Source organism: Pseudomonas sp. S1_E05, from assembly GCF_056337105.1.
Genome location: NZ_JBFRHM010000001.1, coordinates 56,257 through 171,599, shown reverse-complemented (window position 1 = coordinate 171,599; position 115,343 = coordinate 56,257). Strand labels below are relative to the sequence as shown.

87 protein-coding genes, 4 tRNA genes and 4 pseudogenes (2 of these 95 only partly in view) are annotated in these 115,343 nt (G+C 60.7%); 49 read left to right on the top strand and 46 right to left on the bottom strand.

Annotated features, from left to right (window positions below; all coding sequences use genetic code 11):
* Window positions 1-507, bottom strand: partial view of a response regulator gene (locus tag AB4N33_RS00770; RefSeq protein ID WP_476456166.1) — the 5' portion only. The gene continues 174 nt to the left of window position 1, outside the view; 507 of the gene's 681 nt are visible here — the first part of the coding sequence; it begins with the start codon at window positions 505-507; its stop codon lies beyond the left edge, outside the window.
* Between the two features lie 209 nt (window positions 508-716).
* Here AB4N33_RS00770 and dsbD point away from each other — a divergent pair, with 209 nt between their 5' ends.
* Genes dsbD through dsbG form a run of 3 tightly spaced genes read left to right on the top strand, consistent with a single transcriptional unit; the run spans window position 717 to window position 4,065 of the window.
* Window positions 717-2,453, top strand: coding sequence for a protein-disulfide reductase DsbD (gene dsbD, locus AB4N33_RS00765; protein WP_476456165.1), 1,737 nt, complete (start codon window positions 717-719; stop codon window positions 2,451-2,453).
* Entirely contained in the window at window positions 2,453-3,319 is an 867-nt protein-coding gene (locus AB4N33_RS00760; protein ID WP_476456164.1) for a TlpA family protein disulfide reductase, read from the top strand. Before dsbD ends, AB4N33_RS00760 begins: the two co-directional genes overlap by 1 nt.
* A complete protein-coding gene (dsbG, locus tag AB4N33_RS00755) occupies window positions 3,295-4,065 on the top strand; it encodes a thiol:disulfide interchange protein DsbG (RefSeq protein ID WP_460122163.1) in 771 nt (256 codons plus the stop codon). Before AB4N33_RS00760 ends, dsbG begins: the two co-directional genes overlap by 25 nt.
* Before the next feature lie 103 nt (window positions 4,066-4,168).
* Here the strand turns inward: dsbG and AB4N33_RS00750 are convergent, their stop codons facing one another.
* Together AB4N33_RS00750 and AB4N33_RS00745 are read right to left on the bottom strand one after the other, a co-directional pair.
* Window positions 4,169-4,984: an alpha/beta fold hydrolase gene (locus AB4N33_RS00750; protein ID WP_476456163.1), complete on the bottom strand. Its 816-nt coding sequence runs from the start codon at window positions 4,982-4,984 to the stop codon at window positions 4,169-4,171.
* 230 nt (window positions 4,985-5,214) lie between these two features.
* Window positions 5,215-18,207 (bottom strand): non-ribosomal peptide synthetase, encoded by a 12,993-nt coding sequence (locus AB4N33_RS00745; RefSeq protein ID WP_476456162.1) that lies wholly within the window; start codon window positions 18,205-18,207, stop codon window positions 5,215-5,217.
* A gap of 390 nt (window positions 18,208-18,597) precedes the next feature.
* Here AB4N33_RS00745 and AB4N33_RS00740 point away from each other — a divergent pair, with 390 nt between their 5' ends.
* A complete protein-coding gene (locus AB4N33_RS00740) occupies window positions 18,598-19,140 on the top strand; it encodes an RNA polymerase factor sigma-70 (protein WP_460122158.1) in 543 nt (180 codons plus the stop codon).
* Window positions 19,141-19,252: 112 nt separating this feature from the next.
* Here AB4N33_RS00740 and AB4N33_RS00735 read toward each other — a convergent pair whose 3' ends face one another.
* From AB4N33_RS00735 to AB4N33_RS00725, 3 genes and pseudogenes are all read right to left on the bottom strand, one after another.
* Window positions 19,253-20,257, bottom strand: coding sequence for a GNAT family N-acetyltransferase (locus tag AB4N33_RS00735; RefSeq protein ID WP_476456161.1), 1,005 nt, complete (start codon window positions 20,255-20,257; stop codon window positions 19,253-19,255).
* A gap of 78 nt (window positions 20,258-20,335) precedes the next feature.
* A pseudogene (locus tag AB4N33_RS00730) lies at window positions 20,336-21,129 on the bottom strand (substrate-binding periplasmic protein).
* Window positions 21,130-21,214: 85 nt separating this feature from the next.
* Window positions 21,215-21,841, bottom strand: a complete 627-nt coding sequence (locus AB4N33_RS00725; protein WP_460141167.1) for a TetR/AcrR family transcriptional regulator — start codon at window positions 21,839-21,841, stop codon at window positions 21,215-21,217.
* A 175-nt stretch (window positions 21,842-22,016) separates the two neighbouring features.
* Between AB4N33_RS00725 and AB4N33_RS00720 the strand changes: the two genes are divergently transcribed.
* The 8 genes from AB4N33_RS00720 (at window position 22,017) to ppnP (ending at window position 31,326) form a co-directional block, all read left to right on the top strand.
* Complete coding sequence (locus AB4N33_RS00720; protein WP_476456160.1) at window positions 22,017-23,807, top strand: acyclic terpene utilization AtuA family protein; 1,791 nt, start codon at window positions 22,017-22,019, stop codon at window positions 23,805-23,807.
* A gap of 12 nt (window positions 23,808-23,819) precedes the next feature.
* A complete protein-coding gene (locus tag AB4N33_RS00715) occupies window positions 23,820-24,683 on the top strand; it encodes an SDR family oxidoreductase (RefSeq protein WP_476456159.1) in 864 nt (287 codons plus the stop codon).
* Between the two features lie 3 nt (window positions 24,684-24,686).
* Window positions 24,687-26,303 carry a geranyl-CoA carboxylase subunit beta gene (atuC, locus tag AB4N33_RS00710; protein WP_460122146.1) on the top strand — a complete coding sequence of 539 codons (1,617 nt, stop codon included), beginning with the start codon at window positions 24,687-24,689 and terminating at the stop codon, window positions 26,301-26,303.
* A 24-nt stretch (window positions 26,304-26,327) separates the two neighbouring features.
* Window positions 26,328-27,485 (top strand): citronellyl-CoA dehydrogenase, encoded by a 1,158-nt coding sequence (gene atuD / locus AB4N33_RS00705; protein WP_476456158.1) that lies wholly within the window; start codon window positions 26,328-26,330, stop codon window positions 27,483-27,485.
* Window positions 27,482-28,279, top strand: coding sequence for an enoyl-CoA hydratase/isomerase family protein (locus AB4N33_RS00700; protein ID WP_476456157.1), 798 nt, complete (start codon window positions 27,482-27,484; stop codon window positions 28,277-28,279). The genes atuD and AB4N33_RS00700 overlap by 4 nt, the downstream gene beginning before the upstream one ends.
* 118 nt (window positions 28,280-28,397) lie before the next feature.
* A complete protein-coding gene (locus AB4N33_RS00695) occupies window positions 28,398-30,359 on the top strand; it encodes an acetyl/propionyl/methylcrotonyl-CoA carboxylase subunit alpha (RefSeq protein WP_476456156.1) in 1,962 nt (653 codons plus the stop codon).
* A gap of 70 nt (window positions 30,360-30,429) precedes the next feature.
* Window positions 30,430-30,972, top strand: a complete 543-nt coding sequence (locus AB4N33_RS00690) for a 3'-5' exonuclease (RefSeq protein ID WP_476456155.1) — start codon at window positions 30,430-30,432, stop codon at window positions 30,970-30,972.
* Window positions 30,973-31,041: 69 nt separating this feature from the next.
* Entirely contained in the window at window positions 31,042-31,326 is a 285-nt protein-coding gene (gene ppnP, locus AB4N33_RS00685; RefSeq protein ID WP_460122136.1) for a pyrimidine/purine nucleoside phosphorylase, read from the top strand.
* A 68-nt stretch (window positions 31,327-31,394) separates the two neighbouring features.
* On the opposite strand, the gene AB4N33_RS00680 is transcribed toward ppnP, so the two are convergent.
* Window positions 31,395-32,201 carry an MOSC domain-containing protein gene (locus AB4N33_RS00680; RefSeq protein ID WP_476456154.1) on the bottom strand — a complete coding sequence of 269 codons (807 nt, stop codon included), beginning with the start codon at window positions 32,199-32,201 and terminating at the stop codon, window positions 31,395-31,397.
* Between the two features lie 164 nt (window positions 32,202-32,365).
* Window positions 32,366-33,301: a chemotaxis protein CheV gene (locus tag AB4N33_RS00675; protein ID WP_476456153.1), complete on the bottom strand. Its 936-nt coding sequence runs from the start codon at window positions 33,299-33,301 to the stop codon at window positions 32,366-32,368.
* Between the two features lie 436 nt (window positions 33,302-33,737).
* On the opposite strand from AB4N33_RS00675, the gene AB4N33_RS00670 reads away from it, so the two are divergent.
* The 3 genes from AB4N33_RS00670 to AB4N33_RS00660 all read left to right on the top strand — a co-directional run bounded on the left by AB4N33_RS00670 (window position 33,738) and on the right by AB4N33_RS00660 (window position 36,072).
* On the top strand, window positions 33,738-34,196 hold the full coding sequence (locus AB4N33_RS00670; protein WP_460122130.1) for a hypothetical protein: 459 nt from the start codon (window positions 33,738-33,740) through the stop codon (window positions 34,194-34,196).
* Between the two features lie 326 nt (window positions 34,197-34,522).
* Complete coding sequence (locus tag AB4N33_RS00665) at window positions 34,523-35,416, top strand: sensor histidine kinase (protein ID WP_460142110.1); 894 nt, start codon at window positions 34,523-34,525, stop codon at window positions 35,414-35,416.
* Window positions 35,413-36,072 carry a response regulator gene (locus AB4N33_RS00660; protein ID WP_460122128.1) on the top strand — a complete coding sequence of 220 codons (660 nt, stop codon included), beginning with the start codon at window positions 35,413-35,415 and terminating at the stop codon, window positions 36,070-36,072. Before AB4N33_RS00665 ends, AB4N33_RS00660 begins: the two co-directional genes overlap by 4 nt.
* On the opposite strand, the gene yegS is transcribed toward AB4N33_RS00660, so the two are convergent.
* Window positions 36,056-36,979: a lipid kinase YegS gene (gene yegS, locus AB4N33_RS00655; RefSeq protein WP_460155235.1), complete on the bottom strand. Its 924-nt coding sequence runs from the start codon at window positions 36,977-36,979 to the stop codon at window positions 36,056-36,058. The genes AB4N33_RS00660 and yegS overlap by 17 nt on opposite strands.
* 224 nt (window positions 36,980-37,203) lie before the next feature.
* Here yegS and AB4N33_RS00650 point away from each other — a divergent pair, with 224 nt between their 5' ends.
* Window positions 37,204-37,512 carry a hypothetical protein gene (locus tag AB4N33_RS00650; protein WP_460122126.1) on the top strand — a complete coding sequence of 103 codons (309 nt, stop codon included), beginning with the start codon at window positions 37,204-37,206 and terminating at the stop codon, window positions 37,510-37,512.
* A gap of 55 nt (window positions 37,513-37,567) precedes the next feature.
* Here the strand turns inward: AB4N33_RS00650 and AB4N33_RS00645 are convergent, their stop codons facing one another.
* Window positions 37,568-38,794, bottom strand: coding sequence for a molybdopterin molybdotransferase MoeA (locus AB4N33_RS00645; protein WP_476456152.1), 1,227 nt, complete (start codon window positions 38,792-38,794; stop codon window positions 37,568-37,570).
* Window positions 38,778-39,317, bottom strand: a complete 540-nt coding sequence (gene moaB, locus AB4N33_RS00640; RefSeq protein ID WP_371051445.1) for a molybdenum cofactor biosynthesis protein B — start codon at window positions 39,315-39,317, stop codon at window positions 38,778-38,780. The genes AB4N33_RS00645 and moaB overlap by 17 nt, the downstream gene beginning before the upstream one ends.
* 81 nt (window positions 39,318-39,398) lie before the next feature.
* Between moaB and mobA the strand changes: the two genes are divergently transcribed.
* Both mobA and AB4N33_RS00630 read left to right on the top strand, forming a co-directional pair.
* Window positions 39,399-40,001 (top strand): molybdenum cofactor guanylyltransferase MobA, encoded by a 603-nt coding sequence (gene mobA / locus AB4N33_RS00635; protein WP_476456151.1) that lies wholly within the window; start codon window positions 39,399-39,401, stop codon window positions 39,999-40,001.
* 77 nt (window positions 40,002-40,078) lie between these two features.
* A complete protein-coding gene (locus AB4N33_RS00630) occupies window positions 40,079-40,300 on the top strand; it encodes a YgdI/YgdR family lipoprotein (protein ID WP_460122118.1) in 222 nt (73 codons plus the stop codon).
* A gap of 59 nt (window positions 40,301-40,359) precedes the next feature.
* Here the strand turns inward: AB4N33_RS00630 and AB4N33_RS00625 are convergent, their stop codons facing one another.
* From AB4N33_RS00625 to AB4N33_RS00615, 3 genes are all read right to left on the bottom strand, one after another.
* Complete coding sequence (locus tag AB4N33_RS00625) at window positions 40,360-41,250, bottom strand: pseudouridine synthase (protein WP_476456150.1); 891 nt, start codon at window positions 41,248-41,250, stop codon at window positions 40,360-40,362.
* A gap of 71 nt (window positions 41,251-41,321) precedes the next feature.
* Window positions 41,322-41,642: a transcriptional regulator gene (locus tag AB4N33_RS00620; RefSeq protein WP_460122114.1), complete on the bottom strand. Its 321-nt coding sequence runs from the start codon at window positions 41,640-41,642 to the stop codon at window positions 41,322-41,324.
* Window positions 41,643-41,787: 145 nt separating this feature from the next.
* Window positions 41,788-42,024, bottom strand: coding sequence for a glutaredoxin family protein (locus tag AB4N33_RS00615; protein WP_460122112.1), 237 nt, complete (start codon window positions 42,022-42,024; stop codon window positions 41,788-41,790).
* Window positions 42,025-42,234: 210 nt separating this feature from the next.
* Here AB4N33_RS00615 and AB4N33_RS00610 point away from each other — a divergent pair, with 210 nt between their 5' ends.
* A complete protein-coding gene (locus AB4N33_RS00610) occupies window positions 42,235-43,947 on the top strand; it encodes a cation:proton antiporter (protein ID WP_476456149.1) in 1,713 nt (570 codons plus the stop codon).
* A gap of 1 nt (window position 43,948) precedes the next feature.
* Here AB4N33_RS00610 and AB4N33_RS00605 read toward each other — a convergent pair whose 3' ends face one another.
* The gene (locus AB4N33_RS00605; protein WP_460122108.1) at window positions 43,949-45,157 is read right to left on the bottom strand and encodes an ammonium transporter; all 1,209 of its coding nucleotides are present in this window, start codon (window positions 45,155-45,157) and stop codon (window positions 43,949-43,951) included.
* 305 nt (window positions 45,158-45,462) lie between these two features.
* On the opposite strand from AB4N33_RS00605, the gene AB4N33_RS00600 reads away from it, so the two are divergent.
* The 9 genes and pseudogenes from AB4N33_RS00600 (at window position 45,463) to AB4N33_RS00560 (ending at window position 56,936) form a co-directional block, all read left to right on the top strand.
* A complete protein-coding gene (locus AB4N33_RS00600; RefSeq protein WP_460122106.1) occupies window positions 45,463-45,777 on the top strand; it encodes an ElaB/YgaM/YqjD family protein in 315 nt (104 codons plus the stop codon).
* Between the two features lie 2 nt (window positions 45,778-45,779).
* Entirely contained in the window at window positions 45,780-46,169 is a 390-nt protein-coding gene (locus AB4N33_RS00595; protein WP_460122104.1) for a phage holin family protein, read from the top strand.
* Window positions 46,166-46,507, top strand: coding sequence for a hypothetical protein (locus AB4N33_RS00590; protein WP_460122102.1), 342 nt, complete (start codon window positions 46,166-46,168; stop codon window positions 46,505-46,507). Before AB4N33_RS00595 ends, AB4N33_RS00590 begins: the two co-directional genes overlap by 4 nt.
* Window positions 46,508-46,628: 121 nt before the next feature.
* Window positions 46,629-47,792 (top strand): EAL domain-containing protein, encoded by a 1,164-nt coding sequence (locus AB4N33_RS00585; protein WP_460122100.1) that lies wholly within the window; start codon window positions 46,629-46,631, stop codon window positions 47,790-47,792.
* A 75-nt stretch (window positions 47,793-47,867) separates the two neighbouring features.
* Window positions 47,868-49,196 (top strand): deoxyguanosinetriphosphate triphosphohydrolase, encoded by a 1,329-nt coding sequence (locus tag AB4N33_RS00580; protein WP_476456148.1) that lies wholly within the window; start codon window positions 47,868-47,870, stop codon window positions 49,194-49,196.
* A gap of 164 nt (window positions 49,197-49,360) precedes the next feature.
* Window positions 49,361-49,765 (top strand): response regulator, encoded by a 405-nt coding sequence (locus AB4N33_RS00575; RefSeq protein WP_460122096.1) that lies wholly within the window; start codon window positions 49,361-49,363, stop codon window positions 49,763-49,765.
* A gap of 238 nt (window positions 49,766-50,003) precedes the next feature.
* On the top strand, window positions 50,004-50,630 hold the full coding sequence (locus AB4N33_RS00570) for a response regulator (protein ID WP_460122094.1): 627 nt from the start codon (window positions 50,004-50,006) through the stop codon (window positions 50,628-50,630).
* Window positions 50,631-50,638: 8 nt separating this feature from the next.
* Window positions 50,639-53,943: pseudogene (locus tag AB4N33_RS00565) on the top strand (transporter substrate-binding domain-containing protein).
* Between the two features lie 50 nt (window positions 53,944-53,993).
* A complete protein-coding gene (locus AB4N33_RS00560; RefSeq protein ID WP_476456147.1) occupies window positions 53,994-56,936 on the top strand; it encodes an HD domain-containing phosphohydrolase in 2,943 nt (980 codons plus the stop codon).
* Here AB4N33_RS00560 and AB4N33_RS00555 read toward each other — a convergent pair whose 3' ends face one another.
* A complete protein-coding gene (locus AB4N33_RS00555) occupies window positions 56,937-57,419 on the bottom strand; it encodes a GAF domain-containing protein (RefSeq protein ID WP_476456146.1) in 483 nt (160 codons plus the stop codon).
* Complete coding sequence (locus tag AB4N33_RS00550) at window positions 57,416-58,306, bottom strand: ATP-binding protein (RefSeq protein WP_476456145.1); 891 nt, start codon at window positions 58,304-58,306, stop codon at window positions 57,416-57,418. Before AB4N33_RS00550 ends, AB4N33_RS00555 begins: the two co-directional genes overlap by 4 nt.
* Window positions 58,307-58,473: 167 nt before the next feature.
* Between AB4N33_RS00550 and AB4N33_RS00545 the strand changes: the two genes are divergently transcribed.
* Window positions 58,474-60,795: a hybrid sensor histidine kinase/response regulator gene (locus AB4N33_RS00545; protein ID WP_476456144.1), complete on the top strand. Its 2,322-nt coding sequence runs from the start codon at window positions 58,474-58,476 to the stop codon at window positions 60,793-60,795.
* On the opposite strand, the gene AB4N33_RS00540 is transcribed toward AB4N33_RS00545, so the two are convergent.
* From AB4N33_RS00540 to msrB, 3 genes are all read right to left on the bottom strand, one after another.
* Window positions 60,779-61,240 (bottom strand): MarR family winged helix-turn-helix transcriptional regulator, encoded by a 462-nt coding sequence (locus AB4N33_RS00540; protein ID WP_476456143.1) that lies wholly within the window; start codon window positions 61,238-61,240, stop codon window positions 60,779-60,781. The two genes, AB4N33_RS00545 and AB4N33_RS00540, sit on opposite strands and share 17 nt — an antisense overlap.
* Window positions 61,237-61,722 (bottom strand): glutathione peroxidase, encoded by a 486-nt coding sequence (locus AB4N33_RS00535; protein WP_175376994.1) that lies wholly within the window; start codon window positions 61,720-61,722, stop codon window positions 61,237-61,239. Before AB4N33_RS00535 ends, AB4N33_RS00540 begins: the two co-directional genes overlap by 4 nt.
* 98 nt (window positions 61,723-61,820) lie before the next feature.
* Window positions 61,821-62,216: a peptide-methionine (R)-S-oxide reductase MsrB gene (gene msrB / locus AB4N33_RS00530; RefSeq protein WP_460122083.1), complete on the bottom strand. Its 396-nt coding sequence runs from the start codon at window positions 62,214-62,216 to the stop codon at window positions 61,821-61,823.
* Between the two features lie 214 nt (window positions 62,217-62,430).
* On the opposite strand from msrB, the gene AB4N33_RS00525 reads away from it, so the two are divergent.
* Both AB4N33_RS00525 and htpX read left to right on the top strand, forming a co-directional pair.
* The gene (locus AB4N33_RS00525) at window positions 62,431-63,642 is read left to right on the top strand and encodes a pyridoxal phosphate-dependent aminotransferase (RefSeq protein WP_007983502.1); all 1,212 of its coding nucleotides are present in this window, start codon (window positions 62,431-62,433) and stop codon (window positions 63,640-63,642) included.
* 319 nt (window positions 63,643-63,961) lie between these two features.
* On the top strand, window positions 63,962-64,849 hold the full coding sequence (htpX, locus tag AB4N33_RS00520; RefSeq protein ID WP_460122079.1) for a protease HtpX: 888 nt from the start codon (window positions 63,962-63,964) through the stop codon (window positions 64,847-64,849).
* A 195-nt stretch (window positions 64,850-65,044) separates the two neighbouring features.
* Here htpX and AB4N33_RS00515 read toward each other — a convergent pair whose 3' ends face one another.
* Window positions 65,045-65,698 (bottom strand): thiopurine S-methyltransferase, encoded by a 654-nt coding sequence (locus AB4N33_RS00515; RefSeq protein WP_460122077.1) that lies wholly within the window; start codon window positions 65,696-65,698, stop codon window positions 65,045-65,047.
* Window positions 65,699-65,801: 103 nt separating this feature from the next.
* Between AB4N33_RS00515 and AB4N33_RS00510 the strand changes: the two genes are divergently transcribed.
* Complete coding sequence (locus AB4N33_RS00510) at window positions 65,802-66,569, top strand: DODA-type extradiol aromatic ring-opening family dioxygenase (protein ID WP_476456142.1); 768 nt, start codon at window positions 65,802-65,804, stop codon at window positions 66,567-66,569.
* 29 nt (window positions 66,570-66,598) lie between these two features.
* Here AB4N33_RS00510 and AB4N33_RS00505 read toward each other — a convergent pair whose 3' ends face one another.
* Window positions 66,599-67,312, bottom strand: coding sequence for a UTRA domain-containing protein (locus AB4N33_RS00505; protein ID WP_460122074.1), 714 nt, complete (start codon window positions 67,310-67,312; stop codon window positions 66,599-66,601).
* A 339-nt stretch (window positions 67,313-67,651) separates the two neighbouring features.
* Between AB4N33_RS00505 and AB4N33_RS00500 the strand changes: the two genes are divergently transcribed.
* The 6 genes from AB4N33_RS00500 to AB4N33_RS00475 all read left to right on the top strand — a co-directional run bounded on the left by AB4N33_RS00500 (window position 67,652) and on the right by AB4N33_RS00475 (window position 73,102).
* Window positions 67,652-68,716, top strand: a complete 1,065-nt coding sequence (locus AB4N33_RS00500) for an ABC transporter substrate-binding protein (RefSeq protein ID WP_460122072.1) — start codon at window positions 67,652-67,654, stop codon at window positions 68,714-68,716.
* A 190-nt stretch (window positions 68,717-68,906) separates the two neighbouring features.
* Window positions 68,907-69,713 (top strand): alkaline phosphatase family protein, encoded by an 807-nt coding sequence (locus AB4N33_RS00495; RefSeq protein ID WP_476456141.1) that lies wholly within the window; start codon window positions 68,907-68,909, stop codon window positions 69,711-69,713.
* Between the two features lie 5 nt (window positions 69,714-69,718).
* Window positions 69,719-70,555 (top strand): ABC transporter permease, encoded by an 837-nt coding sequence (locus AB4N33_RS00490; RefSeq protein WP_460126589.1) that lies wholly within the window; start codon window positions 69,719-69,721, stop codon window positions 70,553-70,555.
* Window positions 70,542-71,342, top strand: coding sequence for an ABC transporter permease (locus AB4N33_RS00485; RefSeq protein WP_476456140.1), 801 nt, complete (start codon window positions 70,542-70,544; stop codon window positions 71,340-71,342). Before AB4N33_RS00490 ends, AB4N33_RS00485 begins: the two co-directional genes overlap by 14 nt.
* Window positions 71,339-72,328, top strand: a complete 990-nt coding sequence (locus AB4N33_RS00480; RefSeq protein WP_460141157.1) for an ABC transporter ATP-binding protein — start codon at window positions 71,339-71,341, stop codon at window positions 72,326-72,328. The genes AB4N33_RS00485 and AB4N33_RS00480 overlap by 4 nt, the downstream gene beginning before the upstream one ends.
* A gap of 120 nt (window positions 72,329-72,448) precedes the next feature.
* Window positions 72,449-73,102 (top strand): HAD family hydrolase, encoded by a 654-nt coding sequence (locus AB4N33_RS00475; RefSeq protein WP_460122066.1) that lies wholly within the window; start codon window positions 72,449-72,451, stop codon window positions 73,100-73,102.
* 141 nt (window positions 73,103-73,243) lie between these two features.
* Here AB4N33_RS00475 and AB4N33_RS00470 read toward each other — a convergent pair whose 3' ends face one another.
* Window positions 73,244-74,206, bottom strand: coding sequence for a zinc-binding dehydrogenase (locus AB4N33_RS00470; RefSeq protein WP_476456139.1), 963 nt, complete (start codon window positions 74,204-74,206; stop codon window positions 73,244-73,246).
* A 138-nt stretch (window positions 74,207-74,344) separates the two neighbouring features.
* Between AB4N33_RS00470 and AB4N33_RS00465 the strand changes: the two genes are divergently transcribed.
* Both AB4N33_RS00465 and AB4N33_RS00460 read left to right on the top strand, forming a co-directional pair.
* Window positions 74,345-76,426: a carboxy terminal-processing peptidase gene (locus tag AB4N33_RS00465; RefSeq protein ID WP_460126588.1), complete on the top strand. Its 2,082-nt coding sequence runs from the start codon at window positions 74,345-74,347 to the stop codon at window positions 76,424-76,426.
* A 130-nt stretch (window positions 76,427-76,556) separates the two neighbouring features.
* Window positions 76,557-78,332, top strand: coding sequence for a bifunctional diguanylate cyclase/phosphodiesterase (locus AB4N33_RS00460; RefSeq protein ID WP_476456138.1), 1,776 nt, complete (start codon window positions 76,557-76,559; stop codon window positions 78,330-78,332).
* Between the two features lie 29 nt (window positions 78,333-78,361).
* Here the strand turns inward: AB4N33_RS00460 and AB4N33_RS00455 are convergent, their stop codons facing one another.
* The 5 genes from AB4N33_RS00455 to AB4N33_RS00435 form a co-directional block, all read right to left on the bottom strand.
* Entirely contained in the window at window positions 78,362-78,769 is a 408-nt protein-coding gene (locus AB4N33_RS00455) for an SEL1-like repeat protein (RefSeq protein ID WP_460122061.1), read from the bottom strand.
* A complete protein-coding gene (locus tag AB4N33_RS00450) occupies window positions 78,770-79,141 on the bottom strand; it encodes a hypothetical protein (protein WP_003223109.1) in 372 nt (123 codons plus the stop codon).
* Window positions 79,138-79,479 (bottom strand): helix-turn-helix domain-containing protein, encoded by a 342-nt coding sequence (locus tag AB4N33_RS00445; protein WP_476456137.1) that lies wholly within the window; start codon window positions 79,477-79,479, stop codon window positions 79,138-79,140. The genes AB4N33_RS00450 and AB4N33_RS00445 overlap by 4 nt, the downstream gene beginning before the upstream one ends.
* 112 nt (window positions 79,480-79,591) lie before the next feature.
* A complete protein-coding gene (locus AB4N33_RS00440; RefSeq protein ID WP_476456136.1) occupies window positions 79,592-80,047 on the bottom strand; it encodes a YkvA family protein in 456 nt (151 codons plus the stop codon).
* Between the two features lie 292 nt (window positions 80,048-80,339).
* Window positions 80,340-81,056 (bottom strand): FKBP-type peptidyl-prolyl cis-trans isomerase, encoded by a 717-nt coding sequence (locus tag AB4N33_RS00435; protein ID WP_460122055.1) that lies wholly within the window; start codon window positions 81,054-81,056, stop codon window positions 80,340-80,342.
* A 266-nt stretch (window positions 81,057-81,322) separates the two neighbouring features.
* Here AB4N33_RS00435 and AB4N33_RS00430 point away from each other — a divergent pair.
* Window positions 81,323-83,132: pseudogene (locus tag AB4N33_RS00430) on the top strand (di-heme-cytochrome C peroxidase).
* 29 nt (window positions 83,133-83,161) lie between these two features.
* Window positions 83,162-84,298, top strand: coding sequence for a catalase family protein (locus AB4N33_RS00425; protein WP_460126587.1), 1,137 nt, complete (start codon window positions 83,162-83,164; stop codon window positions 84,296-84,298).
* Between the two features lie 108 nt (window positions 84,299-84,406).
* Here AB4N33_RS00425 and AB4N33_RS00420 read toward each other — a convergent pair whose 3' ends face one another.
* The 7 genes from AB4N33_RS00420 to AB4N33_RS00390 form a co-directional block, all read right to left on the bottom strand.
* Complete coding sequence (locus AB4N33_RS00420; RefSeq protein ID WP_476456135.1) at window positions 84,407-86,017, bottom strand: gamma-glutamyltransferase family protein; 1,611 nt, start codon at window positions 86,015-86,017, stop codon at window positions 84,407-84,409.
* A gap of 17 nt (window positions 86,018-86,034) precedes the next feature.
* A complete protein-coding gene (locus tag AB4N33_RS00415; RefSeq protein WP_476456134.1) occupies window positions 86,035-87,126 on the bottom strand; it encodes a polyamine ABC transporter substrate-binding protein in 1,092 nt (363 codons plus the stop codon).
* 143 nt (window positions 87,127-87,269) lie between these two features.
* A complete protein-coding gene (locus tag AB4N33_RS00410; RefSeq protein ID WP_460141150.1) occupies window positions 87,270-87,938 on the bottom strand; it encodes a GntR family transcriptional regulator in 669 nt (222 codons plus the stop codon).
* Window positions 87,939-88,233: 295 nt separating this feature from the next.
* Window positions 88,234-88,310, bottom strand: a tRNA-Asp gene (locus AB4N33_RS00405).
* A 19-nt stretch (window positions 88,311-88,329) separates the two neighbouring features.
* A tRNA-Val gene (locus AB4N33_RS00400) sits at window positions 88,330-88,405 on the bottom strand.
* 186 nt (window positions 88,406-88,591) lie between these two features.
* Window positions 88,592-88,668, bottom strand: a tRNA-Asp gene (locus AB4N33_RS00395).
* A 19-nt stretch (window positions 88,669-88,687) separates the two neighbouring features.
* Window positions 88,688-88,763, bottom strand: a tRNA-Val gene (locus AB4N33_RS00390).
* Window positions 88,764-88,923: 160 nt separating this feature from the next.
* On the opposite strand from AB4N33_RS00390, the gene rdgC reads away from it, so the two are divergent.
* The 3 genes from rdgC (at window position 88,924) to sugE (ending at window position 91,325) form a co-directional block, all read left to right on the top strand.
* Window positions 88,924-89,844 (top strand): recombination-associated protein RdgC, encoded by a 921-nt coding sequence (gene rdgC, locus AB4N33_RS00385; protein WP_460122045.1) that lies wholly within the window; start codon window positions 88,924-88,926, stop codon window positions 89,842-89,844.
* A gap of 82 nt (window positions 89,845-89,926) precedes the next feature.
* Window positions 89,927-90,892 (top strand): bile acid:sodium symporter family protein, encoded by a 966-nt coding sequence (locus AB4N33_RS00380; protein ID WP_460122043.1) that lies wholly within the window; start codon window positions 89,927-89,929, stop codon window positions 90,890-90,892.
* A gap of 118 nt (window positions 90,893-91,010) precedes the next feature.
* On the top strand, window positions 91,011-91,325 hold the full coding sequence (sugE, locus tag AB4N33_RS00375; RefSeq protein ID WP_460122041.1) for a quaternary ammonium compound efflux SMR transporter SugE: 315 nt from the start codon (window positions 91,011-91,013) through the stop codon (window positions 91,323-91,325).
* A gap of 190 nt (window positions 91,326-91,515) precedes the next feature.
* On the opposite strand, the gene AB4N33_RS00370 is transcribed toward sugE, so the two are convergent.
* Together AB4N33_RS00370 and AB4N33_RS00365 are read right to left on the bottom strand one after the other, a co-directional pair.
* Window positions 91,516-92,277 carry a TenA family transcriptional regulator gene (locus AB4N33_RS00370; protein WP_460122039.1) on the bottom strand — a complete coding sequence of 254 codons (762 nt, stop codon included), beginning with the start codon at window positions 92,275-92,277 and terminating at the stop codon, window positions 91,516-91,518.
* A gap of 78 nt (window positions 92,278-92,355) precedes the next feature.
* Window positions 92,356-94,815, bottom strand: a complete 2,460-nt coding sequence (locus AB4N33_RS00365; protein WP_476456133.1) for an EAL domain-containing protein — start codon at window positions 94,813-94,815, stop codon at window positions 92,356-92,358.
* A gap of 195 nt (window positions 94,816-95,010) precedes the next feature.
* Here AB4N33_RS00365 and AB4N33_RS00360 point away from each other — a divergent pair, with 195 nt between their 5' ends.
* Entirely contained in the window at window positions 95,011-99,156 is a 4,146-nt protein-coding gene (locus AB4N33_RS00360) for a hypothetical protein (protein ID WP_476456132.1), read from the top strand.
* Window position 99,157: 1 nt separating this feature from the next.
* Here AB4N33_RS00360 and AB4N33_RS00355 read toward each other — a convergent pair.
* The 5 genes and pseudogenes from AB4N33_RS00355 to AB4N33_RS00335 form a co-directional block, all read right to left on the bottom strand.
* A pseudogene (locus tag AB4N33_RS00355) lies at window positions 99,158-100,974 on the bottom strand (ABC transporter ATP-binding protein).
* The gene (locus AB4N33_RS00350; protein ID WP_460122031.1) at window positions 100,967-101,605 is read right to left on the bottom strand and encodes a DsbA family protein; all 639 of its coding nucleotides are present in this window, start codon (window positions 101,603-101,605) and stop codon (window positions 100,967-100,969) included. The pseudogene AB4N33_RS00355 and the gene AB4N33_RS00350 overlap by 8 nt, the downstream one beginning before the upstream one ends.
* Window positions 101,606-101,608: 3 nt before the next feature.
* Complete coding sequence (trhO, locus tag AB4N33_RS00345; RefSeq protein WP_460122029.1) at window positions 101,609-102,550, bottom strand: oxygen-dependent tRNA uridine(34) hydroxylase TrhO; 942 nt, start codon at window positions 102,548-102,550, stop codon at window positions 101,609-101,611.
* A gap of 172 nt (window positions 102,551-102,722) precedes the next feature.
* The gene (locus AB4N33_RS00340) at window positions 102,723-103,022 is read right to left on the bottom strand and encodes a BolA family protein (RefSeq protein WP_476456131.1); all 300 of its coding nucleotides are present in this window, start codon (window positions 103,020-103,022) and stop codon (window positions 102,723-102,725) included.
* Between the two features lie 12 nt (window positions 103,023-103,034).
* Window positions 103,035-103,556: a DUF2059 domain-containing protein gene (locus AB4N33_RS00335; protein WP_460122026.1), complete on the bottom strand. Its 522-nt coding sequence runs from the start codon at window positions 103,554-103,556 to the stop codon at window positions 103,035-103,037.
* 192 nt (window positions 103,557-103,748) lie between these two features.
* Here AB4N33_RS00335 and AB4N33_RS00330 point away from each other — a divergent pair, with 192 nt between their 5' ends.
* Window positions 103,749-105,143: a class II fumarate hydratase gene (locus AB4N33_RS00330; RefSeq protein WP_460141146.1), complete on the top strand. Its 1,395-nt coding sequence runs from the start codon at window positions 103,749-103,751 to the stop codon at window positions 105,141-105,143.
* Between the two features lie 123 nt (window positions 105,144-105,266).
* Here the strand turns inward: AB4N33_RS00330 and AB4N33_RS00325 are convergent, their stop codons facing one another.
* Entirely contained in the window at window positions 105,267-106,226 is a 960-nt protein-coding gene (locus AB4N33_RS00325; RefSeq protein ID WP_476456130.1) for a DMT family transporter, read from the bottom strand.
* 201 nt (window positions 106,227-106,427) lie between these two features.
* Between AB4N33_RS00325 and AB4N33_RS00320 the strand changes: the two genes are divergently transcribed.
* Window positions 106,428-106,622 (top strand): DUF6316 family protein, encoded by a 195-nt coding sequence (locus AB4N33_RS00320; protein WP_476456129.1) that lies wholly within the window; start codon window positions 106,428-106,430, stop codon window positions 106,620-106,622.
* A gap of 119 nt (window positions 106,623-106,741) precedes the next feature.
* Here the strand turns inward: AB4N33_RS00320 and AB4N33_RS00315 are convergent, their stop codons facing one another.
* Window positions 106,742-107,926, bottom strand: a complete 1,185-nt coding sequence (locus AB4N33_RS00315; protein WP_460141145.1) for a thiolase family protein — start codon at window positions 107,924-107,926, stop codon at window positions 106,742-106,744.
* 101 nt (window positions 107,927-108,027) lie between these two features.
* Window positions 108,028-109,539, bottom strand: a complete 1,512-nt coding sequence (pap, locus tag AB4N33_RS00310; RefSeq protein WP_476456128.1) for a polyphosphate:AMP phosphotransferase — start codon at window positions 109,537-109,539, stop codon at window positions 108,028-108,030.
* Between the two features lie 292 nt (window positions 109,540-109,831).
* Here pap and mnmC point away from each other — a divergent pair, with 292 nt between their 5' ends.
* Entirely contained in the window at window positions 109,832-111,814 is a 1,983-nt protein-coding gene (gene mnmC / locus AB4N33_RS00305) for a bifunctional tRNA (5-methylaminomethyl-2-thiouridine)(34)-methyltransferase MnmC2/FAD-dependent 5-carboxymethylaminomethyl-2-thiouridine(34) oxidoreductase MnmC1 (RefSeq protein WP_476456127.1), read from the top strand.
* A gap of 3 nt (window positions 111,815-111,817) precedes the next feature.
* Here the strand turns inward: mnmC and AB4N33_RS00300 are convergent, their stop codons facing one another.
* A protein-coding gene (locus AB4N33_RS00300; RefSeq protein WP_476456126.1) for an NEL-type E3 ubiquitin ligase domain-containing protein crosses the window boundary here: on the bottom strand, window positions 111,818-115,343 show its 3' portion. 1,295 nt of this gene lie beyond the right edge of the window; the window shows 3,526 of its 4,821 coding nt (coding positions 1,296-4,821); the start codon falls outside the window, past its right edge; it ends in the stop codon at window positions 111,818-111,820.

Genomic DNA, 115,343 nt, shown 5'->3' with positions numbered 1-115,343 from the left:
CAGCACCCGGCCACGGTTGTGCAGCAAAGCCTGCAACAGCGACTGTTCACGCCGGGACAAGTCCACTGGCTGGCCGCCGAGCAGGGTCTCGCGGCTGCTCGGGTCGTACGTCAGGCGACCGTGCTCGATCAGGTTGACGCTGCGCCCCGCCACGCGTCGCAGCAGCGTGTGCAGGCGGGCGGCCAGTTCACGCAGATCGAACGGTTTGAGCAGGTAATCGTCGGCCCCCGCTTGCAGGCCATCGACCCGATCGGTCACCGAATCGCGCGCGGTCAGGATCAACACCGGGATTTCCAGGCCGCTGTGGCGCAACTGCTGCAACAGCTTCAAACCGTCGTCATCGGGCAGGCCGAGGTCGAGCACCATCACGTCGAACTCCGCAACCTTGAGCATCGCCCGTGCCTTGGACGCCGTATTGACGTGCTCCACAGTCAGGCCCTGAGCCGTGAGCCCGGCGACGATCCCGCTGGCGATCAACTCATCGTCTTCGCAAACCAGTACGTGCATGGGAACTCCCGTGGTAAAAGCCAGAGTCAACCAGCTGCGGATTAAGCCGCAATTATGGCAAGCGACCGCCCTGACGAGAAGCGCGGCGGTGGTTTACCCTGTTGACGGAAAAAGGGGATTGCGGGCCAACCGCGTAAAAATCGCGGTTAATCACCGGTTAATCACTCATCTCTAATGTGCAATCACTTGCACAGGAACAAGGTTTTTTCATGCGTCACTTCTTTCTACTGTTCGTTCTGTTGATCTCGGGACTGGCCCAGGCAGGCACAGATCCCTTCGCGTCAAAGCCGGATTTTTTGCCCGTGGACAAAGCCTTCGTCCTCACCTCTGAACGTCTGGAGTCCGGTGAAACCCAGCTGTTCTGGCAGATCGCCCAGGGCTACTACCTCTATCAGAAGCGCATGAAGTTCGACGGGTTGGCCGCGCAAAACCAGCCGACGCTGCCCGATGGCGAAGCCCACAGCGACGAGTTTTTCGGCGAGCAACCGGTGTATCGCCAGGGCGTGGAAGTGAAGATCCCGGCCAGCGCCAGCGGTTCGATCAAGGTCAGCTATCAAGGCTGCGCCGACGCAGGCCTGTGTTATCCGCCGCAGACTCGGGTCATCGACCTGGGTGGCGCAGCCGTCGCTCAAACCGGCGGCGAAGCCCCGGATCAAGCCCTGGCCAGCAGCCTGCAACAACGGGCGCTGGGCTGGAGCCTGCTGGTGTTCTTCGGCCTGGGCCTGTTACTGGCCTTTACACCTTGCTCGTTGCCTATGCTGCCGATCCTGGCCGGTTTGATCGTCGGCAGCGGCGCTACGCCCAAGCGCGGCTTTGCCCTGGCCACCAGCTACGTGGTGAGCATGGCCCTGGTGTACGCGGCGATGGGCGTCATCGCGGCGCTGCTCGGGGCGAACTTGCAGGCGTGGTTGCAAAACCCATGGTTGCTCGGCAGCTTCGCCGCCGTGTTCGTACTGCTGGCGTTGCCGATGTTCGGCTTCTTCGAACTGCAACTGCCGGTCGCCGTGCGTGATCGCCTGGAGAATGTCTCGCGCAATCAGCGCGGTGGCAGCCTGCTCGGCGCCGGCGTGCTGGGCGCTTTGTCCGGCCTGCTGGTGGGGCCTTGCATGACGGCGCCCCTGGCCGGTGCCCTGCTCTATATCGCGCAAAGCGGCAATGCGCTGCACGGCGGGCTGATTCTGTTCGCCCTGGGCATCGGCATCGGTGTGCCGCTGTTGCTGCTGGTGACGGTGGGGAACCGCTTCATGCCCAAGCCCGGTGCCTGGATGAACCTGGTCAAGGGGGTATTCGGTTTCCTGTTCCTGGCCACCGCACTGCTGATGTTGCGGCCAGTGCTCAATCCATCGCTCTGGCTAGGCCTGTGCGGCGCCCTGTTGTTGATTGCCGCCTACAGCGCCTGGAAACAGTCGGACGGATTCGGGCGCCTGGCACGTCTGTTTGGCGCCAGCTCGCTGTTGCTCGGTTTGTGGGGCAGCCTGCTGATCGTCGGCGCGGCAGGCGGCAGCGATAATCTGTACCAGCCGTTGCACGTCTACAGCGGGTCGAAGACCGCTGCCGCGGGTCGCGCTGTCGGCCACGAAGCCTTCACCACGGTCAGTGACCCCACGGCTCTGCAGCGGGAACTGGATGCGGCGAAAACCGAGGGTCAGTGGGTACTGCTGGACTACTACGCCGACTGGTGCAGGCCGTGCAAAATCATGGAAACACAGGTATTCGGCCAGGCCCGCGTGCTCGACGCCCTGAGTGATGTGCGCCTGTTGCGCCTGGACGTCACTGCCGACAACGCCGCCAGCCGCGAACTGCTGGCCCGTTACAAAGTCCCGGGCCCACCGACGTTCCTGTGGATCGGCGCCGACGGCGAAGAACGCCGCAGCCAGCGCATCACGGGCGAGGTGGACGCTGACACCTTCCTGCAACGCTGGACCACCACCCGAGAAGCCCGCTAATGCTGACTTTGACCCTCGGTACGTTTGCCATCGCGCTTAATCATCTGCTGCTGATCAGTGCGCTGGCGCTGGCGACGTTTGTCGGCTGGCGCGCGGCCAAGCGTGGTGGCGAGAACCCCGAGTCCGTCCTTTTCAGTCTGTTCCTGCTGGGCATGCTCGCCGCGCGGATCAGTTTCGTCGCGCTGTACTGGATGCACTATCGCAACGATCCATGGCAGGTGATCGACCTGCGCGATGGCGGCTTCCTTGCCCTGCCCGGGGTGATCGTGCTGCTGCTCGCGGCGCTGTATCGCGGCTGGCGTCGTCCCGGTCTGCGCCGTCCGTTGGGTTATGGCGTGGCCAGCGGCCTGGCGTTCTGGTTGCTGGCAACCTTCTCGCTGAGCCTTTACGAGCAAGGTACGCGTTTGCCGGACATTGCCTTGCGCAATGCCGCCGGGGAAACCGTGCAGTTGGCGGACTACCGGGGCGGGCCGCTGGTGATCAACCTCTGGGCCACCTGGTGCCCGCCGTGTCGCCGGGAAATGCCGGTGCTGGAGAGTGCCCAGCAACGTCGGCCAGACCTGACCTTCCTGTTCGTCAATCAGGCCGAAAGCATGCAAAGCGTCAGTACGTTCCTGGAAACCCAGGGCCTGAGCCTGTCCAACGTGCTGTTCGATGGCAGCGGCCGCCTGGGGCAGGCCGTGGGCTCCATGGCGCTGCCAACTACGCTGTTTTACAGCCCTGACGGTCGCCTGCTGGGCAGCCACCTGGGCGAACTGTCGGAAGCCAGCCTGGCCCGTGCCCTGGAAAACTTCGAAACTCCGAATCCGGCCGCACCGGCCACCTCGTCAAGGAAACTGCCATGCCCCGCCTCCGCCACCTGCTGACACTGACCCTCGGCGCAGCCCTGCTGCACCTGCCAGCGGTGCAGGCTGCCGAAGAATTGCCTGCTGCGATCAAGAAAATCGAAGCCAAAGGCGCCAAAATCGTGGGCCAGTTCGACGCGCCCGACGGCCTGCGCGGGTACGCCGCGCAGTACCAGAACCGAGGCATCGCGCTGTACCTGACCCCGGACGGCAAGCATGTGTTGTTGGGCAATCTGTACGACGAAGCCGGCAATGACCTGAGCAGCGCACCGCTGCAGAAACTGGTGTATGCGCCGATGGCCAAGGAAGTCTGGGCCAAGTTCGAAGCCAGTGACTGGATCCAGGACGGCAACAAGGATGCGCCGCGCACGGTCTATCTGTTCAGTGACCCGAACTGCCCTTACTGCAACATGTTCTGGGAGCAGGCGCGGCCGTGGGTCAAGGCCGGCAAGGTGCAGTTGCGGCACATCATGGTGGGCATCATCCGCGAAGACAGCCCGGGTAAGTCGGCGGCATTGCTGGCCGCCAAGGACCCGCAAAAAGCCCTGCAGGACCACGAGTCAGCGGGCAAGGCCAGCACGCTCAAGGCGCTCAAAGACGTACCACCTGCCATTCAGGCGAAACTGGCGGCGAACATGCAGTTGATGGAAGAACTTGAATTGCAGGCGACGCCGGCAATTTTCTACATGGATGACAAGGGTGAGCTGCAACAGCAGCAGGGCGCCCCTTCGCCGGACAAGTTGGTGAAGATTCTCGGGCCGAAGTAACCGTTCCCTGTAGGAGCGAGCTTGCTCGCGATGAGGGTGTGTCAGTCAATGCATGTGCTGGCTGACACTCCGTCATCGCGAGCAAGCTCGCTCCTACAGAAAGCTAGCGGTTTCTTTCGCTCAGGAACATCAACAACGTCTCGGTCACGAACGCTGGGTTCTCCAGGTTGGAGATATGCCCCGCTTGCGGCACCTCGACATACGGGCAGCCAATCAATTCGGCCATTTCCCGAGCCTCGGCCGGTGGTCGCGGCTTGTCCTGATCGCCGCCCATCACCAGCGTGGTGGCCGGGTTCAACTCGGGCAGGCGTGAAAGGAAATCGTCGCGCCCGAAGGTGATCCGCCCCATCGGAGCAATGCTCTGGCGCAGGCGCTCAGCGGGCAGCGCCGCGAGAGCCTGGTAAAAGTCGCGATAGAGCGCCGACTCTGGATCGATGCCCGGACGGAAGAAGATCGGCACGATGATATCGAGCTGTTGGGGGGCGATCACGCCGCTGTCTTCGATCTGCTTGAGCAGCGAGAAATAATACTGGCGGGTGGGCTCAGGCTCGGCGCCGAGATAGGTGTCCATCAGCACCAGGCCATTGATCCGCTGTGGCGCCGCCAGCGCCAGGCGCGCGCCCCACATGCCACCGACCGACAGGCCCACCAGGGTGACCCGATCGATGTCCAGATGGTCGAGCAACACCAAGGCCTGGCGGGCGATGTCGTCAAGATTCGCGGTGCCGTCGGGCAAGCGCCCGGACTCGCCGTGGCCCCACAGGTCCAGGGCAATGACCCGGTAATGCGGCGACAGTGCGGCAATCTGCGGCGCCCACATGGCCTGGTCCCACAGGTAGCTGCCGGCCAGCAATACCGCCGGGCCGGAACCCTCGTCAATGTAATGAAGGGGTTGTCCGTCAATCGTTACGAAGGGCATCGACTGGTTCCTCTGCGAGAAAGAGAAGTGGCAGACTGAGGCGGCGGTGGCGGATCGTCAATCGGGGAAATGTACGGGATTGTAGATGGGGGCTTTGTGGTGCCTGGACGGGCCTCATCGCGGGCAAGCCCGCTCCCACAGTGGTCGGTGTTGTACATGTAACATGTGTTCAACATTAAACCCTGTGGGAGCGGGCTTGCCCGCGATGAGGCCGCAACAGACACCGGAGATTACAACCCCTCCAACTCCGCCATCAGGTCGTTCAACCGATCCGCCTTCTCCCCGGTGATTTCACTGGCCGCCAACCCTTCGATGTACTCCGCCAGTTCCTGCACCGTGCTGCATTCGAACATCGCCCGCAGCGGCACATCCCGTTGCAGGGTTTTCTGCACCCGTGAAGCAATTTGCGTCGCCAGCAGCGAATGTCCACCCAGTTCGAAGAAATTGTCGCGAATGCCCACCTGCTCGACCTTCAAGACCTCGGCCCAGATATCAGCCAGGGTCTGTTCCAGCTCATTGCGCGGCGCCCGGTAATCCTCGCTCTGCAACTGGCCGATCTCCAGCGCCGGCAAGGCCCCGCGATCCAGTTTGCCGTTGGCGTTGAGCGGCATGCGCTCCAGCCACAACCAGTGCAGCGGGACCATGTATTCCGGCAGCTCGGCACGCAGGTGCTGCTTGATGCGCTCCAGCCGATCGCTCGGGCTCAGAGTGACATCAACCGCCACCAGATAACCGACCAGATGCTTGCCATTCACCCCTTCCTGCACACCGACCGCCGCTTCACGCACCTCTGGCTGTTCATGCAGGCGCGCTTCGATTTCACCCAGCTCGATGCGATAGCCACGAATTTTCACCTGATGGTCGATACGGCCGACGTACTCCAGCACGCCGTCGCTGCGCCGACGAGCCAGGTCACCGGTGCGATACAAGCGCTCGCCCGGCTCACCAAACGGGTCAGGCACGAACACCTGGGCAGTACGCAACGGATCGCTGACATAGCCGCGGCCAACCCCGGTGCCGGCCACGCACAACTCGCCCACAGCCCCCAACGGCACCAGTTCCAGCGCGCCATCGAGCAGATACAAACGGTTGTTGTCGGTGGGGGTACCAATGGGCAGGTAGCTGCCACGGGTCGAGGCCAGGTCGACGCGGAAAAACGCCACGTCGTCCGAGCACTCCGCCGGCCCGTAGGCATTCACCAACCCGATATCCGGATAGCGCAATAACCATTGATGAGCCAGTTCCGGCGGCATCGCTTCGCCGGTCGGTAACATCCAGCGCAGGCCATCCAGACTCATGCGTTCCTGAGCGAGCATGCCCTGGATCAGCGACGGTACGCTTTCCAGCACGGTGATGCCCTGCGAGGAAACGTGCGCCAGCAACCCCTGCGGATCTTGGGCAATGGTGTTCGGCACAATGTCGACCCGTGCGCCGAACAACGGCGCGGCAAGGAACTGCCAAACCGAGATGTCGAAGCTTTGCGAAGCGGTCTGCGCAATCACATCCGCCTCGCTCAGGTTCAGGTACGGGACCTTGCTCAACTGGTTGTTGAGCATGCCGCGCTGCTCCACCATCACCCCTTTGGGCAAACCGGTGGAGCCCGAGGTGTAGATGACGTAGGCCAGGTTGTCCGGGCCGCTGTAGACACCCGGATTGGCCACCGACAGGGCACTGGCCTGCACCTCTTCCCAAATCAACAGCCGTGGCCTGTGGGCGCAAGCGGTTTCCTCCAGCAACGCGAGCGCCTGTTCGCGGCTGGCCTGGGTGCAGACCAGCAACGGCGTGCGGCTCAGGTCGATGATCCGACTCAGGCGCTGGCTCGGCAGACCCGGGTCCAGCGGCAGGTAACCGGCACCGGCCTTGAAGCTGCCGATGATCATCCCGAGCAGATCGAGGCTGCGTTCGGCCAGCAAGGCCACGGGTTGATCCAGCCCGACCCCGGCCGCGATCAGCGCGTGGCCCAAGCGGTTGGCTTGCTGGTTGAGCTCGGCATAGCTGTGCTGCAGGCCCTGGCAACTGGCGGCGATACGCTGCGGATGCCCGGCCACCTGCGCCTCGAACAGCGCCACATAACCCTGTTCCAGCGGGTAGTCGTGGGCGCTCTGGTTGCAGCCATTGATCAGGAAATCCTGCTCTTCGACGCCCAGCAGCGGCAGGTCGGCCATGTCACCGTGGAAACCCCGGACCAGCGCCAACAGCAAGCGTTTGAACTCGCCGAGCATGCGCTCCACGGTGGACTCATCGAAATAACGCTGGTCAAAAGACAGGTGCAAGCCCAGGTCATCGCCCGGATAGCAAACAGCCGTCAACGGGAAGTTGGTGTGAGTCCGGCCGGAATCAGAGGTGGCATTGAGGCTTTGCGCACGATCCAGCACCGAGACTTCCACCGGCGCGTTCTCGAACACGAACAGGCTATCGAACAGCGGCTGGCCCTTGGGCAGCTCGCTGTGTTCCTGGATGCTCACCAGCGGCAGGTATTCGTATTCGCGCAGTTGCATGTTGCTGTCGAGCAACTCGCTCAACCATTCGCGCACGCTGCAGCGCTGATCATCCCCGGGCATCTTCACCCGCAGCGCGACACTGTTGATGAACAGTCCGACGGTGCGCTGCATCTCGGGCATTTCCACCGGACGCCCGGCCACGGTGACGCCGAACAACACGTCACGATCACCGCTCAGGCGCCGCAGCACCAAGGCCCACGCTGCTTGGGCGAAGGTGTTGATGGTCAACTGGTGAGCCTGCGCCAGCTCGCGCAATTGCGCGCCGTCGCGGGCGTCAAGGCGCGTATGGCAATCGCCGACGATCATGCCGCCGCTGTCACCTGCGTGTTCACGCAGGAACGGCCGATCGCTCGGAATGGGCGTGGTGCGCTCGAAGCCTCGCAGGTTGTTCTTCCACCACTGCCGCGCCTCGGCCAGGCTCTGGTGTTGGAGCCAGCCGATGTAGTCGCGGTAACGCGGCGCGGGGGCCAATTGTGGTTCACGGCCTTCTCCCAGGGCCATGTAGATGTCGAAGAAATCGTTCATCAGCAGCGAACGGCACCAGGCATCGATGAGGATGTGGTGATTGCTCATCATGAACCAGTAACGCGCTTCGCCGACACGAATCAGGCGCAGGTGGAACGGCGCCTGGTTGAGCAGATCGAAACCGGCTTCGCGCTCGCTCTTGAGCAGGCTTTGCAGCTTTGGCTCCTGTTGGTCATCCGCGATGTCGCGCCAGTCGAGGTAATCGATTGGCGTGCGACCCGGCTTGTGGATCACCTGCAGCATGTCTTCGCCGACGTTCCAGCAGAACGAGGCGCGCAGGGCTTCATGACGGGCGATCACCGCTTGCCAGGCCTCGGCAAAACGCTGCGGATCAAGCGTGCTGTTGATGCGGTAGCGGTCCTGCATGTAGTAGAGGCCGGTGCCCGGTTCAAGCAAGGTGTGCAGCAACATGCCCTCTTGCATCGGCGTCAGCGGGTAAACGTCTTCAATCAACGCTGCCTCGACCGGCAAGGCGTCGAGTTGCACCTGGGTCAGTTTGGCCAGCGGGAAGTCGGACGGGGTCAAGCCGCCCGTGTCGTCTCGCAGGCAATGCTTGATCAGGCTTTGCAGTTCACCGAGGTAGGCTTGCGCCAATTCGCCGATGGTCTGCGCGTCGAAACGTTCGGCGCTGAACGTCCAGCGCAGCACCAGCTCGCCACCGTAAACCTGGCTGTCGACGCTGATCTCGTTAGGCAGCGGCGCATGAGGATCGTGAGCATCGCCGACCGGCTCGTCCAGCGGCTGGAACAACGCCCGCTCGCCAAAGCTCTGGTCGAACTGCCCCAGGTAGTTGAAGGTGATCGGAGCCACTGGCAACAAGGCCATGGCCTCGCGGCACGGCTGATCGGCGAGGTAACGCAGCACGCCATAACCCAGACCTTTATGGGGCACGCTACGCAATTGCTCCTTGATCGCCTTGATCGAGGCGCCCTGCCCGGCCGCTTCCTCGATGTTCACCGGCGTCAACCGTAGCGGATAAGCGCTGGTGAACCAGCCGACGGTACGGGTCAGGTCGATATCGTCGAACAGGGTTTCTCGACCGTGGCCTTCAAGTTGAATCAATGCCGAGGCATTGCCCGTCCAGCGACACAACACGCGGGCCAGGGCAGTCAGCAACAGGTCGTTGACCTGGGTGCGATAGGCACTCGGTGCCTCTTGCAGCAGTTGCCGGGTGTGCTCGGCGCCAAGGCGTACGCTGACGGTTTCGCCGTGGCAATGGCGCTGCCCGCCGTCGGCACGCTCGCAGGGTAAATCGGCATTTGGCCCCGCCAGTTGCCCTTGCCACCAGTCCAGCTCTTCGCGCAGGGACTCGCTGCTGGCATAGGCCTGCAGGCGTGCGGCCCAGTCCTTGAAAGCACTGGTTTTCGCCGGCAATTTCACCGCCTGCCCCGCCTCCAGTTGGCGATATACGTTTTTCAGATCGTCCAGTAACACGCGCCACGACACGCCATCGACCACCAAATGGTGGATCGCCAGGAACAACCGCTGCTGCTCCTCGGGCCCATCGACCAGTAACACCCGCATCAGCGGCCCCTGTTCGAGATCGAGGCTGCGTTGCGCATCGGCAAACAGTGCCGCGCATTTGTCCATCGACGTGACTCGCACCTGCCACAGCACCGGCAGGTCGCTGACCGCCTGGTGCACCGCCGTCCAGACGCCCGACTCCTGTCGAAAGCGCAGGCGCAAGGCGTCGTGCTGCTCGATCACCGCTAGCAGTGCCTGCTCAAGACGGTGAGCTTCGAGCATGACGCCCGGTTGCAGCAGCACGGCCTGGTTCCATTGCTGACGCTGGGGAATATCACTGTCAAAGAACCAATGCTGAATCGGGGTCAGTCGTGATTCGCCAGTGAGCAGGCCTTGCTCGGCAGTGATTCGCTCGGTGCGACTGGCCACGGCGGCCAGGGTCTGCACGGTCTGGTGCTGGAACAGGTCACGCGGGCTGAAGTGAATGCCCTGCTGCCGCGCGCGGCTCACCACCTGGATCGACAGAATGGAGTCGCCACCCAGCTCGAAGAAGTTGTCGTGGAGGCCAACCTGGGTGACGTTCAGCACCTCGCACCAGATCTGCGCCAGGGTCAGTTCCAGTGCGTTGCTCGGCGCTACGTAGTGTCGGCGATTCAGCTCCAGGTCCGGTGCCGGCAGCGCGCGGCGGTCGAGTTTGCCGTTGGCGGTCAGTGGCATGCCCGCCAGCAGGATCAGGTGCGCCGGCACCATGTATTCCGGCAACTGCGCCTTGAGGTGGTTCTTCAACGCCTCGCGCAGGGCCGCCTGTTGCACTTCGCCGTGCTCGGCAATGTCGGTCGCCAGATAGCCGACCAGTTGCTTGCCGCTCGGGGCGTCCAGCGCCAGCACCACCGCTTCGCGGATCGCTTCGTGGTCCAGCAGGCGAGTTTCGATCTCCCCCAGTTCCATACGGAAGCCGCGAATCTTCACTTGATGGTCGATACGCCCCAGGTACTCCACCAGGCCGTCGGCGCGCTGGCGCACCAGATCGCCGGTGCGGTACATGCGCCCGCCGGCAAAGGGGTTGGCGACGAAACGCTCCGCAGTGATGCCCGGACGCTCGTGATAACCCTGGGCCAGGCCCGCGCCACCGACATACAGCTCGCCGGTCGCGCCTTGCGGCACGAGCGCCAGGTCGGCGTCGAGTATGTACGCCACGCGGTCACCAACCACGCCGCCGATCGGTACGCTGCCCAGCCCCTCTTCCAGCACGGGCGGCGCCAGGCAGGCCAACGGCATGACCACGGTTTCGGTCGGGCCGTAGGCGTTGAAGAACAGGCTCGGTTTGAAGGCTGCGCGAATGCGCTGCAAATGTTCGCCGGTCAAGGCTTCACCGCCGGTAATGCACATGCGCACCGGCAGGGTTTCGCCCTGGGTGGCCAGCCACTGCGCCAGCTGGCTGCCGTAGCTGGGTGTGAAGCCGAGGATATTGACGTGATGGCGACGGATCAGCCCGCAGATTTCTTCGGCATCCCACTGGCCCTGGGCGCGCAGGACCACTTGCGCACCGCTCAGCAGCGGCACCAGCAGTCGTTCGGTCGCGGCGTCGAAATTGATCGAATAAAAGTGCAGCTCGCAATCGTCCGCTCGCATGCCAAAGCGCTCGATGACCGCACGGCAATGCATGGCGATTTCACCGTGGGACACCACCACGCCTTTGGGTGTGCCGGTGGAGCCTGAGGTGTAGATCAGATAGGCATGATGTTGCGGCAGAGTCAGCGACGGCAGTTCGGTAGCCGGGTAATCGACCAATTGCTCAGCATCTTCCTCAAGGCACCAACGGGCGATGCCCGGTGGCAGCTCGCCGAGGGCCGCAAACATCGCCGCATCGCTGAGCAGCAAGCCGACCCCGCTGTCTTCGATCATGTAATGCAGGCGGTCGAGCGGGTATTCCGGATCGAGCGGCACATAGGCACCACCTGCCTTGAGGATCGCCAAGAGGCCGATCACCATCTCCAGGGAACGCTCCAGCGCCAGGCCGACACGCACCTGCGGGCCGACGCCGCGCTCACGCAGCATCCAGGCGAGGCGATTGGCACGGCTGTCGAGCTCGGCATAGCTCAGGGTCTGTCCGGCGAAGGTCAGGGCCGGCGCCTCGTTGCGCCGCAACGCCTGCTCGGCGAACAGCTGATGAATGCACTGGTCAAGGCGATGTTCGCCCGATTCGACGCCCAGGCTGTCGAACAGTTGCTGCTGCTCGACGGCTTGCAGCATTGGCAGTTCACTCAAGCGCTGCTGCGGATCGGCGATCAACGCCTCCAGCAGGTTGCGCCAATGCCCGGCCATGCGCGCAATGCGCGGCTCGTCGAACAGGTCAGTGCTGTAGGTCAGGCAGCAGCCCAGGCGATGATCGAGGTCGGTGACTTCCAGGTTAAGGTCGAACTTGGTCGCCCGTGCATCGTTGGCCAGGTATTCGACCGTCATGCCATCGAGTGTGCGGCTTTGCTGGAACTCCCAGCGCTGCACGTTGCACATCACCTGGAACAGCGGGTTGTAGGCGGCGCTGCGTGGTGGCTGCAAGGCCTCCACCAAATGGTCGAACGGCAGATCCTGATGGGACTGTCCTTCGATGACGGTGTGCCGCACCTGCTCCAGCAGCTCAAGGACCGGCATCTGCCCATCGATCTGGCAACGCAGCACCTGGGTGTTGAGGAAGGCGCCGATCAGACCTTCGCTTTCCGGACGGATGCGGTTGGCCACCGGCGCACCGATACGCAGGTCGGTCTGCCCGCTGTACCGGTAAAGCAGTGCCGCCAGCGTGGCGGTCATGGTCATGAACAGGGTCAGGCCATTGTTGGCGTTGAATGCCCGGACCCTTGCGGCGAGGTCATCGCTGAGGTCAAACCGGAACAACTCGCCCTGATGGCTTTGCACCGGCGGACGCGGACGGTCGGCCGGCAGTTCCAGCAGCGGGTGTTCACGGCCCAGTTGCGCGGTCCAGTAATCGAGCTGGCGCTGGCGCTCGCCGGATTCCAGCCACTGGCGCTGCCACACGCTGTAATCCAGGTATTGCACCGGCAACGGCGCCAGCGGCGACTCGCGGTCATCGACGAACGCTTCGTACAGCACGCTGAGTTCGCGGGCGAAAATGTCCATCGCCCAGCCTTCGGTGACGATGTGGTGCAGGGTCAGCACCAGGTAGTGCTCCTGCTCAGCGCTCTTGACCAGGCAGGCCCGCAGCAGCGGCCCGGTTTCCAGGTTGAAGGGGCGATGCGCTTCGCTATCGGCGAAGGTCTTCACCCGCTGTTCACGCAGGTCATCACCCAGCGAAGAGAAGTCCTGCCAGTCCATGCGCACGCCGATGTCTGCATGCACCCGTTGCTGCGCCACGCCATCGACGCTCGGGAACGTGGTGCGCAAGGTTTCATGACGCAGGATCAGCGCCTGCAACGCCGTCTCGAAGCGCCCGACATCCAGCACCCCGCGCAGGCGGGCCATGCCGCCGACGTTGTAGGCCGGGCTGTCCGGTTCCATCTGCCAGAGGAACCACATGCGCTGCTGGGAATAGGACAGTGGCACTGGCTGGCTGCGATCGACCTTCTCGATCGGCGGTTGCTGGTTGGTCCGGCCGCTGGCCTGAATCAGGCGGACCTGTTCGGCAAAGGCGCCCAGTTCACTGTTTTCAAAGAGCGAACGCAACGCCAGCTCGACGTCGCACGCCTGACGAGTGCGCGAGATGATTTGCGTGGCCAGCAGCGAGTGGCCCCCAAGGACGAAGAAGTCATCACGCAGCCCCACTTGCGCCAGTCCCAGGACTTCGCGCCAGATTCCGGCGATCTGCTGCTCCAGCGCCGTCACCGGTTCAATGTGTTCAACGACCTGCCAGATCGGTTCGGGCAACGCGCGACGGTCGAGCTTGCCGCTGGGGCCCAGGGGCATTTCCTGTAGACGCATGAGCTGCGCCGGCACCATGTATGGGGGCAGCTCGGCGGCCAGCGCGGTTTTCAGGCGGGTGTTTTGCGCGTCTTCGGCCTCACCGGTTTCAGTGGCGGTGTAATAGCCGACCAGTTGGGCGCCCGCAGCGGTGTCACGCACCAGCACCACCGCTTGCGCGACGCCTTCCTGCGCCAACAAACGCGCCTGGATTTCTTCCGGCTCGACGCGAAAACCGCGCAGCTTGACCTGTTGATCGAGCCGACCGAGGTATTCGATCACACCGTCGCCCGTCCAGCGTGCGCGGTCGCCGGTGCGGTACAGGCGAGCGCCCTGCTCGCCCCACGGATCGACGACAAAGCGTTCGGCCGTCAGCCCCGGGCGCCCGAGATACCCGCGCGCCAGGCCGAGGCCACCGATACACAGTTCTCCCGGCACGCCGGCCGGCAGAGGATTGAGGTCGCTGTCCAAAATACGGCAAATCACGTTGCCCAACGGCCGGCCAATCGGCGAACGCTCGTCATCGGCGGCGGTGCAATGCCAGTGAGTCACGTTGATCGCGGTTTCGGTCGGACCGTAGCGGTTGTGCAGTTGCACCGTCGGCAAGTGTTCCAGCACCCGGTTGCGCAATTGCGCCGACAAGGCCTCGCCGCCGGAGAACACCCGTCGCAGGCTCGAGCATCGGCCACTGAGCGGTTCCTCGATGAACAACGCCAGCAGCGGCGGCACGAAGTGCAGCGTGGTCACGCCAAATTGCCGGACCAGTTCGGCGATACGATGGGGATCGCGGTGCTCGCCGGGACCGGCAATCAACAGCCGTGCGCCCGTGATCAGCGGCCAGAAGCACTCCCAGACCGACACGTCGAAACTGATCGGCGCCTTTTGCATCAACACGTCGCTGTCGTCGAGGCGGTAGGTTTTCTGCATCCATTGCAGGCGCTCGGCCAGGGCGGCGTGGGTGTTGCCGACGCCCTTGGGCTGCCCGGTGGAGCCGGAGGTATAGATCACGTACGCCAGGTTGTCGCCGTGCAAACGCAGGCCCGGCGCCTGGCTCGGCCAGGTTTCCAGGTGGAGCGCGTCCATGGCGATCACGCTGACATCGTCGGCGGCTGGCAGCCTGTCGAGCAACGGGGTTTGCGTCAGCAGCAGTTCCGCCCCGCTGTCACGCAGAATGTAGGCCAGCCGTTCGGCAGGGTAATCGGGGTCCAGCGGCACATAGGCCCCGCCGGCCTTGATGATGGCCAGCAGGCCGATCAGGAGTTGTGGCGAACGCTCGGCGGCGATGGCCACGCAGACGTCCGGCCCCACGCCTTTGTCGCGCAGGTAATGCGCCAGACGGTTGGCCTGGGTGTGGAGTTCGGCGAAATCCAGGCTGCCACCCTCCCACACCAATGCGGTGCGCTGGGGCGTCTGGCGCGCCTGTTCGGTCAGCAGCTCCGGCAGCCATTGGTTGGCGAGCGCGCAGTGCGAAATGCTCCAGCGGGCTTGTTGCTCCAGTTCACTGGACGCCAGCATTTGCAGGTCGCCGACGGCTGTCTGCGGTTGCGCGCAGACAGAGCGCAGCAGGTTGCAGTAATGCTCGGCCAGGCGCTCGATGGTCGAGGCGTCGAACAGTTCGTTCGCGTAGTCGAAGGACAGGCTCAAGCGGCCGTTACGGTCTTCTTCGCTGTGCAGTTGCAGGTCGAACTTGGCTTCGCGGCTGTGCCACGGCAGCTCTTCGGCAAGCAGCCCAGGCAGGCGTCGCAGGGCACTCAAGTCCCGTTGCTGGTGGTTGAACATCACCTGGAACAGGCCCTGTTCGCGAGCCTGGGGAAACGCTTCGAGCAGTTGCTCGAACGGCAAGTCCTGATGTGCTTGCGCGCCCAGTGTCGCAACGCGGGTTTGCGCCAGCAGCGTCAGGAGTGGCAAGCGCGAATCCAGCTCGGCGCGCAGTACCTGGGTGTTGATGAAGAACCCTATCAGGCCCTGGGTTTCCAGGCGCGGACGGTTCGCATTGGGCACGCCGACGCGGATGTCACGCTGACCGCTGTAGCGGTGCAACAGGCTCTGGAACGCCGCGAGCAACAGCATGAACGACGTGGACTCATGAGCCTGGGCGGTCTGGCGAATGGCGGTGCTGAGACCGGCATCCAGCCTCACCGTGTGCCGGGCGGCGCTGTGCTGACGTTGCGCTGAGCGCGGGTGGTCGGTGGCCAGATCCAGGGTCGGATGATCATCGCCCAATTGCGCTTTCCAGTACGCCAATTGCCGCTCGCTCTCGCCCTGCGCCAACCATTGACGCTGCCAGCTGCCATAGTCGGCGTACTGGGTCGGCAGTGGCGCAAGCGTCACCGTTTGCCCTTGGGACGCGGCGGCGTACAACTGCGCGAACTCGTCGATCAGTATGTTCAGTGACCAGCCGTCGGCGATGATGTGGTGCAGCGTCACCAGCAACTGGTGATCGTCCTCATCAAGGCGCACCACGGTGACCCGCAGCAGCGGGCCTGCCTCCAGATCGAACGGATTCTGCGCTTCATCGTCACGTATTCGTCGCGCCCGAGCCTCGCGCTCGGCGGCGGGCAGGCTGCTGATGTCGATGCGTTGCAGGTTGAAGGCGCCCGCCGCATCGATCTGTTGCAGCGCCACGCCGTCGCGTTCGAAAAAACGCGTGCGCAGGGACTCATGCCGCTCGATCAACTGCTCGAAACCGCCAAGCAACGCGGCTTCATCCAGTTCCCCGCGCAGCCGCAAGGCGCCGGGGATGTTGTAGGCGCAGCTGTGCGGGTCCAGTTGCCAGGTGATCCACAGACGGTTTTGTGCCAGCGATTGCGGCAAGGCTTCGCTGCGCGACAACGTGCTGATTACCCCCTGAGGCAGGCCGCCGTCCAGTTGCTGCTGTGCGACGGCGGCGGTAAAGGAACCCAGCGTTGGCGCTTCGAACAGCAGGCTCAGGTTCAACTGCAGGCCCAGCACTTCGCGCAAACGCGCCACCACCTGGGTGGCGGCAATCGAGTTGCCGCCGAGCAGGAAGAAGTGGTCGTCGGCACTGACCTGCGGCACCTGCAACTGTTCGGCCCAGATGCGCCCGATCAGGCTTTGCAGCTCGCAAGCGGATTGAGGGTGCTCTTGATCGGCCACAGTCGCCGTTGGGAACAGCGCATAGCTGTCGAGGCTGCCGTCGGCCAGGCGGCTGCGGCAGGCCGAACGTTGCAGCTTGCCGCTGGACGTTTTCGGCAAGGCGCCAGGATTGAGCAGCACCACCACGCTCGGTGTTTCTTGATAGGCCTCGGCCACTGCCTGGCGAATGACTTTGATCAGCCCCTCGGGGGGCAGGATTTTCTGCACGCTGCGGCTGATTTCCGCCGCGATACCGATACCTTCCTGACCGTCGACAGTCACCGCGAACGCCGCGACCCGACCCTTGCGCACCACATCCACCTCTCGCTCGACGGTCTGCTCGATGTCTTGCGGGTAAAGGTTGTGTCCACGCACGATCAGCATGTCTTTCAGGCGCCCGGTGATGAACAGCTCGCCGTGATGCAAGAAGCCCAGGTCGCCGGTGCGCAGCCAGGTCCTGCCCTGATGTTGCACAAAGGTTTCGGCACTGCCCTCGGGGTTGCGCCAATAGCCATGGGCGATGCTCGGGCCGGTGGCCCAGACTTCGCCGACCGCCTGCTGGGCCAACTCGCCAAGCGTGACCGGGTCGACCACCCGCACCGCGTGATCCGGCTGGCTGAAACCGCAACTCATGATTGCGCTGCCCTCGCCCATCTCGGCACGGTTTTGCGCCAGCGCCTGGTCATCCACCCGCAGGTTGCCGATGCCCTGGCCGCGGGGCGTGCCGGCGACGAACAACGTGGCTTCGGCCAGTCCGTAGGACGCCATGAAACAGTCCGGAGTGAAGCCTGCGACGGCGAACTTTTCGGCGAAACGATCAAGGGTGTCGAGGCGAATGGGTTCAGACCCGGAATAGGCAACCCGCCAGTTGCTCAGATCGAGACGTTCCAGCGCCGATTCGCTGACCCGCTCACTGCACAGCCGATAGGCGAAATCCGGCCCACCGCTGATGGTGCCGCCGTATTCGCTGATCGCTTCCAGCCAGCGCAATGGCCGGCCGAGAAAATAAGCCGGCGACATCAACACGCAGGGCACGCCGCTGAAAATAGGCTGCAACAGGCCACCGATCAAACCCATGTCGTGGTACAGCGGCAACCAACTGACGATCACATCGTCTGGGTTCACATCGATGCCGAAGCCTTGGCGAATCAACAGTTCGTTGGCCACCAGGTTGCCGTGACTGACTTGCACGCCCTTGGGCAGCGCCGTGGAACCGGAGGTGTATTGCAGAAACGCGAGGTGGTCGTGCGTCAGGACTGGCTCGAGCCAACGTTCGGCCAGCGTGCAGTCGAGGGTATCGACGCACAGCAGCGGCGGCGCACCTTCTATCTGTTGCAAAGCATCACGCAGGCCGGCGCTGGTCAACAGCAGGCGCGGTTCAGCATCGTCGATGATCGACAGCAGGCGCTCCTGGTGATGGCGTTTGCTCGACTCCGGCGGATAGGCCGGCACCGCGATCACGCCGGCATACAGACAGCCGAAAAAGGCTGCGACGTAATCCGGACCGCTCGGAAATAACAGGACCGCGCGATCGCCAAAATCCGTTTCGGCCTGCAACGCACCGGCAATCGTTCGGGCCCGCTGATCCAGTTCGCGATAACTGAGCACTACTGCCTGATCTGCGGTTTCGGCGAGGAAACGCAAGGCCACGCGGTCCGGCGTCAGGGCCGCACGGCGAGCCAGGGCTTGGACCAGAGTGCTAGGGGTTTCGAACGCGTCGGTCATGGGGGTTCCTGCCTGAATTCGGGGTGGTGTGCTGCCGTCACGCCCTTCACAGGGCATGCGGGACGCGGTCTTCGCCGACCACGCGAGGCATTGGCAATGCGGTTGCGGCGCGAGCGTGCGCCCGCAGCCATTCACCCATGAGAACGGATGACGTCTTGAAATAATTAGTCGGCGGGCTGGGTCGCCAATGGGGAGCAATCCATGGAAGTGCGCCCTGGCTGGGTGCGGCAGTGTGTCGCAAGTCTCACTCTTGCACCGCCGTTATGCATTGTTTCTCTTTCTCATTTGACAATCATTATCATTAAGAATAATTTGTCGCTCGATATGTCGGACGGCCCCACATGCACCCGCCTGCCGTCCCATGACCCCATCCGCAGCAAGGTGATTTCCATGACGGAACAAGTATCGACAAGCACGTGCGATTCACCGCTACTTCAGGCATTCGTCGACAACCGACTGATACTGGTCAAGATCGCCGCACGCATTACCGGCTGCCGGTCGCGTGCCGAAGATGTGGTTCAAGACGCATTCTTCCGCCTCCAATCAGCGCCGCCGATCACCTCCTCGATCAAGGCTCAACTCAGCTACCTGTTCCAGATCGTGCGCAACCTGGCCATCGATCATTACCGCAAACAGGCATTGGAGCTGAAGTATTCCGGGCCGGAAGAGGAGGGACTGAACGTGGTGATTCAAGGCGCTTCGCCGGAAACTTCGCACATCAATTTCTCGACCCTGGAAAACATCGCCGACGCACTGACGGAGCTGCCGACCCGCACTCGCTATGCCTTCGAGATGTACCGCCTGCACGGGGTGCCGCAAAAGGACATCGCCAAGGAACTCGGTGTGTCGCCGACCCTGGTGAACTTCATGATTCGCGATGCGCTGGTGCATTGCCGCAAGGTGTCGGGGAGTCGGGCGGCTGTTCGGCGCTAGGCCTCATCGACCTCATCGCGGGCAAGCCCGCTCCCACAGGTTCTGTGAACACCGAAGCCCCCGGTGGGAGCGGGCTTGCCCGCGAAGACTGACTCAAGATCAGCGCATGGTTTCAAGCCAAACTACACCGCGTAAAAAACCGCTCCCGCCCCAACACCATCAACGCCGCACGCTTGTGCGGGAAGTCGAACTCTTTCTTGCAATAAAAACGCTGGTCCTGCATGTAGCCGATCATCTTCGCGTTGTCGGCCCGTGGCTCGGCGACCAGTCGTTGTGTGCGCGGGTCGTCGAGAAACAGATAATGCGTCAACGCCGATAGCCAGCTTGCCACCTTGTGCGGGCCGCGATGGTGCTCCTCGCCAACCAGCATGTGAATGCCACGGTCATAATCGCCCGCCTCGTAAAATGGCGCGATGCGATCCTCTTTCGCCCAGTAGGCTTCGAAATAGCCAAACGGCTCATCGTCGAAACAGCCAATGAGCGTCACGGTGTGCGGGTCGGCAGCGAGCTTGCCCAGGTACTCACGATGATGCTCGAGACTGCCCTCTTCCTGCCAGAAACTGGCCACCCGCGCGCTGTTCTGCCAACGGTTGAACCGCGCAAGATCCTGCTCGATGTCCACGGTTCGCAGGGAAATCCACACCCCCAGCCGTGAGTCGAAACGGCGGTAGACTTCGCCGCGCGGTTTCACCGGCCGCAATGGATGACGCTTGCCGCTGCTGATCACCCTGTGCTGTGGATAGCTGCCGGTGAGCGAGCTCCCCAGCCAGGGCTGCGGCAATTGCCAGAACAAGGTGCGCTCGCAACGGTACTGGTTGGCGGCATCGCTCGGCACCAGCAATCCGCTGAGCAAGGCCTGGGCCGGCACTTCATCGAGGTGCCAGGTCAGATGCTGGCAGCCAGGGTCGCGGGCAAATAGCCAATAACTCGCCGCCCATACGGCCTGAGTGTCACAGCGCGACTCGACGCGCAATTGCAGGTCGGGCTCACGGTTGAGGTGCAAGGCGACCAACGGCTGCGTGTCCAGGTTCAGGCTCAGGCGATTTTCGCCTGCTTGCGCGACAAGGCGCTGGCCCGTTGGGAGCGCCAGGGCGGTCAGGTCATTCAGATCGGGCATAAGTCGGGCTCACGTTAATCGTCGACAGTTCAACGAGGTGACGTGAGCCGGCGGGGAAAATTTAGCAGATGGGCGCGATCAATTGCCGGGAACCGGCACCACCGCGATCTTGTACGGATCGAAAATCCTCAGCATCTGGCCGTTGTCGCGCAAACCTTGCAGCAACCTGGCAAATGCCTCGCCGCTGATCGGCGCCGCCGGACGCAGAATGGCGTAGTGATGATAGATCTGGTCGATACGCTCGGACACCAGCAACTGATCGCCGACCTTTTCGTTGCGCAACAGGTAATCGCTCAGGTACGAGCGCGTCACCAGCGCGATGTCCGCGCGTCCGCGCAGCACCATCAGCAGGTTACTGTCGTGGGAGTAGGTCAGCGTGGCGTTGAAGTGTTGCGCAAGGAATTTCGGGTCGGCATTGAAGTTGGAAAACTCGTAGTGGTAACCGCTGAACAGTGCCAGGCGCTTGCCCGCCAGTTCGGCGAAATAGTCCTGCTGACGATTGGGAAGGCGTTGCGCGACGAAGATTTCGGCGTCTTCGAGGCCCATGTCGACGCTGGTGTGCGGGATGTCTTGCCAGCCCCAATCCGGGTTCTCGAAAATCGCCATGTCCACCCGGCCCTGCTTGAAGTCACCGAAGCGGCGCGGGATGGACGTGGGCACCAACACAAATTGGTAGTCCTTTTGCGAGGCGTTGAGCGCCTCGACCAACTGCGGCAACAGACCGGTGTCGGCGCCGGACTCCGGCCGTACGGTGTACGGGGAAAATGCGCGGCACCGACCCGCACCAGTTGTGCAGCCGGGGACGGCAACATCCAAAGTGCGCAAAGCGCTGCGAGCAGAAGCCGTGAGGCCGTCCTGGTTGGCGAAGACATCAAACGACCCACTCCCAAAAAACATCAATCCATTCAAGCCAAGGCGGTTTCAATCACTTAGCCAGTTCCAGCCGTCCTGTGCAAACTATTGTTGCTCTGCCAGCACCAGAATCAAGGCCTCTTCAGCCAATTGGTCCAGGCTCAGGCTGCCACCGGGGCGAAACCAGGTCGTGGTCCAGGACAACGCACCCGTCATGAAACGCCGCGTGATGAACACATCGCCACGGATGAAGCCGGCGTCCTTGGCCTCCCCCAGCACTTGAAGCCACAGTTCCTCATAGACGTCGCGCAACGCCAGCACCTTGGCTTGCCCGTCTTCGGACAGCGAGCGCCATTCGTAGACCAGCACCGCCATGGCCTCGCCGCTGCCGCCCATGATCGACTGCAACTCGCAGCGAATCAGCGCCAGCACCCGCTCACGCACACTGCCGGCATCGGCAATGGCGGCGCGCATCAAGGCGGTGTTGTAGCGAACGGTTTCTTCCATCACTGCGCGCAGAATTTCGTCCTTGCTTTTGAAGTGATGAAAAATGCTCCCCGACTGGATGCCCACGGCACCGGCCAGATCCCGCACTGTGGTGCGTTCGAATCCCTTGTTGCGAAACAGATGGGCCGCCACTTGCAGCAGTTTGCCGCGGGCACTTTCCGGGTCCGTCAACTGGTTGCTCTCAACCAGTTCGCGCATGACCTTCAGGGCTTTTTGCTCATCCACCCGTTCTCTCCTACAGTCGAGTCCATCAATAAAACAGCGGGGTTCGCCGGCAATTTAAGCTGGCACAGGCAACCAAGCAAGCGCTTGGGAAGAAGATATTAAAGGCCATTTACAAACCAAGCGCTTGCTTGGTAGTCTCCATACACGTTCGATGGAGGTGACTATGGAAAGGTCTGTGCCTGAAACTGTTCGCATCGGTTGCGCCAGCGCGTTCTGGGGCGACACCTCGACTGCCGCCGCGCAATTGGTGGAGGGCGGGAGCCTGGACTACCTGGTTTTCGATTATCTGGCGGAAATCACCCTGTCGATCATGGCCGGCGCACGGCTTAAAGATCCCCAGGCCGGCTACGCCGGCGACTTCATCGAAGTGCTCAGCCCCCTGCTGGGAAAACTCGCCGAACAGAAAATTCGCGTTATCAGCAATGCCGGCGGAGTCAACCCACAGGCGTGCGCTGCAGCACTGCAAGCCGCGTGCGACAAGGCTGGCGTCGCGCTGAAAATCGCCGTGCTGTTGGGCGATGACCTGCAACCGCAATTGAAGCAGTTGAGCCATCTTGGACTCGAGGAAATGTTCAGCGGCGCCCCCCTGCCCGCGTCATGCGTTTCTACCAACGCCTACCTCGGTGCGCCGGGCATAGTCGAAGCCCTGCACCTTGGCGCGGACATCGTGATCACCGGTCGCGTGGTCGACAGCGCCGTGGTCAGCGCCGCGCTGGTACATGAATTCGGCTGGTCCTGGCACGACTACGACAAGCTCGCCCAGGCCGCCCTCGCCGGCCATATCATCGAATGCGGCGCGCAGTGCACCGGTGGCAATTTTACCGACTGGCGCGACGTACCCGATTACGAACACATCGGTTTCCCCATCGTTGAAGTCAGCGCCGACGGCCAATTTGTCGTCAGTAAGCCCGAAGGCTCCGGCGGCCTGGTCACTCCGCTGACCGTCGGCGAACAGATGCTCTACGAAATCGGCAACCCGCAGGCTTACCTGCTACCCGACGTGGTCTGCGATTTCACCGAGGTGAAGCTGGTGCAGCAAGGCCGCAACGCGGTCCAGGTGCACGGCGCCAAGGGGCTGGCGCCTTCCGATCAGTACAAGGTCAGTGCCACCTACCCGGACGGTTTTCGCTGCACCGCCAGTTGCCTGATCGCCGGGATCGATGCGGTCGACAAGGCGCGACGGGTCAGCGAAGCGATCATTAACAAAACTTGCGACATCTTCCGCCAGCGCGGTTGGGCGCCTTACAGCGAGGTCAATATCGAACTGCTGGGCAGCGAGGCGACTTACGGGCCCCATGGCCAACGCCAGGACAGCCGCGAAGTGGTGATCAAAATCGCCGTACGCCACCCGGATAAAAAGGCGCTGGTCACCTTCTCCCGGGAAATCGCACAGGCCGCCACCGGCATGGCGCCGGGACTGACAGGCATCGTCGGTGGTCGGCCGACGGTGTATCCGGTGATCCGACTGTTCTCGTTCCTGATCGACAAGAGCGCCTGCACCCTGCAGATCGACATCGACGGTCAACGTCACCCCTGCGCCCTGCCCGCCCTCGACACCCTCGCCACCACCGACCTGCCCCGGCCATTCGAAGCGCCCAAACCCTCAGGACGAGCCGATGCCAGTGTGGCGCTGGTCAAACTGGCGGTTGCGCGTTCCGGCGACAAGGGCAACCACAGCAACATCGGGGTCATCGCCCGCGAGCCGGATTACCTGCCATGGATCGCTGAAGCCCTGACCCCGGCAGTGCTCGTCGACTGGATGAGTCACGTGCTTGATCCGGTCCACGGGCGCGTCGAACGCTGGTACCTGCCCGCGACCCACAGCCTCAATTTTCTCCTGGAAAACGCTCTCGGCGGAGGTGGCGTGGCCAGCCTGCGCATCGACCCGCAGGGCAAGGCTTTCGCGCAACAACTGCTGGACATCCAGATTCCGGTACCGCAATACATCGCCGATCAGTTCAACTAGAGGACCGCCGCCGTGGCCTACGATTCAATTTTCAAAGCCGACCTGTTTGCCGGCCAAACCATCATCGTCACCGGTGGCGGCAGCGGTATCGGTCGCTGCACCGCCCATGAACTGGCGGCCCTCGGCGCTCATGTGCTGCTGGTGGGGCGCAAGGCCGATAAGCTCAAGACCGTGGCGGCCGAAATTGCCGAGGATGGCGGTCACGCCGATTGGCAGGCTTGCGACATACGCGACGAAGAAGCGGTCAAGCATCTGGTCAGCGAACTGATCCGGCAACACGGGCCGATTCATGGCCTGGTCAACAACGCCGGCGGCCAGTTTCCGTCGACGCTGGCGGCGATCAACCAGAAGGGTTTCGAAACGGTGATGCGCACCAACCTGGTGGGCGGATTCCTGATGGCCCGCGAAGTGTTCAACCAATCGATGAGTAAACACGGCGGCGCCATCGTCAACATGCTCGCCGACATGTGGGGCGGCATGCCCGGCATGGGGCACTCGGGCGCGGCGCGTTCAGGCATGGATAACCTGACCAAGACCGCCGCGTTCGAATGGGGTTACGCCGGAGTGCGGGTCAATGCCGTGGCGCCAGGCTGGATCGCTTCCAGCGGCATGGACACCTACGAAGGTGCGTTCAAGGCGGTGATACCGACCCTGCGCGAACACGTACCGCTCAAGCGCATTGGCACTGAATCGGAGGTCAGCGCAGCGATCGTGTTCCTGCTCAGCCCCGCCGCCGCCTTCGTCAGCGGTAGCACCTTGCGCATCGACGGTGCCGCCAGCCTGGGAGGACGCGCATGGCCGATCCACAAGGCGACCAACAGCGAATCCTACAACGGCTTTCACCGCGCCTACCTCCCCGACGTGCTCAAGGACTAAGCCATGCCAGTGATCGAGTCGCAGATCGACCCGCAGAGCGAGGCGTTCGCTCACAACCGCGCGGCCATGCTGGCCGCAGTCGAGCACATCCGCCGGTTGGAACAGAACCTTCTGGACAAGGCTGCCCAAGCCAAGCCGAAATTCGACAAGCGCGGGCAGTTGTTGCCCCGCGAGCGCCTCAACCTGTTGCTCGACCCTGGCGCGCCGTTTCTCGAACTGGCCAGCCTCGCCGGCTACAAGTTGCATGACGACAAGGACGGCAGTTCGGCGGGTGGCGGCCTGATCGCGGGCATTGGCTACGTGTCCGGCACCCGGGCACTGGTCATCGCCAACAACAGCGCGATCAAGGGGGGGACGATTTCCCCCAGCGGCCTGAAAAAATCCCTGCGCCTGCAACAGATTGCCGTGGAAAACAAACTGCCGGTGATTACCCTCGCTGAAAGCGGTGGCGCCAACCTCAATTATGCGACGGAAATTTTCGTCGAAGGTGCGCGCAGTTTTGCCAATCAGGCACGGATGTCCGCCATGGGCTTGCCGCAGATCACTGTGGTCCACGGCTCGGCCACGGCGGGCGGCGCCTATCAGCCGGGCTTATCGGACTACGTCGTGGTGGTGCGTGGGAAGGCCAAGCTGTTTCTCGCCGGGCCGCCATTGCTCAAGGCGGCCACCGGTGAAGTCGCCACCGATGAAGAACTGGGTGGCGCCGAGATGCACGCGCAAACCGCCGGCACCGCCGAGTACCTGGCTGAGAACGATGCCGATGCCGTGCGCCAGGCTCGCGAGATTGTCCGGATGCTGTCATGGAACGATCAGTTGCCGTGGTCACCCGAACGTCGCTTTGAAACCCCGCGCTACCCCATCGACGAATTGCTCGGGCTGATTCCCGATGACCCGAAAAAGCCCTACGACGTGCGCGAAATCATCGCTCGGATCGCCGATGGCTCAAACTTCCTCGAGTTCAAGGGCGAGTTCGATCAGCAAACCGTCTGCGGTCATCTGCATATCGAGGGGCGCGCTTGCGGCTTCATTGGCAACAACGGCCCGATCACACCCAAGGGAGCCAGCAAGGCTGCGCAATTCATTCAATTGTGCGACCAGAGCCGCACGCCCCTGCTGTTCTTCCACAACACCACCGGCTTCATGGTCGGCACCGAGTCGGAGCAGCAAGGCGTGATCAAGCATGGCGCCAAGATGATCCAGGCCGTGGCCAACGCGCGGGTGCCTAAACTGACCATCGTCGTCGGTGGCTCCTACGGCGCCGGAAACTACGCCATGTGTGGCCGCGGCCTGGATCCGCGCTTCATCTTTGCCTGGCCCAACAGCCGTACATCCGTGATGGGCGGCGCCCAGGCCGGCAAAGTGCTGCGTATCGTCACCGAAGCCAAACAGCTCAAGGACGGACTGACGCCCGATCCGAAAATGCTCGACATGCTGGAGCAGGTCACCGCGCAGAAACTCGACAGCCAGTCCACCGCGCTGTACGGCAGCGCCAGCCTGTGGGACGACGGCCTGATCGACCCCCGCGACACCCGCACCCTGCTTGGTTATTTGCTGGACATCTGTCATGAGGCGGACACGCGACCGCTGCAAACAAACAGTTTTGGCGTAGCCCGGTTCTGAACCGGCCAGAGGAGAACAATAAAAATGATCTTCACCCAGGAACACGAAGCACTGCGCCGTACCGTCCGCCAATTCGTCGATCACGAGATCAACCCGCACGTGGAGGCGTGGGAAAAGGCCGGGCGTTTTCCGATCCACGAGATATTCCGCAAGGCGGGTGAGCTTGGTCTGCTCGGCATTTCCAAACCGGAAAAATTCGGCGGCATGGGGCTCGACTACAGCTATTCGATCGTGGCCGCCGAAGAGTTCGGCACCATTCATTGTGGCGGGATCCCCATGTCCATCGGCGTGCAGACCGACATGTGCACGCCGGCACTGGCACGGTTCGGCTCCGATGAGTTGCGTGAGCAGTTCCTGCGGCCAGCCATCAGCGGCGAACAGGTCGGTTGCATCGGCGTGTCGGAAGTGGGTGCCGGCTCCGACGTGGCCGGCTTGAAAACCACCGCTCGCAAGGACGGCGACGATTACGTGATCAACGGCAGCAAGATGTGGATCACCAATTCGCCCAGCGCCGACTTCATCTGCCTGTTGGCCAATACCTCCGACGACAAGCCCCACATCAACAAGTCGTTGATCATGGTGCCGATGGACACCCCCGGCATCAGCCTCAGCTCGCACCTGGACAAGCTCGGCATGCGCAGCTCGGAAACCGCCCAGGTGTTTTTCGACAACGTGCGCGTACCGCAGCGCAACCGCATCGGCCATGAAGGCGCAGGGTTCATGATGCAGATGTTGCAATTCCAGGAGGAACGCCTGTTCGGGGCGGCGAACATGATCAAGGGCCTGGAGTACTGCGTCGACAGCACCATCGAGTACTGCAAGGAGCGCAGGACGTTCGGCAGCGCACTGATCGACAACCAGGTGATTCACTTCCGCCTGGCCGAACTGCAAACCGAGATCGAATGCCTGCGCGCGCTGGTCTATCAGGCCACCGAGCAATACATCAAAGGCCAGGACGTGACGCGCCTGGCGTCCATGGCCAAGCTCAAGGCCGGGCGCCTGGGTCGCGAAGTCACCGACAGTTGCCTGCAATACTGGGGCGGCATGGGCTTCATGTGGGAAAACCCGGTGTCTCGAGCCTATCGCGATGTGCGCCTGGTTTCCATCGGGGGCGGGGCTGACGAAATCATGCTGGGGATCATCTGCAAACTCATGGGCATCCTGCCGGGGAAAAAGAAATGAGCACCCTGCCGGTTTGTCAGACGCTGTCGCTTGAGCCGCATAACGGCGTGCTGCACATCACCCTTAACCGCCCGGAATGCCGCAACGCCATGAGCTTGCAAATGGTCGCCGAACTACGATCGGTGCTGGCGGCCGTGCGCGATGACAGGGGCGTTCGCGCCCTGGTGATCGGCGGTGCCGGCGGGCATTTCTGCGCCGGTGGCGACATCAAGGACATGGCCGGTGCCCGGGGCCAGGGCGCCAGCGCCTACCGCGAGTTGAACCGCACGTTCGGCGCGCTGCTGCAGGAAGTTCAGCATGCGCCGCAGGTGGTGGTCACGGTTCTGCAAGGCGCTGTGCTCGGTGGCGGCTTTGGTCTGGCTTGCGTCAGCGATGTGGCGATGGCCGATCACCAGGCTCAATTCGGCCTGCCGGAAACCAGCCTCGGCCTGCTGCCTGCGCAGATAGCGCCGTTCGTGGTCCAGCGGATCGGCTTGACCCAGGCCCGCCGCCTGGCCCTGACGGCAGCGCGCTTCGATGGCATTCAGGCGCATCGCATGGGCCTGGTGCACTTTGTCGAGCAGGATGCGCAAGCGTTGGCCGAACGCCTCGATGAAGTGTTGGCCCATGTGCTGTGCTGCGCGCCAGGGGCGAATGCGCTGACCAAACAATTGTTGTTGGCCAGTGTGGCGCAGCCCTCGGAGGAGCTGCTGGATCAGGCGGCCGAGTGGTTCAGTGAAGCAGTGACCGGGACGGAAGGGACCGAGGGGACCGTGGCCTTCGTGCAAAAACGTAAGCCGGGGTGGGCTTCCTGAAAGAGCATCGCGAGCAAGCTCGCTCCGACAGGGATTTCGGGTGCTCCAAATACCTGTAGGAGCGAGCTTGCTCGCGATGAGGCCCGCACATTCACCGCCAAAATCAGGGAAAAAAACCATGCCCGGATTCAACAAAATCCTCATCGCCAACCGCGGTGAAATCGCCTGCCGCATCCAGCGCACCGCCCAATCCCTGGGTTATCGCACCGTCGCCGTGTTCAGCGACGCAGACGCCGATGCCCTGCATGTGCAAATGGCCGACGAGGCCGTCAACATCGGCCCGGCCTCGGTGCAACAATCCTATCTGAACATCGCGACCATCCTCGACGCCGCCCGCCGCAGCGGTGCCGACGCGATTCACCCCGGCTACGGCTTTCTCTCGGAAAACGCCGATTTCGCCCGCGCGTGCCAGCAGGCCGGCCTGACCTTCATCGGCCCGAGCCCCGAGGCCATCGAACTGATGGGCAGCAAACGCCTGTCGAAACTGGCCATGATCGAGGCTGGCGTCCCCTGCATCAAGGGTTACCAGGGCGCCGAGCAGGACGATGCCAGGCTCAGCCGCGAAGCCGACCACATCGGTTTTCCGCTGATGATCAAGGCCAGTGCCGGCGGCGGTGGGCGAGGCATGCGATTAGTACACGATGCCGCCGACCTGCTTGCGCAGGTGCGCACCGCGCGCTCCGAAGCCCTGAATGGTTTTGGCAGCGATGAATTGATCCTCGAACAGGCCCTGGTCGATCCGCGCCACGTTGAGGTGCAAGTGTTCGGCGATCAGCACGGCAACCTGATTTACCTGGGTGAGCGTGACTGTTCGATTCAACGCCGCCACCAGAAGGTCATCGAGGAAGCGCCCTGCCCGGTCATGACCGCCGAACTGCGCCAGGCCATGGGCGAAGCGGCCCTCAAGGCGGGACGGGCGGTGAACTATGTAGGCGCCGGCACCGTGGAGTTCCTGCTGGACGCACGCGGGCAGTTCTACTTCCTGGAGATGAATACCCGGTTGCAGGTAGAGCATCCGGTCACCGAACTGATCACTGGTCTGGACCTGGTCGCCTGGCAATTGCACGTCGCCCAGGGACTGCCACTGCCGCTGCGCCAGGAGCAGGTGCAACTCAGCGGCCACGCCATGGAGGTGCGCCTGTACGCCGAAGACCCGACCCAGGGTTTCCTGCCGCAGACCGGCCGCGTCGTCGGCTGGGAGCCAGCACTGCAAGTTGGCGTACGCATCGATCATGGCCTGATTGAAGGGCAGCAGGTCAGCCCGTTCTACGATCCGATGCTGGGCAAGATCATCGCCCATGGAGCCACCCGTGAAGAGGCGCGGCGCAAGTTACTACGGGCCGTGCAGGACTGCGTGCTGCTGGGCCTGCCGAGCAACCAGCGCTTGCTCGCCAGCCTTCTGGACCACCCGCAATTCGTCAGCGGCACGTTCAGTACCGGATTCATACCAACCCATTTCGCCGACCACCCGTGCCTGCATGCCTATGCCCCCGGTGCCGAAGAACTGGCGACGGCGGCAGCATTGTTCTATCAGTCCTCGGCACAAGCCCACACCGCCGCGCAGGCTGGCTGGCGCAATAACGCCAGTGTGCCACTGCACTACCGCATCGGTGTCGAAGATCAGGACTGGCCGGTTCAACTTAACGCAGAGTCGGGCGAGCCCTACCGGGTTCAAGTTGCCGACCGGACTCTCGAAGTCAGAGTGATCCAGTGCGATGGACACCGGGCCACCCTGGATATCGACGGCATCCGCCAGCGACGCGCCTACCGGCTTGAAGGTGGCGAACTCTGGCTGTTTTCTCGCGCCGGCAGCCTGCGCCTGGTGGATCGAACCCAGGCGCCGGTCAGCAGTCAGGTCAGCGCCAGCTCCGGGACGCTCAAGGCACCCATGGACGGGGCGATCGTCGACGTGCTGGTCACGGAAGGCAGTCCGGTCAGCAAGGGCCAACTGCTGGTGGTGCTGGAGGCCATGAAAATGGAGCATCCGCTGAAAGCAGGCATCGATGGGGTGCTCAAGCGCTTGCAGGTCCGGGTCGGCGATCAGGTCAAAAATCGTCAGATTTTGTTGGAGGTCGAATAAGCCGCTAGGCGGATGCGCTGGCTTTGGCTACGCTCAAGCCCATCAGGACGCGGATATCAGGAAACCTGCAATGCCTCATTGGCTGGTCATTGATCTGGAAGCCACCACCGATGAAGGCGGTTGGCCGGTCACGGACATGGAAATCATCGAAATTGGCGCCACGCTGGTGGATCGACAGGGGCGCGAACAAGATCATTTCCAGCGGTTCGTGCGCCCGCTGCGTCGCCCTTTGCTGACGCCGTTTTGCCGGGAGCTGACCCACATCACCCAGGCCAACATCGACAGCGCACAACCGCTGACTGAAGTCTGGCCGGTGTTCGAACGGTGGCTCGGCCAACATCACGCACGCCTGGAAGGCTGGGCCAGCTGGGGAGACTACGACCGCAAGCAACTGGTACAGGAATGGCAGCGCCTGCAACTCGACAGCCAGCTCAGCCGTGTACCGCACATGAATCTCAAGCAGCGCTATGCCAAAGCCAGGCGACTGGAGCGACCGTTGGGCCTCAACGGTGCGCTGCAACTGGCGGGGCTTCAGTTCAGTGGTCAACAGCATCGGGCGCTGGAGGATGCGCGTAATACAGCACGTCTGTTACCGCTGGTCCTACCCCTCTAGAGAGGTGACGCCGCCCGGGGCCTTGTGCATACTGGCCGGCCTTTTTCAGCCCTTTTCGAGGAATCGCCCATGTTTAAAGTCAACGAGTACTTCGACGGCACCGTCAAGTCGATCGCTTTCGGCACCGCTGAAGGTCCGGCGACCATCGGCGTCATGGCACCGGGCGAATACGAATTCGGCACCAGCCAGCGCGAAATCATGCACGTCGTAAGTGGCGCCCTGACCGTCAAACTGCCTGACAGCAGCAACTGGGAAACCTTCGAAGCCGGCAGCCAGTTCAACGTACCGGCCAACAGCAAGTTCCAGCTGAAAGTGGCGGTCGATACCGCTTACCTGTGCGAGTACCGTGGTTAACCCACAGGTTTTCAGCGCATAAAAAATGCCCGTGTCTTTCGATACGGGCATTTTTCATTCAGGCTTGTTTATTCCAGCACGGTCACTGGCATGCCGACCTCGAGTCGACCATTGCCGTCGTTGACCAGGTTCTGGCCAAACATCGCCCCCTCTTCCCGGGCACGGTATTTCTGCAAGGTCGCGAAGGGTTCACGGTCATCGCTGCGCGCACCGGTCTGCGGATCGATAGTGGTCAGGATGCAACGCGAACATGGCTTGACCACTCGGAACTCGACCTCGCCGATACGGATGCGTTTCCAGCCATCCTCGGCAAACGCCTCGGCGCCCTCGATCACCAGATTCGGCCGGAAACGCAGCATTTCCATGGGACGCCCGACCTTCTGGGACAAGTCTTCCAGGGACGCCTGACCGATCAGCAGCAATGGAAAACCATCGGCAAACGCCACCTGATCGTCGTCCTTGCCATAGCCCGCCTGGGTAGTACGCGCACGGTCCAGCGGTACTTGGACCAGGCGAGTCGGTTTGCCGATGAACTCACTGACCCAAGCGGCCGCCTCGTCTCCGGCATCCGGTACACGCAAGGTGTCGCGCCAGATCGTTACGCCACGCAACTCGGCGTCACTGGCAGGCAGTGCGATATCGATCGGCGAATGGCCTGGGGCTGCGAGGGTCAAGCCACCACGGGTATTCCACAACGCCGACAACTGGCTCATCGGCGCCACCGCACGCTGGGTCAGGAAGCGCCCACTGGCCTCGTCCACCAGCATCCAGCGTCGATCTCCCTCGAGCCCCAACTTGTCGAGGCTGACCTGCTCCAGGACCTCGCCCTTGCCGGATTTCAATGGAAAACGATAAAGCGCGCTCAAACGCAGCATGTCCAGCTCCCTGAGGTGATCAAAACGTCACCCTATACCAAAATCACCTGTGTCTGTAGGAGCGAGCATGCTCGCGATGGCGTTGAACGATGACGCTGGCTGCCTGACACCCCTCGTTATCGTTGACGACCATCGCGAGCTTGCTCGCTCCTACAGGGGTAACTTCACGCAGGCACTGCATCGAGCATCAAGCGCTGGCGAACCACATCCACCAGTTTGTCAGGCTGGAATTTGGACAGGAAGTTGTCGCAGCCGACCTTCTTCACCATCGAGTCGTTGAAGCTCCCCGACAACGACGTGTGCAACACCACGTAGAGGCCACGCAGGCGCGGATCGTTACGAATTTCGGTGGTCAGGCGATAGCCGTCCATTTCCGGCATTTCCGCGTCGGTGAACACCATCAGCAGTTTGTCGGTCATGTTGACGCCACTGTCCGCCCATCCCTTGAGCATGTTCAATGCCTTCAAGCCATCACTGGCGATGTGCATCCTCACGCCCAACTGGCCCAGGGTGTCGCGCAATTGCGAAAGGGCGACGTTGGAGTCATCCACCAGCAGCACCTCGCGGCCCCGGGCGCGTTCCAGTACAGGGTCGTCGAGTTTGTCGCGGGACACCTTGGCGTTGTACGGCACGATTTCAGCCAGGACTTTTTCCACATCGATGATTTCCACCAGTTGATCGTCGACCTTGCTGATGGCGGTCAGGTAATGCTGGCGACCCGCACTGGTCGGCGGTGGCAGGATGGCCTCCCAATTCATGTTGACGATGCGATCCACGCCACCGACGAGGAATGCCTGCACCGAACGGTTGTATTCAGTGACGATGATCGTACTGGTCGGGCTGGGCACCAGCGCACGCATGCCGATGGCCTGGGACAGGTCAATCACCGGCAATGTCTGCCCGCGCAAGTTGACCACGCCACACACGAACGGGTGGCGCTGGGGCATCAGGGTCAGCTTTGGCAGTTGCAACACTTCCTGCACCTTGAACACGTTGATCGCGAACAATTGCCGCCCCGCCAGTCGGAACATGAGAATTTCCAGGCGATTCTCACCCACCAGTTGCGTGCGTTGGTCTACCGTGTCGAGAATGCCGGCCATCAATGACTCCTGGGCTTGTTCTGATGAATTCACTAAAGAGGGTTATCGGCTGTCTTTGCCGCATCTTGACCCTTATAAAATGCCCGCTCAGGCATTGATGTCACATTAACATCATGCTTTACTAGCGTCCTCAATTCATCTGCTTCACTTCCTGCCGCGCGACAACAGTTCGTACGTTAGGTTCCCGCGCCTAAGGGAATCCCTGAGCATCAATCAGGCCCAACCTGATATTCGCAATATCCAATAGCCATTAATGTGACGCCATTCTCATTGCATGAACGGAGTCAGGCTATCGTGCGCGACCGCAGTTCAGGGGCTTTCCATCCTATCGAGACTCTTGCCTGCCGCGCTATCGGCCGGATCGCGACCTGATGCCCGCCGCTCACGCCCATACACCCGACACGCTCTCACTTGACATGAAGTTGTGGAGATAAGTATGCCGAACGACCGTAAAGAGTGGGCCCAACGGCTTCCCGAATTTCTCGTCGAGGCAGAAACCCTCCTGGCCAAATCCGAGGAGTGCCTGAGTCATTTGCAACTGATCAGCAACGACAAGGACGCCATCGAGTGCATGATGAGTACCCTGCTGAAGCTGGCCAGCAAAGCGGATGCTCTCGCCCTGGGCGCCGTTTCGGAATTCTCCCTGCACATTCATGGCCTGCTCAATCACGCGCAACATCATGTGGACCTGCATGCGCAGGCGCTGCAAGCGCTGAAAGACTGCTTCACGCTGATGGCCTGGCAGCTTGAGCTGATCGACCAGAACACCGGTCAACTCAGTCTTGATCAGAGTGAACAGACCTCACTGATCGAAGCCTTTGCCTTCCAGGTGGGGCAAAGCCAGTTTCACCCGCCTGCCCATTCGAAACCGCTCAGGCTTATCTCTTTTTCATAACGCCCAGTTGAGTTTCCTGCCAACGCCTCGATGGTTTATCTCAGACTATTGGGTAGCTTGAATTAAGTCATGCCGCAATTGAATAATCCGGCAGCGACAGTTCGCCACACTTAAACCCTCTACAAATAGTTTTCATTTGTAGAACTAAGGTGCCAACTCTCTAATTCCTGACCATTCGGACATATATACCGAACGCGACCAACGGTATGTGAAGTGGTACTATGTCCTCCATTAATTGACGTCAATTAATAGCACAGTGACCCTTACATAGATTGTGTCCAAATGGCCAGTCTGTCCGCAGCGAACATCTATTGGCTCCATCCGCTATGTATGCCAACCTCAAGTCAATGACCAAGTGGCTCCCCTCCCGAGAAAACGCCCGCCGGTTCACGCTATTAGTGTGTATTGCCTCGGCGCTTGGCAGCGTGGCGGTCTATTGCCTGTCCACTCGGCTGCCGCTGGCATTACTGCTGGTCAATATTGCGGTATTGGCTTGCGTACTGACGCAGCAGCGTCTCTCGCGCAAATCCATAAAGTTCGAGCCTCGGGAGCTGGCTGAGCGGTTACTGCAAGTCCAGGAAAACGAACGGCATCGGCTGAGCCGCGAATTGCATGACGACATCGGCCAGTTACTCACCGCTGCCAAGCTGCAAAGCCAATGGCTCAAGCGCCGCGTGCCCGAAGAACTCCAGGGACAGTGCTCGCTGCTCTGCGACACGCTGGACGAGACCCTGGCGAAAGTGCGAGACGTATCGGCCATCCTCAACCCCAGGCAACTGACCAGCCTGGGTCTTGAAGCCAGCTTGCGCGAGCACTTGCTCAAGACGTTGGCCAACACGTCGGTGAACTGGAGCCTGGAGTGCCAGTCGCGTTTGACCGGCATTCCCGAAGAAATGGCGCTGGCCGCTTTCAGGATCACTCAAGAAGCGGTCACCAATATTTTGCGCCATGCCGACGCGAAAAATCTTCTGGTGCGCCTGCAACGCCAGCCCCAAGGCCTGTGGCTCTCGATCAGTGACGATGGCCTGGGTTTTTCGCCAGCCACTGACCCAGGCCGTGAAGGGCAACGCGGAATGGCCGGGATGTCGGAGCGGATCGACCAGTTGGGTGGTACCCTGCGGGTGACCAGCGAGCCGGGCAAAGGCACTCAAATCGAAGCTCTCTTCCCCTGGGCGCCCCGTGCGCTGGAACGGGCCAGCACCCATAAGGTTATGCATTGACTTGTAACTTACTTCTGGTGGATGACCACTCGCTGATCAGGGCGGGCGTGCGCGCCCTGGTGATGGATATTCCAGGCTATGCGGTCGTCGGCGAGGCCAATGACGGCTCGCAGTTGCTCGAGATGTACGAGCGCCTGTTGCCGGACATCGTGCTGTTGGATATTTCCATGAAGCAGACCGGTGGCCTCGAGGCCTTGCAACATCTCAAACGCCAGCACCCACTGAGCAAGGTACTGATCCTGTCGATGCATACCGACCCTGCCTTGATCATGCAGGCACTGGAGTCTGGCGCTCACGGTTATCTGCTCAAGGACACCACGGCCACCGAGCTTGAACACGCCTTGACAGCACTGAGCAATAATGAGCGTTACCTGAGCCCCGCCATCGCTCATACGGTCATCAATCAGGCGTTGACCCGCAATCAGAAACTCCAGCCAGAGCCCGTCGATTCGCACAATCTTACGCCACGCCAGTTGGAAATCCTGAGGTTGATCGTTCGGGGCAAATCCACCCGCGAGATCGCCAATGGCCTGGGCTTGAGTATCAAGACGGTCGAAACCCACCGCTCGCAGATCATGAAACGCCTGCAGATTTACGACGTGGCGGGTCTCGTGCTGTTCGCCGTGCGTGAGCAGATCATCAGTCTGGACGATTGATCGCTGCCGCTGCTGGCTTGCCCAGCAGTGGAGAGTCTTGTGGCAAATGCACCCGCAAGGCTGCCGGGCGTGCAGCGAAGCGCAAACTATCACCCTCCAGCGGTTCGCCATCGAGATTGATGGAAAGGCCTTCCGCGACCTTGATTTCCACCCAAGGCAAACGAGCGCGGACAAACAGGCTATCGATCCCGAAGCCATCGGCAAGCAGGCTCTTCAACGTACCCACCACTTCCTGGGGAGCCGGCAGAATGCTGATGTCCAGCAGGCCATCGTCCGCCAGTGCCTGCGGGCACAATTCGTGGCCACCGCCTGCCTGGCGACCATTGCCGATGCCCAGGGCCAGCAAGTCCCCACTCCACTGAAAATCCGGACCGTTGAGTTCTCCATAGGCAGCATGCAACTCATTGAAACGTGTTAACCCGGTGAACAGGTACGCGGCGCCACCCAGCACTTTCTTCAGATCCTCCGAAGTATTTGCGGTGACCTGGCTGCCGAAGCCGCCCGTCGCCATGTTCAGGAACATTTGGCCGCCTACCTCACCGAGGTCAATGGCCCGGGGTTCGGCATCCAGCAGGTCCAATGCCAGGGCCGGCTCAAGTGGCACCCCGGCGGCACGGGCAAAATCGTTGGCGGTTCCCAGCGGCATCAGTACCAGGCTGGCGTGTCCCGAATGCGAAGCCATGGCCTCGGCAATATCGCGCAGGGTGCCGTCGCCACCGCCAGCAATGATCTGCTTGTAGCCTGCCGCCAGCGCTTCCTGTACGAGTCGTTGTGCGTCCCCCCCCTCCCATGTCAGACGCACGGCCAGCTCCCAGCCTTGCGCGCGTCGGTCCTGAACAGCCGATCGCACCTCTTCGTTGAGCGCCTGCTTGCCGTGCAAAATCAACATTGCCTTGCGTTCGCCCATTGCGGTCATTCCCATGATTGATTCGTCTGAGAAATGTGACCTCCGAACACCGCATAAAAGTCGCAAAAATATTAATTATTTCAAGTCGAACGACGGCGAGGTCCTACAAGGCGGGATCTTTTCTTACAAAACGTGATGAATCGGCTCAATTGACCCGCCAGGGTGATTGGTACAACTTGGTCATCACCGTTGTTCAGTCATCAGCAGCACTACAGGGACGTACCATGCACAGCCATGACACCAGGTCACCGGGCACCCCGGCCGCACCGCTCGCGGAAAGGCGGGCCAGCTATCAAACCGAACTCAAACACCGCGCTGAAACCACTGGAGAAACTGACATGGAGCCTCGTGTCGTCGAGCTTGAAACGCACCTCAAATACATCCGCAGAGATATGGAAGAGATTCGGGGTGACGTTAAATCCATCAAGCACAGGCTTGCCTACGCCGCCGGCGGAACAGCGGTGGTTCTGGGCCTGCTGGGATGGATCGCCAACACCCGGTTCGATCAACTGGTGGCGCTGGTTGTTCACTGAATGCAGCCCGCAAACAACACCCGGTTCGCTGAACCGGGTTTGTTCATGTCAGGCGTCAGCCCAGCACTTCACTCAAAGGAATGAAGCCGACGCTGTCACCTTCAACCAGCGTGCGCTCCTCCAGCACCTCAACCAGGCCATCAGCCCATGCGGCGCTGCGCAACACACCCGAGCTCTGGTTTCGGTAAATGATCGCCCGGCCGTTTTCCAGACGCCCTCGCAAATACTCGCGTCGACTTCCGGCCTTGGGCCAGGAAAAACCGGCCGGCACCTGGAATTTCAAGGGCTCGAGCGCGGTTACGCCCTGGCGGCGCAGCAGATAAGGCCTGGCCAACAAAGCAAAAGTCACCAGGGTCGATGCCGGGTTGCCGGGCAGGCCGATCACCGGCACGCCACGAAAATGTCCAAACGTCAGCGGTTTGCCGGGTTTGATCGCCAGTTTCCACAAGGCAAGCTCGCCCTCTTCCCGCAAGGCGATGCCCAGAAAATCCGCCTCACCCACCGATACGCCACCGGTAGACAGAATCAGGTCGACATCCTTCAACTCACCCAGTCGGCCACGAGTGGTCTCGAGGTCGTCGGGCAGAATGCCGGCGTCGACCACCTCGCACCCCATACGCTGCAACCAGCTGCACAGCAGCACTCGGTTGCTGTTGTAGATCTGCCCCGGCCCCAACGACTGACCAGGCTCGACCAGTTCGTCACCGGTCGAAAGCACCGCAACGCGAACCTTGCGAATCACCTCCAACTGCGCACATCCCAGGGAGGCGGCCAGGCCCTGCTCTATCGGTCCCAGTCGTGTACCGGCAGCCAGAATCAGCTCACCGACCGTGGCTTCCTGGCCTTGGGGGCGAATGTTCTGCCCGGATGTCAAAGCCTCAGTGAACCGGACGCGACCATCAGCCAGCAGCTCGGCGTTTTCCTGCATTTCGACGCAGTCCGCCCCAGCAGGAACCGGCGCACCGGTGAAGATTCGTGCGCAGGTGCCAGGGGTCAATGGCTGGGGCGCGTTCCCTGCAAATATCTTCTGGCTGACCACCAGCGGCTCTGCACTGCCGTCAGCCGCGCGCAAGGCATAACCGTCCATTGCACTGTTGGGCCACGGCGGCAGGTCGAGCGTCGAGATCAGGTCATCGGCCAGCACGCGGCCTTGCACCTGCGCCAAGGGCAGGCGCTCTCGCTCGGTAATCAACGAAGCAGTGGCCATCTCCAGCAAGCGCGCCTGCGCCACCTCCACCGCCATCAAGCTGCCGGCCTTGCCTGGCTTACCCACGGGATTCACAAGGGGCCGCCTGTTTCAGATGAGGCACGAAATTACACGGACGGTGCCGGGAGTCCAGCTGTTCGGCAAGAATGCCGTCCCAACCGGTCCTTACGGCATTGGTCGAACCCGGCAGGCAGCACACCAGGGTGCCATTGGCGAGGCCGGCCAGGGCACGTGACTGAACCGTTGAAGTGCCGATGTCCGCCACCGATATCTGGCGGAACAGCTCACCGAAGCCGTCGACCTGTTTGTCCAGCAGGCAGCTCACCGCCTCGGGTGTGCTGTCGCGCCCGGTGAAGCCGGTACCGCCGGTGATGAGCACCACCTGTACGACATCGTCGGCAATCCAGTTGGCAACTTGCGCGCGAATTTTGTAGAGATCATCTTTAAGCAGGACCCGGGCGGCCAGGTTATGGCCAGCAGCGCTCAAGCGGTCGACAAAGACCTGGCCCGAGGTGTCGGTTTCCAGGGTACGCGTATCGCTGACGGTCAACACCGCGATATTGAGCGGCGCAAAAGGTACTTCAGCCTTGGCTTTCATAGGCTCATCCAGTTGTAGGAGAAACAGCCCGGTGTTATATCACAGCGCTCCCTTTTTCCGCCGCTCCCATGGAGACCCCTCATGATCTCGAATTCACCGTTGCCACCCTGCTCCATCCTGCTCCTGGCAGGTGGGCGCGGCCAACGCATGGGCGGTCGGGACAAAGGCTTGATCGAGTGGCAGGGCGAACCACTGATCGCACACCTTCAACGCAAGACCCGTCCGTTGACCGATGACCTGATCATTTCCTGCAACAGGAACCTGGACAAATACGCGCCCTACGCCGACCGATTGGTCCATGACGATGACGGTGAATTTCCCGGGCCACTGGCCGGTATTCGTGCAGGCTTGCGGGTGGCTCACCATCGCTACCTGATGGTCCTGCCCTGCGATGTGCCGCGCATTGACGCCGCGCTGCTGCATGACATGCTTGAGGCTGCCAGCCAGCACCCGGACAAACCCTTGATGCTGCGCCACGGAGAACATTGGGAACCCTTGCTCAGCGTCATTCCCGTCACCCTGCGCGATACGTTCGAGAGTGCGTGGCAGGACGGTGAGCGCAGTCCGGGCCGCATCATGCGTAAACTCGGCGCGACGGCCCTGCAATGCCCCGACAACGATCCGCGCCTGGCCAATCTCAACACGCCAGATCTGTTGAGCTTGCATAACGGCGTTTCAGATTGACGCTAGCCAAGGAACTTGCGCGCGTTGTATACGTCTCACGCTCAGTAACCAAAAGAATTTCCATCGGAGATACACTCATGAACCAACGGATCCTCGCCACCTGTCTGCTCGCACTGGGCCTCGCGACTCTGGCCGGTTGCTCCTCGCCTACCGTGATCACCTTGAACGACGGCCGCGAAATCCAGACCGTCGACACGCCCAAGTACGACGACGACTCCGGCTTCTACGAGTTTGAACAACTGGACGGCAAACAGAACCGCGTCAACAAGGACCAGGTTCGTACCGTTAAAGAGTTGTAAGAACATCGGATAGATAAAGCCCGCTTTATGCGGGCTTTTTTACGCCTGGAAAACGCTGCTCACCATTGCAGGGTGAGCAGGCTCTGGAACTCCCGCAACTCACCGGAAACCGGGTCGGTAAACCGCAATCCCTGGGCAAGCAGTTTCAAGGGGTTGGCGTAGTCGTCCTCGACGTCCTTGAGCACGTCCGGATAAAACGGGTCGTTGCAGATGCTGGCACCCAGGGCCGTCATGTGCACACGCAACTGATGTTTCTTGCCCGTCACCGGATAAAGTCCGTAGCGCCACAAATCTCCGTTTTTCTCCCGGACTTCGACGGCCGTCTCACTGTTGCACGCGCCCGGCCCTTCCTGCATGCGAAAGAACGGCTCGCCATCGATCAGCCGGCTTTTGTGCACCAGGGGAAAAGTCAGATCCGGCAGCGCCCGTGCAATGGCCTCGTAGCGCTTTTCGATTTGCCGGGTCGGGAACAACGACTGATACGCGGAGCGACTCTGCGGATTGGCGGAAAACAGCACCAACCCCGCTGTATGCCGGTCGATACGATGCAAAGGTACAAGGTGCGGATTATCCAGGCGACGGATCAAACGCCGTAACAGGGTCTGTTCCACGTACTCACCGGCCGGGGTCACAGGCAGGAAATGCGGTTTGTCCGCCACCACCAGATGCTCGTCGGCATAGAGGATGGATTCAACCACCGGGATCACTTTCTCGTGTGCAACCTCACGAAAATAATGAATCCGCAAACCTTCCCTGTAGGCCAGGTCTACCGCGATCGGCGCACCATTGCCATCCAGAACTCGCCCCCGGGCGATCCTGTCCAGCCATTGCTCGCGGCCAATGGCACTGAAGTGATCACACAGGCAGTCGAGTACCGTCAGCCACGGCCCAGGGGGCAAGTAGAGTGTACTGGCCTGGCTCTGCGCAGCGCTGAATAATGAAGTGGACATACAGAAGCTCTAACCCTCAATACAGGCCGGCATTATCCAGCAGTGCCCGGGTCGAGCCTAGAGAAGAATCCTCACGCGGTAATCGGCTGGGCGCCAGCTGCCGCTTCGGTGTACTCCTTCAGCCAACGCAGCACATCCACCGCTTCCCAGCGCACCGGATCGTAGAGCGCATACAACAACCCCTGGTAACCAACGACATCCAGTTGTCGGTGATAACCTGCACGCTGGAACAATGCCTCGATCTCGGCAAAACAGGTATTGAAATGCAATTTGGTGAAAGGCGTCTTGCCTTCCGTGACCAGGCCCTCCAGGCGCAGCTCACTGACGGCGTCACGCACGACGTCCACCGACATCAGGTTAACGCTGCTTTTCAATTGTTCGACATTGACCAAGATTCATCCCTCGACTCACGGGATCACCTGTCCAGGCCGCAAGGAGGACGAGCAGGACGGGCAATCCGGATAACTGTATGAACATACAGTAACCGAATAACGAGTCCCGCGCCAATGTTGACGCAAGATTCAGAGCAACGGCGGCTCAGCGCAGAAAGGCGACCACCTGATCGCCATCAAACGGCCAATCGAGTTCTGCCCCGGTGTCCAGGCGCCGCAGGACCGGAATACGCAAACCGTAATCTTCGACCCAGTCTTCGTTTTCCGCGATGTCGACCAGCTCCACCAGCAAACCGTGCTCGACCAGGGGCATCAGTTCATCTTCGGCAAGCTCACAAAGGTGACACCCCAAGGTGCCGAACAGCTGACATTCAGGAGGCATGAGTGCAGGACCCGACAAAGTAGGCGTCCATTCTAGGCCTGCGAGCCGGTGCAGTCGACCCAATAGGGACAATCTGGCGGCGGAAGAAAAAACTCAAAAATTTCGGGCCGACGGCTGACACACATCATTGGACCCTGATATCAATTGCGTGATCCTCGCGACTTTTTTGTCTCTACGCTGCAATGGCCAGCGTTTGCTCCGGAGCGTCCAGTGTTTGCCAATCTGCTGATCATTCTCGCCTCATCCCTGGTAGTGATTGCCCTGTTCCAGCGTCTGCGCCTGCCGCCGGTGCTGGGTTACCTGTGCGTCGGGCTGATGATCGGGCCTACGGCATTCAACTGGGTCAATGAAAGTGAAGAACTGCCCGACCTCGCCGAACTGGGCGTAGTGTTCCTGCTGTTTTCACTGGGGTTGGAGTTTTCCCTGTCGAAAATGCTCGCGCTACGCAAAGTCGTGTTCCGGCTGGGCAGCCAGCAAGTGCTGGTCACCGCGCTCTTGCTGGGCGGGTTGTTGATGCTGCTCGGCTTGTCGGCGACGCCTGCCCTGCTGCTCGGCGCCGGCCTGTCGCTGTCATCCACGGCCATTGTCAGCAAGGAGTTGGGCAGTCTCGGCGAGATTTTCAGCAGCCACGGCCAGAATGCGATCGCGGTACTGCTGTTTCAGGACGTCGTGGCGGTGTTGTTGCTGACCCTGGTGCCCGTCTTCGCCGGCAGCAGCGATCAGGCCTGGTATTGGGCGTTGCCGGTGACACTGGGCAAAACCGTGGTGCTGTTCCTCGGCCTGCTGCTGGCCAGTCGCTGGCTGCTGCCGCGCCTGTTCCATGAAGTGGCCGCCGCTCGTTCCGCAGAACTGTTTGTGCTGCTGGCCCTGGTGATCGTACTGCTGACGGCATGGCTGACGCATCTGCTCGGACTCTCTCCGGCCCTCGGTGCGTTTCTTGCCGGCATGCTGCTGGGCGAAAGCCACTATCGCCATCAAATCGAGGCCGACATCCGTCCGTTCCGCGACATCCTGCTCGGGGTCTTTTTCGTCAGTATCGGCATGCTCATCGACTTGCAACTGTTCACCAGCCACGGCCTGTTGATACTCGGCCTGACGCTGGGACTGTTGCTGATCAAGGGCTGCGTAGTCGCGCTGCTGGTCAAATGGCGTGGCAATGACGCTGAAACCGCCTGGCGCAGCGGCCTGGCCCTGGCCCAGGGCGGCGAATTCTGCTTTGCGTTGATGGCCCTGATGCAGCAAAACCAATTGATGCCTGCTGACATCGGCGGGTTGCTGCTGGCCGCCACCTTCTGCTCGATGCTACTGACGCCCCTTTTACTGCGAGCCGCCCCGCGCATCGCCCTGCGCCTGCACCGCAAACCCAATGAAGAAGCCAAGCTCGAGGAAATCAGCGCGCTCAATGCAGACCTGCGTAACCACGTGGTGATTTGTGGTTATGGTCGCGTTGGCCAATCCATCGGCCGCTTTCTGCGGCAAGCGCAACAACCCTACATTGCACTGGACAATGATCCGGTGCGTGTCCAGGAAGCCGGCGTGGGCGAAACCTGCGTGCATTATGGTGACTCTCGTCGTGGCGAATTGCTGGTCGCCGTCGGCCTGGAGCGCGCGCGGCTACTGGTGATCGCCGTCGACCAGGCTGATATCGCCCTGCTGATTCTGAAAGAAGCACGCCGGTTCAACACCCATGTGCCGATTCTGGTGCGCACGCGGGACGACAGCCAGTTGACCGAACTGAAAGCGGCGGGCGCCAGTGAAGTGGTGCCCGAACTGCTCGAATCCAGCCTGATGCTCGCCTCTCATGCGCTGATCATGCTGGGCTTGCCGGGACAGCAGGTCCAGGACCGGGTCGACCAGGTGAGGCGAGATCGCTATCGCCTCCTGCACGACTTTTACCCCGGCGCGGATGATGAAGAGACGTGATTCAATCCTGGCTGACAGCGCCGATCTTGTGCACCGACAGGTCGGCCCCGTAATACTCTTCTTCCTGGCTCAGGCGCAGCCCGTGCAGCGCCTTGATCACTCCGTACACCGCAAAACCACCGACCAACGCCACGACCACTCCCAGCGTCGTGCCGATCAACTGGCTGATCAGGCTGACCCCGCCCAAGCCACCCAGGGCAGTCTGCCCGAAGATACCGCAGGCGATTCCACCCCAGACGCCGCACAGGCCATGCAAGGGCCAGACACCCAGGACATCATCGATGCGCCATTTACCCTGGGCAGCGGTGAAGCACCAGACAAACAGCGCCCCGGCGACGGCTCCCGTCAACAGCGCCCCCACCGGATGCATCAGGTCGGAACCGGCGCAGATCGCCACCAACCCAGCCAGCGGGCCGTTGTGCAGGAAGCCGGGGTCATTGCGCCCCACGACCAGCGCGGCCATGGTGCCGCCGACCATGGCCATCAGCGAGTTGACCGCCACCAGACCACTGACATTCTGCAAGGTTTGCGCACTCATCACGTTGAAGCCGAACCAGCCGACGATCAGGATCCACGAGCCCAAGGCCAGGAACGGAATGCTGGAGGGTGCAAACGCCACCAGTTTTCCATCGCGATAACGCCCGTTTCTCGGCCCGAGCAACAACACCGCTGCCAACGCCAGCCAGCCGCCCATGGCGTGCACCACCACCGAGCCGGCAAAGTCATGGAAGCCGGCGCCGAAGCGCTCCAGCAACCAGGCTTGCAACCCATAGTTGCCGTTCCAGATCATGCCTTCGAAGAAGGGATAGATGAAGGCCACGATCAATGCCGTGGCGCACAGTTGCGGCACGAACCGGGCACGTTCGGCAATGCCACCGGAAATGATCGCCGGGATTGCCGCCGCGAACGTCAGCAGGAAGAAAAACTTCACCAGCCCATAACCGTGATCGGCGTTGATGACCGCTGCCGGTTGCAGAAAGGTCACGCCATAGGAAATCCAGTAGCCTATAAAGAAGTAGGCCAGGGTGGAGACCGCGAAGTCGCTCAGAATCTTCGACAGGGCATTGACCTGGTTCTTCTGTCGAACGGTGCCGACCTCAAGAAAGGCAAAACCGGCGTGCATGGCCAGGACCATGACCGCACCAATCAGAATGAACAGTGTGTTGGAGCTGTGGACCAGAGTCTCTACAGCGCTTTGCAGATTTTCCATGGATGGGCAGACCTGAAGGCTAGAAAAAGCACCAAAGCAGTTCGCGCAAAACGCTCATGCACCAAAGTGAAACCATCCTGGATCGACGCTTGGAGCCGGATGAACCGCTTTGGCGCACAAAGTGGCAACCTTTGCGCGGGTTTTCATTATTTGAGATAAGGTTTCGCCTGATTCACGCCCAGCAACAGCGCAAACAAGCGGCCTGGCGCACCATGACGTAGCAAAAGACGTACCAGTGATTTGTACTGAACCTTCGACCAAGGCTCATACTCGAACGCAACAGAAGCCACTTACGGAGATCACCAATGGCCAGCATCAAGGCAAAGACTGCTCAAGAAATCCTGATGAACGATTTTCAGACGCTTGTCAGCGACACCGAACGTTTGCTGGAACACACGGCCACCCTGGCAGGCGATCAGGCTGACGAGTTGCGCCAACAAATCCACGACAGTCTGCTGCGCGCCCGTGAAACCTTGAAGCTGACAGAAGACTCCTTGCGTGAACGCGGCCAGGCCGCCGTGACCGCCACCGAAGACTACGTACAGGCCAACCCATGGCAATCGGTCGGCATCGCCGCCGGCGTTGGGTTCCTCCTCGGTCTGTTGGCAACCCGGCGCTGATTATGGCTAACGATGAATTCGGCTCGTCCGCCACGGGCCCAGGCCCCTCATCGCGGCGCCTGGGCGCCGCCTTCCTTGGATTGCTGCACAGCCATGTCGAATTGTTCGGCATTGAATTGCAGGAACAGAAAGCCCGTACCGTCAGCCTGCTGCTGTTCGCCGGCCTGGCGCTGGTATTCGCCTTGCTGCTGCTGGTCGGGCTGTCGACCTTGGTCATGATTCTGTTCTGGGATACGTATCGTTTGCCCGCCATCGTCGGCCTGTGTGTGTTCTATGTGCTTGCCTGCATTTTTTGTGCGGTGCGCCTTAGAGCGGCTATTTTCGATGAGTCTTCGCCCTTCCATGGCACCCTGGAAGAACTGGCCAACGACCGGGAGCGCCTGCTGCCATGAACCTGCCTGAACTGCCTCACAACAGCTCGCGCACGGAAATGCGCAAGGCGCTGATCCGCCTGCGCATGGAAATGCATCGTCAGGAAATCCGCCAGGAGTCCGGGCAACTGCTGCAACCGTTGCACCGTGTCCGCGGGATGACGCAAAACCTGCACAGTGGCCTGGGCATCAAGCATGCCCCACTCTGGGGCGTGGCTGCCGTCACCCTGCTGGGCTTTCTTACCGGCAAGGGTGCCAAGAGTGGCGGAGTCAGCAGCGTGACCCGGCTAGTCCGCCTGGCCACCACCCTGGGGCCATTGATCAAACTGGTCTTGCAGGGCTCGGCCCCCAAACACTGAAGCCATCTGGCTACATTCTTGCAAAGCCACCGGGATGAACCTCTTTTACCAGAGACTTATCCCGGTGGACCTCTTTGGTCATCAGGTTCCATCCAAAAACAAGGTCGACTAAGGAGGCCCCGTGATAGACGGGCAACCGCTTGCCTGCTTTCAACCGTTCATCGACACCGCCACGGGCCGTATCGCCGGAGTCGAGGCGCTGGGCCGGGTGCGTCAGCGGGATGGTCGACTGACGTCCGTGGGACCGCTCTTTGCCGATCCGCGCACGCCGGCCATTGCCCTGCGCCAGCTCGATCGCCAAATCCGCGATAATGCCCTTAGCCGCTTCCATGAAGCCCCCGATGACTGGTTTCTCAGCCTGAACATGTCACCGCGCTGGATCAACCGATTGCGGGCGAACCAGGCGCTGCCGAGCCTCAAGCAATTGAGCCGGCATGGTGTGGATTCACGGCGCATTGTCTTCGAGATCACCGAACTGGGCGGCGACATCCAACGCCTGGCCGAGGTGGTGGCGCGCTATCGCCAGGCAGGTGCACGTATCGCCATCGATGATTTCGGGGCTGGTTACTCGCAGCTCGATCGGGTGCTGGCCCTGCAACCGGACATCCTCAAGCTGGACATGCGCCTGTTCCAGGCTGCGGCACTGGGCGGCCCGAGCAGCGATGTGGTCAAGGCACTGGCGCAGATGGCGGAAAAGTCCGGATGCTGGATTATTGCCGAAGGCGTGGAGACCGATGCGCAACTCAATTTTGCCCTGGAATGCGGCTCGCGCTATGTACAGGGTTACTTGTTCGCCGCAGCCGAGACGGACTTTTTTGCCTCAGACGCCTTTGTCGAGCGTTTCGCCGAGTTGCGTCAGCGCTATGTCCAACAAAAACTGGCTGAACGTGGCCGCCTGATGATCATGCGCCAACAACTCAGCGAACTGATGGCGATTCTGCAAACCTGGGCCCAGGCTCGCGCACCGCTCAGCGCCCTGCCGCAACTGGACGCCTTTCCCTGGCTGTTGCGCTTTTATCAATGCGATCGTCACGGTACGCAGTTGACACCTAACCTGGAGTGGCGCAATCAGCGCTGGGAAGCCGACGATCGCTACCTGGGGCACAACTGGTCCTGGCGTCCTTACTTTTATCACTTGCTGGCAGAAGGTTGGGATGAACGGCGACTGACACTCTCCAACACCTATCGCGATGCCACCAGCAATCAGTACTGCCTGACGGCTGGACAGTTTTTCCACAACGGCGAGCGGTTGCTGCTCATCGATATCGATGCGGCCGGGCTGTAGTTGCAGGTTGCGCTTGCAGGCACCGCTACGAACCGGGAAGCTAGGCATTCAGTCACCTGACGGAGATACCCCGCCTTGGATTGGCATACCCTGCTTACCCGCGAACGCCTCGGAAAACCTCTGCACAGCTCGGAAGAACTCGGCCGCAGCCCTTTCCACAAAGATCACGACCGCATTATTTTCTCCGGTGCATTTCGCCGCCTCGGGCGCAAGACCCAGGTTCACCCGGTATCGAGCAACGACCACATCCATACACGCTTGACCCACTCGCTGGAAGTCAGTTGTGTGGGTCGCTCGCTGGGCATGCGCGTCGGTGAAACCATCCGCGGCGCCCTGCCCGAATGGTGCGAGCCGAGCGACCTGGGCATGGTGGTGCAATCGGCCTGCCTGGCTCATGACATTGGCAATCCGCCCTTCGGCCATTCCGGCGAAGACGCGATCCGCCACTGGTTCCAGCAAGCAGCAGGCCGTGGCTGGCTGGACGCAATGAGTGAAGCCGAACGCGGTGACTTCCTCAATTTCGAAGGTAATGCCCAGGGCTTCCGTGTCCTCACCCAACTGGAGTATCACCAGTTCGATGGCGGCACCCGACTGACCTACGCCACGCTCGGCTCCTACCTGAAATACCCGTGGACGGCTCGACACGCCGACTCTCTAGGCTACAAGAAGCACAAGTTTGGCTGTTATCAGAGCGAACTGCCGTTGCTGGAACAGATCGCTCACAAGCTGGGCCTGCCGCAACTTGAGGATCAACGCTGGGCGCGGCATCCGCTGGTGTATCTGATGGAGGCCGCCGATGACATCTGCTACGCGCTGATCGACCTTGAAGACGGCCTGGAAATGGAGTTGCTGGAGTACGCCGAGGTCGAATCCCTGCTGCTTGATCTGGTGGGCGACGACCTGCCGGAAACCTATCGCCAGCTCGGACCTTTGGATTCGCGTCGACGCAAGCTGGCGATCCTGCGGGGCAAGGCCATCGAGCACCTGACCAATGCCGCAGCCCGGGCCTTCGTCGAACAACAGGACGCGTTGCTGGCCGGCATGCTGCCAGGCGATCTGGTGGAGCACATGCACGGACCCGCGAAGCGCTGCGTGCTCAATGCGAAAGACATGGCGCGCAAAAAAATCTTCCAGGACAAGCGCAAGACCCTGCACGAAATCGGCGCGTACACCACGCTGGAAATACTCCTGAACGCGTTCTGCGGCGCAGCCCTGGAACAGCACAATGGCCGCACCCCCTCCTTCAAGAGCCGACGCATCCTCGACCTGTTGGGGAACAGCGCACCGAATCCGAACGGACCGTTGCACACCTCGTTCCTGCGCATGATTGATTTCATCGCCGGCATGACCGACAGCTATGCCAGCGAAATGGCGTTGGAGATGACGGGTCGTTCGAGCCAGTGACACCAAATGGGTTGATCGGTCCGAGGGCAGATCAACCTGTTACACCCAGGGCATTCAGCCAACCGCGATCTGCGAATCGCCCTACACCTCATGCCGAGCAAACTGATCGAATGATTTTCATTCTTGGGAAACAATAAGACGCCCCGCTGTGTGAGAGACCAAGCGTGAGCAATCCAGGGTTAAAAGACGATTTGCGTATCCTGTTGGTGGAAGACCATCCCTTTCAACTAATGGCAACTCAGTATTTACTTGAAAGTTACGGCTTCACTCAACTGACAACTTGCGACAGTGCCCAGAAGGCCTTGCAAAAAATGCTGGCAGCCGTACACCCATTTGACATTCTTTTGTGCGACCAATGTCTGCCTGATCTTTCCGGGCTTGATCTGGTCGAACTCGCCAGTCATCAGGGAATGATAAGGCAGGCAATAATATTAAGCAGTTTGACCTGCACGGAACTCGATGGGCTGAAAAAAACCGCGAATGCACACGGCCTACCTTTGTTGGGATATTTGATAAAACCGTTGAAACAATCTGAATTCAGAAACTTGTTGAATTCGGGCAACGCCTAAAACAATCGCTGATAATTTCATTCGAATACATATAAACACTTACAAACTTCCAGAGGAAGTGCCGAGTGAGCGCGATCCATCGTCCGTCTTCATTTAAAACCTAGTTGTTCCGTAGTCCCATTCTTTTTCGATCGTAGGAAGATTCCTATATTGCCGCTTACGGTCTGTCGGTTCATGCGTCCCGTCAACTATCTGAGCTAAGGTGCGCGCTTTATCCGAGCACGCATGGGACTTGATTATGAACTCCGTTTTTATTGTCGACGATCACCCTGTCATCCGCCTTGCCGTCCGAATGTTGCTGGAACACGAAGGTTATAAAGTCGTAGGCGAATCTGATAACGGAGTCGATGCGATGCAGATGGTTCGTGAATGCATGCCGGACCTGGTCATTCTCGATATCAGTATTCCAAAACTCGATGGCCTTGAAGTCCTTGCGCGTTTCAACGCAATGAGTACTCCCTTGAAAACCCTGGTACTCACCGCGCAGTGCCCGACCCTGTTCGGCATTCGCTGCATGCAATCCGGTGCATCGGGATATGTCTGCAAGCAGGAAGACCTGAGCGAACTGGTGAGCGCGATCAAAGCAGTCTTGTCAGGTTACAACTATTTCCCCAGTCAGGCCTTGAACCCTGTTCGCGGAGATGACGCCCGATACGCCGAACTTGAACTGTTCAAGTCGGTTAACGACAGGGAACTGATGGTATTGCAACTATTTGCGCAAGGTCGCACCAACAAGGAAATTGCCAAAGGCATGTTCCTGAGCAATAAAACGGTCAGTACCTATAAAAAACGCCTCATGCAGAAGCTCAAGGCAAAATCCCTGGTTGAACTCATCGAGATGGCAAAACGTAACGCGTTAGTGTGAGCCTCAGGATGCCCCGTCGTTTAACAAACTGTCTGAAACTGCTGGTTGCGGGTTTATGCCTGAGCACTGCCGCGCACGCAACGCACGGTATCAGCGAAGATTTCACGCTGCTCAGCCGTTCCACGGTCAAGCCCCTGGAGGTCCAGCTCGATCCCACACAACGTCAATGGATCGCAAGCAGGCACGAACTGGTCCTTGGTACGTCAGCCCCGGACTACCCCCTTTCGACCTGACCATCAGTGGCAAGGATTACGAAGGTTTCACCGCCGATTATGCGGGCATCCTTGGCAAGACTCTGGGCTTGCCGGTCAGGGTCCAGCGGTTCGCGTCCCGTGGTGCAGCCATCAAGGCACTCAAGAAAGGCGAGGTGGATCTGCTGGGGACGGCCAACGGATTCGAAGCCCACAATGCCGACATCGTGCTTTCCGCACCCTATGCCGTGGACCAACCGGTACTGGTCACCCGCGAAGGCGAAACGCGCTCCCTGACCGATGGTCTGGCCGGCTTACGCCTGAGCATGGTGTATCACTATCTGCCTCTGGAGGAAGTCAGGAGCCTCTATCCCAAGGCGATAATCACGTCCTATCCGTCCTACCAGAACGCGATCAATGCCGTGGCGTTCGACCAGGCCGACGTCTTTCTGGGTGACACCATCTCGACCCATTACATGATCAACAAGGGCTACCTGAACAACATTCGCATGGCCAACTTCGGCAAGCATGAAGCACACGGATTCAGCTTTGCCGTACACAGGAACAACCTGGAACTGCTCGGCATCATCAACACGATGCTCACGGCCATCCCCGCCAACGAACGACAGAACATCGCCGAACGCTGGAGTGCCGGCAGCGACATTCTGCTCACCGACCAGAAACTTCAACTTACCGACGCCGAAGAACAGTGGCTGACGCAGCATCCGGTCGTGCGCGTGGTGGTCAACGAAGCCTTCGCACCCCTGACATTTTTCGACAGGGATGGCAATTTTCGCGGGGTGACCGCCGACCTCCTCGAATTGATCCGGCTGCGCACAGGCCTGCGCTTCGACATTCTGCGCAGCCGCAACGATGACGAGATGATCGAACAAGTCAGGCACCACAAAGCCGAAATGATCGCCGCCCTGCTTCCCAGCACGGAACGTGAAACGCAGTTGAATTTCACCCGCCCCTACCTGCAAAACTCCTTCGTCCTGTTGACCCGCAAGGCCGACGACAGCCCGGCCAACCTTCAACAGCTGGAGGGCAAACGCCTGACCATCGCCCAAGGCCATCCGCTGCTGGATTTCCTGCGCAGCGAGTACCCGCAGATCAAGCTGATCGAAACGCCGGACACATTCAGCGCGGTGGAGTTGCTTGCCGACGGCAAGGCCGAAGGTGCCGTCAACTCCCTGGTCATCGCCAACTACTTCATTTCATCCAGGCTTTTCGAACGTACCCTGCAGATCCGCAGCACCATCGGCACCCGACAAGCCGCCTTCTCCCTGGCCACCGGCCGAGATGCAAAAGAGCTCAATGCCATTCTCAACAAGGCGCTGCTGAGCATCGCCCCGGAAGAACTGGGCATCATCAACAGCCGTTGGCGCGGTTACTCGGCATCGTCACAAAATACCTGGCGCAACTACCAGCGGCTGTTTTATCAGATCGTCATCGGCGCCGGCGTGTTGCTGCTGATCTCCGCTGCCTGGAACGCCTACATGCGGCGCCAGATCAAACAGCGCCAAGCCGCCGAGCGTGCCCTGAACCATCAACTGACCGAACGACGCCAACTGGTCGAGCAACTGCGCCAGGCAAAAGAGCGCGCCGATGAAGCCAACCGCGCCAAAAGCACCTTTCTGGCGACCATGAGCCACGAGATCCGTACGCCGATGAATGCCGTCATCGGTATGCTCGAACTGACGCTCAAGCGTATCGAGAGTGATCATGCCGATCGTCCGGCGATAGACGTGGCGTACAATTCGGCCAAGGATCTGCTGGAACTGATCGGGGACATTCTCGACATCGCCCGGATCGAGTCCGGGCGTCTGAGCCTGAGCCCGGAGCGCGTCAATCCGGGTGAAATCGTCGGGTCGGTCGTCCGCATCTTCGAGGGGCTCGCCCGACAGAAAAACCTGGAACTGCAGGTGGAATTCAACCCGGCCAATCCGGCGAACGATGTCCTGCTCGACCCGATGCGCTTCAAGCAGATCCTGTCGAATCTGGTCAGCAACGCCATCAAGTTTACCGAGCAAGGTCAGGTTCGGATCAACCTGGAGTTACTCGGCACTGCACAACCCGAGCAGGTGCGAATGCTGTTGCAGGTCGAGGACAGTGGCATCGGCATCAGCGAACGGGATCAACGCAAACTGTTCGAGCCCTTTGCCCAGGCTGACGCCACCGGGCAGTCAGGCAGAGGTGGCGCGGGGCTGGGGCTGGTGATCAGCCGTAGCCTGTGCGAAATGATGGGTGGCACGCTGAAACTGGACAGTCAGCCCGGCGTAGGAACGCAGGTGCAGATTTCACTGCTGCTGCCCATGCTGCCGATCGAACGTGCATCACCGGTCGCCGAGCCAATCGTACACACGAGTACCGCGCCATTGGACATTTTGGTGGTCGACGACCATCCGGCGAACCGCTTGCTGATGTGCCAGCAACTGGAATTTCTCGGACACCGCTTCAGTGTTGCCGAAGAGGGTGAAGTGGGCCTCCAGGCGTGGAGAGCGCAGCGATTTGATCTGGTGATTGTCGATTGCAACATGCCGATCATGAATGGCTACGAACTCGCTCGCGCCATTCGCGAGGATGAACGGCAAACCGGGCGCCCGCGCTGCACTGTCCTGGGCTTCACCGCCAACGCGCAACCGGAAGAGCTGCAGCGGTGCATACAGGCCGGGATGGACGACTGCCTGTTCAAGCCGCTGACGCTGACAGCCTTGAGCCAATGGGTTGCCGGCATCGCGCCGCGCGACCCTGTTCCCGCGTTCAGCCTGAGCGGGCTGCACTTGATGACCGGCGGCAATCCAGCGATGGACCTGCGCCTGTTGACCGAGTTGTTGAACAGTAACGATGTGGATCGACGGGCCCTGCAGGCGTTATGCGGCTGCAATGAGCCGCAGGCGTTCCTTGATATTGCACACAAAATCAAAGGGGCGGCGCGCATCGTCCAGGCCCGACGCCTGATCGAATGCTGCGAGGCGCTCGAGCGAGTTTGTCAGCCGACGTTGCAAGCTCACGAACTCACCCAACGCTGCCAAGCGCTGGAGCACGCGATGATTGAATTGGGGCAGGAGCTGCAGCAGCAAATCGCACAGGTCGAAAAAAGCATTTTGACGCAGCCTTAACTATGCTTGGGCGCTGAGCAGTGTGTTCACACGCCATGGAGAAGTCTGCAATGCCCAACTCACTGCGTCCGCATCTACGGCGGTTCCCGCTGCATGTGCACATCAGCGTGATGTTCACCCTGCTGTTGATGTTGACCGGCACGGTGCTCGGCCTTTTCAACTACCAGCAGACCACGCAGATCATCCTGTCCAGCAGTGAAAAACTCTTCCAGCGCATTGAGCAGGACGTGCGCCTCGACTTGCAGGCCACCTATGAACCCATCCGCCACCTGCTCAGCCTGCTGGTGCACGACTCCGCGACCCAGGCCACCGACCTCGATCAACGCCTGAAGCTGCTCCTGCCGTTCAGCCAGTCGCTCAAGGACAACCCCAACCTTGCCTCACTGTACGTGGGCTACGACAGTGGCGACTTTTTCATGGTGCGGCCACTGCGAACAGCGGCCCTGAAGACCCTGCTCAAGGCGCCGGACGCTGCGGCCTATCAGGTCTGGAGCATCGAGCGCCTCGTTGGAGAGCAGGACCGCTCGCAATCATTGTTTTTCGATCGGGACCTGAACCTCCTCAGTCGCGAGGACAACCCGGACGAGAGCTACGATCCACGAACCCGGGCCTGGTTCTCCAGTGCTCGCCGCGCCAGCGACCAGATCACCACCGAGCCCTACCTGTTTTTTTCCACGCACAACGTCGGCACCACCCTGGCCCGTCGCAGCGGCGCCCATGCCGTCATGGGTGCCGACCTGACGCTGGCCGAACTGTCGGCGACCCTGGCCAAACATGTCGTGACCCCGCGCACCGAAATCGTCCTGCTCGATGCCCAGGGCAATGCCATCGCCTACCCGGACACCAGCAAGTTGATCGTGGATGACCAGACAGCCCGCCTGAACAAAGCCGCCGACCTGAGTACCGCTCTCGGCACGCTGCTCCATAGCCCGGCCACAGGCCAGCGACTGCGGGCTGACGGACGCCAGTGGATCGTTGCCCAGAGCCACATGACGGAAGGTGGCCCCAAAGGGTTGCAACTGGCGATGCTGGTGCCGGAAGACGAATTGCTCGCCGATGCCTACCGCCTGCGCTGGCAAGGTGCGCTGATCACCCTGGCCACATTACTGTTGTGCCTGCCATTGGGCTGGTTGATCTCCCGGATTCTGGTCAGGCCCTTGCACACCCTGGTTCATGAAGCCGATGCCATTCGCAGTTTCAACTTCAAGCAACCCATCTCGCGTCGCTCCCTGGTGCTCGAAATCGACCAGTTGAGCGTCTCGATGAGTCGCATGAAGGACACGCTCGCGGGGTTCTTCCAGATCACCGACAGCCTGAGTGCCGAGACCCGGTTCGCACCCCTGCTGGAGCGTGTCCTGTTTGAAACCGTAAAAATCGCCCAGGCCCAGGCTGGGCTGATCTACCTGCGGGAAAACGACGATGATCGCGTGGAGCTTCACGGGCTGGTGATCAACGACAGTTCCCGGGCATTGCCAGCGTTCGGCATTCGTGGCCACAACCTGCGGGACCCGCAATGCCCGTCATGGCTGCAGCAGTTGTCGAGCGCCAACAATGTGGTCACCAACATGGGTTTCGAACAGGCGGGCGACCTGCAGGGTGTGTTGCGAGAAATGGGCGCTCCCCGGGCGCACCTGATCGGCATCCGCCTGCACAATCGCCATAACGAAACCGTGGGGCTGCTGGTCCTGCTGCTGGCCGACAGCGGCGATCAAAGTGACCTGGAAAAGCTCAAACCCGATCGCATCGCCTTCCTCCAGGCAGTCTCCGGAGCGGCTGCCGTGAGTATCGAAAGTCAGCGCCTGCAAGCCAAACAGAAGCAATTGCTGGACGCCTTCATTCAATTGCTCGCCGGAGCCATCGACGCCAAGAGTCCCTACACCGGCGGGCACTGCCAGCGGGTGCCGGCGCTGGCGTTGATGCTTGCGCAGGCTGCTGCAGCCAGCCAGGAAGAGGCCTTCAGCGACTACCAACCCACGGAAGACGAGTGGGAGGCGCTGCATATCGCGGCGTGGCTACATGACTGCGGCAAAGTGACCACCCCCGAATACGTTGTCGACAAAGCCACCAAGCTGGAAACCCTGAACGATCGCATCCACGAAATCCGCACCCGTTTCGAAGTCCTCAAGCGCGATGCGTGGGTCAGTTACTGGCAGGCCGTCGCCCAAGGTGGCGACGAGCAGCACCTTGCCGAACTGCGCGATGCGGCTCTCGCTGAGCTGGACAATGATTTTGCCTTCATCGCCCGTTGCAATCTCGGCGGTGAAGCGATGGCCGACGACGATCTGCAACGCTTGCGCAGCCTGGCCCAACGTACCTGGACCCGTACCCTGGACGATCGCCTGGGCGTGTCCTGGGAAGAGAACCGGCGACAGGCGCGAACCCCGGCGCCGACTCTGCCAGTACACGAACCGCTGCTGGCGGACAAACCCGAACATCTGTTCGAACGCAGCGAGGCCGAACTGATACCGCAGGACAATCCCTGGGGCTTCAAGCTCGACGTGCCGCCCTACAAGTACAACCGGGGCGAGCTTTACAACCTGAGCATTACCCGAGGCACGCTGACCCGAGAGGAACGTTACGTCATCAACCATCACATGGTGCAGACAATCCTGATGCTCAGTCACCTGCCCTTCCCCGGGCACTTGGGCAACGTGGCGGAAATCGCCGGGGGCCACCACGAAAAAATGGACGGCACCGGTTATCCCAAACGATTGAAACGCGGGGAAATGAGCCTGCCGGCTCGAATGATGGCAATCGCCGATATTTTCGAAGCCTTGACGGCGGCGGACCGCCCCTACAAGAAAGCCAAATCATTGAGCGAGGCGCTGGGCATCATGGCCTCCATGTGCCGCGACGCCCACATTGACCCGCAGTTGTTTGGCCTGTTCATCAATGCGGGCATCTATCAGCAATACGCTGATGAATTTCTCGATCCACAGCAGATCGATGCGGTGGACCCACCGGCCTTGCTGATCAAGGCCGGCCTTCTGTGATCAGCAGTCGGTCAGACGCAGGAAAATCGCGGCCAGTTGTTCGATCCCGACTTGATCCTCAGCGGTAAACCGCGCCAGCTTCGGGCTGTCGAGGTCCAGCACGCCAATCAGGCGACCGTCCTTGACCAACGGCACCACCAGTTCACTGTTCGACGCACTGTCGCAGGCGATATGCCCGGGGAAGGCGTGAACGTCTTCGACCAATTGAGTCTGCAACGTCGCCGCCGCGGTCCCGCACACCCCGCGCCCGAACGGAATTCGCACGCAAGCGATCTGCCCCTGAAACGGGCCAAGCACCAGTTCTTCGTTGCGATTGATGTAGAACCCGGCCCAGTTCAGATCATCGAGCTGGTTAAATAAGAACGCCGAGAACTGCGCGGCGTTGGCAATGAAATCACGCTCATCCGCCAGCAGGGATTCCAGCTGCGCGTGGAGCATGCCGTAGCCCTCCAGACCCTGGCCGCTTTGTTTTAGATCAATCATGCCTTGTGCTCCAACAGCTTCAGCCCGACCCAATAGCGGGCAAATTGATAGGCGCAACGTCCATTGCGATTGCCTCGCCCGGTGGCCCAGCGCACGGCAAGGATGTCCAGCTCTTCATCACGCTGCCACTTCAGCCCGGCCTTGTCCGCCAGTTGACCGATCCAGTGCTCGACCACGTTGAGAAAGTGTTCCTGGGTGAATGGATAGAACGACAGCCACAGGCCGAAACGGTCGGATAGCGCGATCTTGTCTTCCACGGCTTCGCTCGGATGCAGTTCGCCGTCGATCCGTTTCCAGTTTTCGTTGTCGCTTTCCTTTTCCGGCACCAGGTGGCGGCGGTTCGAGGTGGCGTAAAGCAGCACGTTGTCCGGCGCCTGCTCGAGGGAACCGTCGAGCACGCTCTTGAGGACGCGGTAATCGCCTTCGCCCGACTCGAACGACAGGTCATCGCAAAACAGCACGAAACGCTGGGGCAATTTGGCGATCTGTTCGACTACCCGCGGCAGATCCGCCAGGTGATCGCGCTCGATCTCGATCAGGCGCAGACCCGCCTTGGCGTGTTCGGCCAGCAGCGCGCGTACCAGCGAGGATTTGCCGGTACCCCGCGAACCCCATAGCAAAGCGTGGTTGGCCGGCATGCCATCGATGAATTGCTGGGTGTTGCGCCCCAGTTGCTCCAGCTGGCGCTCGACCCCGATCAAGTCGGACAGGCGCATGTCGAGGCTGACCTGCAGCGGCAGCAAAAAACCGCTGCGCCCTTCGCGCTGCCAGCGCGCAGCCAGACATTGGGTCCAGTCGATGGCTTGACGGGGAGCAGGCAACAGGGGTTCGATACGGGCCAGGACGGCATCGGCGCGTTCAAGAAAAGCATTCAATCGGGAATCCACGTCTTCTCCTCGGGCACGTTCACAGTGATGATGGCGCTGCAGCGACGAAACACGGCACTCGATGCCAGGCAGATCCCTTGTCGACAGGGACTCGCGCGAACATCGGCAGCCATGCATGATCGACTATGCTTGAGCAGCGAAGGGATACGGAAGTGGTTCGACACCCCATGGATATCAAGTTCACCAACCGGCTGTCCTACAAACAAGCCCGGCTTACCGTGCTGGTGGGTTTTATTCTGGGCACGCTGCTCAGCCTGCTGCAAATAGGCATCGATTATGCCAGCGAAGACGCCTCCATCAACCGGGAAATACAGTCTTTACTGGAAATCAGCCACAACCCCGCCTCACGAATTGCCTACAACATCGACGCCGAACTGGCCCAGGAACTGACAATGGGCCTGCTGCGTTCGCCAGCGATCATCGGCGCACAACTGACTGACAACAACGGTTCGGTGCTGGCCAGCGTCAAGCGCCCCGGCGTCCAGAGTGGCTACCGGGTGATCAGCGACTTCCTGTTTGGCGCCAATCGCACCTTTGAAGATCGTCTTTACCTGGACCATTTGCCGAGCGAATCTCTCGGCACCCTGCGACTGGATGTCGACACCTATGCCTTCGGCAGCCGCTTCCTGAAGCGCGCCGAGGTGACCCTGCTCAATGGATTCGCCCGCAGCCTGCTGCTGACCGGCATCCTGCTGGCGTTGTTCTATGTCATGTTGACCAAACCCCTGGTGCGCGTCATTCGCGAACTCAGCAGCCGTGACTCGCGCAGTGTCACCCCCACCTGGCTTGAGTGCCCCGGCGGTCATGAGAACGATGAGATCGGTGTGCTGGTCAAGGTTGCGAACCAGCAGTTCGAAAACATCGCCACCGAAATCCAGCAACGACGCAATGCCGAAAACCGTCTGACCGATTATCTGGGGCAACTGGAAAACATCGTGTCTGCACGTACGGCGGAACTCAAGGCGAGCAACGCCCGGCTCAGCCAGTCCAACGGGGAGCTGGAAGTCGCTCGCAGCACCGCCCTGGACATGGCCGAAGCGCGCTCGACATTCCTTGCCAACATGAGTCACGAGATCCGCACGCCCCTCAATGGTTTGCTGGGAATGATCGCCCTGTCCCTGGACGGACCGCTCAATGCCGAACAGCAGCAACAGCTGTCCATTGCCCACGACTCGGGCAAAGTCCTGGTGGAGTTGCTCAACGACATCCTCGACCTGTCGAAATTCGATGCCGGCCAGCTCGAACTCGAACACATTCCTTTCGACCTCGGTGCACTGATCGAGGACACCGCCAACCTGCTGTCGCAGAACGCTGCACCCAGTGTAGAACTGACCTGCCTGATCGAGCCCGCCTTTCCAGCGCTGGTCCTCGGCGACCCGACGCGGGTGCGCCAGATCGTCAGCAACCTGCTGTCCAACGCGCTCAAATTCACCCGTTTTGGCCGTGTCGACGTGCGTCTGTCAACCTATGAAGAAGGCGTGAGGATCGAAGTCTGCGATACCGGGATCGGCATCGCCCAGGATGCCCAGGTGAAGATATTCCAACCCTTCACCCAGGCTGGTGCCGGTATCACCCGTCAATTCGGCGGCACCGGGTTGGGGCTGGCGCTGACCTACAACCTCTGCGAAGCGATGCAGGGGCGGCTCACCATCAGCTCTGAAGCAGGTTTCGGCAGCCAGTTCTGCGCCGATCTCCCGCTGCCCTGTCACACGCGCGCCCTGCCGCCTGCAGCCTTGCGCGGCAAAATCATTGCGATCACGGCGGCCAACAGCGGCCTGGCTGAACTGCTGCAAAGCCTGCTGCCGGGCTGGGGGCTCGATTATCAGCAACGCTCGCTCGACGACCCGATGACCGGGCTCAACCCCGACATGGTGATCACCGATTGCCCGCAGTGCCTGTTCAATCTGCGCCCCCATTGCGCTGCACCGATTCTCCTGGTGACCGCCTACGGCAGTTTCCTGCCCAGCGAAGAAGCCAGCGCGCTGGCGCCTCTTCAACAGCAGGCGCGTCCGCTGGCACGCAACGCGCTGTATCAGACGTTGCGGCGGGTCCTGCAGCCCGAGATCAACACCCTGAACGATATTCGCCTCGAAACCCTTTCACCCCAACGACGTGGACGGGTGTTGCTGGTCGAAGACAATCCGGTCAACCAACTGGTGGCCAAGGGCATGCTGGGTAAACTCGGCTGCGAGGTGATCGTCGCCGCGCATGGCGGCGAAGCGCTCGATCAACTGGAGCATGGCGATTTCGACCTGGTCTTGATGGATTGCAACATGCCGGTGATGGATGGTTACGAAGCCAGCCGGCAAATCCGTCGCAGCGGGCGCTGGCCGCAATTGCCCATTGTCGCGCTGACGGCCAACGCCATGTCCGAAGAGCGTGAACGTTGCCGCGCGGCGGGCATGAACGATTACCTGGCCAAACCCTTCCGCCGCGAGGAACTGGCCACGCTGCTGGACTTGTGGATGCCGGCTACGAAAGTGCCTTGATCTGCCCCAACAAGTGATCCAGGCCCGCTCGCAAATCGTTGAGCCGATCCAGATCGACACCGCTGTCGCACAACAATCGGGCCTTGAGCGGGCCAACCTGTTCGCGCAATGCCTGGCCGGCAGGCGACAGGCTCAAATGAACCTCGCGCTCATCCCGTGCCGAACGCCGACGTTGCACCAACTGCAACTGTTCAAGGCGCTTGAGCAACGGCGTCAACGTCCCGGAGTCAAGCGCCAGGCGCTCACCCAGAGCCTTGACGGTCGGTTGCTCCGGCACGGCGTCCTGCCATTCCCACAGCACCAGCATCGCCAGGTACTGCGGGTAGGTCAGGCCCAGTTGGTCGAGCATCGGCTTGTAGGCGCGGATCACCGCCCGGGAGGCGGCGTACAACTTGAAGCAAAGCTGGTTATCGAGTTTCAGGGCATCGACAGGCAAGCTGTTCATTTGAGCAGGGCTTCGATCTCGCGACTCAGATCCTGCGGCTTGGTGGCCGGAGCGAAGCGCTTGACCAACTGGCCGTCCTTGCCGATCAGGAACTTGGTGAAATTCCACTTGATGCCTTGGGAGCCCAGCACACCGGGTGCGCGTTTTTTCAACTGGACGAACAGCGGGTGGGCACCGGTGCCGTTGACCTCGATCTTTTTGAAGAGGGGGAAGCTGACCCCGTAATTCAGCTCGCAGAACTCGGAAATCGCCCCTTCGTTACCCGGCTCCTGTTTGCCGAACTGGTTGCAGGGAAAACCCAGTACCACCAAACCCTGGTCCTTGTAGGTTTGCCACAGTTCCTCAAGGCCTTTGTACTGCGGGGTGAAGCCGCATTTGCTGGCGGTGTTGACCACCAGCACGGCTTTGCCGGCGAAGTCCGCCAGGGTTTTTTGTTCACCCTTGATGGTGGTGCAAGGGATGCTCAGCAGATTGTCGCTCATGGGAGGGGTCCTCTTGTTGGAGGCTGAAACATAGCGAGCAATTGAATTGTGTGCAATTTAAATATTCAAGGAGCGATCACTGGATCGTTCCCTGCTCGTTATTCGCGCGGCACCAGGTCCAGGCATACAGAGTTGATGCAGTAACGCAGGCCTGTCGGCGGCGGACCGTCCGGGAACACGTGCCCCAGATGCGCATCGCATTTGGCGCAGACCACTTCGGTGCGAATCATGCCGTGGCTGACGTCGCGGATCTCGACCATGGCGCTGTCGGCGATCGGCTCATAGAAGCTCGGCCAGCCGCAACCAGAGTCAAATTTGGTCTTTGAGTCGAACAACGCCTCATTGCAGCAGATGCAGTGATAAACGCCATCGACCTTGCTGTCGTTGTATTTTCCGGAGAACGGCCGTTCGGTGCCCTTGAGGCGGCAAACGTTGTACTGCTCCGGATCGAGCATCGCCCGCCATTCTTCCAGCGTTTTTTCCAACTTTTCCATCATCACACCTCGGCAACTGAAAAAGCCCGATCTGTACCTTTTCCACGGATCGGGCGGCACGTATGATTGCGCCTCGTCAAACGCCAGTCTGGCACCCAGGCCAGGCGTATTCAACGTATCCGCACTTCAAAGCGTCAGGCCTGTGGTTACACAGGATTCCCAGTACGGTAGGTCAAATGCCGCCTGGATCGTTCATTTTCGGGAACACATCGCCATGCAGGTCAGCAAATCGAACAAGCTCGCCAACGTCTGCTACGACATTCGCGGCCCAGTGCTCAAGCACGCCAAACGCCTGGAAGAGGAAGGCCATCGCATCCTCAAGCTGAACATCGGCAACCCGGCCCCCTTTGGTTTCGAAGCGCCGGACGAAATCCTCCAGGACGTCATCCGCAACCTGCCCACCGCCCAGGGCTACAGCGACTCCAAGGGTCTGTTCAGCGCCCGTAAAGCGGTCATGCAGTACTACCAGCAAAAGCAGGTGGAAGGTGTCGGCATCGAGGACATCTACCTGGGCAACGGCGTTTCCGAGCTGATCGTGATGTCGATGCAGGCGCTGCTCAACAATGGCGACGAAGTGCTCGTGCCGGCCCCGGACTATCCGCTGTGGACCGCCGCGGTCAGCCTGTCGGGCGGCAACCCGGTGCACTACCTGTGTGACGAGCAGGCCAACTGGTGGCCGGACCTGGCCGACATCAAGGCCAAGATCACCCCGAACACCAAGGCGCTGGTGATCATCAACCCGAACAACCCGACCGGCGCCGTGTACTCCAAAGAAGTGCTGCTGGGCATGCTGGAACTGGCTCGCCAACATAACCTGGTGGTGTTTTCCGACGAAATCTACGACAAGATCCTGTACGACGATGCCGTGCACATCTGCACCGCGTCGCTGGCGCCAGACCTGCTCTGCCTGACCTTCAACGGTTTGTCGAAGTCCTACCGCGTAGCCGGCTTCCGTTCCGGCTGGATCGCCATATCCGGTCCGAAGCACCACGCACAGAGCTACATCGAAGGCATCGACATGCTGGCCAACATGCGCCTGTGCGCCAACGTGCCGAGCCAGCACGCGATCCAGACGGCCCTGGGCGGTTATCAGAGTATCAATGACCTGGTGCTGCCGCCGGGTCGCCTGCTGGAACAACGCAACCGTACCTGGGAGCTGCTCAATGACATTCCCGGCGTCAGTTGCGTGAAACCGATGGGAGCGCTGTACGCCTTCCCGCGCATCGACCCGAAAGTCTGCCCGATCCACAACGACGAGAAATTCGTCCTTGACCTGCTGCTCTCGGAAAAGCTGCTGGTGGTGCAAGGCACGGCCTTCAACTGGCCATGGCCGGACCACTTCCGCGTCGTGACCCTGCCCCGTGTAGATGACCTGGACATGGCCATCGGCCGCATCGGCAACTTCCTGAAATCCTATCGCCAGTAAAGGGGCTGCTTCGTGCGGCTTTCTCCGGAAAGTCGCACGAGGAATAATTCAGCAACACCTCTTCTGCGCCAAGTCCTCGGTGACGAGTTTTCTCGTTGCACCATCGCGCCGAGCGCGCTCACGTCTAACATTGACAGGGATATGCGAGGGCATTTGCCTGACAAACCTGTCTGCCGCTGCCATCGGAAATGCCCTGCAAGCAACTAGACTTTGGCTGTAGGACACAGTTTGAAATAGTCACCCGGTTGAATAGCCCCGTGCAGCACCTTATATACCCCGCAGTACGCTACATCTTTAGCATAAGGAGATTTCTACAACCATGATGCGCATCCTGCTGTTTTTGGCCACTAACCTGGCGGTCGTGCTGATTGCCAGCATCACCCTGAGCCTCTTCGGCTTCAACGGGTTCATGGCGGCCAACGGGGTTGATCTCAACCTCAATCAGCTGCTGATTTTCTGTGCGGTCTTTGGTTTCGCCGGTTCGCTTTTCTCGCTGTTCATCTCCAAGTGGATGGCGAAGATGAGCACCAGCACCCAGATCATCACCCAGCCGCGCACCCGCCATGAGCAATGGCTGCTGCAAACGGTCGAGCAACTGTCCCGCGAAGCCGGGATCAAGATGCCCGAAGTGGGGATTTTCCCGGCCTACGAGGCGAATGCCTTCGCCACCGGCTGGAACAAGAACGATGCACTGGTCGCTGTCAGCCAGGGTTTGCTCGAGCGGTTCTCACCGGATGAAGTGAAAGCCGTCCTGGCCCACGAAATCGGCCACGTTGCCAACGGCGACATGGTTACCCTGGCCCTGATCCAGGGCGTGGTGAACACCTTCGTGATGTTCTTTGCGCGGATCATCGGCAACTTCGTCGACAAAGTGATCTTCAAGAACGAAGAAGGCCAAGGCATCGCCTACTACGTAGCGACCATCTTCGCCGAACTGGTCCTGGGTATCCTGGCCAGCGCCATCGTGATGTGGTTCTCGCGCAAGCGCGAATTCCGCGCCGACGAAGCTGGCGCCCGTCTGGCCGGCACCGGTGCGATGATCGGCGCCCTGCAACGGCTGCGTGCCGAACAAGGCCTGCCGGTGCACATGCCGGACACCCTGAATGCATTCGGTATCAACGGTGGCATCAAACAGGGCCTGGCCCGCATGTTCATGAGCCATCCGCCGTTGGAAGAGCGTATCAACGCGCTGCATCGTCGCGGTTGATCGAGAGCCGGTAAAACGAAAGGCCCGCAGAGATGCGGGCCTTTTTTTGTCCAGAGGAACGCCGGGGTCCCTGTAGGAGCGAGCATGTCGAGGCGTCGAACCGTCGCGATGGAGGTCAACGATAACGCTGGCTTCCTGACACCCAGCGGCGCCCTGACGACCATCGCGAGCAAGCTCGCTCCTACAGGGATTGGGTCAGCTTTGGAGGCGGTAAACCCGCTCTTCCAGCCGCGTCACACCACTTTCGGCAAACTTGCCGTTCTCCTCCAGCACATCCTGGTCTTCGAGAATCTTCAGCGACCACGCCGAACCGAACAGTTGCTGCACCTCGTCGTCGAGCACGGCAAACGGCGGTCCGTCTTTCTGCGCCTGGTCGTAATCCAGTGTGATCAACAATCCCAGCGCGTCCTTGGGCACAATTCGCTTGAGGTGGGCGGCATATCGTTCACGCATGGCCGGCGGCAGGGCGATCAGTGCCGCCCGGTCGTATAGCGCGGCACAATCGGCCACATCGCCGGCTGTCAGCTCGAAAATATCACCACACCACAGCTCGATAGACCCGGCGCGATAGACCTTGAAGGGCCCCTGCACACTGACGTCCGGGTCAAACTCATGTTCCTCGAAAAAGTCTTCGATGGCCTTTTCCGACAATTCGATGCCCAGGACTTCGTGCCCCTCTAGCGCCAGCCACAACAAATCCAGACTTTTCCCACACAGCGGCACCAACACCCGAGCGCCGTCTTCCAGCCGCAATTGCGGCCAGAAACGCTTAAGGTAGGGGTTCACTTGCGGCAGGTGGAAGCCGATCTGATTCGACTGCCAGCGCTTGTGCCAAAACTCGGGCTGCATACCTATCTCCGAATAATTCGATCAAAACACCCTAAAACTTATATTAGATTTAGATCAATGATCTGATTGAAGATGGAGCCATCTTACTCTTTGGAGCACCTGTATGTTCCCCAGCCTGTACATTTCCCACGGCTCCCCCATGCTGGCCCTCGAGCCCGGCGACAGTGGACCTGCGCTCGCCCGTATTGCCGCACAATTGCCCAGACCCAAGGCCATCGTGATTGTTTCCGCCCACTGGGAAAGCAATGAGCTGCTGGTCAGCGCCAACCCCCACCCGGAAACCTGGCATGACTTCGGCGGTTTTCCGCGTGCGTTGTTCGAGGTGCAGTACCCGGCGCCTGGCGAGCCAAAGCTGGCGGCCTTGGTGGCCGGATTGCTGAATGACAGCGGCTTGCCTGCGCGCCTCGACAATCATCGGCCCTTCGACCACGGCGTCTGGGTTCCGTTGTCGTTGATGTATCCACAAGCCGACATCCCGGTGGTGCAGGTTTCATTGCCCACCCACGAAGGGCCTGCCCTGCAGACTCGTGTGGGCCAGGCATTGCGCAGCCTGCGCGAACAGGGAGTGCTGCTGATCGGGTCTGGCAGCATCACTCACAACCTGCGCGAGCTGGATTGGCATGCCGGTCCGGAAAGCGTCGAGCCGTGGGCGAAGGTCTTCCGCGACTGGATGATCGAGAAGCTAGAGGCCAATGATGAAGCGGCGCTGCATGATTACCGGCGGCTGGCACCCAACGCCGTGCGTAATCATCCAAGCGATGAGCACCTGTTGCCGCTGTACTTCGCGCGAGGCGCTGGAGGTGCATTCAGTATCAGCCACCAGGGCTTCACCATGGGCGCGCTCGGCATGGACATCTACCGATTCGGTTGACGAAACCCGAGAGTCTGCGGCGGCCAGGCTCAAACCACATCGACACTGACGTGAATCGCATCGTGCCGCCAGAACTCCAGGTCACAGTCGATCAGTCGCTCGTGCTGATCGTAATTGACCCGGGCAATACGCAACCCGGGACTGCCGACCGACACCCTTAACGCCGCCGCCGCATCCACCGATAACGCGGTCGGGACGATTTCGAAGCGCACCCGACCATAATGCAGGTCGTAATGACGGGCGTACAATTCTGTAATCGACTGATTCAGATCGAAATCCAGTATCCCCGGAAAATACTGAGGGTTGAGGTAGTGCTCCACGTAGAGCACCAGCCGCCCGTCTATCCTGCGCGCCCGACAGATCTGGATCACGCTCGACAGCGCCGGCAATTGCAACCAGGCACACACCGCCGCCGACGCCGGTAGCAACCGTGCCGAAATCATCTCGGTGGACGGTACCCGGCCCTGGGCGCTGACCATCGCGTGAAAGTGGCTGCGCTGCATCAGGTTGTAGGCCAGGCGCGGCGGCGACACAAACCATCCCCGACGTTCCTCGCGGTAGATGTGCCCTTGTGCCTCCAACTGCAACAAAGCTTCACGCAGGGTGATCCGCGTCGTGCCGAACAACTCACTGAGCTTGCGCTCGGCCGGCAACTTGCTGCCGGGTGCCAATAGCCCGTGATCAAGTTGCTCCTGCAAAACCTGCCCGATGGCGGTGACCGCCTTCGTCGCTTCAATACGCATCAATGTTACCCATCTGGACTAGACCAGCACTGTTTCGGGGCGAGGCCGGGTTGGAAACGGCGTTATCAACTTCCTGGAAGCCTAGGCACTGCTGATGACTGGCAGATGACAAAACAACCGAACGGTACGCTCCTCCCCCCTGCAATTTGATGGCCAAGGCCCACAATTCCGGCGCCCTTGGCATGGTCTACGCTTATCTCGAACCCTGAGCACTGCGACGTGAAAAAAATCGGCAGACATCAAAATGTCATCCAGCCCACCTAGATTGGCTCAGGTATTGCTGACCTAGACCAACACAACCGCAATCGCAGCGTTGAAAACGCCCAAAGGAGCTTCGGAATGAAAAAGCTTTTCCTGGCATCACTGTTAGGCTCGACCATTGCCCTGTGTACCGCCGCCATGGCCGCTGATGATTTGAAAACCCTGGAAGCCGCTGCGAAAGCCGAAGGCGCCGTCAACAGCGTCGGCATGCCCGATGACTGGGCAAACTGGAAAGGCACCTGGGCGGATCTGGCCAGTCAATATGGCCTGAAGCACCTCGACACCGACATGAGTTCCGCGCAGGAAATCGCCAAGTTTGCCGCTGAAAAAGACAACGCCAGCGCTGACATCGGGGACGTCGGTGCTGCCTTTGGCCCGATTGCGGTCAAGCAGAATGTGACGCAACCCTATAAACCAAGCACCTGGGCACAGGTCCCCGACTGGGCCAAGGATAAGGATGGTCATTGGGCCCTTGCCTACACCGGGACTATCGCCTTCATCGTCAACAAGAAACTGCTGCACGGTTCCGACGTACCCACCAAGTGGGCTGATCTCAAGGACGGCAAATACAAGGTGTCCATCGGTGACGTGAGCACCGCCGCCCAAGCCGCCAACGGCGTATTGGCCGCCGCACTGGCCAACGGTGGCGACGAGAAGAACCTGCAACCGGCGCTGTTGCTGTTCGCCGACATCGCCAAGCAGGGTCGCCTGTCGATGGCCAACCCGACCATCGCCACCATGGAAAAGGGCGAGATCGAAGTGGGGGTGGTCTGGGACTTCAACGGCCTGAGCTACAAGGCCAAGATGGCGAACCCGGATGATTACGTGGTGCTGATCCCGTCCGACGGCTCGGTGATTTCCGGTTACACCACCATCATCAACAAATACGCCAAGAACCCTAACGCCGCCAAGCTGACCCGCGAATACATTTTCAGCGACGCCGGCCAGATCAACCTGGCCAAGGGCAATGCACGTCCGATCCGCGCTGAGCACCTCACCCTGCCAGCCGACGTACAGGCCAAGCTGCTGCCGAACGAGCAGTACAAGAAGGTCACCCCGATCAAGGACGCGGACGCGTGGGAAAAGACTTCGAAGGCCCTGCCGCAGAAGTGGAACGAAGAAGTCATTGTTGAGATGAAGTAAGGCGGTAAAACCCGCTTCCTGATTCCCACTGGGATCCCTGTGGGAGCGGGCTTGCCCGCGATGGCATTGTGTCAGTTACCGATGCATTGACTGTTTCGCCGCCATCGCGGGCAAGGCGAGTCGTCGGACCGCCGCTCCCACAATGGACCGTGCCACATTCGGAATTTCTGCCCGCGGAGTTTTCGCCCCTATGAAACACAACGTCATCCTGGTGGTGCTCGACGGTCTCAACTACGAGGTTGCACACCACGCCATGGGGCATCTGCAGGCTTACGTCGGCGCAGGACGGGCGGCGCTCTACAAGCTGGAGTGCGAACTGCCTGCCCTGTCACGCCCCCTGTACGAATGCATCCTGACCGGCGTCTCGCCCATCGACAGTGGCATCGTGCATAACCATGTCTCGCGCCTTTCCAACCAGCGCAGCATCTACCACTACGCCCGCGCGGCCGGGTTGACGACGGCGGCAGCGGCTTATCACTGGGTCAGCGAACTGTACAACCGCTCGCCGTTCATCGCCGCGCGCGACCGTCATACCGACGACCCGCAACTGCCGATCCAGCATGGGCATTTCTACTGGAACGATCACTACCCCGATTCGCACCTGTTCGCCGACGCGGAAAACCTGCGCCTGCGCCATGCGCCGAACTTCCTGTTGGTGCACCCGATGAACATCGACGATGCCGGGCACAAGCACGGCCTCGACACCGCGCAATACCGCAACAGTGCCCGCACGGCCGACATCATTCTCGCCGACTACCTGCAAGGCTGGCTGGACGCCGGCTACCAGGTGCTGGTGACGGCCGACCACGGCATGAACAGCGATCGCTCGCACAATGGCCTGTTGCCTGAAGAACGCGAGGTGCCGCTGTTCGTCTTCGGTGACGCCTTCAGCCTCGACGCCAGCGCCACACCGAAACAGACGCAAATTTGCGGCACGGTCTGCGAACTGCTGGGCGTGCCCCACGATAAACCCGTATGCCCGGAGCTGCTCAAGTGAATGCCATGACGCGCGGCAAGTGGCTCGCGGCCCTGTGCCTGGTGCCTTTTACCCTGTTCTTTATCGTGTTCGAGATCGCTCCGCTCGCCTGGGTGATGATCAACAGCCTGGAATCGGAAGAGTTCGGCTGGGGCCTGGCCAACTTCAGCAAGATCTTCAGCTCCAAGTTCTACCTGCAGGCGATCCAGTACAGCCTGGAGATCAGTTTCTGGTCGAGCGTATTCGGCATCTTCATTGCCGTCCTCGGTGCCTACTCGCTGCGGCGGGTCGACTCGAAGCTGCGTAATTTCGTCAACGCCTTCGCCAACATGACCAGCAACTTCGCCGGCGTGCCCCTCGCCTTCGCATTCATCATTCTGTTGGGTTTCAACGGCAGCTTCACCATCCTGCTCAAGCAGGCCGGACTGATCCAGGACTTCAACCTGTATTCCAAGACCGGGCTGATCATTCTCTACACCTATTTCCAGATTCCGCTGGGGGTGCTGCTGTTGTACCCGGCCTTTGACGCCTTGCGCGAAGACTGGCGAGAGTCCGCCGAGTTGCTCGGTGCCAGCGGTTGGCAGTTCTGGCGGCACATCGGCTTGCCGGTGCTGACCCCGGCACTGCTTGGCACCTTCGTGATCCTGCTGGCCAACGCCCTCGGCGCCTACGCGACGGTGTACGCCCTGACCACCGGTAACTTCAACGTACTGCCGATCCGCATCGCGGCGATGGTGTCCGGTGATATTTCCCTGGACCCTAACCTGGCCAGTGCCCTGGCCGTAGTGCTGGTGGCGTTGATGACCCTGGTGACCATCGTGCATCAGCTGCTGCTGAAGAGGAGCTACCATGTCTCGCGCTGAACGGGGGCCCGTCGCTGTTTATCACCGGGTCGTGGTGTACTTGCTGTTTGCCATTCTGTTGCTGCCCCTGGCCGGCACGCTGGTCTACTCGATCGCCAGCAGTTGGTCGGCGACCATCCTGCCCAGCGGCTTTACCCTCAAATGGTACATCGCGCTGTGGAGCGACCCGCGCTTTCTCCACGCCTTCGGCCAATCGTTGGTGGTGTGCGTCGGCGCGCTGGTCCTGTCGGTGGTCCTGATCCTGCCGTTGCTGTTCGTGGTGCATTACCACTTTCCGAAACTCGATGCGCTGATGAACATCCTGATCCTGTTGCCCTTCGCGGTGCCGCCGGTGGTGTCGTCAGTGGGGCTGCTGCAACTTTACGGTTCCGGGCCTTTCGCAATGGTCGGCACGCCGTGGATTCTGATCGGCTGTTACTTCACCATTGCCCTGCCCTTCATGTACCGCGCAATCACCAACAACCTGCAAGCGATCAACCTGCGCGACCTGATGGACGCGGCACAACTGCTCGGCGCCAGCACCTGGCAAGCAGCGTTCCTGGTGGTGCTGCCCAACCTGCGCAAGGGTTTGATGGTGGCGCTGCTGCTGTCGTTCTCCTTCCTGTTCGGCGAGTTCGTCTTCGCCAACATCCTCGTCGGCACCCGTTACGAGACCCTGCAGGTCTACCTCAACAACATGCGCAACAGCAGCGGTCACTTCACCAGTGCGCTGGTGATTTCCTACTTCTTTTTCGTGCTGGTTCTGACCTGGGCGGCCAACATCTTGAACAAGGACAAAAGCGAATGAGCTACGTCAGCGTCCAACACCTTCAGAAGAACTACGCCGGCACCACGGTGTTCAGTGACATCAATTGCGAGATTCAAAAAGGCGAGTTCGTTACCCTGCTGGGGCCTTCCGGTTGCGGTAAGTCGACCTTGCTTCGCTGCATCGCCGGGCTGACCCCGGTGGATGGCGGCAAGATCCTGCTCGATGGCGTCGATATCGTTCCGCTGAGCCCGCAGAAGCGCGGGATCGGCATGGTGTTCCAGAGTTACGCGCTGTTCCCGAACATGACCGTTGAGCAAAACGTCGCGTTTGGCCTGCGCATGCAGAAGGTCAACAGCGACGATAGCCACAAACGGGTCGCCGAAGTGTTGAAACTGGTGGAGCTCGGCGACTTCGCTTCGCGCTACCCGCATCAACTGTCCGGTGGCCAGTGCCAGCGCGTTGCGTTGGCTCGTTCACTGGTGACACGCCCGCGTCTGTTGCTGCTGGATGAGCCGCTATCGGCCCTCGATGCGCGCATTCGCAAGCATCTGCGCGAACAGATCCGTCAGATCCAGCGCGAACTCGGCCTGACCACTATCTTCGTTACCCATGACCAGGAAGAAGCGCTGACCATGTCCGACCGGATTTTCCTGATGAATCAGGGAAAGATCGTACAAAGTGGCGACGCCGAAACCTTGTACACCGCGCCGGTGGATGTATTCGCTGCCGGCTTCATCGGTAACTACAATCTGCTGGATGCGGACAGCGCAACCAAGCTGCTGCAACGGCCGATCAACCATCGCATCGCCATCCGCCCGGAGGCCATCGAGCTGAGCCTGGAAGGCGAACTCGATGCCCAGGTGCGCAGCCACAGTCTGCTGGGTAACGTGATTCGTTATCGCGTCGAGGCCCGGGGCGTGGAACTGGTGGTGGATGTGCTCAACCGTTCGGCGACGGACTTGCACCCCGATGGCCAGCGCCTGTCGCTTTCCATCGATCCGACGGCCCTGCGTGAGGTGGCATGAGAGCAGCTGCAAGCTTCAAGCTTCAAGCTTCGAGCTGCAAGCCGTAGACTGCCGGCCAACTGATCCCTTTCTTGCAGCTTGAAGCTCACGGCTTGAAGCTGCTCTCACCGAGAGCCCCCCATGGCCCTGGCAATTTTTGATTTGGACGAAACCCTTATCCACGGCGACTGCGCCACCCTCTGGGCTGAGCAGATGGGGCGGCTGGGTTGGGTCGACCCGGAGTCGTTCATGCGTCGCAACAACGAACTGATGGACGCCTACAGCCACGGCAAGCTGCGCATGGAGGACTACATGACCTTCAGCCTGGAGCCCATGATCGGGCGCACCCCCGAAGAGATCGACCACCTGGTCGGCCCCTGGGTGGAAGACGTCATCGAACCGATCATTTTCAGCGAGGCAACCAAAGCCATCGCCGCCCACCGCAAAGCCGAGGACCGCATTCTGGTGATCTCCGCGTCGGGCACTCACCTGGTCCGGCCGATTGCCGAACGGCTTGGCATCGACGAGATTCTCGGCATCGAACTGGAGGTTGCGCATGGTGTTTACACCGGCCAGACCACCGGTACCCTGACCTACCGGGAAGGCAAGATCACTCGCTTGCTGGAATGGCTGGACGCGGAAGAGGAAAACCTCGAAGGCGCGAGTTTCTATTCGGACTCACGCAACGATTTGCCGTTGCTGCTGAAGGTGGATTTCCCGCACGTGGTGAATCCGGACCCGGTGTTGCGCGAGCATGCAGAGAAGGCTGGCTGGCCGATTCATCTCTGGAAATAAATCCGATCCCCCCGTACCCCTGTAGGAGCGAGCTTGCTCGCGATTGCGGTGTATCAGCCAATACAGTTTTGTATGACACACCGCTATCGCGAGCAAGCTCGCTCCTACCAGTATGTGAGTATTCTCACAGGTCCCGTGCTGTCAGCTCAGGCTCTCATCAATCACCAACACCACCTTCCCCGCCACCGTATTGCTCGCCAACTCGGCAAACGCCGCTTCGGCATCCTTGATCGGGAAAGTCTTCGCCAGTTGCGGGCTCAGGCGACCGTCGGCAAACAACGGCCACACATGCTGGCTGAGTCCGCTGAACAGGTCGGCCTTGAACAGATCGTCGCGACTGCGCAGGGTCGAACCCAGCAATTGCACACGTTTGGCCAGCACCTGCGCCAGATCCAGCTTGGCCTCACGGCCCCCCATCAGGCCGATCAGCACCCAACGGCCATCGCTGGCCAGCAGCTTCAAGTTCAGCGCAGCGTAATTGCCACCGACCGGATCGAGGATCACGTCGAACGGCCCGAGGTCTCTCAAGCCTTCCAGGTCATCGCCTCGCAACACGCCACCCTGGGCTCCCAACGCTTCGCAGTAGGCCAAGCGCTCGGCAGAGCCGACGCTGACCCAGCACGGGTTGCCGAATGCCTTGCACAGCTGAATGGCGGCTGAACCGATTCCACTTGCTCCGGCGTGCAGGAGAACTTTCTCACCGGGCCGGAGCGCAGCCAATTGAAACAAATTCAGCCAGACCGTTGCGTAAACCTCAGGTAATGCGGCGGCTTCAATCAGGGATATTCCTTCCGGCACCGGCAGCACGTGCCGTCCGTCGACAACCACCTCTTCGGCCATGCCACCCCCGGCCAGCAAGGCGCAAACACGGTCGCCGACTTGCCAGGACGACCCCGGACCGACTTCGCTGATCACCCCTGAACACTCCAGGCCCAGCACCTGGCTCACCCCCGGCGGCGGCGGATAAAGGCCCGCTTTTTGTAATAAATCGGCGCGATTGAGGCCTGCAGCCGACACGCGAATGCGAATTTGCCCTACATCACACGTAGGACTGGGCTCTTCAACCCATGCCACTTGACCTTCCACGCCTTGCAATGCTTTCACAGTGCCTCCATAGTGAGTCTGGACTGAGCCCGAAGCTATAGCGCCGGGCTTTTTGCATTATGCGACCGGCCCTCGTGGACCCGGCGACTTCAAAGACGGCCTAATATGCGTTATCAATTGTCCCTGCGTCGAATCGGCATGAAGCACCTGTTCCCCAGCACCGCCCTCGCTCTGTTCATCGGTATCGGCCTGATGCCGATGTCGAGCAATACGTTCGCAGCCAATAGCTGGGACAAGCTTCAGCCTGATCGTGACGAAGTGATCGCCAGCCTGAATGTCGTCGAGTTGCTCAAGCGCCATCATTACAGCAAACCGCCACTCGATGACGCGCGCTCGGTGATCATCTACGACAGCTACATCAAGCTGCTGGACCCGTCGCGCAGCTACTTCATGGCCAGCGACATCGCCGAGTTCGACAAATGGAAGACGCAGTTCGACGACTTCCTCAAGAGCGGCGACCTCAACGCCGGGTTCACCATCTACAAGCGCTACCTGGACCGCGTCAAGGCGCGCCTGGACTTCGCCCTTGCCGAGCTGGACAAAGGCGTCGACAAGATCGACTTCACCACCAAGGAAACCTTGCTGATTGACCGCAAGGACGCCCCTTGGCTCAAGTCCACTGCGGAACTCGACGACCTGTGGCGCAAACGCGTCAAGGATGAAGTGCTGCGCCAGAAGATCGCCGGCAAGGACTCCAAGCAGATCCAGGAAACCCTGACCAAGCGCTACAAGAACCAATTGGCGCGCCTGGACCAGACCCGCGCCGAAGATATCTTCCAGGCGTACATCAACACCTTCGCCATGTCCTACGACCCGCACACCAATTATCTGTCACCGGATAACGCGGAGAACTTCGACATCAACATGAGCCTGTCCCTCGAGGGCATCGGCGCCGTGTTGCAGAGCGACAATGACCAGGTGAAAGTCGTGCGTCTGGTGCCTGCCGGCCCGGCCGACAAGACCAAGCAGGTTGCACCGGCGGACAAGATCATCGGCGTTGCCCAGGGCAACAAGGAGATGGTCGACGTGGTGGGCTGGCGCCTGGACGAAGTGGTCAAGCTGATCCGCGGGCCAAAAGGCACCGTGGTGCGCCTGGAAGTCATCCCCGCCAGCAATGCGCCGAACGACCAGACCAGCAAGATCGTGCCGATCACCCGCGAAGCGGTGAAGCTTGAAGACCAGGCCGTGAAGAAGTCGGTCCTCAACCTGAAACAGGACGGCAAGGACTACAAGCTCGGCGTCATCGAGATTCCGGCCTTCTACCTGGACTTCAAGGCGTTCCGCGCTGGCGATCCGGACTACAAAAGCACCACCCGCGATGTCAAGAAACTGCTGACCGAGCTGCAAAAAGAGAAGGTCGACGGCGTGGTCATCGACCTGCGCAATAACGGCGGTGGATCCCTGCAGGAAGCCACGGAGCTGACCAGCCTGTTCATCGACAAGGGCCCGACCGTGCTCGTGCGTAATGCCGATGGCCGTGTCGACGTCCTGGAAGATGAAAACCCGGGCGCCTTCTACAAAGGGCCGATGGCGTTGCTGGTCAACCGCCTGTCAGCCTCGGCTTCGGAAATTTTCGCCGGCGCCATGCAGGATTATCACCGCGCGCTGATCATCGGTGGCCAGACCTTCGGCAAAGGCACCGTTCAGACCATCCAGCCGCTCAACCATGGCGAACTGAAACTGACCCTGGCCAAGTTCTACCGGGTTTCCGGCCAGAGCACCCAGCATCAGGGCGTATTGCCTGACATCGATTACCCGTCGATCATCGACACCAAGGAAATCGGGGAAAGCGCTCTACCCGAAGCCATGCCGTGGGACACCATCCGCGCGGCCATCAAGCCGGCGGTCGATCCGTTCAAGCCGTACATCACCCAGCTCAAATCCGAGCATGACGTACGTACAGCCAAGGATGCCGAGTTCGTGTTCATCCGCGACAAGCTGGCCCTGGCTCAGAAACTGATGGCGGAAAAAACCGTCAGCCTCAATGAAGCGGAACGTCGTGCCCAGCACGCCGATATCGAAGCCAAGCAACTGGCGATGGAAAACATCCGTCGCAAGGCCAAAGGCGAAGAACCGCTCAAAGAGCTGAAGAAAGAAGACGAAGACGTTGCTGCGGCGGAACCGGACAAGGTCAAACCAGAAGATGATGCCTATCTGAGCGAGACCGGGCGCATTCTGCTGGACTACCTGAAACTCAACACGGCGGTGGCCAAGCACTAAGATGGTGGCTATTTAATGCTGACGCCGCTGAGACGTCATCAAACAGTCATCAATCTGTCGTGAAATAAAGGACTGGAACCTCTCTTGAAAAAAGCGAGTTTCCGGTCCTTTTTTTTACCAAGAGATCGCCATGACCACGACCGAACAGCTGGGTGCATTGAGTTCAATCTTGACTCAAGGTGGTTTGCACAGCCTGTTCCAGCCGATCATTTCCCTCTCTGAACGCAGGATTCTTGGTTTTGAGGCCCTCAGTCGCGGCCCGTCCAACAGCCCGCTGCACTCCCCCATCGCCCTCTTTGCCGTCGCCCGTCAGGCCGGTCGACTTAACGAGCTGGAAATCGCCTGCCGCGAAAGCGCTTGCCGACGTTTCCACGAACAGCAACTGCCCGGCAAACTCTTCCTCAACGTGTCGCCGGAATCGCTACTCGAAGCCGCACACCAGCCGGGCCGCACCCTGCAACTACTGGAAGATTTCGGAATACCGCCGAGCCAGGTCGTCATCGAACTCACCGAACAGACGCCCATTGACGACTTCCAACTGTTGCAAAAGGCCCTCAACCACTACCGGGCCATGGGGTTCTCCATCGCGCTGGATGATCTGGGTGCCGGCTACTCGAGCCTGCGTCTGTGGTCCGAGCTGAGACCCGATTATGTGAAAATCGACCGGCACTTCATCGACGGCATCCATCAGGATGCGCTCAAGCGCGAGTTTGTCGGCTCGATCATGCAAATCGCCAAAGCGTCCCGGGCGCAAGTGATTGCCGAGGGCATCGAGCTGGCTGAAGAACTCGCGGTGCTGACTGACATGGGGGTGGACCTGGTCCAGGGTTACCTGCTTTGCCGGCCGCAGGAACAGCCGCCACGGGATGCGCGGCCGCTGATGCCCAAACAGGACAGCGCTGCCGTGGCCTTGAACGACGAAGGCAGCGACCTGAGCGCCCTGCTGAACGACCAGCCGGCAGTCGACCGGGATACGCCGACAGCGACGGTACTGGAGGCCTTCCGCCGCCAGGCCAATCTGAACTCGCTGGCAGTGCTCGACGAATACGGCCGACCGTGCGGTATCGTCCACCGGCATTCACTGTCGGACGCCCTGCTCAAGCCGTTTGCGACCGACCTGTTCGCCCGCAAGCCCATCAGTCGGCTGATGAGTGACGATTTCCTTGCCGTGGAAATGAGTCAGTCGCTGCAACAGGTCAGCCGCCTGATCACCAGTCGCGCCCGGCAACGCATCGAAGAAGACTTCATTATCACCCTCAACGGCGGCTATCTGGGGCTGGGCCGGGTCATCGACGTACTCAAGCTGATTACCGAACTGAAAATCCAGCAGGCCCGCTACGCCAACCCGCTGACCCTGCTGCCCGGCAACGTACCGATCCAGCAATGCCTGACCCGCTTGCTGCAACAGCAACGCGAATCGGTGATCTGCTACGTCGACATCGACAGCTTCAAACCCTTCAACGACATCTACGGCTACGGCCGCGGTGATGAAGTCCTGCTGTGCCTGGCGCAATGCCTGAACGACCGCGTCGATCCCTCACGCGACTTCGTCGGCCACATCGGCGGCGACGACTTCCTGCTGGTGCTCGGTCCGGACGACTGGCGCAAACGCCTGAACCAACTGCTGGACGACTTCCAGAGCCAATGCCGACGCTTCTACCGCGCCGAACACCTGGAAGCTGGCTGCTTCATCGCCCCCAACCGCCAGGGTGTGCGCCAGGAATTCCCATTGCTATCGCTGTCGATCGGCGTGGTCCACCTGCACACACAGGCCTGCGCACAACTCGACGCCAGCCAACTGGCAGAAATGGCTTCCCAGGCCAAGCATCACGCCAAGAACATTCCGGGGTACAGCGTGCACGTGATCGACAGCCTCACCGCACAGGAACCTGAGCTGGAATGCTGAACCTGTGGGAGGGTTAGAGGGAAAAGGATTTATTGCGCAGTGTCGCGAGCAGCCAATTCGTTGAGCTTGATCTCGGCCAATGGGTGTCCTGCTTTCAAGGCCAGGTTCCAGAACCGAGCGGCCTCCACCGGGTCTGGCGCTTTGCTCGCGCTTCCAGCCAGGCTGATCACACCCACTTGGTAGGCCGCCTTGCCATCACCGGCCAACGCCGCCAGGCGCAGCAAGCGGATGCCTTCTTCCCGCGCACCGAGCCCCACGCCACGGAACGTCAGGATATGCCCGTAGAAGCTTTGCGCCTGGACGTTACCCAGGTTGGCCATGCGGGCAAACTGGCTTTCCATCCAGCTCCAGACACGGGGCTGGCGAACGCACCATGTCCAATGAAAAAGCCGGCGGGCAAGCCAGTAGCCAGCCCGCGCCTTGAATCTGAGCAGCATTCAGGCCTCCGCCGATTCGGGGTATTCGTACTCGAATACACGCACAACTTCCGAGGCGTGCCAGGATGCCGCGGCGACTCCGTCAGACGGCCCGGAAAAACGCCCCAGACGCTCGACGCATTCGAAAAACCCAGTGCGTGGCAAGCGACTGGCACCCTGGCTGATCACCAGGGAGCTGCGCAGGGGCTGCTCAGCCTTGGCATCCAGTGCGGCCAGATGTTCCAGGGCCGCCGTGAGGGTTTGCATGGCCGGCGTCGGCAACTGCAAACGCTCCAGCAATGCACGGTAGGTCAGCAGATGCCTTTGGCGGCGCGCCTGATCCAGCTCGCCCAGCAATCCGTCCCAATGTTGACGACTGATGCGTACGCTCACGATTCATCCCTCCACCCTGGCACCTTCAATTCCCAGGCCAGACTGCGGCGAATCGCAGCGTCGGGTTGACGCTCACCACGTTCGATCATGGCCAGATAAGACGGGCTGATGCCTACCGTGCGGGCGAGCGCCTCGATGGCGATGCCCTGTGCTTCGCGTAAACTGCGCAGTTGATCCAGGCCCGGGAGAATCGGGTCCGGTGTGGCCGACCGACGCTCTGGGGCGGCCTGCGGTGGTTGCGGGTCAATGCCCGCTGCTTTCAGTAAAGCCTGATATCGGGCCCACGGCAGAACCGCATACTCGGGCTCACCATCGCGTGTGATTATCTGAATATCCATGACTTCCCCGTAGGACAACGACCCTAAACGAGCCGGTGCTTTTCCTTGGAAGTGTAATCCTAACAGCGGCCAAGGTCGCGGGGTATGGATATAGGAATGATCCTTAACAAAATCAGGCTTTTTTCGAGCCCTGGAGCTTCAGTTGTTCCGGGGTGGCGGGCAGTCGCTCCACGACCAGGAGTTTCTCCGGCACCTGGCGTTTGCGCCAGGCACGAAAAGCGTTGAGTTCGTCATCGAGCACTTTCATCAACCAGGCGAGCACGGCGATGTCATCGATCATGCCGAACACGGGAATGAAATCCGGAATGGCATCCACCGGGCTGAGGAAATACATCAAGCCCGCCACAACCGACACCAGCGCTTTTGGACTGATGGCCCGGTATTCGCCCCGCCAGTACGCCAGGCACAATGCCTGCAACAAGCGCAGATCGTCCTTGATTTTGCCGAGGCGATTGCCCTGGCTGGCGCTTTTGCTGGCCACGGCGAACAGCAGCGTCGGCAGTCGACCACGAGCCAGCAGGCGTCCGGCCAGCGGCAGGAACCGAGCGAAATTCCACGGAGCTTTCATCATTCCTCCCACGGCAGGGTTATCCACACAAATTGTGGATAACCTTGTGAACAGACCTGCATTTCACCGCTGAAAGGCCCGTATCACAAGGGCCTCGCTTAGATCGGGCGTTTTTTACACACATAAAAACGCCCAGAATTTCATTGACTTGGCGCCCCGTCGCGGCGTACGCAAGCACCTCAATGGGTCTGACTGCGTGCTGCAACATCCGTTCGCTTTGTTTACCTTCGTCAGGCGCCAGATGCAACAACGCCCCGCATAAGCGAGGCGTTGCAGGCGGGACAGACGCTGATTATTTCGCGGCGTCGTCTTGCTTGGATGGATCCTTGATAGCCAGCAGTTCCAGGTCGAATACCAGCACCGAGTTGGCTGGAATGGCTGGGCTCGGGCTTTGGGCCCCGTAAGCCAGTTCGCTAGGAATGTACAGTTTGTACTTCTCGCCAACGTGCATCAGTTGCAGGCCTTCGACCCAACCCGGGATCACGCCGCTGACCGGCAGATCGATCGGGCTGCCACGCTCGACGGAGCTGTCGAACACGGTACCGTTGGTCAGGGTGCCGGTGTAGTGAACGGTCACGACGTCAGTCGGCTTTGGCTGAGGGCCGTCGGCTTTCTTGACCACTTCGTACTGCAGGCCCGAAGCCGTGGTGGTGACACCGGCTTTCTTGGCGTTGTCTTCGAGGAATTTCTTGCCAGCAGCGGCCGACTCTTCACTCATCTTGGCCATACGCTCTTCGGCACGCTTTTGCAGTGCAGCGAAGGCTTCAACCAGTTCGTCGTCTTTGAGCTTCTGCTCTTTCTTGCCGACGGCATCTTCGATGCCCTGGGCAACGGCCTTGGAGTCCAGGTCATCCATGCCTTCCTGAGCCAGGCTCTTGCCCATGTTCAGGCCAATCCCGTAGGAAGCTTTTTGCGCCGGGGTTTTCAGCTCTACGCTGGTCTGCGAATCACAACCCGCGAGTACCAGGCTAACCAGGGCCACCGCCGCCGCCAACCGATGCTGTTTCATGCTATTTCCTTGTTCATGCGCCAAAAGGGCAATCGAGTAAAGCCGCGAGCTTATCAGGCGGCCACGACCAATGGCTACCGGGATGAGAACAGGATGTTACTGATAAGTTCAGGTGTTTTAACGCATTTCCATAATTGGATGATGAAGCTTATGTCATCAAGGCACTTCGTTTGTCACTGACTTGCGTCATCTCCGGCGTAATGGCCACTTGCCGCAAAATTATAGGTCAGGCATAAGGAAGCGATAAATCGACAAGGATAGTTAACTTGCGCCTCTTTTACCGATTGCTGATTCTGATCGTGGCGCTGCTGGGCGTGGTCCTGGCGGTGGTCCTGTATTACGTCGCCAACCCGAAACTGCCGCAATGGTCACCTGCACAACAGGTGCATTATCTGGAGCAGTGGAGCGCGAGCGACCGCCAGACTTACTATTTCACCCCCCAGGGCACGCAAGTCAAAGGCCTGCGTTATGAGTGGTTCACCGCACTCGAATTGCCCTTCTCGGAGCGACGATTCGCCGCGCCGGAGTACCTGGCACGTTTCGGTTTCCTCATCGACCCCGGCCAGAAAGCCACGCCCGACAACCCCGGCAACCTGCCCGTGGGCTTCGCCCGGCATAAAAACCCCGGCAACAAAGATGAATTTCTGGATATTACCTGTTCCGCTTGCCACACCGGCGAGCTGCGCTTCAAAGGCCAGGCGATCCGTATTGACGGCGGCACGGCGCAACATGTACTGCCCTCCAGCGTTCCTACATTACGGGGGTGGCAGTTTCGGACAAGCACTGGTCGCCAGTCTGACATCTACTTACTACAACCCTTGGAAGTTCGAGCGTTTCGCCCGCAATGTCCTGGGCCAGGATTACGACAGCCAACAGCAGCAACTGCGCAAGGACTTCAAAAAGTCCCTCGACACCTTCCTGAAAGTGGCCTGGAACGATACCCACCGTGGGCTTTACCCTACCGAGGAAGGCCCTGGCCGCACCGACGCATTCGGCCGCATTGCCAACGCCAGTTTTGGCGACGCGATCTCCCCCGCCAACTACCGGGTGGCCAACGCACCGGTGGACTACCCACAACTGTGGGACATGTGGACCTTCGACTGGGTGCAGTGGAACGGCTCGGCACAGCAACCCATGGCGCGCAACATCGGCGAAGCGCTGGGGGTGGGAGCCACGCTGAATTTCTTCGACGAAAACCGCCAGCCGCTCATGGGCGACGAGCGCTACCCCTCCAGCGTGAGGGTGCGTGATCTGCATTTGATTGAACAAACCCTGCAACGCCTCAAACCGCCAGCCTGGCCGGAGGAGCTGCTGGGCGCAGTCGATAAACCGCTGGCCGCCAAGGGCCGCGTGCTGTTCACAGAGAACTGCGCTGGTTGTCACGTGCCGAAAGTGACGCAGGAAGGCGAGCGCTGGGTCCAGCATCTGCACATGCTGCCGGTCGATGTCATCGGCACCGACCCCACCGCTGCCAACAACATCGCCAACCACCGTTTCGACCTGACCGCCCTGCAATGGGACCCGGCGGAACTTGCCAGGCTGGACGTGAAGCTGGACCCCGAGCCCAAGGAACCGCTGGACTTGAGCCAACTCTCGGTGGCCAAGGGCCTGGCCTACGTCACGGCCTTCGTCGAAAACCGCGCTTACCGCGACGCCGGGATCACGGCTGTCGAGAAACCACAGTTCGACGGTTTCGGCCTGCCCATCGGCGTGCGCGAAAAAGTCGCGTACAAAGCCCGCCCGCTGGCGGGTGTCTGGGCCACGCCGCCGTTCCTGCACAACGGCTCGGTGCCGAGCATCTATCAATTGCTCTCACCACAGGATGAACGCGCCACCACCTTCTACCGGGGCACCTTCGAGTACGACCCACGGCACCTGGGCTACCGCACGGAAGCCTTCGACAACGGCTTCGTGTTCGATACGCGCATGACTGGCAACCGCAACAGCGGCCATGAATTCCGCGCCGGCCAACGGGGCAATGGCGTGATTGGCCGGTTGCTGCAACCCGAGGAACGCTGGGCGCTGCTGGAATACCTGAAGGTGCTGGGCGGCCCGCTGGAGACACAACTGCCATGATCATGACCACGTTCAAAAAGGAATTGCCGCTGTTGGCCAGGCTCTGGTTGCGGCTGGGGCGCTTGCTCGGCAAGATTTTGCTGTGGACGCTGGTGATCGGCCTGCTTGGCTGGGCGGTTTCCAGCGCCTGGTTTGCCTGGCAACACCGAGGCCCGGTGCCTTCGCGAGAGCAAATCCCCGAAGGCGAAGCGGCCATGACCCGGGACGTGATCCAGACCGCCGTGCGCATCGTCGATCAACACCGCGAAAGCACCCGCTACCTGCGCGATGCCCACGCCAAGGCCCATGGCTGCGTGAAGGCCGAAGTGCAGGTGTTGCCGGAACTGGCGCAGGACCTGCGTCGCGGCGTGTTCAGCGAGCCGGGCAAACGTTGGCAAGCCACCCTGCGCCTGTCCAACGGCAACGCCTATCCGCAGTTCGACAGCATCCGTGACGCCCGAGGCATGGCGATCAAACTGCTGGATGTGCCGGGCAAACAACTGCTCGCCAACCGCCAGGACCAGGGCGAACAGGACTTCGTGATGTTCAGCCACCCGAACTTTTTTGTCAGCGATGTCGCCGAATACCGTCAGAACGTGGCGGCGCAGGCCGACGGCAAAAAGGTCATGGCGTTCTTCCCTGGCTGGGACCCGCGCACCTGGCAGGTCCGCCACCTGTTCATCGCCCTGGCGACGCTCTCGCCGCCACCGGACAGCCCGACGCAGACCACCTATTTTTCCGTGTCGCCGTACAAGTTCGGCGAGGGCAATGCAAAGTTCAGGGTCGCGCCGGATCCGGACAACTGCCCGGCCTACACCTTGCCCCAGCAGAATCACGACCTGCCGAACTTCCTGCGTAGCGCCCTCACGCAGCAACTCTCCACCGACCGGGTGCCGGCGTGTTTCGTCTTGCAGATCCAGCGCCAGGACGCGAACAAATACATGCCGATCGAGGACACCAGTGTCGAGTGGCGTGAGGCCGATGCGCCGTTCCAGACCGTGGCCCGTATCACCCTGCCCGCCCAGGATTTCGACACCCCGGCGCAGAACCTGAAATGCGACAACCTGTCGTTCAACCCGTGGTTCGGCCTTGAGGCGCACCGCCCGATTGGCGGAATCAATCGCCTGCGCAAGGCGGTGTATGAATCAGTGAGTGATTACCGCCACAGCCAGAACGCCAGGCAATAAAGGGCACCCTGTAGGAGCGGGCTTGCCCGCGATGACGGTGTGTCAGGTACATAAAGGGTGACTGACAGTTCGCTATCGCGAGCAAGCCCGCTCCTACAGGGGCTGAGATCACCACACCGCAATGTGCGAATCCGCCCGCGGTTCGGTCCCCCCGCACAGCACACCCGTCACCGGATCGCGCAGGATGATCTGCCCGCGCCCATAGTCGGTCAGGTCGCTGGCGATCTGTACGTGATGCCCGCGCCGGGCCAATGCGTTGGCCAGGTCGCGGGAAGCGCCCTGTTCGATGCCGACCTTCATCTCGCCCAGCCACTGCCAGCGCGGCGCATCCAGTGCGGCCTGCGGGTTGAGGCCGAAGTCCACCAGGTTCATGACCATCTGCACATGCCCCTGAGGCTGCATATACCCACCCATCACGCCGAACGGGCCGAGGGCCTGGCCGTCCTTGCTGAGGAAACCGGGGATGATGGTGTGGAAGGTTTTCTTGCCTGGAGCGAGGCAATTGGCGTGGACCGGATCGAGACTGAATTCCTGCCCGCGATTCTGCAAGGCGATACCGCTGTCGGGCAGCACCACACCGGAACCAAAGCCGTGGTAGTTGCTCTGGATGAACGAAATCATGTTGCCCTCGCCATCGGCGCAGGCCAGGTACACCGTGCCGCTGGCATGGGGGTCGCCAGGCGCGGGCGGTTGCGCCTGCTCGCCGATCTGCCCACGGCGTCGGGCGCTGTAGTCATCGCTGAGCAGATCAGCCACGGCCACGCGCATGTGCTGCGGGTCAGTGATGTAGTGCAGGCCGTCGCTGTAGGCCAACTTCATGGCTTCCAACTGACGGTGCCAGGTCTGCTGGCTGTCGCGGTGGTCGAAATCGAAGCCTTCGAGGATTTTCAGCGTCATCAGCGCCACCAGGCCTTGCCCGCTCGGCGGGATTTCCCAGACATCGACGCCACGGTAGTTGATGTGGATGGGGTCGACCCATTGTGCGCGGTAGTCGGCCAGGTCCGTCGCGCGCAGGTAACCACCGGTGGCTCTGGAGTGGGCATCCAGGCGCTGGGCCAGCGCGCCGCGGTAAAAGCTTTCACATTGCGTGGCCGCCAGTTCCTCCAGAGTGCGGGCCTGGGCCGGGTTGCGGAACAGTTCGCCTGCCCGGGGGGCGCGACCGTCGATCAGGAACGTCTCGAACCAAGGCTCGAGCAGCGCGTCGCGGTGGGGGCTGAACTCATCCAGGGCGACCTGCCATTGATGGGCGACCACCGGCGACAGCGGGAAGCCGTCACGCGCCAGGCTGACGGCCGGTTGCAGCAGATCGGCGAACGGCAGCTTGCCAAAACGCCGGGACAATTCAGCCCAGGCGGAAGGGCAACCAGGCACGGTGACCGGCGTCCAGCCATACAACGGCATCTGCGCATGACCTGCCGCTTTCACCGCCTCGATGCTCAGTGCCGCCGGGGCATGTCCGTTAGCGTTCAAGCCATGCAACTGGCCCTGAGTCCAGACCAGTGCAAAGGCGTCACCGCCCAGGCCACAGCCGGTAGGTTCAACAACGGTAAGGGCCGCCGCCGTGGCAATCGCCGCATCGATGGCGTTGCCCCCCTGACGCATGATTTCAATCCCCGCCTCCGCCGCCAACGGTTGCGAGGCGGCGACCATGCCGCGACGGGCGAACACGCTCTGGCGCTGGGACGGATAGGGATATTCGTGGGCAGAAAAATTCAACATGGCAAACACTCGTCAATTCATCGACCGGACTTGATCCGGTTCCACTCGCGGGTGATCAGGCGCTGTATCGGGTCTGGCAGGTCGGCGGAGACGAAGGTGTGGGCGATCACGTCGTCGCCGGGATAGATGCCCGGGTTGCCGCTGACCTTGGGGTCCATCAGCGCGGTGGCGTCCTTGTTCGGGTTGGCGTAACCCACGTAGTCGCTGACCGGGGCGATCACTTCGGGGCGTAGCAGGTAGTCAATCAGCTTGTGGGCACCCACCGTGTTGCCGGCATCCTTGGGAATGGCCAGCATGTCGAACCACAGGTTGACCCCTTCCTTGGGCAGCAGGTAGCGGATGTCGACGGTTTTCCCGGCTTCCTTCGCCCGGGTCTGGGCCTGCATCACGTCGCCGGAATAACCGATGGCCACGCAGATATCACCGTTGGCGAGGTCCGCGGTGTATTTCGACGAGTTGAAGTAGGTCACCGACGGCCTGAGTTTCATCAGGAGCGCCGAGGCCTTTTTGTAGTCATCGGGTTGGGTGCTGTTGGGGTCCAGGCCCAGGTACAACAAGGCCTGGGGAATGATCTTCACCGGTGCATCGAGGAAAGCCACGCCGCAACTCTTGAGCTTGGCCAGGTTGGCCGGATCAAAGACCATCGACCAGGAATCAAGCACCACGTCCTTGCCCAGGGCGGCGCGGACTTTTTCCTCGTTGTAGCCGATGCCCACGGTGCCCCACATATACGGCACGGCGTATTTATTGCCCGGGTCAGCGGCTTCCAGGCGCTGCATCAGGCGCGGGTCGAGGTGCTTCCAGTTGCCCAGCAGGTTGCGCTGCAAGGGTTGGTAGGCGCCGGCGCGGATCTGCTTGGACAGGAACTGGCTGGAAGGCACCACCAGGTCATAGCCCGAATGCCCGGACAACATCTTGGCCTCGAGCATTTCATTGGTGTCGAAGATGTCGTACTGGACCTTGATGCCGCTGTCCTGCTGGAAATTCTTCAAAGTGTCGGGCGCAATGTAGTCGGACCAGTTGTAGAACTTCAGTTCCTGTTCGGCCGCCTGTACCTGAGGCAAAACAGCGGCCATGCAAAACGCTGCAGCAAGACTCGATAAACGCATCTTCAACTCCTTGGGAAAGATCACAGCACGCGGCTGAGAACGGCTTGGGTTCGGGGATGGCTGGGGTGGCTGAAAATCTGGGGGCAGTACTCAAAGTCACAACAAGTCGCAACAAATCACCGCACGGGTTGGGCTTTGGCCCGTTATTTTCCTGTTTGCAAAAACTTGATCAGTTCGGGAACCGTGCCCTCGATATGCTCGCGCACCACCGCCTCCGCCCGTTCGGCATCGCCGGCGCGAATTGCATCGAGGATCACCGCATGCTCCTCGTGCGCGCTCAGGGGTTTGTCGACGTGTTGCAGCCAGAGGCGCATAGGTGCCTCGATCAGCGAATACAGGGCCGATATTTGCTTGAGCAACCGTGGTCGGCCACTGAGGCTGCACAGGTACTCATGGAACTTGCGATGGCGGCTGACCCATTCGGCGCTCTCGTCGCGGTAGTCATCCATTTCGTCGAGCAGGCGCTTCAGGGCTGCCAGTTGGCGCTCACCGATATGGGCCACGGCCACACGCACCGCCAGGCCTTCGAGGGCGCTGCGCATCTCGAACACTTCGTGCAACTCATCGATATCCAGCCCGCTGACAATCGCCCCACGATTGGGTCGTAGCGTCACCAGGCCCTGCGCATCGAGGCGTCGAAAGGCCTCGCGCACCGGCATGCGGCTCATGCCGATTTCGCTGGCGATGTCCTCGGCAATCAGCCGGTCGCCCTTGCGATAACGGCCACAGCAGATCGCTTCGAGGAGAAAGTTGTAAGCCTCCTCCTCGGCGGTCAGGGGTGGGCGGTCAGCGTAAGCGGGAGCGAATTGCATGGCGGCACCTTTTGACTTTTTGTATCCAATTATCCACGGATGCAAAAAAGCACAATGCGTGCCACAGGCTGCGTGACTGATCCAAGCTATTGATTCAACAGATTTGAATGGATAAGTGACGCCGAAGACGATCGATCGGCCAAGGGATGATTGCTACTTCATGGATCAACGATGGGCCCATAAAGGTGCAAAACGGTAGCGAGGTAACCGTTGGGAAAGGCAAAAACGCAAAAAGCGACCCAAGGGCCGCTTTTTGCGTGACATCCAGGTGTTCAGTGGGCCTGGATGCGAAATATGGCGCAGCGGACGGGACTCGAACCCGCGACCCCCGGCGTGACAGGCCGGTATTCTAACCGACTGAACTACCGCTGCGCGTAGCGTTGAAAGCAAGTGGTGGGTGATGACGGGATCGAACCGCCGACATTCTGCTTGTAAGGCAGACGCTCTCCCGGCTGAGCTAATCACCCTTTACCTTCGTTGCGGGGCGCATTGTGCCACAGATTTTCATAAAGTGTTGATTTAATTGAAAAATATTTAAATCAATCGGAAAACCGGTGAAACGTTGCAACCTGCACAAACATCAGACAGAAAAAAGCCCGCGTGAGCGGGCTTTCCGTGGTGACCTGGCGTTCAGTGTTCCAGGTAACCGAATATGGCGCAGCGGACGGGACTCGAACCCGCGACCCCCGGCGTGACAGGCCGGTATTCTAACCGACTGAACTACCGCTGCGCGTAACACTGGAAGCGAATGGTGGGTGATGACGGGATCGAACCGCCGACATTCTGCTTGTAAGGCAGACGCTCTCCCAGCTGAGCTAATCACCCTTCACTTTCGGTGTGGCGCGCATTCTACGGAGCAGCCCTACCTCTGGCAAGCACTTTCTTAAATAATTTTTTCAGGCCTTCCAAAGGCTTAGAGAAGGGTTGGCCTATGTCGCCACGAAGAGAATAATGCCCCACTTTGTATAAAGGAGAGACTCGCCCCATGTGGTTCAAAAACCTGCTTATCTATCGCCTGACCCAAGATCTGCCTGTTGATGCCGAGGCGTTGGAAACTGCACTGGCCACCAAACTGGCGCGGCCCTGTGCAAGCCAGGAGTTGACCACCTACGGTTTCACCGCCCCTTTCGGCAAAGGTGAAGATGCTCCGCTGGTGCATGTCAGCGGTGATTTCCTGCTGATTTCGGCGCGCAAGGAAGAACGTATTCTCCCAGGCAGCGTCGTGCGTGACGCGGTGAAGGAAAAAGTCGAAGAGATCGAAGCCGCCCAAATGCGCAAGGTCTACAAAAAGGAACGCGACCAGATCAAGGATGAAATCATCCAGGCGTTCCTGCCTCGTGCCTTTATCCGTCGTTCTTCGACCTTCGCCGCCATCGCGCCGAAACAGGGTCTGATCCTGGTCAACTCGGCCAGCCCTAAACGCGCCGAAGACTTGCTGTCGACCTTGCGCGAAGTGATCGGCACCCTGCCGGTCCGTCCGCTGACAGTGAAAATGGCCCCGACGGCGGTCATGACCGAATGGGTCACCAGCCAGGAAGCTGCCGCAGACTTCTTCGTGCTCGACGAGTGTGAACTGCGCGACACCCACGAAGACGGCGGCATCGTGCGCTGCAAACGCCAGGACCTGACCAGTGAGGAAATCCAGCTGCACCTGAGCACTGGCAAAGTGGTCACGCAACTCTCGCTGGCTTGGCAGGACAAGCTGTCTTTCGTCCTCGACGACAAGATGGTGGTCAAGCGCCTCAAGTTCGAAGACCTGCTGCAAGACCAGGCGGAACAGGACGGTGGCGATGAAGCCCTCGGCCAACTGGACGCCAGCTTCACCCTCATGATGCTGACTTTCGGCGACTTCCTGCCGGCGCTGGTCGAGGCGTTGGGCGGTGAAGAGATGCCGCAGGGGATCTAAACCCTTGTGATTCCCCCCTTGTGGGAGCGTCGCACCGCCGCTCCCACATTGGAACTAAGTCATTAATAAAAAGGATCAGGCCATGCGTGCACTGGCTGCATTGAGTCGCTTTGTCGGCAACACCTTCGCTTACTGGGTTCTGATTTTCGCCGTGGTGGCGTTCCTGCTACCGGCGTGGTTCATCGGCCTGAAAGGCGCCATAGTTCCCCTGTTGGGATTGGTGATGTTCGGCATGGGCCTGACCCTCAAGCTCGAAGACTTCGCCGAGGTCGCCCGCCATCCGTGGCGTGTGGCCCTGGGCGTGGTCGCTCATTTCGTGATCATGCCCGGTGTGGCGTGGTTGCTCTGCCAGGCGTTTCATCTGCCACCCGAGATCGCCGTCGGTGTGATTCTGGTTGGCTGCTGCCCTAGCGGCACTTCGTCCAACGTGATGACCTGGCTGGCCCGTGGGGATCTGGCACTGTCGGTGGCCATCGCCGCCGTCACCACCCTGCTCGCTCCGCTGTTGACCCCCGCACTCATCTGGTTGCTGGCCTCTGCCTGGTTGCCGGTCTCGTTCATGGAGCTGTTCTGGTCGATCCTGCAAGTGGTGCTCCTGCCGATCGTGCTCGGCGTCGTCGCCCAGCGTGTGCTCGGTGACCGCGTGCGCCATGCGGTGGATGTGCTGCCGCTGGTGTCGGTGGTGAGCATCGTGATCATCGTCGCGGCCGTCGTTGCAGCCAGCCAGGCGAAGATCGCCGAGTCCGGCCTGCTGATCATGGCCGTGGTGATGCTGCACAACAGCTTTGGTTACCTGCTGGGTTACTTCACCGGACGCCTGTTCAAATTGCCGCTGGCCCAACGCAAGTCCCTGGCCCTGGAAGTCGGCATGCAGAACTCCGGCTTGGGCGCGGCGCTGGCGAGTGCGCACTTCTCGCCACTGGCGGCCGTGCCTAGCGCGCTGTTCAGCGTCTGGCACAATATTTCCGGTGCGCTGCTCTCGACGTATTTCCGCCGGATGAGCGAGAAACAGGACCGGCACGAGGCGGCGAATCGCGTTGTGCACTGATGCACCAACTTGATCCACGCCCTCATAATGGGCACTATATTGCGCAACGCGAGGACGACCTCGCGACTCGATCGAGTCATTACCCTGGGGACGACCCCGTCTTCGATGGAGGTCTGTCATGTCCTGGATCATTCTGTTTTTCGCCGGCCTGTTTGAAGTGGGTTGGGCTGTCGGACTGAAATACACCGACGGCTTCAGCCGCCCTCTTCCCACGGCCCTGACCGTCGCCGCCATGGCGATCAGCCTTGGCCTGCTGGGCCTGGCCATGAAGGAGTTGCCGCTGGGCACCGCCTATGCAATCTGGACCGGCGTGGGTGCGGTCGGTACGGTCATCGCGGGGATCATTCTGTTTGGCGAGTCGATGGCACTGTTCCGGCTCGCCAGCGTGGCGCTGATCATCGCCGGGTTGATCGGGTTGAAGATCAGTACCTGAAACCAGTCGACCATGAAAAAGCCCGCCCCTCTATCCATAGAGGGGCGGGCTTTTTTGTGTCTCGACCTGTAGGAGCGAGCATGCTCGCGATGGTAGATCAGGCACCGCTGGGTATCAGATAGCCAACGTTATCGTTGACGACCATCGCGAGCTTGCTCGCTCCTACAGTTACACGTGAGTGACACCTGTATCAGCTTTCGGCCAGCGCCATGCGTTCACGGGCTACCGTGGTTTTTTCCGCGTGCTCCAACTGCATGCACCGTTCCAGGAACAGGAACATGTAGTCGTAGCTCTTGCACACCGCCTGACGCAACTCCGATTGCAGGGATTTGCTCGGGTTCATCCCGGCCAGCGTGCAGATGATTTCCAGTGCCTCCCACGGGTGGGCATCGTCGTACTGGGCATGCATCTTCAGCCACTTCATGGCCCGCTTGCGATCTTCCTCGGGAAACGCTGCCGCGTAGACACCGGTGGAACACACCAAAGCCGACCATTCGCCTGTCGCGCCTTCGATGGCGTAGTTGGTGGCGGCAATGGCAACGATCAGCGAGTCCGAAGAGCTGGTGTGCCAGCACCAATGGCTCAGGGCGTGAAGCTCGGGGGCCACCTGCTGCTCTTGCAGATCTTCCAGGCTGACACCGTGCGCACGGCTCCAGTGCACCCAGTAGTCGGCGTGGTTGAGTTCCACACGAATGTTGCGCATCAACCAGCGGCGCGCCATGTCCTCGCCGGGATGGCGGGCAAAGCGCGTCTTGGTCAGGTTCTGTGCCATGTAGAGCGCGAACTGTTCGACGACCGGCCAGCCACCAATCAGGTAGTGACGCATGGTCCTGGCGCTGAGCTTGTTATCGCGCATGCGCTTGTACAATTCGTGTTCGACAACCCGGCGCTTACTCTCGCTGCAATCCTGGATCAGTTTCTGAGCCCAGGCGGGGTAACTTGCAGCTTCCATGAGGGGTCCGGTTCGGTTGAATGAGTCGATCACTGTCGGGTTCCTTTTGATTGTGATTGTTGACGATCAGCAAGAATTTCAACGGAACGTGCCGGGCGCCTTGAACAGCAAGGGTTGGGGCCTGGCAGGACGACTTTGCAGACTATCGCAGGTAAACAGATGCGGGCGCTCAATCACATACCCTTGAGCGTAATCGACCCCAATTTCAAGCAATGCCTGTTCGATCTGGGGCGTTTCAACAAACTCGGCAATCGTACGCTTACCCATGACATGACCGATGTGATTGATCACTTCGACCATGGCGCGGTTAATCGGGTCGTCCAGCATATCCTTTACGAAACTCCCGTCGATCTTCAGGAAGTCTACAGGCAAATGTTTCAGGTACGCGAATGAGGACATTCCGGCACAAAAGTCATCAAGGGAAAAATGGCAGCCTAAGCCTTTGAGCTCATTGATAAATCTGATTGCACTACCAAGATTGGAGATTGCGCTGGTTTCAGTGATTTCAAAACAAATCATTTCAGGCGGAATGGAGTACGCCACGAACTGCTCGCGCAGGAAGTCCAGGAACGCCTCGTCCCCGATGGTACTGCCTGACAGATTGATCGCACACGTGGCCAACGGCCCCTTGTGTGGCTCGGCCATGCACTGGGCAATGATCTTGAACACGTTCTGCACAACCCAGCGATCGAGCGACGTCATCAGGCCATAACGTTCGGCGGCGGGAATGAAGCTGTCGGGCAGGATCATGCGCCCGGCTTCGTCGTGAAGGCGCAACAGGATCTCAATGTGCCCACTGCCCTGCTCGGTCTGGCCCAGCGCCGCGATTTCCTGGGCATACAGGCAGAATCGGTCTTCCTCCAGCGCCATGTGCAAGCGCTGTACCCAGGCCATCTCGCCAAACCGCATGGACAGCTCCGAGTCATCGGCGTGATACACCTGAACCCGGTTGCGGCCTTTTTCCTTGGCCATGTAGCAAGCCATATCGGCTGCGCGCAAGGAGGTTTCCAGCGTGGTCGGGTGATGGTTGACGTGCACCAGGCCGACGCTGACCGTGGTCACGAATGGTCGGCCCTTCCAGACGAAATGCAGGTTCTGAACGGTCTGGCGCAAGCCTTCGGCGATTTTCTCCGCCGCTTCCGGTGCGCAGTTCTCCAACAGGATGCCGAACTCGTCGCCGCCGAGCCTGGCCAGCGTATCGCCCTCGCGCAGACCCGACTGCAACAGCGCGCAGATATGCCGCAGCAACTCGTCCCCCGCGGCATGACCACAGGTATCGTTGACCAGCTTGAACTGGTCGAGGTCGAGGAACATCAGGGCATGGCGTGCCGGCTGCCGGTTCAGGCTGTGCAGCACCTGCTCCAGGCGATACTCGAATTCGCGCCGGTTGGCCAGGCCGGTCAAGGCGTCATGGGTCGCCTGCCAGGACAGATTGGCGATGTATTGCCGCTCCTGGGTCATGTCGTGCAAGACCAGTACGGTGCCGCTGACCTTGCCGGCATTGCGGATCGGCGCGCCCACCAGCGTGACCGATACCGTGCTGCCATCCAGGCGCTGGATCAGCTTGGAATGCTCACTGCCGCTGGTGAGCTGGCCGCTCTGGATGCGCTCGATCAGCGTGAAGCCTTCGGCCTGGGCGTTCTCGTCCAGCACATTGAACAGGGCGGCGAGCGGCAGACCCGTCGCTTGCTCGGCCTTCCAGTGGGTCAACGCTTCGGCGGCCGGGTTCATATAGGTAATGGCGCCCGCCACGTCGGTTGTGATTACGCCGTCGCCAATCGATTGCAGCGTGATCTGCGCCCGGTCTTTCTCCAGTTGCAAGGCGTCGGCAAACTCGTGGCGTTGCTTGAGCAGTTTATGGGTGCGCATCAGGGCCAGGGCGATCAGGCCCAGGGCGGTGGCCAGGTTGGTCACCAGCAACAGCCGAAGTATGACCCGCGAGCCTTCTCCCAGCGCATCGCTGAAGGCTTTCGCCGGAGGTGTCACTTCGTCATTGATCGCAAAGATCTGCGCCTTCCAGCGCTGGATATCAGCCTCCGACGCGCGCCCCGTGGTGATGTGCTGGTGCATCTCCCGGGCCACATCATCGAGCTTGGCCAGGTACGCATCCCCCACCGTCCACAGGTCGATGGCTTTTTCCAGGTAGCTGAAGTGGCGGAAATTGAGGTACAGCCAGATCAGGCTGGACACGTCGTCGGGGTGGTTACCTCCCTTGAGGATCGCCACCCGTGCCGCCGCAATGTCCGGAGGCTGACTATCCAGGGCTACGCGCAGCTCATGCCCGCCCTGAGGCACCAGGATCGCGTCCTGATACTTTCTGAAAGTCGTCTCGTCCCGGCTGTCGGCGTAGAGGTTCAGGTAGTAGATGGCATCCTTCTGGCCCTTCGACCAAAGGCTTTCGCCGGCGACATAGCCGCGCACAGCCGACAACACATAAAGACTGACGCCGCCCAGCAGCGCCTGGAACAACACCACGGCAATAAAGGGCCAAACGATGCCCAACAACCGTGGCGTTCCGAGAGTCCGCGTTTGATTCATGAGGTCCCTTGTTTTTAGCACCGCTTGCTCGTCTTCCGGACGAAATCGCTACCGCAAGACTAGGGCGCGTTCTCGATTCCGGCAAGCGGCTGATCGGCCGTATATATGTACCACCCGCACAGGTTCCGGCAGCGATGTACTGCACTCCCGGTTTTCCCTGCTCACAAGGGGGATAACGTTGACAAGGAATGCGACATGCAAGCGACCACTTTTGCTGCATCTGAGTTACAGACCACCGAAGAAAACCATGCCAGGCAAGCGCTTGGTCTCGAGAACGGTCCCGATATTGACAGCTTGAACCGCATCCCGACTGCGCGGGACCGAAGACGATACAAGGCCCTGATGCGCGACTCACCCGGCCAGGACACCCTGTCGATCGACGACTACATGAGGCAGACCCTCAATGCCCGGATCGTCGAGACGGTGAAGAGCCTGCTGGCTGGCAAGCCCTCCTTGATCAAGTACCTGTTCGACGACGTGCTGCAAACTGCCTCGACCGAGGAGTTGCGCGCCACACCATCCATTTACCTGCAACAGATACTCGAATCGCCGCCCGCCCAGGACCTGGCAGACCGCCTGCTGAGAACGCTCAAGTGGTATGGAGCGCGCCCTGGCGAACAAACCCCGGCCTCCGTGCGTTATCAACTGGTGTGCAAAGCCATATACGTTTACCTGCACTCAACGGCGGTCGACAAAACACACGAATTTGCCGGTTTCAACTGGCTCGACCCGGCGCATTGGGGCAAAAGCTACCCGGCGCTGCGCACGGCATTCGTACAGCACCTTTTGCTCAAGGGGTGGGCTCACTCGTTCAATGACTCGATTATGCTGGCTCACGTGCTCCAGCCCTGGCTCTCGAAAGACTTCGCGGTACACGATATCCCCGCCGATTTGCGCTACAAGAGTTCGCTGGTCTGGGTGAACTTCATGCACGGTGTGTTACTGGCCGATGAACTGCGCCTCAACCGCCCAACGCCGCTGTCCTTCCAACAGCTGATCGATCTGCCGCTGCAACGCAACGCCACGGCTTCCCCTGAAACACTGCAAGTCATCGCCCGTTTGAGAGTGAGCCCTGCCCTGCAATGGGCAATCTGTGTGGGGGTCGTTGCGTCGAAAACTGATGCAGCGTATGACGCGCACGATATCGAGCGCGCCCTGACGGCCCTGGAAAGCCATGCCAAAGGCCTGTACAGCGCCGTGCAGACACTGGATACCGTGCCACCCGATCGATTGAAAATGGCCAAGCGGATAAAGGATGAGCAGTTCGGCGCCTACGCGCTCGAAGCCGACGGGTACAGGTTCTTCCCGCTCGACTCATCCGGCCGCCAGGGTGCCAGAGACGTTCCGACGCTCAAACTTGCCGGGCGCGCGTTCCTCGATCTTTATGCGGACGGCCAGTTCGATAACGGCAAGCGATGGGGCGTGACCCAGGCCGATGGCAAGACGCCCACCCGCCAGACCTTCCGGATCGATGAGCAGCGAGTGTGTCACTCGGAACGCAAGGATCCCCAGGGAGAATACCGCCAGGTGTTTCAGGGCGAAGTGCCCATTCCCTCATTGAGAACCCTGCCGGACATCAATGCGTTGTTTCAGACCGACTTCGATCACTACCTCTCGACCATCCGCTCGGCCTATCAAACACTGATCGCCAGCCTCTTGACCTCCCTGCCGCTCACCGAGCGTCGGGCACTGGAAGACGGTGATGTCCGGATACTGGGGCTGCGGCGCAAAGTCAGAAAAAATGGAACCCCCACTGATATCCACGCCCGCAAGGGCTTCCTATTGAAGGTCACCCAAGCCGAACAGATCACCTATTACGAACTGATTCCAAGCGCAGGCTTCATTCGCCTGCGCACCGGCTTGCGATTTTCAACCATTAACGGCGTCTATACCGAGTTCCCGCTGCACGCCGTGATTCCCAACCAGACCTATGCGCCAGAGCGCGACCTCGACACTTCGCTGCGCCTGGATTGGCCCGCCCATGTCAATGGAACGGTGCCGGCACACCGTGGGTATTACATAGGTTTTCTGGATGAGGTGGGGAAAATGCCGTCCGCGAAGAACGCGACCGAGGCGGCCGAGCCAAGGTCAAGGCTCAATGAGATTGCCCAATTTATTGCCTCGACTCATCTGTTCGTCGACGAGGAACATTTGCGTCTCCAGGCCCGAGGCATGACCGAATTCGACACGCTCAGGGCCGAAAACGCGCAACGCCGAGCAATACTTCTGGAAATCGTCAAAGGCTTCGTGCCCTTCTGGGGCAGTATCGAAGACCTTTCATCCAACGATACCGAGCGCAAAATCCTCGGCGCGGGTGGGTTGTTCCTGGACCTGGCGTCATTTCTGTTTCCCATCGGCAAATTCATTTCCGGGTCGGTCCGTCTGGCCAGAGTCACCAGCAGTGCATCGCGCATGGTCGCCAAGGCAACCCTGCCCACCTATTCAGGGTTGGCTCGCCAGTTGCTCACCGCTTCGCTGCAAAACCTCAACCCGTTGGACGGCCTGCCTTCACTTTTGAAATCGACGTTGAGCGGCGTGGGTAAAACGCTTCACACCGCAGCGAGCCTGGGAACAGAGGGCGTCAGGATGCTGATCGGAAAAACCGGCAGTTTGCGCCAGACCACCCACCTGCCTCGGGTCATCGACCCTGGACGCTGGAAACCGCTGATCCCGGGTGATGAGCTGGCAACACTCAGCGGCATCAATGACGTGGTCGTTCGCAATACCGGAACTTCAAGCAGCAGACGCGTGCACCTTGTCGCCCCCCTGACGTCCCTTCCCTACGGCCCGCACCAGCCCAACAACCGCCAACACTTCATCCCTGGCCGGTCGACCTTCACGATGTTGCCCGCGACCGAGTCCCACGCCCTGGCGCTGGTGCCGGCGCACGCCAATGTCAATGAACTATTGGAGACCGATGGCCGAATCACGCTGCTGATCGATGATATCCCCTATCGGCTGGACGGCGATCAACTTCGCCGTGCCGACCTGATAAACGAGTCGTCCACCTTAAAATCCATCCCCTGTCGACTGCCGCGTATGGATGGCCTCGATGCCGTGTGCAAAACCCGCTATGTCACAGGCCTTGCGGCGCCAACGCCGAGCATGGGCAGCCATGATCCGGACAAGGGTTTCGCCGAGTGGTTTGGCGACATGGTCTACACACCGGCTTTTTCCAGCCAGCCTCTTAGGCTCAATGCCCTGCGCACCTACAGGAAAATCGACGCCAGCCTGCTCTTTCAGAAAGGTATCTACGCCCGCATCAAGGCGAACCTGCCCTACCGAAACCGCTTCGATGTCCTGGAGACGGGCGCTGTCATCGTCCCCGCCATCGATGATTCCAAACACTATGTTTTTACCCGCCTGGGCCCCGGCGATTTCTACGTTGCAGAGCGCCAGGCGGGGCAAGACCTGTCCACCCCGCTGACGTTGCTGCCTGCAGACAGCCTGCCCGCCGACTTGGCCGAGGAACTGAAGACGGTTTACGTAGGGTCCCTGAACGCCAACAACATGGCCCGGATTTATGGCGCAGACGCCGTGGAACGGGCGATGAAAACCATGGATGAGATTGCCATTCCAATTGGCGGCCATGCGAACCCTCCCGAGGGGCTCAAACGGCTCAAGGTCGATACCAGCCCTGGCGAGGCGGTACTGTTCGACCATTCCACCCGCATGATCGTGACCCAACTGGCGAACGGCGCGGCGTCCTGGTCGCGCAGCCGAAACGCATCGGACACGTTTCGCCAGAGGACCGCACAGATTTTCGACACCTTGTTCGCCGAGAAGACCATCACCGTCGAGGTGAACAGCGACTTGAAGATCAACAAGGCCATGCACACATTCCAGAAACTGCTGCCTGTCGAGCTTCAATCCCACAACCCCAGGAACATTGCGTTCGCCGATGTGGTGACGGCGCAGGGAAAACGCGAGGTTTACGTCAGCGTTTCGGGGGCTCTGGGCCTGACAGGGGAGTTGCCGCTGTTCAAGCCGCCGTTTGCCTCCAATGGTGTAGTGGTCAATGGCACCAAGTACTTCAACGTCGATTTCGACCAGACCTTCGCGCGCACCTCCTTGAACGTTTCCAGCGACGGCAAGCTGCTGGCTATTCCGCACACCATCAAGGATATCGAGTCTTATACACCGCAATTGACTCGCAGGCCGACGTCCCTGGACAGCGAAGCCAAGCTGATCAGCACCCTCAGGGAGAAGTATCCGCAGGACAGCCTGCTGGCATCCGTCGACGTGGCGACCACCCTGCCGCCATGCAACAGCTGTGCGGTGGTGATCAAGGAGTTCGGCCATGACGGCGCAGCCGATGCCCTGCAGGTGTTGTGGAAGTGACTTACAACTGCTGCAGGTGCCCGTAGAGCTTGGCGTACAAACCACCCTCGGCGATCAGTTGCTGGTGATCCCCATCCTCGGCAATCTGCCCGCCATCGAACACGAGTACACGGTCAGCCTGTTTCACCGCTGACAAGCGGTGGGCGATGATCAGTGTGGTGCGCTGGCTGAGAAATCTCGCCAGCGCCTGGTGCAGGTTGTACTCGGTGGCGGCATCCAGTGCCGAGGTGGCTTCGTCAAGAATGACCACTTTCGGCTCGGCCAGCACCATGCGCGCAATCGCCAGTCGTTGCCGTTGACCGCCAGACAAGCGCACGCCGGAACGCCCGACCACGCTATCCAGGCCCTTGGGCAATTCACGGATGGTGGCATGCAACTGGGCGATTTCCAGGGCTTGCCAGCAGGCCTCGTCGCTGCGTTCGCGGCCCATGGTCAGGTTGGCCCGGACGGTGTCATTGAACAACGCCGGGTGTTGCAGGACCACGGCAACATTTTCCCGCACGGTTTCCAGGCCGATCTCCTGCTGGGTCGAACCACCGAAGCGGATCGTTCCAGCCAGTGGCGTATACAAGCCCAGCAGCAACTGCACCAGGGTGCTTTTGCCACCACCACTGGCACCGACGATCGCGACCTTTTCACCCGGCGCAATCGACAGGTTCATCTGGTTCAGCACCAGCTCGTCGCCGTAGCCGAAGCTCAAGCCCTGGACTTCGATGCCGACCGTCTGGCGACCGTTGAATGGATCGACACCACCTGGATATTCCGGCTCGTCGGCCCTGGCCAGCAGTTCGTTGATGCGCGACAACGCGCCACCGGCCGCGTAGTAGGCGTATTGCAGATTGAGCAGTTGCTCCACCGGGCCGATCATGAACCACAGGTAGCTGAACACCGCGAGCATCTGGCCGATGGACAAGTCCGAGAACAACACGGTGAGCATCGCAGCGGCGCGAAAAATGTCGATGCCGAACTGGAACAGCAACCCGCTGGCCCGGTTGGAGGCATCGGTTTTCCACTGTGAGTTCACGGCATAATCTCGTACCTCCCGGGCACGCTGGCCAAGCCGACCAAGAAAAAGCCCTGGCGGTTGCCGGCACGAACTTCCTGGATAGCGTCGAGGGTTTCGGTCAATGCCTGGGTGAAGCGCGAGGTACTGTCGTTCTCGAGCTTCTTGAGGTGCTTGACCCGCTTGCCCAGCAATACCGTGGCGTAGATCACCAGCGGATTGAACAGCATGATCAGGAGTGCCAGCTTCCAGTGCATCCAGATCAGGATGCTCGCAGTGCCGACCAGCGTCAGCATCGCCACGAGAAAACGGCTGAGTGTCTCGCCGACAAATTTGTCCAGGGTGTCGAGGTCGGTTACCAGATGGGTGGTGACCGTGCCGCTGCCCAGGCTTTCGTATTCGCCCAGGGAGATACGCTTGAGCCGTTCGATCAAGCGGGTACGAATGCGATACACGATGTCCTTGGCCAGCGCCGCAAACAACCTGGCCTGCACCACGTTGAACAGCAGGGCCGAGCAACGCAGCAACAGCGTGACCGCCAGCATCAGGCCAATGTAGCCCGCTGCTTTCTGCCACGGTTGCGGCAATACGTGATTCATGACTTTCAGCGCAGAATCGCCGTGTCCCAGCAACACTTCGTCCACCAGCAGCGGCAAGAGCAAGGGAATTGGCACGCTGCACAGCGTTGCCAGCAGCGCGACGCCATTGGCAACCCACAGGGCTTTTTTATGGTGCAGGGCCAGGCGACGGATTTCCGCCCAACTCAGTCGATCAACAGGTCTGGAGGCAGGTGCATCGTTGTGCAGGTCATGCACAGGCAGCACGCTCCAGCCAGCGGCCGAGCAGCGATGACAGCACATCAAGAGGCTGGTAGCCGTTGGTCAGCAAAGCCAACTGACCATCACGCTCGGCCAGCAGGGTCGGGAAACCGGCAATGCCGAGGTCCTGAACCCAGGTGAAATCGGCTGCCGTCGCCGTGTGCATGTCGGCGCGATCGAACGCTGCGGCAAACTCGATACGCGGCACGCCCGCCTGTTCCGCCAGCTCCACCAACACGCTGGCGTGAGTGACGTCGCGACCTTCGACATAGAACGCATGCTGGATCAGCCCCAGCAGCGTCCACGCGCAATCCGGTGCCAGGCTGCGCGCAGTGACCAGCGCGCGGCAGGCGGGCTCGGTGTCGTAGACGAAGCCTTCGGGCAGAGCACCTTGAGTCTTGAACGGTTGGCCCGTGGCCTCGGTGACCGCTTGCCAATGCTCAAGGATGTAACGCCGGGTACTCGGTTCCAGTGCCGAACCGCTGCCGGTGCGCAAGCCACCCACTACCAGGTGCACATCCACTCCCGCCGCCTGCGCCTGCTCGACCAGCGCCTTGGCCACCGGCGCGAAGCCCCAGCACCAGGAACACATCGGGTCCATCACATAGAGCAGGCGGCATTCAGACATGGATCAAGCCTCGGAAGGGGTTTGCTTGTAGTTGTAGCCGATCGGGTGCGGCATGTTGCGGGCCTTGGCCAACTCGATCTGCTTCTGGCGGTCGATCGCGCTGCGACGGGTTTTCTCGCTCAGGGTATCCCAGCAATGCGGGCAGCTGATACCGGCCACATAGTGCTCGGATGCGCGGTCCTCGACACTAACCGGAGTACGGCAGGCGTGGCATTGATCGTAGTCACCTTCGGTGAGGTCATGACGCACGGTCACGCGGTTATCGAACACGAAGCAGTCGCCCTGCCATTTTGTTTCTTCCTGCGGCACCTCTTCGAGGTACTTCAGGATGCCACCCTTGAGGTGATAGACCTCGTCAAAGCCCTCGCTGAGCATGTAGCTCGAAGCCTTCTCGCAGCGAATGCCACCGGTGCAGAACATTGCGACCTTCTTGTGCACGGCCGGGTCGAAGTTGGCTTTGATGTAGTCGGGAAATTCGCGAAAACTGGTGGTCTTCGGGTCGATGGCGCCTTCAAACGTGCCAATCGACACTTCGTAGTCGTTGCGGGTGTCGATCAGCAACACTTCCGGATCGCTGATCAGCGCATTCCAGTCCCGTGGCTCGACATAGGTGCCGACCTTCTTGTTCGGATCGACGCCTTCGACACCCAGGGTAACGATTTCTTTTTTCAGTTTGACCTTGGTGCGATAGAACGGCTGCTCGTCGCAATACGATTCCTTGTGATCGATGTCGATCATGCGCGGATCGTTGCGCAGCCAGGCCAGCAGGCCATCGATGCCTTCGCGGGTGCCGGAAACGGTGCCGTTGATGCCTTCTTCGGCAATCAGCAGCGTGCCCTTGATGCCGTTGTCGACCATGGCCTGCAGCAGCGGCTCGCGCAGGTCGACGTAGTTTTCCAGAGTGACGAACTTATACAGTGCCGCCACGACAATCTGTTGTGTCATGGGTGATTCTCCAGGTGGCTACCCTCGTAAGGGGTGAACCGGACTCAAAAAAAACGCGCCCCTTGGGGCGCGTTGCGGATTGTAGCAAAAAGGCAGCTTTGAGCGGCAAGCTTCAAGCGACAAGCTCGAGGCGGATCGAGTTCGGCTTGAAGCTTGAAGCTTGAAGCTGCTCCTAACTCCTACTACCGCCAGCACAGGTCGGCGAGGCCGGAGCCGCTTCGATCTCTGCCCATTCCTGCGGGGTGTAGGTGTGCAGCGCCAACGCATGGAACTCGCCCATCAGCTCGCCGAGCGTTCCGTAGACTTTCTGGTGGCGCTTGACGCGATTGAGCCCTTCGAACTGCTGGCTGACCACCACGGCCTTGTAATGGGTCTGTGTCCCACGACTGTGCATGTGGCTTTCATCCAGCACCTGCAGGTGCTCGGGCTGCAACAGCCCCAGCGTCGATTCAATGCGTTGTTGCATGGTCATACCGGGCTCCGATCAAGGCTTTTTCTTGGCGGGAGCGGCCGCTTTTGGCTCAAGCTCGGCGGTCATGTCAGCCAGCAGCTTGTTGACCACAGGCACCGCGCTCTCGAGCTTGGCCTGGGTCATCTGGGCCGATTGCTGGGTCAGCTGCGGCATTTTTTCCAGGACCTTCTTGCCCAGTGGCGACTGGTAGAACGCTACCAGGTCCTTGAGCTCGGATTCGCTGAAGTTGGTGGTGTAGAGCTTGACCATGTCCGGCTTGAGCTTGTTCCAGCCAATGGCCTGGTCCAGCGCGGCGTTGGCTTTGGCCTGGTAGGTCTCCAGCAACGCTTTTTTCGACTCGGGCGCTTTGGTCTGGGCAAAGCGTTGAGCGAACATCTGCTGCACTTGCGCGTACACCGGAGTACCCAGTTTGTCAGCATGCGCCAGGGTCAGGAAGGCCTCGGCACTGGCATTGTGGCTGGCGGTATCGGCAAAGACAGGGCCGCTGGCGCAAGCCAGTGCAACCGCGGTACAGATGGCACGAAGACGAGTCATCGAGTTTCCTTTTCTAGCAGGCGAGGTAAAACCCCAAGGGCGTCCATTCTGCGCCTAAAAAAGTGTGTCACTCAACCCCAACCCTTGCCGCGCTTGATTTAGAGGGGTTGAATGGTCGAAAACCAGACCGATGGAACCACGGCCGGCGAGCACGGCCTAAACTGCGCAATTGGACCTACAGGAGTGTGCACGATGAGCCGTATCGAAACCGACAGCCTTGGCCAGGTTGATGTCCCGGATGAGGCCTACTGGGGCGCTCAGACGCAACGCTCGCTGGTTAACTTCGCCATCGGCAACGAACGCATGCCGTTGGCCGTGCTGCATGCACTGGCGCTGATCAAGAAAGCCGCGGCGCGGGTCAACGACCGAAATGGCGACTTGCCTGCCGATATCGCCCGGCTGATCGAACAAGCCGCCGATGAAGTGCTCGACGGCAAACACGACGACCAGTTCCCGCTGGTGGTCTGGCAGACGGGCAGCGGCACCCAGAGCAACATGAACGTCAACGAGGTGATCGCCGGCCGTGCCAATGAACTGGCGGGCAACCCCCGTGGCGGCAAGTCGCCGGTACACCCCAACGATCACGTCAATCGCTCGCAAAGCTCCAACGACTGCTTCCCGACGGCGATGCACATCGCCGCCGTCCAGGCGGTGCAGCACCAGTTGCTACCGGCGATCAGCGAACTGTCCGGCGGGCTGGCAGAGTTGTCCGCGCGCCACATGAAACTGGTCAAGACCGGGCGTACCCATATGATGGACGCGACCCCGATCACCTTCGGCCAGGAAGTCTCGGGGTTTATTGCACAACTGGACTATGCCGAACGGGCGATCCGGGCTGCGTTGCCGGCCGTATGCGAGCTGGCCCAGGGCGGTACCGCCGTTGGCACCGGGTTGAACTCGCCGCACGGTTTTGCCGAAGCCATTGCCTCGGAGCTTGCCGCATTGTCGGGCCTGCCGTTTGTCACCGCACCGAACAAATTTGCAGCGCTGGCTGGCCATGAACCGCTGACCACACTGTCCGGGGCGCTGAAAACCCTCGCCGTGACCCTGATGAAAATCGCCAACGACCTGCGTCTGCTGGGTTCCGGCCCGCGCGCCGGTTTCGCCGAGGTCAAACTGCCGGCCAACGAACCCGGCAGTTCGATCATGCCCGGCAAGGTCAATCCGACCCAATGTGAAGCGCTTTCGATGCTGGCGTGCCAGGTGCTGGGCAACGACGTCGCCATCGGTTTCGCGGCGAGTCAGGGCCACCTGCAATTGAATGTGTTCAAACCGGTGATCATCCACAACCTGCTGCAATCGATCCGCCTGCTGGGCGACGGCTGCAGCAACTTCCAGCAGCACTGCATCGCGGGCCTGGAGCCGGATGCCGAGAAAATGGCTGAGCATCTGGAACGTGGATTAATGCTGGTGACGGCGCTCAATCCGCATATCGGTTACGACAAATCGGCGGAAATTGCCAAGAAGGCTTATGCCGAAGGGCTGACCTTGCGCGAGGCGGCGTTGCAACTGGGGTATCTGACCGATGAGGAGTTCGATGCCTGGGTGAGGCCGGAGAATATGCTGGAGGCTGGGGCCAAGGGCTGAGTTTTCCAGCGCTCGTTAAACCATCGCGAGCAGGCTCGCTCCCACAGGTTTTGTGAACGCCACAGATCTGTGTGGGAGCGAGCTTGGTCCGGGCGGCGTTCCGACGATGAACGATTACGCGGTCTAACCGGCCGCCACCCTCGCCCGCCGCGCCCTGAGCCCCGCTATCAACGAAGGCCCCAACGCCACCAGCGCCGAGCCCAGCACCACCAGGATCGCCCCGCCATAACCCAGGCCATTGATCGTCTCGGCATGCACGAATTCAGGCCACATCCAGGCCGCAATAGCCACTGCCCCAAACGTCACCAATGGGGTGATCGCCAGCGTCGCACTCACCCGTGACGCCTCCCAATGCGCCAGCGCTTCAGCGAAGGCGCCGTAGGCAATCAGCGTATTCATGCAACAAGCCAGCAGCAGCCAGCCTTGCAGGGGATTGAGTTGCAGCGCTTCCAGCGGATGCACCCAGGGCGTCAGCAGCAGTCCGCAGAACAGGTAGATCACCATCATCACCTGCAACGAGTTCCACACCGTCAGCAACTGCTTCTGTCCCAGTGCGTAGAACGTCCAGACCGTGGACGCCAGCAACACCAGCAATACGCCGGCGGTGTAATCGCTCAGCGACGTGAGCAACTCCATCAGGCGCTGGTTGAAAAACAGTCCGAAGCCGATCAGCAGCACCAGAAGTCCAATCCCCTGCCCGAGGCTGAAGCTTTCCTTGAACACGAACACGCTGGCGATGAGCAACATGATCGGCCCCATCTGAACCACCAGTTGAGCGGTGCCGGGGCTGAGCAGGTTCAGGCCCATCAGGTACAGCACGTAGTTGCCCACCAGGCCGCAGACGGCCATCAACACCAGCCAGCCGCCACGCGGCCCGAGGACTTTGCGACTCGGCAGGCGTCGGGTGGCTGCCAGGTAAATGAACAGGCAAGTGCCGGACACCATCAGGCGAAACCAGGTGACGGTCACCGGGTCCATCACCTGCAGCACCTGTTTGAGCTTGATCGGCAGAATTCCCCACAACAGCGCGGTCAACAGGGCCAGAAACAGACCATAAACCCAGCGACCGGATGAAATGTGCATGCGTACCTCAAGAGCCAGATGGCAGGAACCGCCATTCTAGGTGCAGCGGCACTTGGCACACAGAGACAGTTTGTGGGCGGACGCAAATAAAACTGTGCGGGTCGCAACCATTAATTGGCGATGGCCGTCGATCGGATCGACAGGCATTGCAAGTCATTCATGCATAAGCTGATTGCAGCTACCCACCTTCAGGAGACCGCCATGTACGGCATGCGCGCCCAGGACAACACCCCTGCCATGCACTTTCGCAGCGATCGCGTCAGTCGGGTCAATGGGGAGTTGTACTTCAGCACCCGGGAAAACACCCTGGAGGGGCCGTTCGACAGCATGGAGAAGGCTGTGCGCGAGATCGAAGCTTATATCGGGCGGATGCAGGGTTCGGGTGCCCGTACTTAGACCGGGGCGCCCCTATCGCGGGCAAGCCCGCTACTACCAGGGCGGCATAGATCCACTGTAGGAGCGGGCTTGTCGAGGCGTCGAACCGTCGCGATAGCTATTTAGATGTCACCACACATTCAACGCACCGCCTCAAACAACCCGCTCGCCCCCATCCCGCCCCCCACACACATGGTGACGATGCCGTATCGCAAGTTACGTCGTTGCAACTCGCGCACCAGGTGCCCAACCTGACGCGAGCCGGTCATGCCGAACGGGTGGCCGATGGAGATCGAGCCGCCGTTGACGTTATATTTCGCATTGTCGATACCCAATCGGTCGCGGCTGTACAGGCATTGCGAGGCGAACGCTTCGTTGAGCTCCCAGAGGTCGATGTCGGCGATCTGCAAGCCTTTGGCCTTGAGCAGTTTTGGCACCGAGAACACCGGACCGATGCCCATCTCGTCCGGTTCGCAACCGGCCACGGTAAAACCACGGAAGAACGCCTTGGGCTTCAAGCCCAGCGCCAGCGCTTTTTCCAGGCTCATTACCAAGGTCATCGATGCACCGTCGGACAGCTGCGAAGAGTTGCCCGCCGTCACCGAGCCGTCTTCGGCGAACACCGGTTTCAAGCCGGCCAGGCTCTCCAGAGTAGTGTCCGGGCGGTTGCAGTCATCGCGATCGACCACGCCGTCGAGAATCTTCACCTCGCCGGTTGCCTTGTCCTCCACGCGGTACTTCACCGCCATCGGCACGATTTCGTCATCGAACAGGCCGGCCGTCTGCGCCTGGGCGGTGCGCTGCTGGCTTTGCAGGGCATACAGGTCCTGGGCTTCGCGGCTGACGCCGTATCGACGGGCGACCACTTCGGCAGTCTGGCCCATGGGAAAGTAGATGCCCGGCACCTGCTCCTTGAGCAAAGGGTTGATCAGGTTCTCGGTGTTGACGCTTTTCATGGTCAGGCTGATGGACTCGACGCCCCCGGCGACGATGATGTCGCTGCAACCCGAGGCGATCTGGTTGGCGGCAATGGCAATAGCCTGCAAACCCGATGAGCAGAAGCGGTTGAGGGTCATGCCGGCGGTGCCGGTGCCCAGGCGCGACAACACGGCAACGTTGCGTCCGATGTTGTAGCCCTGGGCGCCTTCGTTGGAGCCGGCGCCGACGATGCAGTCCTCGACGCTGGCCGGGTCGATGCCGCTGCGCGCCAGCAGTGCGTTCACGCAATGGGCCGCCATGTCGTCCGGCCGGGTCTGGTTGAACTTGCCGCGAAAGGACTTGGCCAGGCCAGTCCGCACGCTGTCGACGATCACCACTTCACGCATGGCATACCTCATTGTTATTGGCGGTTAAGAGTGGACCGAGCATAAGTCCGGCCCTCAGTGCCCGCGACAATCATTCACCTTGCGTATGCGTCGCCATCGGGTTACCTGTGTTTTTTCCCGTGTCGGTCGGACCTTTCGAAGGCCGCTTCCAGGGCTTCGTTGAGGGTGCGCAACACCTTGATCCGTGCCCAGCGCTTGTCGTTGGCCTCCACAAGCGTCCAATTGGAGATCTCGGTGCTGGTGCGATCAACCATGTCGCCGACTGCCGTCCGATAGGCATCCCATTTCTCGCGATTGCGCCAGTCGTCCTCGGTGATCTTGAAGCGCTTGAATGGCGTTTCCTCGCGTTCCTGAAAGCGCTCCATCTGGGTGTCCTTGTCGATGGCCAACCAAAACTTGACCACCACAACGCCGGCGTCGGCGAGCTGTTCTTCAAAGTCATTGATTTCGCCGTAGGCACGCAACCAGTCAGCGGGGCTGCAAAAGCCTTCGATGCGCTCCACCAACACCCGGCCATACCAGGAACGGTCAAACACGGTGAATTTGGTCCGTGCCGGAATATGCCGCCAGAAACGCCACAAATACGGATGCGCGCGCTCCTCTTCGGTGGGGGCGGCGATGGGCACGATGCTGTATTGCCGTGGGTCGAGCGCCGCCGCTACCCGCCGGATCGCGCCGCCCTTGCCCGCAGCATCGTTGCCTTCGAATACCGCCACCAGGGCATGACGGCGCATGCGTTTGTCGCGCATCAGCCCGGAGAGTCGTGCCTGTTCGGTGATCAGTTGCTCTTCGTACTCATCCTTGTCCAGGCGCTGGCTCAGGTCGAGGCTGTCGAGCAGGCTGATCTGATCGACGCTGCTGACCAGCGGCGCAGCGCTGACCTTGTCGGGGTGAATATCAGGCCGTTGCAAGGCGTCTTGCAGGCCTTTGAGCAGTATCTTGCCGACCGCCAGGCTGCGATAGCGCGGGTCCACGCCGGCGATCACGTGCCATGGCGCATAGTCACGGCTGGTGCGGCGAAGGACGCGCTCGCCGTATTTGACGAACTTGTCGTAGGTCTGCGATTGCTGCCAGTCCAGCGGGCTGATGCGCCAACTGTGCAGCGGGTCGTCTGCCAGGGACTTAAGCCGTGCCTTCATCTGTTTCTTGGACAGGTGGAACCAGAACTTGAAGATCAGCGCGCCTTCGTCGCAGAGCATTTTCTCCAGACGTTCGGCGCCATTGATGGCCTGATCCAGTCGCGGATCCTTGAACTCGCCATGCACGCGCCCCTGCAACATCTGGCTGTACCAGTTGCCGAAGAAACCCCCCATGCGCCCCTTGGCCGGCAGCATCCGCCAGTAACGCCAGGCCGGGGGTCGCGCCAGCTCTTCGTCGGTCTGCTGGTCGAACGTGCGCACCTCGATCAGTCGCGGGTCCATCCATTCGTTGAGCAACTTCACCGTTTCGCCCTTGCCGGCGCCTTCGATGCCGTTGATGAGGATGATCACCGGAAATCGCTTCTGCTGCTGAAGTTCGAACTGCGCCTCGAGCAAGGCTTCGCGCAGCGCCGGTACTTCAGCGTCGTAGGTTTCTTTGTCGATGACGTGACCGATTTCGGCAGATTCGAACATGGACCGCTCCCATTCAAGATTGCACAAGCCTAGCGGAAAAACCTGCGGCTATCTGGACCGGGGTCAATGCAGAAGGTTGCGGACAACACCGCCCACCTGTAGGAGCGAGCATGCTCGCGATGGACGCCTGAACACCGCGGGGTGTCAGGCAGCCAGCGTCATCGTTGACGACCATCGCGACGGTTCGACATGCTCGCTCCTACAGGTGGGCGGGCTCAATGTGCTTGCTTTGGATCATGGCTCAACCCCATCGATCAGCTAGAATGGCCCCCTAGCCGTGATCGAGCCTGCCATGAAACCTGTTCTGCCCCACGCCCAGCTCGACTGGGATGACCAAGGCCTCCCGCGTTCGCGGGTGTTCGACGATGTGTATTTTTCCGACCTGTCCGGCTTGGACGAAACCCGCTATGTGTTCCTCGAACAGAACGCGTTGCGCGAGCGTTTTGCGGCGTTGCCGGTGGGTGGACGGCTGGTGATTGGCGAGACCGGTTTTGGTACTGGCTTGAACTTCCTGTGCGCTTGGCAGTTGTTCGAACAACACGCGCAACCTGGCGCACGCCTGCACTTTGTCAGCGTTGAAAAATACCCGCTGAATGCCGCCGATCTGCAACGGGCGCTTGCCTTGTGGCCGGAACTCAAGCCGTTCGCCGATCAATTGCTCGCGCAGTATGTAGCGATCCATCCAGGCTTCCAGCGGCTGGTGCTGGCCGAGGGTCGCGTGACGGTGACCCTGTTGATCGGTGATGCGCTGGATCAGTTGGCGCAACTGGACGCACAGGTCGATGCCTGGTTCCTCGATGGTTTCGCGCCGGCAAAGAACCCGGACATGTGGACCGCCGAATTGTTTGTCGAACTGGCGCGGCTCGCCGCCCCCGACTCGACCATCAGCACGTTTACCAGCACCGGTTGGGTTCGCCGACTGCTGAACGCGGCGGGGTTCAAGATGAAGCGCACCCCGGGCATCGGTCATAAATGGGAAATCCTGCGCGGCTCGTTCCTCGGCTGGCCGCAGGAAGTCCCCGCGCCCCCGGCGACCAGCCCATGGTTCACCCGCCCTCAACCTTTCACCGGCGAACGTCGCGCGTTGGTGATTGGCGGCGGCATGGCCGGTTGCGCGACCGCTGCCAGTCTGGCGGCACGGGGCTGGCAAGTCAGTGTGCTGGAGCGTCGTGATGCTCTGGCGCAAGAAGCCTCGGGCAACCCTCAAGGTGTGCTGTACCTGAAGTTATCGGCGCACGGCACAGCGTTGTCGCAACTGATCCTCAGCGGGTTCGGCTACACCCGTCGCCTGCTGGAGCACCTGCAACGCGGCCTCGACTGGGACGGCTGCGGCGTGCTGCAACTGGCGTTCAATGCCAAGGAAGCCGAACGTCAGGCGCATCTGGCGCAGGCATTCCCCCACGATTTGCTGCACAACCTGGATAAGGAGCAGGCCGAGGCACGCGCCGGTATCAGCCTGGCGTCGGGCGGTCTGTTTTTCCCGGAAGGTGGCTGGGCGCATCCCCCGGCGTTGTGCCAATGGCAAGCCAACCACCCCGGAATTCGGGTGCTGCCCCATCACGATGTGCTGCAACTGCGTCGAGCCCAGGGCCGCTGGCAAGCCTGGGATGGCGAACAACTGCTGGCCGAAGCCCCCGTGGTGGTGCTGGCCGGCGCTGGCGACATCCAGCGTTTCCCAGAGACCAGCCATCTGCCACTCAAGCGGATTCGCGGCCAAATCACCCGCCTGCCGCAGACGCCTCAGAGCCAGGCGCTGAGCACCGTGGTCTGCGCTGAAGGTTATGTCGCGCCGGTGCGCTTGGGTGAACATACCCTGGGCGCCAGTTTCGACTTCAACAGCCAGGACCTGGAACCCACCGCCGCAGAGCACGCCGGTAATCTACAGATGCTGGAAGATATTTCCGCAGACCTGACGGTTCGCCTGCGTGCCGATACCTTGCAGCCCGAAACGCTCCAGGGCCGCGCCGCGTTTCGCTGCACCAGCCCGGATTACCTGCCGATTATCGGGCCCCTGGCGGACGCCGATGCGTTTGCCGACGCCTACAGCGCGTTGAGCAAGGATGCCCGGCAAATACCCGACGTCGCCTGCCCTTGGCTGGAAGGTTTGTACGTCAACAGCGGTCACGGCTCCCGGGGGCTGGTCACCGCGCCGCTGTCCGGCGAGTTGCTCGCGGCGTGGATCGAAAATGAGCCGATGCCGCTGCCACGCGCCGTGGCGCAAGCCTGCCACCCGAACCGCTTTGCCTTGCGTCGGTTGATCCGCAGCAAGGGTTGAACCTCAATCAAGAGCGAAGCAGGTCTTTGACTCTTCGGCGGTGAGCGCCGCCTGGGTCAAACGTGCCATCAAGGCGCGTTCGGCCTGCTGCAACTCGTCCATGATGCCATCGGCCTTTGTCCGGTAACCTGCGCCCAGCGTGTCCTGACTGTCGAAGGCAGATTGCATGCGTGCGTGGAAAGGTTCGACAAGGTCAGCGAACTGTTTGCCATGGTGCTCACGCAAAAAATCGGTCCAGAAACCGCGCGCATCCAGGTATTCCTGCAATTGGGATGACAGTTGCGCGTTGACCACCCGGCTGTACGCCACATCCAGATCAGCAGGCTTCACCCCGCCCAGCGAGGCATAACGCATGTGTCGCGGCTGCCCGATCAGCTCGAGCCTGTCCGCCAACCCGGTTCGGTAGGCCAGCCCCACCTCGACCGGATCGAGCGTGCGGTCAGCTGTAACCTTCTCCCGGGCAATCTTGTCCAGGTAATCCAGGTTGAACAGTGACCTTCCCAGGTTGATCAAGCGGGCGGCGCGATCGTGGGTATTGATGGCCTGTCGTACCACCTGTTCGATTTCCACGGCCACTTCAAGGTTACTGAAGATGGTGGCCGCCGAATCGGCGCAATTGGACTTCACCGCCATCGACAACAATTGATCACGCAAAGCCGCATCCCTGCCAGTCGCCTCGACTACATTCCACACCCGGCGCGTCATGTCCTCGCGCACGAAGCGACTGTCGGCCGTGCTGCCCGTTTCCGCGAGCAGGCGGAAGAAGCCGTCGGACGCGGGTTGATTCTTCAGGGCCTGCCAGGCGTGGTTACGCCGGGCATAATTGTGCTCGTTGGGTTTGGGCATCCAGAAATCCCTGGCCATTTGCTCGCTGATCACAGCGGCATCATTGTCGAGAAACCCCATGCCCTCGCCTGTGTTGTCGCGATAAGCCTTCAGCCTCGCGGAGCTCTCGCTGGACAGCGGGTTGTGTCGCAAATTAATGGTTCGGGCCAAGCGTCGGGAGCTGTCAAACAGCCAGTCCGGCAACTTGCGAATCTCGTTACCGCGCAAATCGACCATGTCCAGGTAGGGCAAGCGCTCAAGCCCCAGTGGCAGTTCAGTGGCGTGGGTGTGACAGAGGAACAGGCCTTGCAAGTGGAGCATCTTGCGCACATCCAGGGTTGCACCCAGCCGATTGCCGGCCAGCGATAGCGTATGAAGGCCCCGCATATCGGCCAGTTTGCGCAGGGTTTGCTCGGTTAATATCAGCTGATTGTCGTTCAGGCTCAGGTGTTGCAAGCCCGGCATCTGCGACAGCGCTTCGGGCAAGCGTGTGACTTTGTTGCCGTCCAACTCCAATCGGGTCAGATTCTTGAAAGGTTTGAGGAAGTACGCCAGTTCATCACCGGCGTTCATGTCCCTGACCCGCAGGGTGCGCACATGGGCGACATCCTGTTCGGTGAGCGTGGGCAACGGCCCCACCGGGTTACTCTCCAGCGTCAGGGTGGTATAGGGCTGGTTAACGGGCCAACGTGGTGGCGCCACCCGACGCCAGCAATTTTCAAGAGCATTGGCCACCTGCCGGCGGCTGACCCGGAGGTCATTCAACTGCCCCGGCAGCTTGGCCATCTGTGCAGTGTCGTCACGCCAGGCATAGAGGGTCCTGCGAAACACATCCAATTGCTGCTTGAGCTCGCGCAGTCGACTCATCTGCGCCATCGGGGTGCTGCCTGCGTTGTCGAGAAAAGCCACCGCCTGCGCATCTGTGTACAAAGGAAATAACTTGAGGACTTTGCGGATCAGGCTTCTTGCGTGCGCTCTCCCTTCGGGAGGCGCCGCCTGAACGCAGGACAACAGGTGGCTGGCGGTTTTATCACGCTCACCGCGCAACAAACGGCCCGTGCGCGCCGGATCGGCAGTACCCGCCTTGACCAGTCGTGATCGAAGCGACGTCACATCCTGGATATCGTTACCGCTCAAACCCATGCGCGCACGCTGGCGGGCGGGCAAAGCATCAATTATGGCCTGGGCCAACGTATCGCTGGCAGCCGTGGAAGACACATTGCCGGTGACCTGGGTGACCTGGTAGCCCGTGGCGGTTTTCACGATGATACCGCGCGATTGCGCCTGCGCCTCACCCACGCTGTTCAACAGGTCGCCGGTTGGCGATCCCTGCCGTAATTCAAGTCTGCACCCCTCATCCCAACCCTGCACCCGATCCATCAGTGCCAGTGTCAGGCTTTCGGTGTCGACATTGGCCAGATGCGGCAGATGCAACCCGGCGAGCGCCCGGTCCTGGCGAATGGCGAACTCTGCCTGACGCACCTTGCGCGCCAGATCCGACCCAAGGATCTTGCGATCGAACAGGAAATGGCGGTCTCTGCCCGACGCGCCATCCAGCACTTCCTGCGCAACCCGGCTGGGCAACTGCGGAGCCTGTTCGCGCAGCAAGACGATGTCCTTGTTGGCGGTGTCATCGTAGGCCTGGTACAGACGTTCGAACAACGGCTTGCGATTGCCCTTGAGGTACCTGGCGATTTTCTCACCCAGCAATCGTGCATTCGATTCTCGGCTGGAATGGCCAACCAAGGCTTTGACTTGCTCAGGGTAAAGGCCGTCGACGATAGTCTGGAGCAACTTCCCGGCGCCGAGTTGCGCCTGGGTCACGTGCACGCAATTGATTTCATCATTTTTCGGCGCCGTTTTCGGGAACCGCGCGATGACGACGTCCTGCTCATCGAGCACTTCGATGAACCGTTCCGCCGGCCAGTCGGGGAGCATGGGCAGCACCTGCAACTGCGCCTGCACATACCGAGTATGGGTGGTTTCTCCACGCTCCATGGCATTGATCAGCTCGCTGATCTGCCGGTCCAGCTTGAAGCGCTGGGCGCTGTCGTTCACGCGTTGGGGCAGTTTCAATCGGCTTTCGTGCAAATGATGCAGCCGACCGGGCGTCATGCCCGTGATGTCGGCCAGCGCCGTCAGGTCGCTGCCGCGCTCGGCCAGGTGGGGATTGCTTCGACCTAATGCGTAACCCGCCTCGGGCCACTCATGGGCATGTTCATAGACATGGCGCCAGCCACCGGCGAGGGTTTGTTCCAATTGAGGCTCAAAGGCATCGGTGCGCGTGGGATGATTGATTTGCCAGGCATTTCCGGCGGCATTGCGTGACACGCGATAGGTGGCTCCATCCATGATGATCGAATGGGCATCACCCTGCGCGTAAACGCCCTGTGAGTCCGGCCGCAAATCAGATGGCACCCCTGAAGACTGCCGATAGGGGGCCAGGTCCGGTTTCCAGAGCATGGCCTTGCCGTCCGCTCGGTTCACCGCCTCGAAACGCTCGAAGTACGCCGCTTGCTCCTTCACGCCTTTGCCGAGCACCTTGCCGACGATTTTGCCGCCGGCCGCAAACGCCGCCATCTGCGCAACGCCTTCGACCACGTTAAGCAAATGCGAGAGTGCTTCGTTGCGTTCACCCTGCGTCCAGTCTTCCACGCCTTCGTAGATTTCGCCGGCCATTTCGACCACAGCGGCGACCAGCATC

What these genes read in the sequence shown, in the direction of transcription:
- ppnP (WP_460122136.1), top strand. Translation starts at nt 31,042, where the DNA reads ATGTTTAAAGTCAACGAGTACTTCGACGGCACCGTCAAGTCGATCGCT.
- AB4N33_RS00675 (WP_476456153.1), bottom strand. Translation starts at nt 33,301, where the DNA reads ATGGCCGGCATTCTCGACACGGTAGACCAACGCACGCAACTGGTGGGT.
- AB4N33_RS00540 (WP_476456143.1), bottom strand. Translation starts at nt 61,240, where the DNA reads ATGAACAGCTTGCCTGTCGATGCCCTGAAACTCGATAACCAGCTTTGC.
- AB4N33_RS00480 (WP_460141157.1), top strand. Translation starts at nt 71,339, where the DNA reads ATGAGCTACGTCAGCGTCCAACACCTTCAGAAGAACTACGCCGGCACC.
- AB4N33_RS00505 (WP_460122074.1), bottom strand. Translation starts at nt 67,312, where the DNA reads ATGCGTATTGAAGCGACGAAGGCGGTCACCGCCATCGGGCAGGTTTTG.
- AB4N33_RS00600 (WP_460122106.1), top strand. Translation starts at nt 45,463, where the DNA reads ATGGCCAGCATCAAGGCAAAGACTGCTCAAGAAATCCTGATGAACGAT.
- AB4N33_RS00435 (WP_460122055.1), bottom strand. Translation starts at nt 81,056, where the DNA reads ATGAAACAGCATCGGTTGGCGGCGGCGGTGGCCCTGGTTAGCCTGGTA.
- yegS (WP_460155235.1), bottom strand. Translation starts at nt 36,979, where the DNA reads ATGGGCGAACGCAAGGCAATGTTGATTTTGCACGGCAAGCAGGCGCTC.
- AB4N33_RS00335 (WP_460122026.1), bottom strand. Translation starts at nt 103,556, where the DNA reads ATGACTCGTCTTCGTGCCATCTGTACCGCGGTTGCACTGGCTTGCGCC.
- AB4N33_RS00525 (WP_007983502.1), top strand. Translation starts at nt 62,431, where the DNA reads ATGCAGGTCAGCAAATCGAACAAGCTCGCCAACGTCTGCTACGACATT.
- AB4N33_RS00590 (WP_460122102.1), top strand. Translation starts at nt 46,166, where the DNA reads ATGAACCTGCCTGAACTGCCTCACAACAGCTCGCGCACGGAAATGCGC.
- mnmC (WP_476456127.1), top strand. Translation starts at nt 109,832, where the DNA reads ATGAAACCTGTTCTGCCCCACGCCCAGCTCGACTGGGATGACCAAGGC.
- AB4N33_RS00750 (WP_476456163.1), bottom strand. Translation starts at nt 4,984, where the DNA reads ATGCCCTTCGTAACGATTGACGGACAACCCCTTCATTACATTGACGAG.
- AB4N33_RS00330 (WP_460141146.1), top strand. Translation starts at nt 103,749, where the DNA reads ATGAGCCGTATCGAAACCGACAGCCTTGGCCAGGTTGATGTCCCGGAT.
- AB4N33_RS00690 (WP_476456155.1), top strand. Translation starts at nt 30,430, where the DNA reads ATGCCTCATTGGCTGGTCATTGATCTGGAAGCCACCACCGATGAAGGC.
- AB4N33_RS00325 (WP_476456130.1), bottom strand. Translation starts at nt 106,226, where the DNA reads ATGCACATTTCATCCGGTCGCTGGGTTTATGGTCTGTTTCTGGCCCTG.
- AB4N33_RS00490 (WP_460126589.1), top strand. Translation starts at nt 69,719, where the DNA reads ATGACGCGCGGCAAGTGGCTCGCGGCCCTGTGCCTGGTGCCTTTTACC.
- AB4N33_RS00485 (WP_476456140.1), top strand. Translation starts at nt 70,542, where the DNA reads ATGTCTCGCGCTGAACGGGGGCCCGTCGCTGTTTATCACCGGGTCGTG.
- AB4N33_RS00415 (WP_476456134.1), bottom strand. Translation starts at nt 87,126, where the DNA reads ATGCGTTTATCGAGTCTTGCTGCAGCGTTTTGCATGGCCGCTGTTTTG.
- trhO (WP_460122029.1), bottom strand. Translation starts at nt 102,550, where the DNA reads ATGACACAACAGATTGTCGTGGCGGCACTGTATAAGTTCGTCACTCTG.
- AB4N33_RS00740 (WP_460122158.1), top strand. Translation starts at nt 18,598, where the DNA reads ATGACGGAACAAGTATCGACAAGCACGTGCGATTCACCGCTACTTCAG.
- mobA (WP_476456151.1), top strand. Translation starts at nt 39,399, where the DNA reads ATGATCTCGAATTCACCGTTGCCACCCTGCTCCATCCTGCTCCTGGCA.
- AB4N33_RS00465 (WP_460126588.1), top strand. Translation starts at nt 74,345, where the DNA reads ATGAAGCACCTGTTCCCCAGCACCGCCCTCGCTCTGTTCATCGGTATC.
- AB4N33_RS00630 (WP_460122118.1), top strand. Translation starts at nt 40,079, where the DNA reads ATGAACCAACGGATCCTCGCCACCTGTCTGCTCGCACTGGGCCTCGCG.
- AB4N33_RS00495 (WP_476456141.1), top strand. Translation starts at nt 68,907, where the DNA reads ATGAAACACAACGTCATCCTGGTGGTGCTCGACGGTCTCAACTACGAG.
- AB4N33_RS00455 (WP_460122061.1), bottom strand. Translation starts at nt 78,769, where the DNA reads ATGCTGCTCAGATTCAAGGCGCGGGCTGGCTACTGGCTTGCCCGCCGG.
- AB4N33_RS00760 (WP_476456164.1), top strand. Translation starts at nt 2,453, where the DNA reads ATGCTGACTTTGACCCTCGGTACGTTTGCCATCGCGCTTAATCATCTG.
- AB4N33_RS00545 (WP_476456144.1), top strand. Translation starts at nt 58,474, where the DNA reads ATGGATATCAAGTTCACCAACCGGCTGTCCTACAAACAAGCCCGGCTT.
- AB4N33_RS00605 (WP_460122108.1), bottom strand. Translation starts at nt 45,157, where the DNA reads ATGGAAAATCTGCAAAGCGCTGTAGAGACTCTGGTCCACAGCTCCAAC.
- atuD (WP_476456158.1), top strand. Translation starts at nt 26,328, where the DNA reads ATGATCTTCACCCAGGAACACGAAGCACTGCGCCGTACCGTCCGCCAA.
- dsbG (WP_460122163.1), top strand. Translation starts at nt 3,295, where the DNA reads ATGCCCCGCCTCCGCCACCTGCTGACACTGACCCTCGGCGCAGCCCTG.
- AB4N33_RS00360 (WP_476456132.1), top strand. Translation starts at nt 95,011, where the DNA reads ATGCAAGCGACCACTTTTGCTGCATCTGAGTTACAGACCACCGAAGAA.
- AB4N33_RS00340 (WP_476456131.1), bottom strand. Translation starts at nt 103,022, where the DNA reads ATGACCATGCAACAACGCATTGAATCGACGCTGGGGCTGTTGCAGCCC.
- msrB (WP_460122083.1), bottom strand. Translation starts at nt 62,216, where the DNA reads ATGGAAAAGTTGGAAAAAACGCTGGAAGAATGGCGGGCGATGCTCGAT.
- AB4N33_RS00365 (WP_476456133.1), bottom strand. Translation starts at nt 94,815, where the DNA reads ATGAATCAAACGCGGACTCTCGGAACGCCACGGTTGTTGGGCATCGTT.
- AB4N33_RS00410 (WP_460141150.1), bottom strand. Translation starts at nt 87,938, where the DNA reads ATGCAATTCGCTCCCGCTTACGCTGACCGCCCACCCCTGACCGCCGAG.
- AB4N33_RS00560 (WP_476456147.1), top strand. Translation starts at nt 53,994, where the DNA reads ATGCCCAACTCACTGCGTCCGCATCTACGGCGGTTCCCGCTGCATGTG.
- AB4N33_RS00665 (WP_460142110.1), top strand. Translation starts at nt 34,523, where the DNA reads ATGTATGCCAACCTCAAGTCAATGACCAAGTGGCTCCCCTCCCGAGAA.
- AB4N33_RS00350 (WP_460122031.1), bottom strand. Translation starts at nt 101,605, where the DNA reads ATGTCTGAATGCCGCCTGCTCTATGTGATGGACCCGATGTGTTCCTGG.
- atuC (WP_460122146.1), top strand. Translation starts at nt 24,687, where the DNA reads ATGCCAGTGATCGAGTCGCAGATCGACCCGCAGAGCGAGGCGTTCGCT.
- AB4N33_RS00460 (WP_476456138.1), top strand. Translation starts at nt 76,557, where the DNA reads ATGACCACGACCGAACAGCTGGGTGCATTGAGTTCAATCTTGACTCAA.
- AB4N33_RS00680 (WP_476456154.1), bottom strand. Translation starts at nt 32,201, where the DNA reads ATGCTGCGTTTGAGCGCGCTTTATCGTTTTCCATTGAAATCCGGCAAG.
- AB4N33_RS00500 (WP_460122072.1), top strand. Translation starts at nt 67,652, where the DNA reads ATGAAAAAGCTTTTCCTGGCATCACTGTTAGGCTCGACCATTGCCCTG.
- AB4N33_RS00555 (WP_476456146.1), bottom strand. Translation starts at nt 57,419, where the DNA reads ATGATTGATCTAAAACAAAGCGGCCAGGGTCTGGAGGGCTACGGCATG.
- AB4N33_RS00615 (WP_460122112.1), bottom strand. Translation starts at nt 42,024, where the DNA reads ATGCCTCCTGAATGTCAGCTGTTCGGCACCTTGGGGTGTCACCTTTGT.
- AB4N33_RS00700 (WP_476456157.1), top strand. Translation starts at nt 27,482, where the DNA reads ATGAGCACCCTGCCGGTTTGTCAGACGCTGTCGCTTGAGCCGCATAAC.
- AB4N33_RS00745 (WP_476456162.1), bottom strand. Translation starts at nt 18,207, where the DNA reads ATGACCGACGCGTTCGAAACCCCTAGCACTCTGGTCCAAGCCCTGGCT.
- AB4N33_RS00535 (WP_175376994.1), bottom strand. Translation starts at nt 61,722, where the DNA reads ATGAGCGACAATCTGCTGAGCATCCCTTGCACCACCATCAAGGGTGAA.
- AB4N33_RS00570 (WP_460122094.1), top strand. Translation starts at nt 50,004, where the DNA reads ATGAACTCCGTTTTTATTGTCGACGATCACCCTGTCATCCGCCTTGCC.
- AB4N33_RS00670 (WP_460122130.1), top strand. Translation starts at nt 33,738, where the DNA reads ATGCCGAACGACCGTAAAGAGTGGGCCCAACGGCTTCCCGAATTTCTC.
- htpX (WP_460122079.1), top strand. Translation starts at nt 63,962, where the DNA reads ATGATGCGCATCCTGCTGTTTTTGGCCACTAACCTGGCGGTCGTGCTG.
- AB4N33_RS00420 (WP_476456135.1), bottom strand. Translation starts at nt 86,017, where the DNA reads ATGTTGAATTTTTCTGCCCACGAATATCCCTATCCGTCCCAGCGCCAG.
- rdgC (WP_460122045.1), top strand. Translation starts at nt 88,924, where the DNA reads ATGTGGTTCAAAAACCTGCTTATCTATCGCCTGACCCAAGATCTGCCT.
- AB4N33_RS00515 (WP_460122077.1), bottom strand. Translation starts at nt 65,698, where the DNA reads ATGCAGCCCGAGTTTTGGCACAAGCGCTGGCAGTCGAATCAGATCGGC.
- AB4N33_RS00315 (WP_460141145.1), bottom strand. Translation starts at nt 107,926, where the DNA reads ATGCGTGAAGTGGTGATCGTCGACAGCGTGCGGACTGGCCTGGCCAAG.
- moaB (WP_371051445.1), bottom strand. Translation starts at nt 39,317, where the DNA reads ATGAAAGCCAAGGCTGAAGTACCTTTTGCGCCGCTCAATATCGCGGTG.
- dsbD (WP_476456165.1), top strand. Translation starts at nt 717, where the DNA reads ATGCGTCACTTCTTTCTACTGTTCGTTCTGTTGATCTCGGGACTGGCC.
- pap (WP_476456128.1), bottom strand. Translation starts at nt 109,539, where the DNA reads ATGTTCGAATCTGCCGAAATCGGTCACGTCATCGACAAAGAAACCTAC.
- AB4N33_RS00695 (WP_476456156.1), top strand. Translation starts at nt 28,398, where the DNA reads ATGCCCGGATTCAACAAAATCCTCATCGCCAACCGCGGTGAAATCGCC.
- AB4N33_RS00510 (WP_476456142.1), top strand. Translation starts at nt 65,802, where the DNA reads ATGTTCCCCAGCCTGTACATTTCCCACGGCTCCCCCATGCTGGCCCTC.
- AB4N33_RS00735 (WP_476456161.1), bottom strand. Translation starts at nt 20,257, where the DNA reads ATGCCCGATCTGAATGACCTGACCGCCCTGGCGCTCCCAACGGGCCAG.
- sugE (WP_460122041.1), top strand. Translation starts at nt 91,011, where the DNA reads ATGTCCTGGATCATTCTGTTTTTCGCCGGCCTGTTTGAAGTGGGTTGG.
- AB4N33_RS00445 (WP_476456137.1), bottom strand. Translation starts at nt 79,479, where the DNA reads ATGGATATTCAGATAATCACACGCGATGGTGAGCCCGAGTATGCGGTT.
- AB4N33_RS00650 (WP_460122126.1), top strand. Translation starts at nt 37,204, where the DNA reads ATGCACAGCCATGACACCAGGTCACCGGGCACCCCGGCCGCACCGCTC.
- AB4N33_RS00370 (WP_460122039.1), bottom strand. Translation starts at nt 92,277, where the DNA reads ATGGAAGCTGCAAGTTACCCCGCCTGGGCTCAGAAACTGATCCAGGAT.
- AB4N33_RS00595 (WP_460122104.1), top strand. Translation starts at nt 45,780, where the DNA reads ATGGCTAACGATGAATTCGGCTCGTCCGCCACGGGCCCAGGCCCCTCA.
- AB4N33_RS00625 (WP_476456150.1), bottom strand. Translation starts at nt 41,250, where the DNA reads ATGTCCACTTCATTATTCAGCGCTGCGCAGAGCCAGGCCAGTACACTC.
- AB4N33_RS00320 (WP_476456129.1), top strand. Translation starts at nt 106,428, where the DNA reads ATGTACGGCATGCGCGCCCAGGACAACACCCCTGCCATGCACTTTCGC.
- AB4N33_RS00475 (WP_460122066.1), top strand. Translation starts at nt 72,449, where the DNA reads ATGGCCCTGGCAATTTTTGATTTGGACGAAACCCTTATCCACGGCGAC.
- AB4N33_RS00380 (WP_460122043.1), top strand. Translation starts at nt 89,927, where the DNA reads ATGCGTGCACTGGCTGCATTGAGTCGCTTTGTCGGCAACACCTTCGCT.
- AB4N33_RS00440 (WP_476456136.1), bottom strand. Translation starts at nt 80,047, where the DNA reads ATGAAAGCTCCGTGGAATTTCGCTCGGTTCCTGCCGCTGGCCGGACGC.